90 protein-coding genes, 5 tRNA genes and 1 riboswitch (1 of these 96 running past the window's edge) are annotated in these 103,993 nt (G+C 44.2%); of the genes, 68 read left to right on the top strand and 27 right to left on the bottom strand.

Annotated elements, in window-relative coordinates; all coding sequences use genetic code 11:
• Positions 1-414: 414 nt before the first annotated feature.
• Both hemN and A587_RS0108790 read right to left on the bottom strand, forming a co-directional pair.
• A complete protein-coding gene (hemN, locus tag A587_RS0108795) occupies positions 415-1,785 on the bottom strand; it encodes an oxygen-independent coproporphyrinogen III oxidase (RefSeq protein ID WP_026000932.1) in 1,371 nt (456 codons plus the stop codon).
• A gap of 109 nt (positions 1,786-1,894) precedes the next feature.
• Positions 1,895-3,925 carry a methyl-accepting chemotaxis protein gene (locus tag A587_RS0108790; RefSeq protein WP_017217276.1) on the bottom strand — a complete coding sequence of 677 codons (2,031 nt, stop codon included), beginning with the start codon at positions 3,923-3,925 and terminating at the stop codon, positions 1,895-1,897.
• 127 nt (positions 3,926-4,052) lie between these two features.
• Here A587_RS0108790 and A587_RS0108785 point away from each other — a divergent pair, with 127 nt between their 5' ends.
• A complete protein-coding gene (locus tag A587_RS0108785) occupies positions 4,053-4,850 on the top strand; it encodes an NADP-binding protein (protein ID WP_017217275.1) in 798 nt (265 codons plus the stop codon).
• Here A587_RS0108785 and hutH read toward each other — a convergent pair.
• The 3 genes from hutH to hutC all read right to left on the bottom strand — a co-directional run bounded on the left by hutH (position 4,842) and on the right by hutC (position 8,975).
• The gene (gene hutH / locus A587_RS0108780; protein ID WP_017217274.1) at positions 4,842-6,374 is read right to left on the bottom strand and encodes a histidine ammonia-lyase; all 1,533 of its coding nucleotides are present in this window, start codon (positions 6,372-6,374) and stop codon (positions 4,842-4,844) included. The two genes, A587_RS0108785 and hutH, sit on opposite strands and share 9 nt — an antisense overlap.
• A 2-nt stretch (positions 6,375-6,376) precedes the next feature.
• Entirely contained in the window at positions 6,377-8,056 is a 1,680-nt protein-coding gene (gene hutU / locus A587_RS0108775) for a urocanate hydratase (RefSeq protein WP_017217273.1), read from the bottom strand.
• Positions 8,057-8,213: 157 nt separating this feature from the next.
• The gene (hutC, locus tag A587_RS0108770; protein WP_017217272.1) at positions 8,214-8,975 is read right to left on the bottom strand and encodes a histidine utilization repressor; all 762 of its coding nucleotides are present in this window, start codon (positions 8,973-8,975) and stop codon (positions 8,214-8,216) included.
• A gap of 111 nt (positions 8,976-9,086) precedes the next feature.
• On the opposite strand from hutC, the gene hutI reads away from it, so the two are divergent.
• Positions 9,087-10,310, top strand: coding sequence for an imidazolonepropionase (gene hutI / locus A587_RS0108765; RefSeq protein ID WP_017217271.1), 1,224 nt, complete (start codon positions 9,087-9,089; stop codon positions 10,308-10,310).
• Between the two features lie 24 nt (positions 10,311-10,334).
• Positions 10,335-12,119: an EAL domain-containing protein gene (locus A587_RS0108760; RefSeq protein WP_017217270.1), complete on the top strand. Its 1,785-nt coding sequence runs from the start codon at positions 10,335-10,337 to the stop codon at positions 12,117-12,119.
• Between the two features lie 44 nt (positions 12,120-12,163).
• Here the strand turns inward: A587_RS0108760 and A587_RS0108755 are convergent, their stop codons facing one another.
• Together A587_RS0108755 and rraA are read right to left on the bottom strand one after the other, a co-directional pair.
• Positions 12,164-13,219 (bottom strand): formimidoylglutamase, encoded by a 1,056-nt coding sequence (locus A587_RS0108755; RefSeq protein WP_017217269.1) that lies wholly within the window; start codon positions 13,217-13,219, stop codon positions 12,164-12,166.
• Positions 13,220-13,237: 18 nt separating this feature from the next.
• Positions 13,238-13,741 (bottom strand): ribonuclease E activity regulator RraA, encoded by a 504-nt coding sequence (gene rraA / locus A587_RS0108750; RefSeq protein WP_010368946.1) that lies wholly within the window; start codon positions 13,739-13,741, stop codon positions 13,238-13,240.
• A 158-nt stretch (positions 13,742-13,899) separates the two neighbouring features.
• Here rraA and A587_RS0108745 point away from each other — a divergent pair, with 158 nt between their 5' ends.
• The 5 genes from A587_RS0108745 to A587_RS23915 all read left to right on the top strand — a co-directional run bounded on the left by A587_RS0108745 (position 13,900) and on the right by A587_RS23915 (position 18,230).
• Positions 13,900-14,424, top strand: a complete 525-nt coding sequence (locus A587_RS0108745) for a phosphatase PAP2 family protein (protein WP_017217268.1) — start codon at positions 13,900-13,902, stop codon at positions 14,422-14,424.
• Positions 14,421-15,473, top strand: coding sequence for an MJ1255/VC2487 family glycosyltransferase (locus A587_RS0108740; RefSeq protein ID WP_026000929.1), 1,053 nt, complete (start codon positions 14,421-14,423; stop codon positions 15,471-15,473). The genes A587_RS0108745 and A587_RS0108740 overlap by 4 nt, the downstream gene beginning before the upstream one ends.
• A 105-nt stretch (positions 15,474-15,578) precedes the next feature.
• Positions 15,579-17,459, top strand: coding sequence for a methyl-accepting chemotaxis protein (locus tag A587_RS0108735; RefSeq protein ID WP_017217266.1), 1,881 nt, complete (start codon positions 15,579-15,581; stop codon positions 17,457-17,459).
• 89 nt (positions 17,460-17,548) lie between these two features.
• The gene (locus A587_RS25445; protein WP_026000928.1) at positions 17,549-17,734 is read left to right on the top strand and encodes a GrpB family protein; all 186 of its coding nucleotides are present in this window, start codon (positions 17,549-17,551) and stop codon (positions 17,732-17,734) included.
• A 148-nt stretch (positions 17,735-17,882) separates the two neighbouring features.
• Positions 17,883-18,230, top strand: a complete 348-nt coding sequence (locus A587_RS23915; protein ID WP_051020062.1) for a GrpB family protein — start codon at positions 17,883-17,885, stop codon at positions 18,228-18,230.
• Here A587_RS23915 and A587_RS0108720 read toward each other — a convergent pair.
• The 5 genes from A587_RS0108720 to priA form a co-directional block, all read right to left on the bottom strand.
• Complete coding sequence (locus tag A587_RS0108720) at positions 18,227-18,601, bottom strand: gamma-butyrobetaine hydroxylase-like domain-containing protein (protein ID WP_017217265.1); 375 nt, start codon at positions 18,599-18,601, stop codon at positions 18,227-18,229. The two genes, A587_RS23915 and A587_RS0108720, sit on opposite strands and share 4 nt — an antisense overlap.
• 49 nt (positions 18,602-18,650) lie before the next feature.
• Entirely contained in the window at positions 18,651-19,979 is a 1,329-nt protein-coding gene (hslU, locus tag A587_RS0108715; protein WP_010607051.1) for an HslU--HslV peptidase ATPase subunit, read from the bottom strand.
• Positions 19,980-19,990: 11 nt separating this feature from the next.
• Positions 19,991-20,509 carry an ATP-dependent protease subunit HslV gene (gene hslV / locus A587_RS0108710; protein ID WP_010368932.1) on the bottom strand — a complete coding sequence of 173 codons (519 nt, stop codon included), beginning with the start codon at positions 20,507-20,509 and terminating at the stop codon, positions 19,991-19,993.
• A gap of 70 nt (positions 20,510-20,579) precedes the next feature.
• A complete protein-coding gene (locus A587_RS0108705; RefSeq protein ID WP_017217264.1) occupies positions 20,580-21,110 on the bottom strand; it encodes an SPOR domain-containing protein in 531 nt (176 codons plus the stop codon).
• Positions 21,111-21,123: 13 nt separating this feature from the next.
• Entirely contained in the window at positions 21,124-23,295 is a 2,172-nt protein-coding gene (priA, locus tag A587_RS0108700) for a primosomal protein N' (RefSeq protein WP_017217263.1), read from the bottom strand.
• 214 nt (positions 23,296-23,509) lie between these two features.
• Between priA and rpmE the strand changes: the two genes are divergently transcribed.
• Positions 23,510-23,725 (top strand): 50S ribosomal protein L31, encoded by a 216-nt coding sequence (gene rpmE, locus A587_RS24685; protein ID WP_010607053.1) that lies wholly within the window; start codon positions 23,510-23,512, stop codon positions 23,723-23,725.
• Between the two features lie 772 nt (positions 23,726-24,497).
• A complete protein-coding gene (locus A587_RS0108695; protein ID WP_017217262.1) occupies positions 24,498-25,739 on the top strand; it encodes a malic enzyme-like NAD(P)-binding protein in 1,242 nt (413 codons plus the stop codon).
• A gap of 124 nt (positions 25,740-25,863) precedes the next feature.
• Here A587_RS0108695 and metJ read toward each other — a convergent pair whose 3' ends face one another.
• On the bottom strand, positions 25,864-26,184 hold the full coding sequence (gene metJ / locus A587_RS0108690) for a met regulon transcriptional regulator MetJ (RefSeq protein ID WP_010368921.1): 321 nt from the start codon (positions 26,182-26,184) through the stop codon (positions 25,864-25,866).
• Positions 26,185-26,528: 344 nt separating this feature from the next.
• Here metJ and metB point away from each other — a divergent pair, with 344 nt between their 5' ends.
• Together metB and metL are read left to right on the top strand one after the other, a co-directional pair.
• On the top strand, positions 26,529-27,749 hold the full coding sequence (metB, locus tag A587_RS0108685; protein WP_017217261.1) for a cystathionine gamma-synthase: 1,221 nt from the start codon (positions 26,529-26,531) through the stop codon (positions 27,747-27,749).
• A gap of 4 nt (positions 27,750-27,753) precedes the next feature.
• Complete coding sequence (gene metL, locus A587_RS0108680) at positions 27,754-30,102, top strand: bifunctional aspartate kinase/homoserine dehydrogenase II (protein WP_017217260.1); 2,349 nt, start codon at positions 27,754-27,756, stop codon at positions 30,100-30,102.
• Between the two features lie 61 nt (positions 30,103-30,163).
• On the opposite strand, the gene A587_RS0108675 is transcribed toward metL, so the two are convergent.
• On the bottom strand, positions 30,164-32,620 hold the full coding sequence (locus A587_RS0108675) for a penicillin-binding protein 1A (RefSeq protein WP_017217259.1): 2,457 nt from the start codon (positions 32,618-32,620) through the stop codon (positions 30,164-30,166).
• Between the two features lie 129 nt (positions 32,621-32,749).
• On the opposite strand from A587_RS0108675, the gene A587_RS0108670 reads away from it, so the two are divergent.
• The 9 genes from A587_RS0108670 (at position 32,750) to A587_RS0108630 (ending at position 41,613) form a co-directional block, all read left to right on the top strand.
• Positions 32,750-33,829: a pilus assembly protein PilM gene (locus A587_RS0108670; protein WP_017217258.1), complete on the top strand. Its 1,080-nt coding sequence runs from the start codon at positions 32,750-32,752 to the stop codon at positions 33,827-33,829.
• A complete protein-coding gene (locus A587_RS0108665) occupies positions 33,817-34,389 on the top strand; it encodes a PilN domain-containing protein (RefSeq protein WP_010368911.1) in 573 nt (190 codons plus the stop codon). The genes A587_RS0108670 and A587_RS0108665 overlap by 13 nt, the downstream gene beginning before the upstream one ends.
• Before the next feature lie 16 nt (positions 34,390-34,405).
• Positions 34,406-35,011, top strand: a complete 606-nt coding sequence (locus tag A587_RS0108660) for a type 4a pilus biogenesis protein PilO (RefSeq protein WP_017217257.1) — start codon at positions 34,406-34,408, stop codon at positions 35,009-35,011.
• Positions 35,008-35,550, top strand: coding sequence for a pilus assembly protein PilP (locus tag A587_RS0108655; RefSeq protein WP_017217256.1), 543 nt, complete (start codon positions 35,008-35,010; stop codon positions 35,548-35,550). The genes A587_RS0108660 and A587_RS0108655 overlap by 4 nt, the downstream gene beginning before the upstream one ends.
• Entirely contained in the window at positions 35,540-37,606 is a 2,067-nt protein-coding gene (locus tag A587_RS0108650) for a type IV pilus secretin PilQ (RefSeq protein WP_017217255.1), read from the top strand. Before A587_RS0108655 ends, A587_RS0108650 begins: the two co-directional genes overlap by 11 nt.
• Positions 37,607-37,756: 150 nt before the next feature.
• Entirely contained in the window at positions 37,757-38,275 is a 519-nt protein-coding gene (gene aroK / locus A587_RS0108645; RefSeq protein ID WP_010607062.1) for a shikimate kinase AroK, read from the top strand.
• Positions 38,276-38,299: 24 nt separating this feature from the next.
• A complete protein-coding gene (gene aroB / locus A587_RS0108640) occupies positions 38,300-39,370 on the top strand; it encodes a 3-dehydroquinate synthase (protein WP_017217254.1) in 1,071 nt (356 codons plus the stop codon).
• The gene (locus tag A587_RS0108635) at positions 39,371-40,732 is read left to right on the top strand and encodes an AAA family ATPase (RefSeq protein ID WP_017217253.1); all 1,362 of its coding nucleotides are present in this window, start codon (positions 39,371-39,373) and stop codon (positions 40,730-40,732) included.
• A 47-nt stretch (positions 40,733-40,779) separates the two neighbouring features.
• Positions 40,780-41,613, top strand: a complete 834-nt coding sequence (locus A587_RS0108630; RefSeq protein ID WP_010368897.1) for a Dam family site-specific DNA-(adenine-N6)-methyltransferase — start codon at positions 40,780-40,782, stop codon at positions 41,611-41,613.
• Positions 41,614-41,631: 18 nt separating this feature from the next.
• Here the strand turns inward: A587_RS0108630 and A587_RS0108625 are convergent, their stop codons facing one another.
• Both A587_RS0108625 and A587_RS0108620 read right to left on the bottom strand, forming a co-directional pair.
• On the bottom strand, positions 41,632-41,826 hold the full coding sequence (locus tag A587_RS0108625; RefSeq protein ID WP_010368896.1) for a DUF2970 domain-containing protein: 195 nt from the start codon (positions 41,824-41,826) through the stop codon (positions 41,632-41,634).
• Between the two features lie 38 nt (positions 41,827-41,864).
• Positions 41,865-42,167 (bottom strand): hypothetical protein, encoded by a 303-nt coding sequence (locus A587_RS0108620; protein ID WP_017217252.1) that lies wholly within the window; start codon positions 42,165-42,167, stop codon positions 41,865-41,867.
• A 137-nt stretch (positions 42,168-42,304) separates the two neighbouring features.
• Between A587_RS0108620 and rpe the strand changes: the two genes are divergently transcribed.
• The 14 genes from rpe (at position 42,305) to A587_RS0108550 (ending at position 56,809) form a co-directional block, all read left to right on the top strand.
• Complete coding sequence (gene rpe, locus A587_RS0108615; RefSeq protein ID WP_010368892.1) at positions 42,305-42,976, top strand: ribulose-phosphate 3-epimerase; 672 nt, start codon at positions 42,305-42,307, stop codon at positions 42,974-42,976.
• Entirely contained in the window at positions 42,976-43,641 is a 666-nt protein-coding gene (locus A587_RS0108610) for an HAD-IA family hydrolase (RefSeq protein WP_017217251.1), read from the top strand. Before rpe ends, A587_RS0108610 begins: the two co-directional genes overlap by 1 nt.
• A gap of 25 nt (positions 43,642-43,666) precedes the next feature.
• The gene (gene trpS / locus A587_RS0108605) at positions 43,667-44,671 is read left to right on the top strand and encodes a tryptophan--tRNA ligase (protein ID WP_010368888.1); all 1,005 of its coding nucleotides are present in this window, start codon (positions 43,667-43,669) and stop codon (positions 44,669-44,671) included.
• Between the two features lie 185 nt (positions 44,672-44,856).
• Positions 44,857-45,438, top strand: a complete 582-nt coding sequence (locus tag A587_RS0108600) for an anthranilate synthase component II (protein ID WP_017217250.1) — start codon at positions 44,857-44,859, stop codon at positions 45,436-45,438.
• 220 nt (positions 45,439-45,658) lie between these two features.
• On the top strand, positions 45,659-46,834 hold the full coding sequence (locus A587_RS0108595; protein WP_017217249.1) for an HDOD domain-containing protein: 1,176 nt from the start codon (positions 45,659-45,661) through the stop codon (positions 46,832-46,834).
• Positions 46,835-47,191: 357 nt separating this feature from the next.
• Positions 47,192-48,403 (top strand): aspartate aminotransferase family protein, encoded by a 1,212-nt coding sequence (locus tag A587_RS0108590; RefSeq protein WP_017217248.1) that lies wholly within the window; start codon positions 47,192-47,194, stop codon positions 48,401-48,403.
• A 67-nt stretch (positions 48,404-48,470) separates the two neighbouring features.
• Positions 48,471-49,484 (top strand): arginine N-succinyltransferase, encoded by a 1,014-nt coding sequence (astA, locus tag A587_RS0108585; protein WP_017217247.1) that lies wholly within the window; start codon positions 48,471-48,473, stop codon positions 49,482-49,484.
• A gap of 15 nt (positions 49,485-49,499) precedes the next feature.
• Positions 49,500-50,972, top strand: coding sequence for a succinylglutamate-semialdehyde dehydrogenase (astD, locus tag A587_RS0108580; RefSeq protein WP_017217246.1), 1,473 nt, complete (start codon positions 49,500-49,502; stop codon positions 50,970-50,972).
• A 152-nt stretch (positions 50,973-51,124) separates the two neighbouring features.
• Positions 51,125-51,460 carry a DUF3802 family protein gene (locus A587_RS0108575; RefSeq protein WP_026000926.1) on the top strand — a complete coding sequence of 112 codons (336 nt, stop codon included), beginning with the start codon at positions 51,125-51,127 and terminating at the stop codon, positions 51,458-51,460.
• A 103-nt stretch (positions 51,461-51,563) separates the two neighbouring features.
• Entirely contained in the window at positions 51,564-51,977 is a 414-nt protein-coding gene (locus A587_RS0108570) for an OsmC family protein (RefSeq protein ID WP_010607074.1), read from the top strand.
• A gap of 85 nt (positions 51,978-52,062) precedes the next feature.
• A complete protein-coding gene (gene speD / locus A587_RS0108565) occupies positions 52,063-52,872 on the top strand; it encodes an adenosylmethionine decarboxylase (RefSeq protein ID WP_017217244.1) in 810 nt (269 codons plus the stop codon).
• Between the two features lie 245 nt (positions 52,873-53,117).
• Positions 53,118-55,472 carry a hypothetical protein gene (locus tag A587_RS0108560; RefSeq protein ID WP_017217243.1) on the top strand — a complete coding sequence of 785 codons (2,355 nt, stop codon included), beginning with the start codon at positions 53,118-53,120 and terminating at the stop codon, positions 55,470-55,472.
• A 10-nt stretch (positions 55,473-55,482) separates the two neighbouring features.
• On the top strand, positions 55,483-56,166 hold the full coding sequence (locus tag A587_RS0108555; protein WP_017217242.1) for an AHH domain-containing protein: 684 nt from the start codon (positions 55,483-55,485) through the stop codon (positions 56,164-56,166).
• A gap of 1 nt (position 56,167) precedes the next feature.
• On the top strand, positions 56,168-56,809 hold the full coding sequence (locus A587_RS0108550) for an imm11 family protein (protein WP_017217241.1): 642 nt from the start codon (positions 56,168-56,170) through the stop codon (positions 56,807-56,809).
• Between the two features lie 56 nt (positions 56,810-56,865).
• On the opposite strand, the gene A587_RS0108545 is transcribed toward A587_RS0108550, so the two are convergent.
• The 4 genes from A587_RS0108545 to A587_RS24990 form a co-directional block, all read right to left on the bottom strand.
• Positions 56,866-57,525, bottom strand: a complete 660-nt coding sequence (locus A587_RS0108545; protein ID WP_017217240.1) for a hypothetical protein — start codon at positions 57,523-57,525, stop codon at positions 56,866-56,868.
• Between the two features lie 104 nt (positions 57,526-57,629).
• Positions 57,630-58,208, bottom strand: coding sequence for a hypothetical protein (locus tag A587_RS0108540; RefSeq protein WP_017217239.1), 579 nt, complete (start codon positions 58,206-58,208; stop codon positions 57,630-57,632).
• Positions 58,209-58,362: 154 nt separating this feature from the next.
• Complete coding sequence (locus A587_RS0108535) at positions 58,363-58,716, bottom strand: helix-turn-helix domain-containing protein (protein ID WP_017217238.1); 354 nt, start codon at positions 58,714-58,716, stop codon at positions 58,363-58,365.
• A gap of 495 nt (positions 58,717-59,211) precedes the next feature.
• On the bottom strand, positions 59,212-59,367 hold the full coding sequence (locus A587_RS24990; RefSeq protein ID WP_017217237.1) for a hypothetical protein: 156 nt from the start codon (positions 59,365-59,367) through the stop codon (positions 59,212-59,214).
• A gap of 611 nt (positions 59,368-59,978) precedes the next feature.
• On the opposite strand from A587_RS24990, the gene A587_RS0108520 reads away from it, so the two are divergent.
• Complete coding sequence (locus tag A587_RS0108520; protein ID WP_010607079.1) at positions 59,979-60,212, top strand: hypothetical protein; 234 nt, start codon at positions 59,979-59,981, stop codon at positions 60,210-60,212.
• A 125-nt stretch (positions 60,213-60,337) separates the two neighbouring features.
• Here A587_RS0108520 and A587_RS0108515 read toward each other — a convergent pair whose 3' ends face one another.
• Entirely contained in the window at positions 60,338-62,416 is a 2,079-nt protein-coding gene (locus A587_RS0108515; RefSeq protein WP_017217235.1) for a TonB-dependent receptor, read from the bottom strand.
• A gap of 111 nt (positions 62,417-62,527) precedes the next feature.
• Here A587_RS0108515 and A587_RS0108510 point away from each other — a divergent pair, with 111 nt between their 5' ends.
• The 8 genes from A587_RS0108510 (at position 62,528) to A587_RS0108475 (ending at position 70,094) form a co-directional block, all read left to right on the top strand.
• A complete protein-coding gene (locus A587_RS0108510) occupies positions 62,528-62,935 on the top strand; it encodes an acyl-CoA thioesterase (protein WP_017217234.1) in 408 nt (135 codons plus the stop codon).
• Positions 62,936-63,039: 104 nt separating this feature from the next.
• Entirely contained in the window at positions 63,040-63,459 is a 420-nt protein-coding gene (locus A587_RS0108505) for an META domain-containing protein (RefSeq protein WP_010368829.1), read from the top strand.
• A gap of 68 nt (positions 63,460-63,527) precedes the next feature.
• A riboswitch (TPP riboswitch) is annotated at positions 63,528-63,657 on the top strand.
• Positions 63,658-63,775: 118 nt separating this feature from the next.
• Entirely contained in the window at positions 63,776-65,728 is a 1,953-nt protein-coding gene (thiC, locus tag A587_RS0108500; RefSeq protein ID WP_017217233.1) for a phosphomethylpyrimidine synthase ThiC, read from the top strand.
• A gap of 58 nt (positions 65,729-65,786) precedes the next feature.
• A complete protein-coding gene (locus tag A587_RS0108495) occupies positions 65,787-66,800 on the top strand; it encodes an FAD-dependent oxidoreductase (RefSeq protein ID WP_017217232.1) in 1,014 nt (337 codons plus the stop codon).
• Complete coding sequence (thiS, locus tag A587_RS0108490; RefSeq protein WP_010368823.1) at positions 66,797-66,994, top strand: sulfur carrier protein ThiS; 198 nt, start codon at positions 66,797-66,799, stop codon at positions 66,992-66,994. Before A587_RS0108495 ends, thiS begins: the two co-directional genes overlap by 4 nt.
• Positions 66,995-66,996: 2 nt before the next feature.
• Positions 66,997-67,794 (top strand): thiazole synthase, encoded by a 798-nt coding sequence (locus tag A587_RS0108485; RefSeq protein WP_017217231.1) that lies wholly within the window; start codon positions 66,997-66,999, stop codon positions 67,792-67,794.
• 34 nt (positions 67,795-67,828) lie between these two features.
• On the top strand, positions 67,829-69,352 hold the full coding sequence (thiE, locus tag A587_RS0108480; RefSeq protein ID WP_017217230.1) for a thiamine phosphate synthase: 1,524 nt from the start codon (positions 67,829-67,831) through the stop codon (positions 69,350-69,352).
• On the top strand, positions 69,345-70,094 hold the full coding sequence (locus tag A587_RS0108475) for a HesA/MoeB/ThiF family protein (RefSeq protein ID WP_017217229.1): 750 nt from the start codon (positions 69,345-69,347) through the stop codon (positions 70,092-70,094). The genes thiE and A587_RS0108475 overlap by 8 nt, the downstream gene beginning before the upstream one ends.
• 25 nt (positions 70,095-70,119) lie before the next feature.
• Here A587_RS0108475 and asd read toward each other — a convergent pair whose 3' ends face one another.
• Both asd and rsgA read right to left on the bottom strand, forming a co-directional pair.
• Entirely contained in the window at positions 70,120-70,986 is an 867-nt protein-coding gene (asd, locus tag A587_RS0108470) for an archaetidylserine decarboxylase (protein ID WP_017217228.1), read from the bottom strand.
• Between the two features lie 98 nt (positions 70,987-71,084).
• A complete protein-coding gene (gene rsgA, locus A587_RS0108465) occupies positions 71,085-72,137 on the bottom strand; it encodes a small ribosomal subunit biogenesis GTPase RsgA (RefSeq protein WP_010368812.1) in 1,053 nt (350 codons plus the stop codon).
• 161 nt (positions 72,138-72,298) lie between these two features.
• Between rsgA and orn the strand changes: the two genes are divergently transcribed.
• The 20 genes from orn (at position 72,299) to alr (ending at position 84,434) form a co-directional block, all read left to right on the top strand.
• A complete protein-coding gene (gene orn, locus A587_RS0108460) occupies positions 72,299-72,844 on the top strand; it encodes an oligoribonuclease (RefSeq protein ID WP_010607090.1) in 546 nt (181 codons plus the stop codon).
• Between the two features lie 167 nt (positions 72,845-73,011).
• Positions 73,012-73,087: transfer RNA gene (locus tag A587_RS0108455), tRNA-Gly, on the top strand.
• 194 nt (positions 73,088-73,281) lie between these two features.
• Positions 73,282-73,357, top strand: a tRNA-Gly gene (locus A587_RS0108450).
• Positions 73,358-73,473: 116 nt separating this feature from the next.
• Positions 73,474-73,549 (top strand) — tRNA-Gly (locus A587_RS0108445).
• Positions 73,550-73,743: 194 nt separating this feature from the next.
• Positions 73,744-73,819, top strand: a tRNA-Gly gene (locus tag A587_RS0108440).
• Positions 73,820-74,015: 196 nt separating this feature from the next.
• Positions 74,016-74,091 (top strand) — tRNA-Gly (locus tag A587_RS0108435).
• Between the two features lie 206 nt (positions 74,092-74,297).
• Positions 74,298-74,639, top strand: a complete 342-nt coding sequence (gene rpsF, locus A587_RS0108430; protein ID WP_010368810.1) for a 30S ribosomal protein S6 — start codon at positions 74,298-74,300, stop codon at positions 74,637-74,639.
• Positions 74,640-74,677: 38 nt separating this feature from the next.
• Positions 74,678-75,007: a primosomal replication protein N gene (priB, locus tag A587_RS0108425; RefSeq protein WP_010368809.1), complete on the top strand. Its 330-nt coding sequence runs from the start codon at positions 74,678-74,680 to the stop codon at positions 75,005-75,007.
• An 11-nt stretch (positions 75,008-75,018) separates the two neighbouring features.
• Entirely contained in the window at positions 75,019-75,246 is a 228-nt protein-coding gene (gene rpsR / locus A587_RS0108420; RefSeq protein WP_002962753.1) for a 30S ribosomal protein S18, read from the top strand.
• A 35-nt stretch (positions 75,247-75,281) separates the two neighbouring features.
• Complete coding sequence (gene rplI, locus A587_RS0108415; protein ID WP_010368808.1) at positions 75,282-75,734, top strand: 50S ribosomal protein L9; 453 nt, start codon at positions 75,282-75,284, stop codon at positions 75,732-75,734.
• Between the two features lie 414 nt (positions 75,735-76,148).
• A complete protein-coding gene (locus A587_RS0108410; RefSeq protein ID WP_017217227.1) occupies positions 76,149-76,562 on the top strand; it encodes a type IV pilin protein in 414 nt (137 codons plus the stop codon).
• Positions 76,546-77,004, top strand: a complete 459-nt coding sequence (locus A587_RS0108405; RefSeq protein WP_010368806.1) for a GspH/FimT family pseudopilin — start codon at positions 76,546-76,548, stop codon at positions 77,002-77,004. The genes A587_RS0108410 and A587_RS0108405 overlap by 17 nt, the downstream gene beginning before the upstream one ends.
• Complete coding sequence (locus A587_RS0108400) at positions 76,995-77,417, top strand: type IV pilus modification PilV family protein (protein ID WP_026000925.1); 423 nt, start codon at positions 76,995-76,997, stop codon at positions 77,415-77,417. Before A587_RS0108405 ends, A587_RS0108400 begins: the two co-directional genes overlap by 10 nt.
• Positions 77,414-77,902, top strand: coding sequence for a PilW family protein (locus A587_RS0108395; protein ID WP_017217225.1), 489 nt, complete (start codon positions 77,414-77,416; stop codon positions 77,900-77,902). Before A587_RS0108400 ends, A587_RS0108395 begins: the two co-directional genes overlap by 4 nt.
• Positions 77,903-77,906: 4 nt before the next feature.
• A complete protein-coding gene (locus tag A587_RS0108390; protein WP_017217224.1) occupies positions 77,907-79,649 on the top strand; it encodes a DUF7305 domain-containing protein in 1,743 nt (580 codons plus the stop codon).
• 206 nt (positions 79,650-79,855) lie between these two features.
• Entirely contained in the window at positions 79,856-80,407 is a 552-nt protein-coding gene (locus A587_RS0108385; RefSeq protein ID WP_010368802.1) for an RNA polymerase sigma factor, read from the top strand.
• On the top strand, positions 80,400-80,879 hold the full coding sequence (locus tag A587_RS0108380; RefSeq protein ID WP_017217223.1) for a hypothetical protein: 480 nt from the start codon (positions 80,400-80,402) through the stop codon (positions 80,877-80,879). Before A587_RS0108385 ends, A587_RS0108380 begins: the two co-directional genes overlap by 8 nt.
• Before the next feature lie 10 nt (positions 80,880-80,889).
• Positions 80,890-81,828, top strand: coding sequence for a DUF4097 family beta strand repeat-containing protein (locus tag A587_RS0108375; RefSeq protein WP_010368800.1), 939 nt, complete (start codon positions 80,890-80,892; stop codon positions 81,826-81,828).
• A 124-nt stretch (positions 81,829-81,952) separates the two neighbouring features.
• Complete coding sequence (gene dnaB / locus A587_RS0108370; protein ID WP_017217222.1) at positions 81,953-83,332, top strand: replicative DNA helicase; 1,380 nt, start codon at positions 81,953-81,955, stop codon at positions 83,330-83,332.
• A gap of 19 nt (positions 83,333-83,351) precedes the next feature.
• Positions 83,352-84,434, top strand: a complete 1,083-nt coding sequence (alr, locus tag A587_RS0108365) for an alanine racemase (RefSeq protein WP_026000924.1) — start codon at positions 83,352-83,354, stop codon at positions 84,432-84,434.
• Positions 84,435-84,446: 12 nt separating this feature from the next.
• Here alr and A587_RS0108360 read toward each other — a convergent pair whose 3' ends face one another.
• The 4 genes from A587_RS0108360 to A587_RS0108345 form a co-directional block, all read right to left on the bottom strand.
• Complete coding sequence (locus A587_RS0108360; protein ID WP_017217220.1) at positions 84,447-84,878, bottom strand: secondary thiamine-phosphate synthase enzyme YjbQ; 432 nt, start codon at positions 84,876-84,878, stop codon at positions 84,447-84,449.
• Positions 84,879-84,901: 23 nt separating this feature from the next.
• Positions 84,902-85,372 carry a chemotaxis protein CheX gene (locus A587_RS0108355; RefSeq protein WP_010368796.1) on the bottom strand — a complete coding sequence of 157 codons (471 nt, stop codon included), beginning with the start codon at positions 85,370-85,372 and terminating at the stop codon, positions 84,902-84,904.
• A gap of 80 nt (positions 85,373-85,452) precedes the next feature.
• Positions 85,453-85,887, bottom strand: a complete 435-nt coding sequence (gene zur / locus A587_RS0108350) for a zinc uptake transcriptional repressor Zur (protein ID WP_010368795.1) — start codon at positions 85,885-85,887, stop codon at positions 85,453-85,455.
• A gap of 126 nt (positions 85,888-86,013) precedes the next feature.
• Entirely contained in the window at positions 86,014-88,476 is a 2,463-nt protein-coding gene (locus tag A587_RS0108345; protein WP_026000923.1) for an EAL domain-containing protein, read from the bottom strand.
• A 260-nt stretch (positions 88,477-88,736) separates the two neighbouring features.
• Between A587_RS0108345 and ggt the strand changes: the two genes are divergently transcribed.
• The 4 genes from ggt to A587_RS0108325 form a co-directional block, all read left to right on the top strand.
• Positions 88,737-90,431 (top strand): gamma-glutamyltransferase, encoded by a 1,695-nt coding sequence (ggt, locus tag A587_RS0108340; protein WP_017217218.1) that lies wholly within the window; start codon positions 88,737-88,739, stop codon positions 90,429-90,431.
• Between the two features lie 112 nt (positions 90,432-90,543).
• The gene (locus A587_RS0108335) at positions 90,544-92,559 is read left to right on the top strand and encodes an amidohydrolase family protein (protein ID WP_017217217.1); all 2,016 of its coding nucleotides are present in this window, start codon (positions 90,544-90,546) and stop codon (positions 92,557-92,559) included.
• A 722-nt stretch (positions 92,560-93,281) separates the two neighbouring features.
• A complete protein-coding gene (locus A587_RS0108330; protein WP_017217216.1) occupies positions 93,282-103,208 on the top strand; it encodes a hybrid non-ribosomal peptide synthetase/type I polyketide synthase in 9,927 nt (3,308 codons plus the stop codon).
• Positions 103,208-103,993 carry the 5' portion of a non-ribosomal peptide synthetase gene (locus A587_RS0108325; RefSeq protein ID WP_017217215.1) on the top strand. The gene runs 9,042 nt beyond the window's last position, so only the first 786 of its 9,828 coding nucleotides appear in the window; its start codon is at positions 103,208-103,210; its stop codon lies beyond the right edge, outside the window. The genes A587_RS0108330 and A587_RS0108325 overlap by 1 nt, the downstream gene beginning before the upstream one ends.

Raw genomic sequence — 103,993 nt, 5'->3', positions numbered from 1 at the left:
AACAGCCGAAGGGTCGGCCCCGGTCAATGATAGTGTGGATTACCCATGTGAAAGTAGAACATCCTACTTCGTAGCGAGCCAGGGCCAAATAAGAGAAACCCGTTGCAGCAATGCGACGGGTTTTTTTCTGTTTGGGGTATAGAAATTTGAGATATAAAAAATCTCGCAAGCTAATCAACACATCGCGAGGTAAACTTGCTCCTACTACCATATACACTGCATCGTAGGAGGTGGTTCACCCGCCGATGGGTTGCAATGAAAATTTCGGTAAAAAACCATGTATTTCAAAGCCAGTTTCAGCAATGTGATGGTTTTTTGCTATTTGAGAAACATAAAATCTCGCGAGACGCACTTCACTCCCACCATAAACACAGTAACGTGGGAGATCGTGGTAACTTAGAGAGAGTAAGGTGGTTAAATAACGCGAGAGAAGCGGGTGTTTTTGATTTGGTTTTGTAAGTAGGCATCAAAGCACATGCAAATGATACGAATAAATAAATTACCGCTACTGGTAACTTTTATGGTGTGTTCATTCAGCTCTACCAGTCCATCTGCTGCTAGCGGCTCGAGAGCGTTAAGAGCTTGAACGAAATATTCGTCAAAATTTATATCATAACGTTGCTCGAATACCTTTTTATCTAACTCAAAATGACAAATAAGCTGTTTGATCACAGCCGCGCGTATTTCATCATCACCACTTAAAGTTATCCCTTTAGTGATCGCACACCTTTTATCACTTAAAGCCTGATAATAAGGTTTTAACTCTTTTTCATTTTGCAAAATCATGTGACCAATTTGAGAAATGGATGACACACCAAGACCTAACAGGTCACACTCGCCATGAGTGGTGTAGCCTTGAAAATTACGATGTAGATGCCCTTCATTTTGCGCCATAGCCAGTTCATCGTCTTTTTTGGCGAAGTGATCCATACCGATGAATTGATACCCAGCAGAGGTCATCTGTTCCAGTGTTTGCTTAAAGATTTCAAGTTTTTCTCCCGCACTCGGCATGTCGGATTCTTTTAGTTTACGCTGTGCTGCAAATCTATCCGGAAGATGGGCATAGTTAAATACAGAGACTCTATCAGGAGAAAGCGCGATAAGTTGCTCAACCGTTTGCTTGTAGCTCTCTACTGTTTGAAATGGTAGCCCATAGATCATATCCATATTGATAGATTTAAAACCGAGCGTTCTCGCTTCCGTTAAGATAGCTAGAACTTCATCTAGATGCTGTGGGCGATTTACCGCAGCTTGTACTTCATCATTAAAATCTTGTACGCCAAAAGATACACGATTAAATCCGAGATCGTGTAGATGTCGCATCATATTTGGTGCAAGTGATCTTGGATCTATTTCAATACCACGCTGTGCACTTTGAGAGAAATTAAATGCACTATTCAGCATTTCGATTAGACGTGTCATTTGCTCGGTAGTTAAGAAAGTTGGTGTCCCACCGCCTAAATGAAGTTGTTCTACACGATACTCAGAAAATAGCGGCGCTTTTGCTGCGATTTCTTGTTCTAAGTAGTCTAGGTAAACGTCAGCTTTGGATTGATGACGAGTAATGATTTTATTACAGCCACAGTAGTAGCATAGTTGATGACAGAAAGGGATATGAATATACAGCGAGAGTGAGCGAGATTTAGAGCCCGTAATAGCCGCTTGTAACTCTTTTTGGCTGTAGCCAGATTCAAGCGACAAGGCCGTTGGATATGAGGTATATCTAGGACCAGATATATTGTACTTGTTGATAAGGGAATCATTCCAAATAGGTAAATTAATCACGATACGCACTCTCGAGTTTCATTAAGAGTGTCAGTGTACTTTTTACCGCTTGGGTTAGGTTTGCCTCAGATCAAAACACGCCGCGATTGCGACGTGTTTTAGTGTTTGATTAAAGCTTAAATTGGTTGACCGTTGAGTTGAGCGCCTTGGCTAAGTCGTTCAAGTCACGGGCTTCATCTGCCAGTACATTTGCGTGGTTGGCCGTGCTATTAACGAGCTCATTAATTTGGTTAAGGCTATTGTTAATATCTTCTGCAACAACGGTTTGCTGCTCTGTTGATGTCGCAATTTGATGACTCTGGTCTTGTACTGTCGTGACCGATTCTGTGATTTCTTTCAAGGCATCCAGTACGGCTTGTGTTTCCTCTACGGTCCCCTCTGCGCGGTCTTGACCTTGTTGCATCATCACTGAAGCTTGTTGGGCAATTTGCTGTAAACGAGAGATCATATTACGAATGTCATCGGTAGACTCTTGCGTGCGGCTTGCAAGCGATCTGACTTCATCAGCAACCACCGCAAAGCCTCGACCTTGCTCGCCCGCTCTGGCGGCTTCTATGGCGGCATTGAGTGCCAGCAAGTTCGTTTGTTCAGCAATACCGTTAATCACATCGATAACGGCACCTATATTACTGGTTTCTTGTTCAAGCCCGGCAACCACTTTTGCGGCCTCACCAATATGAAGTGCAAGTTCAGTCATGACTTCTTGGGCTTGTGATGAACGTCCTGCACCTTCATTGGTAATACGTTGCACGACATCAGCGGCTTGGTTGGTCTCTTGTGCATTACGTGAGATTTCAGTCACAGTGGCTGCCATTTCGGTCACTGCCGCGCTTACGCTATCCACCTGTTCTTTTTCGCGCTGAATCTCACTGTTAGTATTGTTTGAGACTTCACGCAACTGGGCGGAAGCATTACTTAATTGCTCAGCTTGTGCTGCGGTATCGAGCATCATTGCTCTAAGTTTATCGATGAAGGTATTCATATGCAGCGCGAGTTGACCAACTTCATCTTTACTGGTGATATCGATACGTCTAGTTAGGTCGCCTTCACCCGATGCGATGTCTCGCATGGTTTCGGTAAGCGCTACAATCGGTTTGGTGATCATTTGCGTGGCGAGCAAGATCATTGCCACGATAATGGCTAAGATAATAATCAAGGCTGTGATTGTGCTCATGACGGCGTCATTCACCGGCGCTTCGATCAGCGACACCGGAATGAGTAGGCCAACGTGCCAATCCAATAGGGGGTTGTCTAATTTCACATTGTCATAAACAACATAATACGCTTCCCCTTTGAACGTGACTGTACTATTGCCAACGGGGTTACGCTTGATAGCGGCATTTAGAGCGTCAAAGCCTGATGTATTGGAAAACTGGGATTCAAGGCCATCTAAACCTTCTTTGCCTTTCTCGCCTTCATCTGTGGTAGAGAGTGAATGACCAGTACGCTTGGATAAATGCACAACATTTAAATCACCATCGAGCAAAAAGCCAAAACCTTTATCTTGAAACTTGATACGTTCAACCATATCGTTCAATTTATTGATCTGTAAGTCGACGCCACCCATGGCGACGAGTTTGCCGCCGTTATTGTAGATAGGTTGACGGATCACAGCAGACACCGCACCGGTATTGATATCGGTTGCAATTGGACCAACATACAATTTACCTACATCAAGCGTATCCTGCCACCATGGGCGTTTATAAGCATAGTAAGGTCGACCATCTGAATATGCTGATGTACGATCATTTTCTTTAAAATATTCACCGGTGTTTGCTGAGGCAATAAAGGCTGAGAGAATATTTTCATCACCTTTGGCGATTCTAACTAAGTCTTCATTGACCTCTTGATAGTCTTTATCTTTAGTCAGATCGGCGCCACGGGTATTATAATTTTCAAACCAATGAATGTTGTGAGGCGTAGAAACAAAGGTTTCAACTACTTTGCCGTATTGGCCAAAGAATGCTTCCATCGCCAATTTTTCGGCTTGAATATAGCTTTGCGTTTCTCGTTCAATTCCATCTCGAGAGAGTGTTGCAATATGGCTGACGAAAAAGCTTGATGCAATAATTAATAATACGGAAATGGTGCCGCCAATTAGCAGCAATATTTTCTTTCTAAGGGATAAATTCTCAAGCATGACACTTCTTATTTTTAGCTTATGCAAACGGTAATCAAACCATAGATAACAGGAGAACGCCACCGTTTGCGTTAACTTCTTTTACATAGATAATACAAGGTAACTTCCTAGTTAAGGTAATATTCATATGAAAGTATTAAATCGCAGTCTGGTCGTACTGGGCGCGGGTTGGCTCGGTGAAGCGTTGTGTCGCGAAGCTGAGTTGCAAGGGTGGCAAATAGAAGGCACCAGAACCCAAGCTAACGATATGCATAGCTGGTCAAGGCAGCTGGTCTTAACTGAAAATGGCACCTTAGCGCACTCAATTTCTTTACACAACGCGTATTGGGTGTGTGCGATCCCACCAAGAGCTAGGCATGTTGATAGTAACTATTTAGAAACGCTAGAGCAGGCGCTGTTACTTGCAAAGAATATGTCAGCAGCAGGCTTCTTATTGTGTTCGACCACTGGCGTTTATAGCACCGAAAATGGTGAATATGATGAACAAGGTAAGTTAGCGGATAAAGCCAACCGACGTGTTGATATACTAAGAACTGCTGAAGAGATGGTGCTTAACGCAGGCGGCAAGGTTGTGCGCTTAGCTGGTCTTCAAGGTCCCGGTAGGGAGCCTGGGCGATTTGTAGCAGGAAAGGCCTTGTCTAGCTCAGCGAATGGTAGAGTGAATATGGTTCATCGGGGCGATGTTGTTACCGCAATCAATACCATGATCGCGCAGTGGCAGGATGCTGCAGACATTTATAATGTTTGCTATCCAGCGCACCCCACGAGACAGGCGTTTTATCAATATCACTGTGAAAAGTTAGGGACTGAGATGCCAAGTTTCGCTTCGTCAAAAGAAGAAGCGCGTATTATTAAAGCCGAGCGTATTACCGAACTCGGCTTTGCCTATCATCATCCGATTGTTAATGAATCTGAGTTAGGCTGAAGGTAAGAGTTGTGCTGGTAGCAAGTGCGCCAGTGCAGCTTGACCCAATAATGCATTAGCACTTTCAATATCAGGTGCAAAATACCTATCTTTGTCATAAAAGCTCACGACTGCTCGTAATATTTGCTGAGCTGTAGCCACTTTGTCAGATGGCTTTAGTGGCGCTCTAAAATCTAACCCCTGCGCTGCAGCAAGATATTCAACTGCGAGTACACCTTGGGTGTTGTCAGCCATTTCCTGTAAGCGTCTTGCCGCAAAGGTTGCCATGGAAACATGGTCTTCTTGGTTTGCTGAGGTTGGGAGGCTGTCAACACTGCCAGGATGTGCGAGTGTTTTGTTTTCAGAGGCCAGTGCCGCAGCGGTGACTTGCGCAATCATAAAGCCCGAGTTTACACCGCCATTGTTAACTAAGAAGGGAGGCAGTTTTGATAAGCTCGAATCAATAAGCAGCGCGATACGACGCTCAGCCAATGCACCAATTTCAGCAATGGCTAGCGCTAGGTTATCAGCCGCCATCGCGATAGGCTCAGCATGGAAGTTGCCGCCAGAAATAATATCTCCAGCATCTGCAAATACCAGCGGGTTATCTGTTACTCCATTGGATTCTACAAGGATCACCTCAGCGGCTTGGCGGATCTGAGTTAAACAGGCACCAAGCACCTGTGGTTGACAACGTAAGCAATAAGGATCTTGTACTTTTTCACAATCAACATGAGCATCACTTATTTCTGAGCGAGTTTGTAAGATATCTCTAAACGCCAGTGCGGTGTCGATTTGGCCTTGCTGACCACGGACTTCGTGAATACGAGCATCAAACGGCGAGCGGCTGCCCATAGCTGCTTCAATGCTCATTGAACCAACGACACAGCTTTGCGCATAAAGGTCTTCAGCTCTGAATAGGCCTTGCAGTGCAAAAGCAGTAGATGCTTGTGTACCGTTAAGTAGTGCGAGACCTTCTTTTGCAGCTAAAGTAAGTGGTTCAAGTCCTGCTATTTTTAAGCCATCGATGGCATCAATAAGCTCGCCACGATAGCGAACCTGACCTTCGCCGAGGATCGGTAAACACATATGCGATAGTGGTGCGAGATCGCCTGATGCCCCGACCGAGCCCTTCTTGGGCACACAAGGATAGACTTCGGCATTAACCAAGGCCGCTAAGAATTCAATTACATCTAAGCGGATCCCAGAGAAACCACGAGAGAGTGAGTTGATTTTTAGTACCATCATGAGTCGAACGGTACTATCGTCCATTAACTCGCCAATACCGGCTGCGTGCGACAGTACAATAGAGCGTTGTAGCAACTCTAATTCGTCTTTTGCAATTTTGGTGTTGGCCAGCAAGCCAAAACCAGTATTAATGCCGTAAACGGTGCGCCCTTCTTTGATCACTTGCTGAACTGTGTCTGCACTGTTAGCAATAGCAGCTTTCGCTGATTCGTCTAAGCTGAGATGAACAGGCTGTTGATTGATTTTTCGTAACGTGTTTAAAGTCAATTGGCCTGGGATTAAATTTAGTGAGTACATACTTACTTTCCTTCCAGCATAGGTAAATCTAGTTTTTGTTCTTTTGCACAGTCTTTGGCTATGTCATAGCCGGCATCGGCATGACGCATTACTCCGGTACCTGGGTCATTCCATAATACGCGAGATAAGCGGGCATCAGCTTCGTCTGTGCCATCTGCCACAATAACGACTCCCGAATGTTGGCTGAAGCCCATACCAACGCCACCGCCGTGATGCAGCGAGACCCAAGTTGCACCGCCAGCCGTGTTTAACAAGGCATTGAGTAACGGCCAGTCCGATACTGCATCTGAACCATCCATCATCGATTCCGTTTCACGGTTTGGACTGGCGACAGAGCCAGAATCTAAGTGATCACGACCAATCACAATCGGTGCTTTGAGTTCACCATTTTTGACCATTTCGTTGAATGCTCGTGCTAAACGCGCTCTGTCCTTCAGTCCAACCCAGCAAATACGAGCTGGCAGGCCTTGGAATTGAATGCGCTCGCGCGCCATATCTAACCAATTGTGAAGGTGTGGGTCATCTGGGATAAGCTCTTTAACTTTCGCATCTGTTTTATAAATATCTTCAGGATCGCCAGACAGCGCAACCCAACGGAATGGACCTATGCCTTGGCAAAACAGTGGACGAATATAGGCTGGAACAAAGCCCGGGAAATCAAAGGCGTTATCAACCCCTTCTTCTAAGGCCATTTGGCGAATGTTATTCCCGTAGTCAGTTGTTGCGGCTCCGCGCGATTGCAGCGTTAGCATGGCTTGTACTTGCACCGCCATAGATTGTTTTGCGGCTTTTACAACTGCTTTTGGATCGCTTTCGCGAAGCGCGGCTGCCTGAGCCATAGTCCACGTTTGCGGTAAGTAGCCGTTTAATGGATCGTGCGCAGAAGTTTGATCGGTCACTACGTCAGGCGTGATATTGCGCTCAACCAATTCAGCATACACATCCGCTGCATTGCCCAACAGGCCAACTGATACCGGTTGCCCAGCAGCATTCGCTTCATCAATGATAGCTAACGCATCATCAAGTGTGGTTGCCTTTCGGTCAACATAGCGTGTGTTAAGACGAAAATCGATTCGTGACTCATCACACTCAACAACGAGGGCGCTAAAGCCTGCCATTGTTGCCGCGAGTGGTTGTGCGCCGCCCATCCCGCCAAGGCCACCGGTTAAGATCCACTTGCCTTTTGCCTCACCATTAAAGTGTTGCTTTGCCATTGCTACAAAGGTCTCGTATGTGCCTTGCACTATGCCTTGTGAGCCAATATAGATCCAAGAGCCAGCGGTCATCTGGCCGTACATCATCAGGCCTTTTTTATCGAGTTCGTTGAAGTGATCCCAGTTAGCCCAATGTGGTACTAAATTTGAGTTAGCAATTAAGACGCGAGGAGCATTGCTATGAGTTTTGAATACCCCGACAGGTTTACCTGATTGCACCAGTAAGGTTTCGTCTTCTTCTAAGCGGTCTAACGTTTCGACGATTTTATCGAAGCATGCCCAGTCGCGAGCGGCGCGGCCAATACCGCCATAAACTACTAGTGCATTTGGGTGCTCCGCAACTTCAGGGTCAAGGTTATTCATCAACATTCGCTTTGCGGCTTCAGTAAGCCAGTTCTTTGCGGTAATGTCTGCACCTCGTGGCGCGCGGATCTCGCGGCTAAGGTCTAATCTTGGGTTGTCACTCATTCTGCTCTCTCCTGTTGTATATACAACCTAAGTGAAATGTCTAGTTGTTGCGATTGCTTAGTTTCGCTAGGTTGTTAGTCTATTTGTATTGCATGGCAATCTAGGCCGCCATGTCGTTTTGATTTACCTGTCGCGATGTTTGGCGACACTTTATGTGTTACGACCTTTGCTTAAAGGTGAGATGACCACCTAAGCGATATTTACTGCCTGGCGAAATTAACCTCGCGAAGCTAACAATGCCTTTTGCAGACCAAGTTCGGCGGATCATTTGTAAGCATGGTTCTTCATTATAAAGCCCAAGCCACTGGCAAACCTCTGGTGATGGCATAACAGCTTCAACGGTGTGTCTAGCCTCTGTGAGCGGCGCGACTTGAGATAAATATTCATGAGGGGTAGTCAGTTCAAAGTTTTGGTCTAAATACTCCGGTGCCAACTGTGGATTGACAAAGCGCTCTTCGACTTGCAGTGGTTGTTCATTTTCATTATGTACAATTACGCTTCTGTAGACTGGCGCGTCCGCTTCTACACCCAGTGCAATGGCGATAGGCGCTACTGCAGCAATAAGTTCAAGCGTCAGTACGGTACATGAGTATTTGCCATTGCGTGCATTGACCTCGTCGGCAATATTGCGGATCTCAAGTAACGAAGACTGAGATTTAAAACTGGCAACAAAAGTACCTAGACCTTGGCTACGAGTTAAAATTCCGGCTTCAGTTAGCTCGCTTAGTGCTCGTCTTGCGGTCATTCGGCTAACATTAAATTGGTCAGCTAACTCATTTTCCGATGGCACGCGCTCGTTTTCGAGCCAGCGCGCGGCGCGAATATTATCGATAATATATTGTTTTATCAGCGCAAATTTAGGAAGCTCAGGCACAGTTGTTGTCTCGAGTTCATATTTATGTAAATAAAGATGGCACACTTCTCTTGTATATACAAGTATCCCTGATAGACTCAATGGATAAATCTCGCAGTGAGCGAGTTTCTTTTAATGTGTTGGCATATGGATTTGATTTAGATTAGGACAAGTATGATGTTAGAAGCCGATTTGCTTATTATCGATGTCAATATTGCAACTATGGATCCCAATTTGGATACCCCTTATGGTGCGATAGAAAACGCAGCGATCGCTATTAAAGATGGCAAAATTAATTGGTTAGGCCCTCGTAGTGAATTACCTGAGGTTGACGCCATAGCAACCCCTATTCATAAAGCCAATGGCCAATGGTTGACCCCAGGGTTAATCGACTGCCACACGCATATTTTATTTGCAGGTTCTCGGGCCAACGAATTTGAGCAACGATTACTGGGGGCGTCATATCAACAGATTGCCGCGCAAGGTGGTGGTATCGCAAGTACCGTTAAGGCGACACGATTAGCAGACAGAGAAACGCTGTATGTTAACGGTAAGAACCGCTTGAATAGTTTACTCAAAGAAGGGGTTACCACGGTTGAAAGTAAATCGGGTTACGGCCTAGACGTTGAAAATGAGCTAAAGCTGCTAGAAATTAATCAACTACTTAATGAGCATCACCCGATTGATGTGCATAGCACGTTCTTGGGCGCGCATGCATTACCCCCAGAGTACAAAGACAATAGCCAAGCCTACATTGATTTAGTCTGTGATGAGATGCTGCCACAAGTTGCTTCGCGCCAATTAGCAACGGCTGTTGATGTATTTTGTGAGAACGTCGGATTTACCTATCAGCAAACTGAGCAAGTATTTACTCGAGCACAACAGTTGGGATTACAGGTTAAATGTCATGCTGAGCAGCTATCTAATCAACATGGCAGCGAGCTGGTGGCAAAGTTTAAAGGGCTTTCAGCGGATCATATTGAATATCTTGATGAAGCTGGTGTGGAAGCGATGGCGAGAGGGGATGTGACTGCGGTACTTTTACCCGGCGCTTTTTATTTCTTACGAGAAACGCAATTACCACCAATTGACTTGCTCAGAAAGCACAAAGTAGCGATGGCACTCGCGAGCGACTTCAATCCAGGTACTGCGCCTTTGTGCTCACTGCGATTAATGCTGAATATGGCATGCACATTATTTAGAATGACACCGGAAGAAGCGCTCTGCGGTGTTACGGTTAATGCTGCGAAAGCCTTGGGGTTGAGCGATCGTGGAGTATTGAAAGTTGGAACGCGGGCGGACTTAGCGTTATGGGACATTACCCATCCTGCACAGTTAAGTTATCAATTTGGTGTAGCGGACCTGTCAAATTTGTGGATCTTAGGTAAACTTAATCAGTAATGATCCTTTTATAAGCAACAAATTATGCTTTCAATTTCAACAGCTAGTGGCGGAGCCACGGAATTATTGCTGTCTGAAGGAATAGCGATACTAATTACGCCAATGATGGCTGGCATGGCTGGAGCCATTGTAATGGGGGCGTTAGCATTAATGCTGCAGCGCCCCTCAGGTATGCTCAAGCTGGCTCACCTTAGCAGTGCAACACTTGCAATACTGCTCGCCTTTACGGGCAATATCACTACATTGCATTTGCTTACTCTGACGATACTCTTGTATTTATTCCATGGCTTACAGGAGCACAAAAGTGGCTTATTGTTGATAAGTGCTGCGGCGATAATCACTTTGGTAATGTGGACTGTGTCTGAATATCTATGGACATTTCCTGCCCGGCATGGCGCAATTGTCATTGTGTTTATGTATATTCTTTTCCTTGCCTATCAAGCGTATAGCAGCGCAAATGAATTTGAATTGAAAGAACACAATGATGACCACACCGAGCATGAAAGTTTGGGGTTACCTGGTCGGCAAAGTTTTAAACGTGCTTTTAATGAATATCGCCAAACGGAAGGGAGCCCTTGTATGCTCGTGCTAGTCCGTCTCATGGGTTTCGAGCAGGTAAATTTTCATTTAGGGCGTGAGTTTGGTGACTTGCTGTTAGCTCAATCGGCTAATCGTATTGCGCAATGTTTGCAATCCGGTGATGTTATGGCCATCACTCATGGCAATGAAACTGCGAAAATGGCGCATCTAGGTGGTCTTAACTTTGCGTTTGTCTGTTCGTTAAAGCATGGTAAGCACTTTCATGAGCAGTTGATAGAGGAAATATCAAACAGCACTTTAAAGCCATTCAATGTTGGTAGCTGTACGTTAGAGATCATGATGCGTGCGAGTTACGTAAATTGCGATGAAGAAATGGGGCAACTTGAGAACCTGATTTCTTGCGTGTTTTTAGCGCTAGATACACAATCAGAAGCGCATCAGCATAGCCATCAACAAGTCGTACCGTATCAACAACGTATGCAAATTCATCGACTGGAGCAACAGGTTAGGTTGTCGGAGTTAGCTAAAATCAACTTTAGATCTGAATTTGAGCTCTATTTTCATCCAGTCGTTCGTCATGAAGATAACAGTATTGAGTTTGTGGAATTACTGTTGCGTTGGCAGCATCCAAAGCAAGGGATTTTAAGTGCCAATGAGTTCATTGATGATATTCGTTTAGTTGGACTTGCTATTCCCGTTGCTGAATATGTACTAGAGCGCGCTTGCGAAATCGCATTGGCACTGAAAATGGAAGGGATCAGCGTTCCCATCAGTATTAATGTCTTTGGTGCTGAGCTCTTGAGCGAAAGCTTTATCGAGTTTATTGACTACACCATGCTCAACCATCAGTTAAGCCCCGGTGCTATCATTATCGAGTGTCCAGCTAGTATGCTTGCCGAACTAGATGAGCAAGAAATTGCGATGATCAGTCGTTTGAAGAACTTGGGTGTAAAAATGTGTGTCGATAGCTTTGGTGATGCGCCGCTGGTGCTTGCTAAATTACCGGCACTGCGTTTTGAGTACGTGAAACTGTCGCGCAATATGACGCAAGAGCCTGAGCATATGGGGCATACCAAATCCTTGGTAAAAGGCATTGTAGAGATGCATCAAGAAAAGCACTGTCGCGTGATTGGCGAGGGTATTGAATCTCTCGGGCAACTCGAATTTGTAAAAAGCATTGGCACGGTGGCAGCGCAAGGGTTTTACTTTTCTCGACCACAGAACAGTAATATTTTGATCAGTTGGCTGAAACAAAGGCTGCCTCAATAACTAGGAGCGCCTTACCTTTACATGGGTTTTGGCTGCGGTAGTGTTTAGCGCCTCTGTTGACGGGTACTTAAATAAGCGTTCGCAAGGTTCGTTAGTATTTGGCCACAATGTTCGATACCCGCCTGCTCACCAAGTGGGTGTCTAGTCGGGGCTGCTTCACATAAGTGCAAATATTTAGCATTTCGAGCCTGAGCCATACGGTAAACAAAATATTCGGCATCGCTAGTTGTGAAGCCTTGATAGGTCAGGGCACTTGCAGGCATACCGACGATGGCATCAACGTCTAACTCTACGCCTAATGGAATGTCGCTTGGCATCGTTGCCAACGCTTTGTCGAGTGATGCGGATAAACTCTGAGTTTGTCTGGTTTTTATCGCTTGATAACTTGAAAATCCGAATCCAGCGTTTTGCAATTGAGTAAGGATTGTTTGGTTATTTTTGTGCTCGTGCAAGCCGATTACATGATAATGCGACAAGCTACCAGCTTGATGCGCGTAACTGAAGCCATTACCGCTATGTCTACCTTCACAAGCTCGAAAGTCAGCATGAGGGTCAAAGTTGATGGCACCAGCGGCACGCTTGCTGGCCTCAAAATGTGCCTGCAAAATACCAAAAGCATTATTGTGACCACCACCAATGATAATTGGCTCCAAGCCTGCAGCAAAGATAGGTGCTAGGGTTGCAATAACTTGGTTGTCGAGGTCGGCACAGAGAGCGCGTAACTGCGCTAGCTGTTCGCTATTAGTGTTATCGAGCGATAGTGCGCGCGTTTGAATAGCCTGGGTATCCACCTCGCCTAGCAACAAAATCTTATCGCCCGACAAAAACTGGTTATCGGGCTGATTTAAAAAGCGTTTTAAGAAGGCTCGCCAACCAAGCTCGGCGCCGCCTTGCCCGCAATTGGCGCGCGGACCTATATCTTCAGGGATCCCCAACAACACATAACGGATCCCAAATTGGGCCGCGTCTCTAAGCGAAGCCGCGTAGTCATGATCACATTGTAAAAAGCTTATGCTTTGCCAAATTCTGGTTTCACCGGCTCTTGCACTGACAAAAGTGGCAATATCACTTTCATCATATATACGGACTGCTGTACTCATGACTGTTACTTCTAGCGCTTAATTGTCTTCGTTATCGTCTTCTAAAACTAACTCTTCTGCAGAGATGATAATGCCGGTGGAGTCGGCGTAAACAAAATCATCTTCGTAAAAAGAGACACCTGCGAAATTAACGGGAATGCCGACTTCGCCGCTGCCACTGCTATCTGCTGCCACAGGGATAGAAGCGATAGCTTGAATGCCAATATCGCTTTCTTCTAGTTCATCAACATGGCGCACCGCGCCGTAAACGATAATGCCTTGCCAGTTGTTCTCGACCGCCAGCTCAGCTAAATCAATATCAACTAGTGCACGACGAGTTGAACCACCACCATCAACGAGCAGCACACGACCAGTACCGTCTTGTTGTAGTACATCTTGGATCTGCTCATTGTTTTCAAAACATTTGACGGTAGTGATACGACCACTAAATGACGTCTGGCCGCCAAAATTGATGAACATAGGCTCTAGCACATCAACCACATCAGCAAAGTGGTCGCAAAGATCAGAAGTGCTGTATTCCATATTGAATCCTCGAATATTGATTGTCGATAACCAGTATACTCTCATACTTGTGCTTAGCAATGCTTTGATTCAACTTACATATTTGTGTCTTAAAAGTGTCACCCATTTGTTATTTTGCTCTTCTATGCTGATATTGTGAGCAATTAGGCGTGACTCGAATGATGAAAGCAAAACTAGCTGAGCTGGACGCTGCATTATACTTTGTGGTGTTTTGCCCTAAGCCAAGAAACTGGTTTAGATTGATAGCATTAGGTCTATCCAAAAGTGGCAACGGTGGACTCTATGTGTTGGTCGCAATTGCGTGTGCTCTGTTTTTGGAGCAGCTAGGTCAGCAGTTTGCACTCACCGTGATTTTGGCCTTTGCAATTGAAAGGCCGCTTTACTTCTATCTAAAAAATCGTTTTGCACGATTACGACCATGTGACTGCTACGCAGTGAAAGCCTTGTTGACGCCGAGCGATAAGTTTAGTCTGCCCTCGGGGCATAGTGCTGGCGCTTGGCTATATGCGACTTGCTTGATGGAGCAAATTCCACTGGCTGCATTTCCGTTGATAATTTGGGCTTCAGGAGTGTCATTGTCACGCGTAATTGTAGGGGTACATTATCCACTTGATGTGGTGCTTGGTGCGGCAATGGGTGTTGCCTGTGCAAGTTTAGCGATAGTGATATTAGGAAGCGTATGAAGATACTATATGGTGTTCAAGGAACGGGAAATGGCCATACGACTCGAGCTAGGGTAATGGCAAATTGCTTTCGCAACATGGGAATTTCTGTTGACTACTTTTTTTCTGGACGTCCTTCGGAAAACTATTTCGATATGCATGATTTTGGTGATTATCGCAGTTGCCGAGGATTGTCATTCGTTACCGAGCGTGGCCAGTTAAATCGTTTAAAAACTTTTCAGTCGCTTAAGTTTGGTGAGTTTATTCGCGACGTTAGAAAATTAGATGTATCAGGTTATGATTTGATCTTTAACGACTTTGAGCCTGTCACCGCGTGGGCAGGAAAGCTGACAAAGGTTCCGGTGATAGCAATGAGTCATCAAGCGTCATATTTATATGATGCTGTTCCACAATTTGCCGTACAGCCTTGGCATAAAGCTTTGATCCGGTATTTTGCACCAGCTGATATTCATCTTGGGGTGCACTGGCAACCGTTTGATAAGCATATTATTCCGCCTTTTATTCCTTATGAGGCTGAGCAGGAGCAATGTGCATCGATAATTAACAAAGTTTTGGTTTATCTGCCGTTTGAAGCATTGGATAGCATTATTGAGTTGTTAAAAGACTTCCCCGATAAGGAGTTTTACTGCTATCACCCGGATGCTGACAATGCTTCGTTGCAACATATTCACCTGAGAAAACCGAGTCGTTCTGGGTTTATTCAGGACTTAAGAAATACCAGTGGTGTGATTGCAAATGCCGGATTTGAGCTTTCTAGTGAAGCATTAAAACTCGGTAAAAAACTGCTACTTAAGCCATTAGATGGTCAATTTGAACAGCAGAATAATGCGCAGACGCTAGCCGAACTCGGTCATGCCCAAGTGATGAATTATCTCAATGCTGGCGCGCTGGAAGAGTGGCTGCAAACAGACGCGAAGGCATCGTTTTATTTTCCATCCGATCCTCGCTTGCTAGTGGAGTGGTTGATGGGAGGTCAATGGCATAATATTGATTTATTACACAATCAACTCTGGAACGGTGTTAATAATTTGTATGTAAAAGCAGCGTAAATATATTAATTTGTAATATGAACCCAGAATAATTACCTATTATGAGGCAAGGCAGAAAGGCTTCAGCTATACTTTAGCCAGTCTATTAACATTGTAGGTAAGCCGATGGCGGTATTAGAAAATCTGACTATCAGACGTCGTTTGCAAGTGAATGCATTAGTGGTAGGGATTGCCTTGGTTGTTATGTTAATTATGATCATGTACGAAGCTCGTACTATGCTGAAATTGAATGAAACCATTCAATATGCAGAGGAGCTCGACATTCATGAATTAGCAATGCGCAAACACGAGAAAAATTTCCTTTTTTACAAGCAGGTAGATTCACTCGATGAGTTTGAAAACGAGTATCGTGAGCTGCAAACTAAGCTCGCTTTGTTGCAAGGTACTTTTTCTGATTTTGATATCGATTTAGGTCGGATCAACGAATTTGAACGCTTAGCAAAAAGTTATTACGATGACTTTCAAAAAGTGGTGCAATTACAAAAAACAATTGGCTTGCATCCAAAGGATGCTCTTTACGGTGAGCTTCGTGGTGCGGTACACGAGGTAGAAACACTACTAAAAGAGCAGCAGAATTATCAACTCCTTTCAACCATGTTGCAGCTTCGTCGAGCTGAAAAAGACTTTATGCTACGTTTTGACATCAAATACTTGAAACGCTTTGACGAGCTGGTTGCACAGTTTTCTCAGGAAATTCGCAGCGCTGGGTTTAACGCTCAATATCAATCTAAGCTACTTAGTTTATTGAGCACCTATCAATCCAAATTTGCGGGTTTAGTTCGAGCACAAGAAGCACTTGGCTTAGATTTAACGAGCGGTGCGCTTGGCAAGATGAAAGTGAGTGTTGAGAAAAGTGATGCGGTGGTCTCTGAAGTCGTGGAACAGGCAAAAGCAGAGATCAAAGAAAACGTTGATAAAACTCAGATGCTTGCCATCGGTGTATTTGTTGTGGCTGGTATTATCGTGATGACTTTGGTGTTATCGACTAGTCGCTCAATTATTCAGCCCGTAGAGCGTGTTTATCAAACCATTGAGCGCATTCGTCGTGAAAATAATTTAAGTCTACAAATTGAACAAAGCGGTAATGACGAAATCACGATTATGACTCGTGATTTTAATAGCTTAATTTCTGACTTTAGAGATCTTATTGCAGATGTGAATGGAGCGTTGGCAACTATTAATGAAGCCACGGATCATTTAACGGAGACAACAGCCCAAACGAGTACTGGTATGGCTGAGCAGTTGCACGAAGCAGATATGGTCGCAACCGCTGCAACCGAGATGCAAGCGACGATCCAAGACATTTCTCATAATACGGGTGAAGCGGCGCATAAAGCCGAGACAACGAATGAAAATGCGCAACAAGGTCGTCGTGAGGTTACAGCAACAATTGAGCACATCATGCAGTTATCGGAATCGTTAGGTGGTGCTTCAAGTGTTGTTGCTCAGTTAGAGCGTGACGGTGAAACCATTGGCTCGGTCTTGGATGTGATCCGTGGTATTGCAGAGCAAACAAACTTACTTGCGCTAAACGCTGCTATTGAAGCTGCGCGCGCAGGTGAGCAAGGTCGAGGTTTTGCTGTTGTGGCGGATGAAGTTAGGTCACTTGCGCAGCGTACTCAAGACTCCACACAAGAAATCGAAAGCATCATTTCTACACTGCAACAGCGTACACGAGAAGTGGTGAACATCATGGAACAATGTCGTGAGCAAGGCAATGAAAGTGTGTCGCAAGCCGAAAAAGCAGGGGAGTTGCTCAGCATGATCACCCAAGATGTGCAAACGATTATGGAAATGAGCACGCATATCGCGACGGCAATTGATGAACAAAACCAAGTTGCTTCAGAGGTAAATAAAAACGTGGTTAAAATCAGAGACATTGCGCAAGGTGCATCAGAACATGCTCGTTCTAATGCGCAAAGTAGTGAAGAAGTCGCAGAGCAAGCGCGCGTATTACACGAAGCTGTGGCTAAGTATCAGGTATAAACACCAATTCAACCTGAGGTTCTTTATGTCAAAGCCCCACTTAATTTATAGTGGGGCTTTTATTTAGACTCAAGATAGGTATCGCTTAAATGAATACCAATATAGCAGTGGTAAGTTACAATTCGGATTGGCCGCACCAGTTCAATAAAGAGAAACAGGCGATACTCGCTCATCTATCCAAGGCAAATGTAGCAGCTTTACATCATATAGGCAGTACATCGGTGCCACAGCTGTGTGCTAAACCAATAGTTGATATGTTATACCAATTGAATTAATTCTCTAATCAATTTGAAGGGTGAAATAGCATATTAGCTTCGTTAAAAATTTCTCATTTAGAACAACTAAATAGTAAAATTTTTGCCTTGCTACTAAAGCTATTTCCCCGCTTCAAGATAGATCATTTACTTAATACAACTGGTATTATTGGAAGTAAATGACTTAGATAAATTAGACATAGAGTCAGAAAAACTGCGTGATTTAGGTTATGAGATAATGGGAGAGTTTGGTATTGCTGGGCGTCGTTATTTTCGTAAAGGCATAGCGTCTAGAACTCATCATCTGCATGCTTTTTTAGCCGGTTCTGATGGAGTTAAACGTCACCTTGCCTTTCGTGACTATTTAATTACTTTTCCAGATATAGCGAGGCAATACGCTAGGGTTAAGCAAGAAGCTGTAAACGCCTGTAACCAGGATATGGAGAAGTACATTGCATTTAAGAATGACTTTATTCAATACCATGAGCAGCATGCATTGCTATGGCGGTTTGGTTAAGGCACAAACTTGATAGGTACGCTGTCCTTTTGGGTTTTATATTCTTCTACAGCGTTTACATATTCCTGCCATAGCGCATCGTGTTGTGTAGCTATAGTGTATAAGTATTGCCAGCTGTAGAGCCCTGAGTCGTGGCCATCATCAAAAACAAAGCGTGCAGCATAGTGACCAACGGGTTCAATTTTCTTTATGGTGACATTCTGTTTGTTTAGCACGAGTTGCTTTTGCGCTGGACTATGTCCTTGCACTTCGGCTGATGGTGAATGTGTTCGTAAGAATTCGGCACTTAGCGTAAAACAGCGGCCGTCCTCAAAATAAACATCGAGCACTTTACTGAGCGTATGATAATGAAGTTTGGTGACTTGATACATAATTGGTATAACTCAAAAAGCGGAGCAAGGCTCCGCTTTTGATTTTAATTTACAGAATGAAGCGGCTTAAATCTTCATCCTGAACAAGCATGTCTAAATGCTGTTCAACGTAGGCGGCATCAATCGTCAAGGTATCACCGGCCTTTTCACTGGCATCGAATGAAATCTCTTCCATCAGCTTTTCCATCACAGTGTGAAGGCGGCGCGCACCGATGTTTTCAGTTTTCTCGTTGACCTGATATGCAGCTTCAGCCAGTTTGGTGATAGCGTCATCAGTAAAGTCGATAGTGACGTCTTCTGTTTTCAGTAGCGCTTGTTGCTGCTCTGTAAGAGATGCATTTGGCTCAGTTAGAATACGTTTGAAATCACCCGCAGTCAGTGCTTCTAGTTCAACGCGAATAGGTAAACGACCTTGTAGTTCAGGGATTAAATCCGACGGCTTGGCCATTTGGAACGCACCTGACGCGATAAATAAAATGTGGTCGGTTTTTACCATACCGTGTTTAGTATTAACGGTTGAACCTTCGATAAGTGGTAGTAAGTCGCGTTGTACACCTTCACGGCTAACATCTGGGCCAGAAGATTCACCACGCTTACAAATTTTATCGATTTCATCAATAAACACGATACCGTTTTGTTCAACTGACTCAATAGCTTGCTCTTTAAGCTCTTCTGGATTAACAAGCTTTGCAGCTTCTTCTTCAATCAATAGCTTAAGTGCTTCTTTAATTTTCAGCTTACGGTTCTTTTTCTTGTCACCCGACATGTTTTGGAACATGCTCTGTAGCTGGCTGGTCATTTCTTCCATACCAGGAGGTGACATGATCTCAACATGAGGCGCCGTTTCTGCGATGTCGATCTCAATTTCTTTGTCGTCTAACTGACCTTCACGTAGTTTCTTGCGAAATACTTGACGTGTTGACGAATTTTCATTTGGCTGAGACTCACCCCAAGCGTCTTTTGCTGGTGGCAAAAGTGCATCTAAAATACGCTCTTCGGCGGCTTCTTCTGCGCGGAATTTGAATTTCTTGGTTTGCTGTTCACGTGTTAGCTTAAAAGAAACTTCGACTAGATCACGGATGATGGTTTCAACTTCTTTACCAACATAACCCACTTCTGTGAACTTAGTCGCTTCGACTTTGATAAATGGCGCGTTAGCAAGCTTTGCTAAACGGCGAGCAATCTCAGTTTTACCCACACCCGTTGGACCGATCATCAAAATATTCTTTGGTGTAACTTCTGCACGCAGCTCTTCATCAAGCTGCATACGACGCCAACGGTTGCGCAGTGCAATCGCGACGGCTTTTTTGGCTTTGTCCTGACCGATAATGTGTTGATCAAGCTCGTGCACAATCTCTCTTGGAGTCATAGCTGTCATGGCGAATCCTATTACAATTCTTCGATAGTTTGGAAATTATTGGTAAATACGCAGATATCGCCAGCGATCTTCAGGCTCTTTTCCACGATTTCTTTCGCACTTAAGTCTGTATTTTCAAGTAGTGCGGTTGCAGCAGCCTGTGCGAAGTTACCACCACTGCCGATAGCAATAAGGTCATGCTCTGGCTGCACTACATCGCCATTACCTGTGATGATAAGCGAGGCGGTTTCGTCGGCTACCGCAAGTAGGGCTTCAAGCCTTCTTAATGCTCTGTCGGTACGCCAGTCTTTTGCCATTTCTACGGCTGCTTTAGTGAGATGGCCTTGGTGCATCTCAAGCTTTGCTTCAAAGCGTTCAAATAATGTAAATGCATCAGCTGTACCGCCAGCGAAACCAGCCAGTACTTTACCATTGTATAGACGACGTACTTTACGTGCGTTGCCTTTCATAACTGTGTTACCAAGCGAAACTTGGCCATCACCGCCGATAACCACTTTGTCATCGCGACGAACACTAACGATGGTAGTCATAGTAATCCTTATCTGGGCCTGTGCCCGTGTAACTCTAGATTAGTAGGAAATATGGGTGGACTTATAAAAATCAAGTCCAGCCCCAAATCCCGCAGCCAAATATCCCAACGCGTTGTAATTTGTTTTTATCGCTTTCTGCTAAACGCTTGGTATCGTAGGGGCCAAGACGGACACGATACCAGACACCGTTACTCCCTTCGGTACGACGGATCTCCGCGATTAATCCAGCAAACGCAACTTTGGCTTTCATGGCTTCGGCTTGGCTATGGGTTCTAAATGAACCACACTGCATTTGATAGGGACCTTTGCTCTCGATCTCTTTAACTTCGACCTTGATTTCATGATTTTTAATTTCTTCAATGAACTCAGGTGGGCGAGGTTTTGGTTTAATAACCTTTTGCTCGGCAACTGGGTGTGGGTTTTTGGCTTGCTCTACTTCTTTAGGATCGGCATTGGTTTTTATAAACCAAAGACCGTAGGCAAACCCTCCGATTAGTAGAAATGCAAAAATAGCAGCAATAACAGGAAATTTCGCCGATTTTTCTGGCTTGTCTTTCCCCTTGCCTTTAGGTTTCTTATTAATGTAATCGTGCTGTGCCATAGGTTATTTGATTTTAATAGCTATCCATTGGATCAACATCTATGCTCCAGCGTACTCGATTGGCAGACTCATGCGTAGCGATATAGCGCGCAAGTTGCGAAAGGTAGTCCCGCAGCACAGTGCGTTGTTGTGCGTGTATGTGTAATTGATATCTGAACTTTCCAGCTATTCGTTCAAGTGGTGCTGGAATTGGACCCAGCAATTGTATACCAGGATAGGGGGTAGCTGGAACCAAATCCGACAAAAAGCGCAATACTGTATTTATATTTGTTGCCTCGGCGCGGATGATAGCTAAGTGTGCGAAGGGGGGAAGCATTGCTTCTTCACGCTCTTGTAAGGCATATCGTGCAAAGTCGCCGTAGCCGTTATTGATTAAATCTTGCAATAATGGATGTTCTGGAAAATGGGTTTGCAATAACACGGTTCCCGCTTCACCGGCACGTCCGGCTCGTCCAGCAACTTGCGTAATGAGCTGTGCCATTTGCTCGGTTGCTCTAAAGTCACAAGAGTAAAGTCCTGAGTCCACATCCAAGATAATCACAAGGCTGACATCGGCAAAGTGGTGGCCCTTGGCAAGCATTTGAGTGCCGACCAGAATTCGCGCGCCACCTTGATTAATTTCTTCAAGGGCGCTTTCAAGGCTGCCCTTACGGCGCGTAGAATCTCGGTCAATGCGAGTAACGGGAATATCAGTGAAGCGTTCGCTTAAAAAGCCTTCGAGTTGTTCTGTACCAAGCCCTGTGGGCATGATTTGGGTGCTGCCGCAATCTGGACACTGTCTCGGTACAAAGTCCTGCTCACCGCAATGGTGACATACCAAGCGGTTCATATTTTTATGGTACGTGGCGCTGGTAGAGCAATGTTTACAGGTATTAAGCCATCCGCATTCGTGACACATCAATGTTGGTGCAAAACCCCGACGATTTAGAAACACCATAACCTGCTTACCGCGAGCGAGTGTTTTTTCCATCCAATGTAAACTCATCGGTGAAAACCCGCCTTGTTCTGGCTGACCTTTCATGTCTACAAGATGAAATTGGTTGTCGTGCTGGGTCTGCGCTCGTTTACTCAGTGTGACGAGTTGATATTTGTTGGTTATGGCTTTGTGTAATGTTTCTAATGCCGGTGTTGCTGTTCCCAAAAGTAAAGGGCAGTGTGCCTGATGCGCTCGAAATGCAGCGAGATCTCTGGCGTGATAGCGCAGACCTTCTTGCTGTTTAAACGAGTTATCATGCTCTTCGTCAACGATGATCATGCCGAGATTTTGAAAGGGCAAAAAAATGGCCGAGCGAGTACCGATAACCAAGGCGCTCAGGCCCTTTTCGGCTCGACGCCAAGTATGTAGGCGCTCGTTATCGGTTAGATTTGAGTGCCATAAATCAATAGGCAGGTTATGAAAGCGCTTTTTGAAGCGGTTGACTGTTTGCGGTGTGAGTCCAATTTCAGGCACTAAGATCAGTGCTTGTTTACCCGCTTTTATTATGTTTTCAAGGCTCTGTAAGTAGACTTCGGTTTTACCACTTCCCGTTACACCTTCGATTAAAAAGGTACGGTAACCGACTTGAGCATTGACGGCGCTGCAAATAGTCGCTTGTTGGTCGTTTAGGCGCGGCTTTTCGCCTAGCTGTAATTCGTTTTGCGACCAATCACTGTCATGCTCAATAGATTGTGAGATAAGCGCTTTTTCTTCCAATGCTTTAATTGTTTGGCTAGCAAATCCGAGTGCTTTGAGTTCGCTTAATTTTATTGCGCCACCTTCACATAATTGAGAAAGCAGTGCTTGTTGCTTTTTGGCTCGCAGTGTTGGTAGCTTTTGCCCTTTGTCCGTTAATCTGACGATAGGGATCTGAGTTTTGTCTGGGCTTCCACCATCTCTAAGTACCGCCGGTAGTGCTGTGAATAAGGTATCGCCAATTGGATGACAGTAATACTGAGAGACAAAGTGTAAGAAGCTAAGTTGTGCTTGATTAAAGACTGGGTGCTCGTCCAACACCTCAATAATTTGCTTGAGCTTATCTTTTGGTACATCGGTGTCGTCTTTTTTAGCAAGCGCAATTGCTGTGCAGCGACGGTTGGCGAAATTGACGGTGACTCTCATTCCTGCTTCAACTTGCATGGTTGGTGCTAGCAAATAGTCGAATGTTCGGTGCAGTGGCAGCTTTAAAGCTACTTCAAGAATGAGCATGTATTACAATTCCATAAAGTGAGCGCAGTGACGAAGTATATACCTAAGGTGGTACGAATTGAAAACGTACTCTGCGACGGCGATAAAAAACTCTGAAATATTGCTTGTAGATTGTTCAGTTAAGCACTAAAATACGCGTCCACATTTTTGTATAACTACGTATGGTGCCAGACTTCGGGTTTGGAGAGCGATACGGCCTTAACTAGAGGTTGCTATGAAAGAAGGTATTCACCCTAATTACGAGACGATCACTGCATCGTGCTCTTGCGGTAACAAGTTCGAAACTCGTTCAACGCTATGTAAAGATATTCACCTAGACGTATGTTCTGCATGTCACCCGTTCTACACTGGTAAGCAGAAGATCCTTGACACAGGTGGCCGTGTAGATCGCTTTAACAAGCGTTTCGGTGCACTTAGCAGCAAGAAGTAATCTTGTTGGTCTAGTCGAAAAAAGCACCTTAGGGTGCTTTTTTTGTGCCTGTTTGAAAATACCTTCCCGATTGATACATGCTATTCTGCATCAACAGACAAACCGTCAGTCATCACGCCTTCATTGTGTCTTTTATTCTTCTAAAATAGAAAACTTGCCAGTTTGGCAGCAAAACTTTACTGATCTCTTGGGTAGAGTAAAAACTCTATTTAGTAGATAAATACTGAACATTTACGAGCTTAAGTTGTGAAAATAATCAAAGCTCATATAGTAAATAGTATCAGCTATGAGCACTTTATATAAACTAAAGTCATTATTTTGCGACTAAATGCGGGTATCTTGACGTTAAAATTAGTTAAGTTTCAATTTTCTTATTGTTTTTATAGTTAGTGTACATCTGTGCTAATTTTCTACATTTTGTGCTGGTTTTAGCGTCTTGTTTTTTAAGTTTTAGTCACATTATTTGTGAAATATTTCTTAAAATTGAGCTTATCTTCTCGGAAAAGTATAGAAAATACCGTGCTAGTGGATAGACCTGATTTTACTTGAATAATGAGCAAAACTCGGTATTGTGTGAATACGGTCGATTAACTATATGTCCTATTGACATACCGCGACAGCAAAGCACAAACGCTTGTTGAGTGGTTAAATGTCGTCGCTCATATAGTTAATCGCACTGTGTGTTGCTGTAACCAGCATGATAGGTTGCCAACATTCAGAATGCGAACGTTTACCACACTCTCACATTAACTTCGTAGGAAAATATCGCGCCATGACAGATTTTCGTCAACAAGCTCTAGATTATCACGAGAAGCCCGTTCCAGGTAAAATCAGTGTTGAACTCACTAAACCTGCCGAGACCGTAAAAGACTTAGCACTTGCATATAGCCCAGGTGTTGCAGAGCCAGTACGTGAAATCGCGGCTGATCCGGCGAATGCATACCGTTACACGGGTAAAGGAAATATGGTTGCGGTGATCAGTAATGGTACGGCAATTCTTGGCTTGGGTAATTTAGGTCCTTTGGCGTCAAAGCCTGTTATGGAAGGTAAGGCGCTATTATTTAAGCGTTTTGCGGGTCTTGATTCAATCGATATCGAAGTTAAGCACAACACCACCGAAGACTTCATCAATACGGTGGCAAATATCGCAGACACATTTGGCGGTATTAACCTTGAAGATATTAAAGCGCCAGAGTGCTTTGAAATTGAGCGCGCGCTAATCGAACGTTGTGACGTTCCTGTATTCCATGATGATCAGCACGGCACCGCAATTGTAACCGCTGCGGGTATGCTGAATGCGTTGGAAATCCAAGGTAAAGATATTCATGATGCGATTATTGTGTGTCTTGGCGCGGGTGCAGCCGCTATCGCTTGTATGGAATTACTGATCAAGTGTGGTGCTCAACGAGAACACATCTATATGCTGGACAGAAAAGGCGTGATCCATACTCGTCGTGATGACCTAAATGAATATAAAGAGTTGTTTGCAAACAACACGGATAAGCGTACGTTACAAGACGTGATTGCGGATGCGGACGTATTTGTTGGTGTTTCTGGCCCAGACTTACTTTCTGCTGAAGATCTAAAGTTAATGGCTGACAAGCCAGTGGTATTCGCTTGTTCTAACCCAGACCCAGAGATCAGTCCTGAAGTTGCACACGGTGCACGTAATGATTTGATCATGGCGACTGGTCGCTCGGATTATCCAAACCAAGTAAATAACGTGTTGTGTTTCCCGTTTATCTTCCGTGGTGCGCTTGATGTACGTGCAACTGCTATCAATGACGAGATGAAGATTGCAGCAGTTGAAGCAATTAGAACGATTGCGAAAGAACCTGTGCCAGCTGAAGTGTTAAAAGCGGCTGATGTGGATAATCTTGAATTTGGTCCTGAGTATATTATTCCAAAACCAATGGATCCGCGTTTGTTACCTCGTATCGCAAAAGCAGTAGCGGTAGCTGCAATTGAATCAGGTGTAGCACAAATCGATATGCCAGCTGGATATATGGGATAATACCATTGGTATTATCCAAATAAAAAAGCCTCGATTGAGGCTTTCTCTGTGGACATACAGACACAAAAAAAGCCTCGATTGAGGCTTTTTTTGTGTCTGTATGTCCACAGAGAAAGAGTAGTTATCACTCTTCGTTTATTTCAGGGATCTCCAAACCGCGCTCTTCCATTATTTGTCTTACTTCTAACGGAATACGCTCTGGATTATCTTTTCTCAAGTCTTCATCGCTCGGCAGTGGCTGACCTGTGAAGGCATGTAGAAACGCCTCACATAAAAGCTCACTGTTCGTGGCATGACGTAAATTATTCACTTGGCGACGTGTACGCTCATCAGTTAGCACTTTGAGTACATTCAGAGGTATGCTCACCGTGATCTTTTTTACTTGCTCTGCTTTCTTACCGTGTTCTGCATATGGGTGAATATACTCACCGTTCCATTTTGCCATAATTGTGTACTTGCCTCAGTTACATCAATGCCAATATGACTGGGTTCTGGTCTACATTATTCACCAACCGCATGAATATAGGGATAACCTTACGAATTAAAGATAAATCCCAAACTCAAATAGATGAATAAACTAATCCGCTATAGCGAGATAGAAGAATCTCTGCCATAGTTTTCAATAACTCAGTCGTATTAGCAACGCCTAGAGTGGCGAAATTTTATCGGTTTAAAAAAGATAGTCAAATACTAGTTATTTAGCCATTTAGCAGTATAAATGTTTTGACTTCTAGTTTCTGTTGCTCTAACCTTTTAGACGTCTAAACATCCAACTATCTAGGTGACCTTATGAGTCAAGTTAACAAATCGACGATTGCAGTGCGTCACGGTATAGAAGCTGATAAAGCACATGGGGCAGTAGTGCCACCGCTTTACCTTTCTACCACCTATTCTTTTGCCGATTTTGATACCAAACGCGACTACGATTATGGCCGCAGTGGTAACTTTAATCGTGATGTGCTTGCACAGGCACTGACTGAACTTGAAGGTGGTGCTCGTGGCATTATTACCGCCACTGGCATGGCTGCTGTTCACCTAGTAACTCAGCTACTTAACCATGACGATACGCTGGTTATTCCACATGACTGTTACGGTGGTAGCTATCGCTTGTTTACATCGCTTGCTAAGCGTGGACTGCTCAAATTAGCCGTGTTGGATCTCACGCAACCTGAAAGTCTTGCACAGCTGCAGCAGATCAAACCTAAATTAGTTTGGATTGAAACACCAAGTAACCCAATATTAAGGCTAACGGATATAGAAGCTGTCGTAAATGCAGCACGCGCTGTGGGGGCTTTGGTCGCCGCCGACAATACCTTCTTGTCTCCTGCACTACAAAACCCCATTGCCTTTGGCGTAGACGTAGTCGTGCATTCAACTACTAAATATATCAATGGCCATTCTGATGTCGTGGGGGGCGCGGTGATCGCGCGTACGCAGGAGTTGGGTGATGAGTTAGCTTGGTGGGCGAATAATATCGGTATTACCGGCGCGCCTTTTGATAGTTATCTTACTTTACGTGGACTGCGCACCTTAAACGTGCGTTTACGCCAGCATCAAGAAAATGCCCAGCTGATTGCGGAGTATTTAGAAAAGTCCCCGTATGTTAGCCAAGTTTATTACCCAGGCCTTGAGTCGCATCCTCAACACGAACTTGCGAAAAAACAACAACTCGGTTTTGGTGGTATGGTGAGCTTTGATATCAAAGGCGATCTGCAAACTTCAGCGAAGTTTTTAACGTCTCTAACGCATTTTTCATTGGCAGAATCTTTAGGTGGGGTTGAGAGTCTTATTTGCCATCCAGCGACGATGACACACGCAGGTATGGATCCGCAAGCACGTTTAGAAGCGGGAGTGGGCGACACGTTAATTCGTATTTCTGTGGGCATTGAAGATGCACAGGATCTCATTGCAGATCTGGAATCGGGATTTGCATGTATTGATGAAAGTCAGGCGAGTGATGATGCTAAGTCATTCAAGTTAACGCCTGCACATACAGTAGCGTTGTGGTGAGTAAATGGCAAAAGTAGTACATAAGTTTGGTGGTTCGAGTTTAAGCTCGCCAGAGCGTTATCAGGCGGTTGCCAAGATAGTGTTAGAGCAATGTCAACTAGGTGACAGTGTTGTGGTTTCTGCTGCAGGAAAAACAACGAATACTCTAGTGAAGTTATGGCAAAGCTTTGAGCAGCAAGATGTTCGTGCATTCAACGATGTTTTATTACAAGTTGAAAATCATCAACGAGAATTAATTGATGCTCTGTTTGTAGGTGAACAACACAGTGTGTTACTCAAACAGCTCGTCAATGAGCTGCAGGCAATCGCTTTAGGGCGAGAAGAGCATCAACTTCACTACGCGAGTTTACTTGCACATGGAGAGCTATGGTCGGCTCGTATATTAGCAAACTACCTAAACTCTCAAGGTATTGAAGCCAAAGCTATCGACGCTCGTACGTTATTTGTACAACAGGATGGGGTGTTACTACACGCCCATAATAAAGAAGCGTGCTATCGCGCAATTGATGACCACGCTATCTATATCGTTACTGGTTTTATTGCCGCAAATGCACAAGGTGAAACGGTGACTTTAGGTCGAAATGGCAGTGACTATAGCGCAACTTTGTTGGCAAGTTATCTTGATGCGGCTCAAGTATCAATTTGGACGGATACAACTGGCGTATTCAGTACGGATCCACGTAAAGTCGCCAATGCTATAAAATACACTAAGGTATGTCGTGGCCAAGCTGAATTACTCGCACGATTAGGTAATCCGGTACTGCATGCAAAAACGCTGTCTCCACTTAAAGATACCGATATAAAACTACAAGTTCGTAGCAGCTTTGATGCCGATGCACTTGGCACTGAGATAGTAAAGGCAGGCTATAGCAAAGAGAAGCGCTTTATTACCACTTTTGGACAACTTGACCTGTTACGCGTTGAGCAGCTAAAAAGTGGTGAAGTGAAACAGCTAAGCCAGCTTATCCAGCATAGCATTCATCATTTTGTTAAAGGTGGAGAGGCACACTTATTGGTGCCATCTGAATTTAGCCATGTTGTGATCAAAGCGCTAGATTCACGAGCCAATATTATTGAGTCGCAAGTTCAAGGCTTTGCTATTGTTGCACCAAGTCAGGATGTTGCTGGGTTACATCAGCAAGCTCTGGAATTATTGGATGAACATGCGATTGTCACCCGTTTTGTGCTGCAAGAGCGTCATTACAGCTTAGTGTTAAGCGATCAAGCAATTGATAGCGACCTACTTGCCATATTGCACGAACGTTTGGTCAATAAAGGCAGAGAGCTTGCTGTGATTGTGGCTGGTGTTGGCAATGTGGGTGAAGTGTTTATCGAACAATGCAAAAACCAAGTCGCTAAGCTGAGTGAGCACTTTGACCTTAAGTTGGTTGGCTTACTGCGTTCTAAGCAAATGTTGTTCTGTCCAAGCGGGTTGAACTTAGCATCGTGGCAACAGCAATGGCAAAATGAGGCCATCGAATACAATGAAGCCGAGCTATTCACTCGTATTAAAGAGCTAGATTACGAGCATAAAGTGGTGGTCGATATTACTGCGAGCGAGCGTTTCAGTGAGTTGTATCCACAGTTTGTTGAACATGACTGCCATTTGATCAGCGCTAATAAATATGCCGGCACGGCACAACAAGGTTGGTACTCAATGCTGCGTCAGCAGTTGCAAGAGCGTAACCTGTTATGGCGTTACAACACCAGTGTTGGCGCAGGTCTTCCCATTAACTTTGCATTGGCTGATCTGCAAAATAGTGGCGATGAAGTGGTGAGAATTGAAGGTGTCTTTTCTGGCACTTTATCTTGGCTTTGTAGTCGCTATGATGGTTCTGAAGCATTTTCTGAGCTAGTGCTTGGGGCGCAAGAACTTGGTTTTACCGAGCCTGATCCGCGAGAAGACCTATCTGGCCGAGATATGCAGCGTAAGCTTTTGATCTTAGCACGAGAGTTAGGCATTGAACTTGAGCTTGACGATATTGAATTAGAGGCGTTAATGCCTGAGTCCTTGAGTGTGGGGTCATGGCAAACGTTTTTAGAAAATCGCCAGCAACTCGATGACTTTTATGCGACACACTATGCAAAGGCCACAGCGAATGACGCTGCGCTTCGCTATACTGGTGCGCTTGAAATTGCAAGCAATGGCAAAGTGTCTGCAAAAGTAGGCATTGCACAGGTACCAAACGGCTCGGCAATCGCGAATTTAACACCGGGTGATAATATTTTTGTGATCCACACTAAATGGTATGAACAAAACCCACTGGTGATCCAAGGCCCCGGAGCAGGCAAAGAAGTGACAGCCGCGGGAATACATTCCGATTTATTCTGGTTGACGCAAAATCTAAAATAACGCTATTAAGAAAATAGATATAATACAAAAATGCCGATACATCTGTATCGGCATTTCTATTTTAGAATAACTCTTCGTGAGTGGGTAGCGGGGCGGTATCGTCAAACGGTGTGCTGCTATCCGTATCTAATACGTATTTGGTTGGGGCCGTACCTTGTTCGAAATACTCAAACCGAGATGTGTAATCGTTCTTACGAGACAACAGCCCTGTCTTTAAATCAATCCGAGTTGAGATAAGTCCTGGAGGTGGCTCTATCGGGGCCAAAGGCTCATCTTTAAGTGCCTCACGCATAAAGTCTATCCAAGCAGGTTGTGCTGAAATCGCACCTGCTTCTGCGCCAACAAGTTGGTTATCACCAAGGTTAGCGTTGTAGGCCGCACGACCCAAGGATTTACTCGCATCGTCAAAGCCAACCCAAACTGTGGTGAGGACATTACGGTTAAAGCCCGTAAACCAAGTATCTACCGAGTCATTGGTGGTACCCGTTTTTCCAGCAAGATCACGACGTTTTAACCATTGACCACGCCAGCCTGTGCCGCTCCAGCCCGTGTCATGTTTCCAGCTACCGCCACCCCAGATTGCACTATGAAGTGCATCAGCAATCAGAAATGCGTTTTGCTCCGAAATCACTTGCGGTGCACAGCGCTCAGGTTGTTCTTCCAGCTGCTGTTCGTCGCAGACCAATAATGGCTCTGCCGAACCCAGCTCAGTGCCGAATGAGTCGGTAATTTTATCGATAAAGTACGGCTCAATCAGGTGACCGCCGTTGGCAAAAGTGGCCATGCCGCGCGCCATTTCAATAGGAGTCAGTGCAGCACTACCAAGCGCCAATGACTCACTGCGATTAATATCTGCGTCTTGAAAACCAAATTTAAGCAAGTGATCCGCAGCCTTATTTATGCCAACGCCTTTGATCAAACGAACAGATACCACGTTTTTCGATTGTGCAAGCGCTCGGCGAATACGAATTGGGCCGTTATACACTTCAGGGCTATTTTTTGGACGCCAAGCCACGCCAACGCTTCTGTCCCAATGATTAATCGGGGCATCATTAAGGATGGTGGCTAGGGTATAGCCATTTTCTAATGCGGATGAATAAATAAAGGGTTTGATGTTTGAACCCACTTGACGCTTAGCTTGGGTAGCACGATTGTATTGGCTAAGCTCAAAGCTATAGCCACCCACAATCGCCTTTACACGCCCATCCTGCGGATCGAGTGAGACAAGAGCACTGGATGCCTGCGGTAACTGACTTAACGTCCAGTCGCCGTCTTGTTTGCGGACAAACACTTGCATGCCCGGCGCGAGGATATCTGCGGTTGTTTTTGGTGGTAAGCTCTGACGCGTTTCACTGATGTATTGTCTAGCCCAACTTAAGCCTGACCATTCCAATGTAATTTGCTCACCGGTTTTTAAGAGCAGGTCGGCTGTTTTCTCTGCAATGTTTAGCACCACAGCCGCTTTTAAAGGCCCAATTTCATTGACCTTTTTAAGGCGAGTAATAATGTCTTCATGGCTGAGCGGCGATTCCGTCTCAGCATGCCAATAGGTTTCTTCTGCGCCTCTAAAGCCGTGACGCATATCGTAGGCATGTAAATTATCAACTAATGCATGCTGAGCAGCCTGTTGCATGTCAGATTCCACACTGGTGTAAACTTTCATGCCAGAGTTATAGGCTTTATCAGTACCGTAGCGTTCGACCATATAGGCGCGAACCATTTCAGAAATGTAAGGTGCATACAGCTCAATCTCGGCACCATGGAATTTAGCTGTGATGGGAGCTTGTGTCGCCTCATCATATTCTGCTCGGGTAATATACTTTTCAGCAAGCATTCGTCCGAGCACAACATTCCGGCGCAATTGCGCGCGCTCTGGGTTACGAATTGGATTTAATGCGGAGGGCGCTTTTGGCAGGCCTGCAATCATTGCCATTTCTGCTAACGTTAATTCTGATAGTGAGCGACCGTAGTAGACTTGTGCTGCTGCACCGATACCAAAGGCACGATTACCCAGTTCAATTTTGTTTAAGTAAAGCTCAAAAATTTCATCTTTCGTTAATAGCTGCTCAATATGCAACGCAATAAAGATTTCTTTCACTTTACGAATATAGGCTTTCTCTCTTGTTAAGAAAAAGTTTCTGGCAAGTTGCATGGTGAGCGTACTGGCTCCCTGCTTTTTTTGCCCTGTGGTGATAAGCACTAAAGCGGAGCGGATGATACCTATCGGGTCAATGCCGAAATGATCGTAAAAACGGTTATCTTCTGTCGCTAAGAATGCTTTGCGCATGGGGAGTGGAACATCCTGCAAACGTACAGGGATCCTGCGCTTTTCACCAAACTGATTGATGAGTTTTCCGTCTCGTGTAAAGACTTGCATGGGTGTTTGTAGTTGAACATCTTTCAAAACCTCTACACTTGGTATGTCAGATTTGACATAATAATAAAGACTGATAAGTGTCAACACGCCTAAAAGGGTACAAACAAAAACGAATTGTAAAAATCTTTTCAATAATTTCACGGAATTATCCCTAGTTAGACTCCCAATTACAGGTAGACACTGCTAGTATATCTTGATTAAAAAACGATTAATATTTTTGTGTGCTAAATTTTTATGGTACACAGTCTTAAAAGGAAACAGGCGCTTCACATGCTGAGCCAACTACTAAAAAAACAAGCACCTCTGATGATAGGGATCGATATCGGTTCCCATTGTGTCAAAGCGGTGTTGCTGTCGAAGACAAGTTCCAGCTACCGAGTAGAAGCCGTTGCGATTGAACCTATTCCGAAAGGAGCAGTAAATGAAAGGGCCATTCAAGACATTGAAGCGATCGGCAACGCGATAACTAAAATGAAGCGGCGCATTCCAAAGCTCACGCAATATGCAGCAGTTGCCGTATCCGGTCAGACCGTGATTACAAAAGTGATCTTTATGGATGTGTCATTAACTGATGCTGAACTTGAGTCCCAGATAGCTATTGAAGCAGATAGCCTGATCCCTTACCCGTTAGATGAAGTTAGTCTAGATTTTGAAAAAATTGGAGTAAACGAAGCCGATCCGTCAAAAATGAATGTGCTGCTCTCTGCGGCTCGTACCGAAAGCGTGCAAGCACGGGTAGGCGCATTGGAAGAAGCTGGTTTCAAAGCGAAAGTTGTTGATGTAGAAAACTACGCACTAAGTAGAGCTATGGACGTCATTTACCCTGAACTGCCAAATGATGCCTTTGATAAAATCGTAGCAATGATAGATATTGGCGCTGTGCTTACGTTGATAAGCGTTATTCAATCTGGGAAAACGATTTATACCCGTGACCAAGTGTTTGGTGGTGAGCAATATACCAACAGTATTGTTGCTTATTACAACAAAACCTACGATGAGGCAGAACTGGCAAAAACAACGGGGGATTTACCGCCAAACTATACCTTTGAAGTCTTGGCTCCTTTTCAAACTTCTATGCTGCAGCAAATTCGTCGAGCAGTGCAAATGTTTATGACGACTAGTGGTAAAGATCATATTGACTACATCGTGTTGACGGGTGGAACAGCTTTGGTACATGGCTTAGATAAACTGCTTATTGATGAGCTTGGGATCCACACAATAGTGGCAGACCCGTTTACAGACATGGAGATTGCACCAAAAGTAGATAGGCATGTGCTGCAAAAGCATAAAGCGCAGTTCGCCTTAGCGACAGGCTTAGCACTAAGGAGCTTCTCATCATGCCACATATAAATTTGCTACCTTGGCGCGAGCAGCAAAGGCAAGCGTCGCAACAAATCTTTTTGACTATCATTGCGGTGATCATCGCGGCTTGTCTGTTGTTAATGTACTTGCTTGGCAGCTTCTATGACGGCTTGAAAACCGGGCAAGAAATTAAGAACCGCTATCTCGAAAGTGAGATCTCTCAACTTGATTCCCGGATAGTTGCTATTAACGACTTGAATAAGCAAAAAGAAAACTTACAGCGCCGCATTCGGCTTATTGAAGAGTTACAGCTCAACCGTAGTCTCGGCACGCAAATTATCGATGAAATAGCACGAGTGGTTCCGGCTGGGGTTTATCTCACCAGTCTTGAACGGCAAGACAATATGATCAAAGTCATTGGTCGAAGTGAATCGAACAACCGTTTATCACAAATGCTACGACAAGTTGAATCGTCTTATTTATTAGAGCGACCTGTGATCCAAGGTATAGTAGCCGGTGAGCAAAGTTCAAAATTACTGAGTGATTTTACCATGCATTTTTATGTTAAGTCTCATGAAGACATCCACTTAGCCGATAAAGCGAAATAGGGCGGAGGCACAGTGCATGAATTTTGACTTAAGCAGTTTAAAAGAAATCGATTGGAATGAGCTGGAGCTCGACAACATAGGTCATTGGCCTTTTCCTGTAAAAGTTTTATGTTCCATTCTAGTGGTTTTATTAATGATGGTATTGGGTTATAACCTGATGGTCTCAAGCTCAATTGACCGCTACGACCAAGCGGTTAAAAAGGAGCAAGAGCTGAGAACGAGCTACCGAATAAAATACGCCAGAGCAAACAACCTAGAGCTTTATAAACAGCAAATGATTGATATGGAAGCGCAATTTACAGAGCTGTTGAGACGACTGCCAAGTTCCAACGAAACGCCTGGGTTACTTGATGATCTGACTTACGTTGGTACCTCAAGCGGATTAACCTTCCTAAAAATTGGCTGGATGCCAGAGGTACGCAAAGAGTTTTATACCGAATTACCGATTAAGTTAGAAGTGATTGGTAAGTATCATGAATTTGGTCAGTTTGTGAGTAAAGTATCTGAGTTACCTCGCATAGTTAGCCTACACGATTTTAGAATCGAAAATGCAGGAAACGGCGAGCTAGTATTTAGTGTTGTGGCAAAAACTTATCGCTATGAGCAAGGAGGTCAGAAATGATCCGGTTAGTGCTCTGCGTAACCACATTGCTGTTCATCTCAGGTTGTAATGATAGTACGGCAGAACAAAAAGAATTTATTGATCAAGTAAAAGCAAGCTCAACGCCAAAAATCGAACCTATACCTGAAATGCAGGACTATGAGCCATTTAAGTATAGTGCTTCGGAGTTACGTAGCCCTTTTGTTGCACCGCAGCCTGAAGTAATTGAAAATAAATTGGTTCAAATTAAAAACTGCTTACACCCAGACCCAGATAGAGATCGCTATCCGTTAGAGAAGTTTCCATTGGATAATCTGCGCATGAAAGGCATTATCGCCAAATCTGACGGTCGTTGGGCGCTAATCGAAGCGGCAACGCAGGGGTTATATCGTGTTAAACGTGGCGAATATATGGGTTTATATCATGGCAAAGTGCTAAGTGTGCATGCCGATCATTTAGAATTATTAGAATTGATCCCAGATGGAACGGGATGTTGGAAAGAAAGGCTAACAAAAGTGGAAATGTTAGAAGCGGAACAAGGTGGCGCGAGTGAATACTAACAATAACGTTATAAAATCAACCATTAAAAGCACTCGAACACTATGGCGTTCTGTGCTCGGTGTTGCCTTAGTTGGCCTTTCGTCAATTGCGCATGCCATTCCTATGTTATATGACATTCGCTATAACCCTGTGCCAACAGGGGAAACCCAGCTACAACTGGTGTTTGACGAAAAACTCAATACAGAACCAAAAGTTCGAGTTGTTGGCGAAAGTGCTAGTATTGAATTATTTTTCCAGCAGGCTGAGTTCGAAGAAAGCTTAAAAGCATTGAGCATTAACAAGGCGGGTATTCAAGGCATTACTAGTGAACTCAGAGATGGCGGTTTTGCCGTTTCCATCAACATGGATGAGCTGAAGCTATATAAAACCGAGGTTAAGAATAATCTGGTGATAGTGGAAGTATCTAACAAACCGATTGTCTCCGAACAAGATCAAAGTCAAAAAGTCACCGCATTTATTAACCAAATTCAAGCTATCGATTTTCGTCGCGGTGAGAAAGGTGAGGCGAAAGTACTCGCGTTTCTTGAGCACAATCAAGCGGCTATTGATGTACAAGAGCGCGGTGGCAAAATCATTGCGGACTTCCACCATATTGATATTGCAGAAGACCTGTTATATGAACTTGATGTGTTAGATTTTGGCACTGTGGTATCTCGTATCGAGACCTTTAAAGAAGACAATAAAAGCCGCATTGTGATTGAGCCAAATGCGGCATTCAAGTTTACCTATCAGCAGCTTGATAACATCTTTACGTTATCAGTTGAAAAAGACGAAGGTAATAAAACCTTTGGCGATAAAAAAGAGTATAAAGGTCAGCCAATCACGTTGAATTTTCAGGATATTCCAATTCGCTCCGTACTACAGATCATCGCCGATACAAACAACTTTAATCTGGTAACGAGTGACACGGTATCTGGCAATATAACCCTGCGTTTAGACGGTGTACCTTGGGATCAAGCGCTTGATGTTGTGTTACGTGTGAAAGGGCTAGATAAGCGTATGGATGGCTCTATTTTGATGGTTGCACCATCAGAAGAACTCGCAGCAAGAGAAGCCAAAGAATTACAAGCGCGTCAGCAAGTGGAAGAGCTAGAGCCATTATATAGCGAGTATATTCAACTTAATTACGCGAAAGCGGAAGAGTTTGCAGACTTACTCAAAACAGATATCAACTCTATTATTAGTCATCGTGGTAGTGTGTCCGTTGACAAACGTACCAATACTCTATTAATTAAAGATACTTCGCGCAGTATTGAAAGTGTGCGCCGGATGGTTGAAACCTTAGATGTGCCAGTAAAACAGGTGCGTATTGAGTCGCGTATGGTTACTGTGGATGATACCGTACAAGAAGACTTAGGTGTCCGCTGGGGTTTTAGCGACCAGCAAGGTAGTGATGCTATATCTGGTACGCTGGAAGGCGCTGATGCTTTGTCCAATGGTAACATCCCATCTTTGGAAAATCGCTTAAACGTTAATTTAGGCGTGAAAGGGGTTCCCGCTGGTAGTATTGGTATGCACATTGCCAAATTGGCGGATGGTACATTGATTGATCTCGAGTTGTCAGCTTTGGAACAAGAGAACAAAGGCGAGATAATCGCAACGCCAAGTATCACCACGGCCAATCAGAAAAAGGCGCGTATTGAGCAAGGTACAGAAATTCCTTACGTAGAGGCATCGTCAAGTGGTGCAACGACGGTGAGTTTCAAAAAAGCGGTTTTAAGCTTGGAGGTGACACCGCAAATTACACCTGATAATAAAATAATTCTCGACTTAGTGATTACACAAGACACTAAAGGTGATACCGTGCAAACGCCAAATGGCCCGGCGACGGCAATCAATACCCAACAGATCCAAACACAAGTACTGGTCGAAAATGGTCAAACTATCGTACTGGGTGGTATCTATCAGCAAGAAGTGAAAACAGCAGTAAGTAAGATCCCAATTTTGGGCGACATCCCATATTTAGGTCTATTGTTTAAGAACTCTCGTGATATTAATGAGAAGCGAGAATTGCTGATATTTGTGACACCTAAGATCATTCAAGACAGTTTATAGGCCCGTTGACAGTAAAAGTATTACGCTTTTTGCGTGGTTTGACTTGAAATTGTTCACGGATTACTGAGATAATCCCCTCCTTAATTTTGGGGCCAGGTCGTTAGGCGGGGTTTTATTTCAAATTTTAGAGTTCGTTTGTACTAAAAAGATATGGCTGAGAAACGTAATATATTTCTAGTAGGCCCGATGGGGGCTGGTAAAAGCACGATTGGTCGTCACATTGCAGATCAATTACACCTTGAATTTTTCGATTCGGATCAGGAAATTGAGCGCCGCACAGGTGCCGATATTTCTTGGGTGTTCGATATTGAAGGCGAAGAGGGGTTCCGCAAGCGTGAGGAAAGCGTCATCTCTGACCTAACAGAAATGCAAGGCATTGTGTTAGCGACAGGTGGTGGCTCTGTGATCAGCAAAGAAGTGCGCAACAAGTTGTCTGCGCGCGGTATTGTTGTTTACCTAGAAACGCCGATCGAAAAACAGGTAGCTCGTACTCAGCGTGATAAGCGTCGTCCATTACTACAAACAAGTGAAGACTCACGTGACGTACTAGAGCGCTTAGCCGATGAGCGTGAACCACTATATAGAGAAGTGGCAGATCACGTTGTTCGTACGGATGAGCAAAGCGCTAAAGTAGTTGCAAACCAAATTATTGAAAAATTAGATTTCTAATAACAACACCGTAGGAGGGAAGCCATGCTTGAATTAAAGGTTGATTTAAACGAGCGAAGCTATCCCATCTTCATCGGTGAACATCTCTTATCAGATGAAGGACGACTTAAGCAGTATGTTGGGCAAAGTCGTCCCGTTATCATCACCAACACCACCATCGCACCTTTATATTTAGACAGTCTGTTAGCGATATTTGACGCTCAAGAGCCGCTACATTTTGTTATCCCTGATGGTGAACAATACAAATCGCTAGAATGGTTTGAAAAGATCTCTGCCTTTTTGCTTGAGCATAATTGTGGTAGAGATACGTGTTTAATTGCCCTCGGTGGCGGCGTGGTTGGCGATTTAACTGGTTTTGTTGCGGCATGCTATCAGCGTGGTGTTCCGTTTATTCAGATCCCTACAACTTTGTTGTCACAAGTCGATTCGTCAGTCGGTGGTAAAACAGCGGTGAATCATCCGCTAGGTAAAAACATGATTGGTGCTTTCTATCAGCCCAAAGCGGTTTTTATCGACACCAAGACCTTAAGTACATTACCTGCAAGAGAGTTTGCGGCGGGTATGGCTGAAGTCATTAAATATGCGTTGATCTATGATGCATCTTTTCTTGATACATTAACGGATCAGCACCCTCAGCTCAGCGCACTAGATGCTGAAAGCCTTCAACAAGTTATTTATAAGTGCTGCGCAATAAAAGCCGAGATCGTCGCCAAAGACGAAACCGAAGCGGGATTGCGTGCATTACTTAATCTGGGGCACACCTTTGGCCATGCGATTGAAGCGCAAATGGGCTATGGTAATTGGTTGCATGGTGAAGCCGTTGCTGCCGGTATGATGATAGCTGCAAACCTGGCTTGCCAGCGCGGCGCGCTTAGTACTGCTGATGTTGAAAAGATCCGTCGCGTTATTGCGCTTTATCAATTACCGACAGAAGCGCCTAGCGAGATGAGCGCAGCGCAGTTTTTACAACATATGCGCAAAGACAAAAAGAACAAACAAGGCAAAATTCGCTTTATTCTGCCAACGCAACTAGGTCAATGTGCGCTAGTGGATGATGTTAGCGATGAAACCGTGGTAACTCTAATAGGTCGTTAAATGCAGTCGCAAATTTTACCAAGCAGAGCTGCATTGGTAGATAGAATTGCTATGCAATTCGACTATGGCCAAAACCTGATAACCTTAGTCGGTTCTTCGGGTCTTGGTAAAAGCTACCTTGCAGAATCGTTTCTTACCGATAAATATCCAGACTTTAACAAAGCGTTTGTAAAGCTGACAGCCAGTACTCAAGAGTTTGATGTGGTGAGGCAGCTGCTTGAGCATAGCTTTCGCAGTCCTCTCATTGATCAGAAGTTATCTCTAAGTGAAAACTTCATGTTGCTCCACGATGAACAAGCTTGTGGACCATGCTTATGGGTGTTAGACAACGTTAGGCATTTAACCCAAGAGCTTGCAGAACAGCTACAAAAGCTCGCAAAATCTTCTCGCGAAACAATTTACATACTCGCTACGGCGCAGCAGCCTCAGCTGCTCCCTGAAAGTCTGGATATTCATATCGAGCCTTTATCCGTGCTCGAGAGTAAGCGCTTGATGAGCATGTTTTACAAAGACTTACCGCCTGACGAAGATCCTATTTTTAATACGTTTGTTGCTGAAGCTAGAGGTAATCCGAGTGTTTTACTTTCTTGGCAGCCGCAGCAACAGAGTCTGAATTTACGTGAACAAAGTTCAAAAGTGGGTAGCAAATCACAATGGCAATGGTATGTCATTGCGCTTTGTTTGATACTGACAGCGTTGATGGTTGCTTTAGTGTATAAGCAAGAATTAAAACGATACTGGACACCGACTCAAGGTAATGAAGAAACTGTCGCTACTGCTATTGATGCGCAAGCTGTATTTGAAGCGCCAACTACTACAGTTGAAAAAGTTGAAATTGAAAACAGCGTGCAACCAGAGTTGCCAGCCGAAGCGCCAACGCAAGTCGAAACAGCGCCTGTTGGTAGTATTTTATCTGCATTAACTGAAGCAAAAGAAACTACTACAAACAACAATAGCGCACTATCAGAGCAAGCGAATGCAGCTGAAGAAGCCAATGTTGGTAGTACTCCGGCCACTTTATCGCCAGTAAAAGAGCCTCAGTTCGCAGAGCCTGAAGCATTGACGGGAAACCCTTGGTATCTTAGTCGTTCAGATGATGAATGGGTGATCCAGTTACTTGCGGTGACAGAAAGTGAGATTGCAGCTGGGTTTATGGCGGAGCATAACGAGGTAGTGACACAGCAGTTTACTGTCTTAAGAAACGGCCGAACTTGGTTTGTAGTTACTACTGATGCTTACGAGAGTTTGGCCTCAGCGAAGCAAGCAAAGGCAGTATTGCCAGAAGCGCTACGAAAAGGTCAGCCATTTTTTAAGAGAATGAGTAAAATTAAACAAGAAATTACTCAGTCTCTCGGTAATTAGCCACATTTAGTGTAAAATCGCGCAACCACTCACGACATAGAACAAGCATGCAACAAAAGACTAGAGCCTTCTTAAAATGGGCAGGCGGAAAATACAGCTTAGTAGAAGATATTTCTAAGCGCCTACAAGCAGCAAGTAATGAAGCCGACACGCTAGTAGAACCTTTTGTTGGAGCGGGATCTGTTTTCCTTAACACTCAGTTTAAGCATTATGTCTTAAATGACATTAACGCTGATCTAATCAACCTGTATAAAGAGTTGAAGCGTATTCCTGATGAATTTATCAGTGACGCTAAAAGGCTATTCGTCGAGCTGAATAACCATCCAGATGCGTATTACGCGTATCGACAACAGTTTAACGAAAGCATTGATGTGTATGAGCGTGCGATTCTATTTCTATATATGAACCGCCATGGCTACAATGGTTTATGTCGTTATAACCTCAAAGGGATCTTTAACGTCCCTTTTGGTAAATACAAAAAGCCTTACTTTCCAGAGCGCGAGTTATATGTGTTTGCTGAAAAGGCTCAACAGGCTACTTTTACCTGTCAAAGTTACAGCCAAGTATTTGAAACCATGCCAAAGAACGCGGTGGTGTATTGCGATCCACCTTATGTACCTTTGAGCAAAACAGCATCATTTACTAGCTATGCAAAAGGTGGGTTTAACTTAGACGACCAAGCACAGCTGGCGAATCTTGCGGAAACCGCAGCTTTTGAAAAGCAAACGCCAGTGTTAATCTCCAATCACGATACAGTGTGGACTCGAAAGATTTATAATCAAGCAAAGCTAGATGTGATCAAGGTGAAACGTACAATTAGCCCTAAAGGTAATGGGCGGAATAAAGTTGACGAACTAATGGCGTTATATCACCGTCCGTAATTTGCGCGGCATAAAGGACTAAGCCAAAACCACACCATTTACAAACCAAATTAAGCCAATGACAAAGGCGGCGACAAAAACGATGCCCGCAAAAGCAAACGGCCAAAAATGCTTTTTGTTAAAGTCATATGCTTGTTTTTGACCACTCTGCACACCAAACATTGCTGCACAGACACTTTGGACTAATGCGAATTTACTATTGGAAGAAGCCATAGTGTTTACCTCTTACCAGTTGATTGGCTCAACTGGTATTAGTAAGGAGATGAAACTTTACTACTGCTTTGATTGTCTTTAGAGCCAAGTAATAGCTCAAGCAAATCCAAATAATGGAATTGGCCACTCGAACTACCGCCAGTCAACCACGCAGCCCAACTGGTGTGCGCTTCTTGCTGACATTCCACTGCATTTATTCGACTGCTTAAATTGCCAGTGCTACAAGAGCATGCGGAGTAATTTGCGGCAAGACTTTCATCATTGTCGAAAGAAAATACCCCTGCCGACACGGCTAATACCGTCCCAAGCAGAGCAATCCGTGCTTTATATCTAGAAACCATAACCCTATCCCCAGAAGTTAGATATCACATAATGATACACAATGTTCGTTTATTGCACAATCATAAAGCGCCTTAAATCGCAGACATTTTGGGCAATTTACGGTACAGTATCGCGGTCTTACGTTTAGGGGAAAAGTATGTCTGATTTTTTAATTGCACCATCCATTCTATCCGCAGATTTTGCGAGGTTAGGCGAAGATGTTGAAAAGGTACTGACAGCAGGTGCCGACGTGGTTCATTTCGATGTAATGGATAATCACTATGTGCCAAATTTAACTTTTGGTCCAATGATTTGTGACGCATTAAGAAATTACGGAATTACCGCTCCTATCGACGTACACTTGATGATAAAGCCTGTAGATAGTCTAATTCCCGAGTTTGCTAAAGCCGGGGCGAGCATTATTACATTTCACCCAGAGGCCAGTGAGCATATAGACAGAAGCCTTGCTTTGATTAAAGAGTCAGGTTGTAAAGCTGGCTTGGTGTTTAATCCGGGCACGCCGCTGCATTATCTCGATCATGTGATGGATAAAATTGATCAAATCCTCTTGATGTCAGTAAATCCGGGCTTTGGCGGCCAAAGTTTTATCCCACATACACTTGAGAAATTAAAAGAAGCGAGAGCACGCATTGACGCTTCCGGTCGCGATATTCGTCTTGAAGTGGATGGGGGGATTAAAGTGGACAACATTGCTGAAGTCGCAGCTGCCGGTGCAGACATGTTTGTTGCAGGTTCCGCTATCTTTAATCAACCCGATTACAAAGCGGTAATAGACGCCATGCGTCAAGAATTAGCAAAGGTAAAATAATGCGTTTTGAGGGTATTTTATTTGACCTCGATGGCACGTTAGTTGATAGCGTCGAGGATATGTATATGGCGCTCAATTTAACGCTGTCTGAGCTTGCTCACCCAATTGTTAGTCATGCTCTGGTGCGTGAATGGGTAGGTAACGGCATCGATATGTTAGTAAAAAGAGGTCTAAGCGGTAGCCATGAAGTTAGCGAAGACTTATCCGAAAGTTTAGCGCACACCGCCATTGAGCGTTTTAAAGTGCATTATGATGAATTAGTTGGTCAGTATGCTGGTTTATATCCGCATGTTGAGACGGGGTTATCTGCATTTGCCACAGTGCCAAAAGCCATCGTGACCAATAAAAATCGTGCATTTACGCTAAAGTTGCTAGATAAATTAAATCTCACATCTCATTTTGATTGTATCGTCTGTGGTGATGACACTGACAAAAAGCCATCACCAGCTCCGCTATTGCTGGCTGCCGAGCGTCTTGGTATACCAGCGGATAAGCTTATTATGGTTGGGGATTCTAAAAGCGATATTTTGGCCGCTCAGGGCGCTAAGATACCTGTGATTGCGCTAAATTATGGGTATAATCAGGGATTCGATTTGAAAGAGTTCAATCCACAGTACCTTTGTGATGGATTCTTAGATATTATTCCCATTATCAATCAACGTTAATTCAATGAAGAAATAAAGGAACGACATGAGTAAACCTGTAGTATTAAGTGGTATTCAGCCAACCGGTGGTATGACAATAGGCAATTACGTAGGTGCCATTAACCAGTGGCTTAAACTACAAAACGATCATGATTGTTACTTTATGTTGGTTGACTTGCATGCCATTACGGTTCGCCAAGAGCCACAGCAACTACGCGATCGTGTATTAGACGGCGTAGCACTATATACCGCTTGCGGCATCGACCCAGATAAATCGTCACTATTTGTACAATCACAGGTTCCTGAGCATGCACAGCTAGGTTGGGTGCTGAACTGTTATGCACAAATGGGTGAATTAAACCGTATGACGCAGTTTAAAGATAAGTCAGCAAAGCACGCCAATAACGTAAACGTTGGCTTATTCGCCTATCCAGTATTGCAAGCAGCGGATATTTTATTGTATCAAGCGGATCAAGTACCGGTTGGTGAAGACCAAAAGCAGCACCTTGAGTTGACCCGCGATATCGCAACGCGTTTTAACAACTTGTATGGTGATGTCTTTAAGATCCCAGAACCTTATATTCCAGAGTTTGGCGCTCGTGTTATGAGCTTGCAAGATCCGAGCAAGAAGATGTCAAAATCAGACGAAAACCCAAATGGTTTTGTGATGTTGTTGGATGAGCCTAAGAAGATAGAGAAAAAGCTGAAAAAAGCGGTAACGGATTCAGATGAGCAAGCACGCATTTACTTTGATCGTGTTGAAAAACCTGGTGTATCCAACTTACTGACTCTACTTAGTGTTGCAACTAAACGCTCAATTGAAGAGTTAGTGCCAGAGTACGAAGACAAAATGTACGGTCATTTGAAGAAAGACACTGCCGATGCGGTAGTGAATATGCTTGAGCCTATTCAAGCGCGCTTTAAAGAAATCCGTGAAGATCAAACTCTGCTGGACGAGATCATGAAAAAAGGTGCGGAAAAAGCAAGTATTCGTGCCGAAAAAACACTGAAAGCTGTGTATGACGCCGTCGGTTTTATTCCTCGCGGTTAGTAAAACACAAAGAAAGACACCATTTAGGGTGTCTTTTTGTTTTACAAGGGCCTATCGCCCCTTGGCTTAAAGTAGATACGAGATATAAGAAAACCCTCCTGTTGAGTTCGTGATAAAATAGACTTATAACGAAGATCTTTACCCTAGTGGCGAATAGGCCGCTTGGTTCTTTTAGTGGTACCTACATGCTGTTGATGATTGATAACTATGATTCCTTTACCTACAACCTAGTGCAGTATTTTCAGCGCTTAGATGTGGACGTGTTGGTAAAGCGAAATGATGAAATCAGCGCCTCACAAATCAAACAGCTTAATCCTAAGTATGTCGTGCTATCTCCTGGTCCTTGCAGTCCTGATGAAGCGGGGATCTCGCTTGAAGTCGTAAAACGTCTACAGGGACAAATCCCTATTCTTGGCATTTGCCTTGGTCATCAAACTATTGCACAAGCTTTAGGTGGTAAAATCATTCGAGCAAAACAAGTGATGCATGGGAAAACGTCTCAAGTCCACCATAACAATATGGGTGTATTTCATGGTCTGCCATCACCATACGAAGTATGTCGCTACCACTCTTTGGTTGTTGAGCAAAGTTGCTTACCAAAATCTCTAGCCGTAACGGCTTGGACACAGACGCAAGAGGGTGAACGTGATGAAATTATGGGGCTCTTGGCAGCCGATAGGGCACTAGAAGGAGTGCAATTTCACCCAGAAGCTATCCTCACTGAACACGGCTTAGCATTACTTGATAACTTTATAAAACGCTTCTAAAGTTTAAACAAAACCAACAGGATTTCACCTAGGTGTTATATATCCATATTCGCTACGCTTTTGTTGGTTAGACTATGGCCTAGTTTTTGATAGATAACTTTTTGATTCTATTGTGCGCAATATCAAATCATAATATTGCTTTTACTGGTATAATATTAATCAGTAAGACGATTCTGTTGAGTGCTTAACTCAGTGTTTTTCTTTTAGATAAGTAGCATGCATGACGCAAGAAAATAAGCAAATTAGAATGGCACAAGCGCTATCCGAGCGTGCCCATGACCTCCTTATCAGCCTCAACTTTGCGCAGAAGCAAATAGGCTATATCCATACATTTGATATTAGCTACGGTGAGAATATCGCACAGCGCACTATGCTAGAGGTGGAAATTGCTGCGGCTGCAAAACGCCAAGAAAGCAGCACAAGTCATCACAAATACATTGCCAAAGCGAGTAAGCATCTACATTCCGTTATCGAAGAAGCTATCACAAAGCAACTGCATGACCTTGATAATATCTATCATGAAGTCATTGGCATTCAAGACTCCGTTCCTGCGATCTTAGATATTCTTGCTGTGCGCTCAGCTTCAGTTGGACGTTTAGAGCCTTTGGTCAATGACTTAAGTTGGCTGGGTCGCGAGCTGGTTTCGCTTGTCAACTTGCCACAGTATCGCAAAAAAAACAGTAAAGGCACGTCCATTAAGGTCGACACGCCAGCATTAGCATTAAGGTATTTAGGCCTTGAGAACTTGCAAATGGTGATCCCGACAATGGCGGTGAGACATTGGATGCCGCATGCAACAGAGCCGTTTACTCTGATGAAACGTAAATTACGCGAATTGAGTATGAGTACGGCCATTGCGGCAAAAGAGCTGGCACCATTTTTTGGGGTAAAAGAACAGCATGCGTTTACTTTAGGCATGTTGTTAGAGCTTGGAAAAGTGGCCTTGATCCGTCTTTATTTACGCACCTTCGAAAAGGTGTGGCAAGCCAAGGTGCAAATAGCACGAGACAAAAAGCAAAAAGATCTACACACCGCATTAATGGAGTTATCTCCTGATCCATTATTTTTACGTAACTTGTTGATAGAACATTCGGCAGAGATTTCACGTAAGCTAATTGAAAAAATGGAGTTACGTTATTTGCCCTTTAATGCTGTCATGGAAGAGTATGCGCAAACTTATCTACCAAATGCGCATAAAAACATTGCCGACCCATTACCTTTGACACAAGTGATGCAAAAAGCCTATGGCTACGCACAACTACTTGTTTTAAAAGATAGTCAGTTAATTGAAGATGACGAAGCCGAGATTTTGCTCAATCATTTAGAACTTACCGAGGAAATGCGTCAGCAATTGGCAAAATGTGCGTTCCATAACCTGCAGTTGACGATTTTGTAAAAAAAATTGAAATTTTTTTTGCGACTATTCATTCAAAACCTAATCTTAAATGATCTGTGCAAGGCTGCACGGCGCTTGCTTTGCCCTAAATATCTGCCCTAGATAGTTATTCACTTGAGTTGAGAATATATGTTAAACCCTTGAATACTAAGGGCTGAGAACGTGGTATAAGTGAGACAAATGGCGCTTTTTCTGGAATAATGAGCGTATGAATTTTGTGCCATCAAGGGGCGGGTCAAAATACATAGCACCGAATTGGTGTGAATAAATATCCTATCAAGTGGCGGCAACGCGCCGACCTCCAAAAGGAAATGACTCCTTGTTTGCACTTTCACTCACCAAATATGAGGAAATAAAATGACTATCAATCGTGAATTGTTTGACGACGTAATGGTACCTAACTACGCACCTTCAGCGGTAATTCCAGTGAAAGGTGAAGGTTCTCGAGTATGGGATCAGGAAGGTCATGAGTACATCGACTTTGCTGGTGGTATCGCAGTTAACTGTCTAGGTCATTGTCACCCAGCTTTGGTGGGCGCGCTTAAAGAGCAAGGCGAGAAAATTTGGCATCTATCTAACGTGATGACCAATGAGCCTGCACTACGTTTAGCGAAAAAGCTAACTGATGCAACGTTCGCAGAGAAAGTCTACTTTGCAAACTCAGGTGCAGAAGCGAACGAAGCGGCGCTTAAACTAGCACGTCGTTGGGCTCTTGATAAGTTTGGTGCTGAAAAGTCGCAAATCATCTCTTTCAACAAAGGTTTCCACGGCCGTACTTTCTTCACTGTGACCGTAGGTGGTCAAGCTGCATACTCTGATGGCTTTGGTCCAAAGCCGGGCGACATTGTTCACACAGACTATAACGATTTAGCGGCATTTGAAGCGCTTATCTCAGACAGCACTTGTGCCGTGATGATGGAGCCGCTACAAGGTGAAGGTGGCATCATTTCACCAACTGCTGAGTTTGTAAAAGGTGTTCGCGAGCTGTGTGACAAGCACAACGCGCTACTTATTTTTGATGAAGTGCAAACTGGTGTTGGCCGTACAGGTGATCTGTATGCATACCAAGGTTTAAACGTAACCCCTGATATTTTAACAACAGCTAAAGCGCTTGGCGGTGGTTTCCCTATCGGCGCGATGATCACAACAACTGAGATTGCTGCACACCTAAAAGTAGGTACTCACGGTTCTACCTACGGCGGTAACCCGCTGGCGTGTGCGGTTGCAGAAGCGGCATTTGACACAGTAAACACAACAGCAGTACTTGATGGCGTAAAAGCAAAAGAGCAGCTGTTCCGTGAGCTACTAAACGACATCAACGAAAAGTACAACGTATTCACCGAAGTACGTGGTAAAGGTCTATTGCTTGGTGGTGTAGTCACTGAAAAGTACGAAGGCAAAGCAAAAGAATTCTTGGTTGAAGGTATCAAGCAAGGCGTGATGTCACTTGTTGCAGGCGCAAACGTAGTGCGCTTCACTCCATCTCTTGTTATTCCAGAAGGTGACATCCGCGAAGGGATGGCACGTTTTGAAAAAGCCGTTGCTGCGGTAGTTGCTAACAACGCTTAATACTGGTTGCAAGGTCACCTTTTGGTGGCCTTGTTGTTATCCACATTTTTGAGGAGTAAGCGGGCTCATGATGATCCTTCGCCCAATCCAAGAAAGCGATTATCCAGCGCTTTTAAACATTGCTCACGAATCAGGCCACGGTTTTACCTCTTTGCCTGTTAACGAAGAGCTATTACAGAAGAAGATTGCACGCTCAGTTGCTTCCTTTGGCAAGCAAGCAGACAAGCCTTGTGATGAAGGCTATTTATTTGTATTAGAAGATACTGAAACAGGCGAGGTGGTTGGTACCAGCGGTATCGAAGCTGCGGTTGGTTTAGATGATGCGTTTTATCATTATCACCTAAGCAAAGTGATCCACTCTTCACGCACACTCGATGTTTATAAAGCAGTGGATATTTTAACGCTATGTAATGACTACACTGGCGCGACGGAATTATGCACCCTGTTTTTGAAAGATGGCTATCGCAAAGGCGCAAACGGCAAACTGCTGTCTCGCTCTCGCTTTATGTTTATCAATCAACATCGTGATCGTTTTGCTGAAACCGTTATCGCGGAAATGCGCGGTGTTTCTAACGAGCAAGGCGAAAGTCCGTTCTGGCAATGGCTTGAAGAGCACTTCTTCTCGATGGATTTCCCGACTGCGGATTATCTAACGGGGATTGGCCAAAAGGTCTTTATTGCTGAATTAATGCCTAAGTACCCAATCTACGTAAACCTGCTTAGTAAAGAAGCACAAGCGGTGATTGGTGAAGTTCACGACAATACGCGTCCTGCTATTGAGCTACTAAAAAGCGAAGGTTTCACATTTAATGGTTATGTTGATATCTTCGACGCGGGTCCAACGGTAGAAGCGAAAGTAGGGAATATCCGCACGGTTCGCAATAGTGAAACTCGTACTGTGAAAATAGGCGAAAGCAACGGTGGATTCCCTGTTATGGTCGCAAATGGTAAACTTGTTGATTATCGCGCGGCGGTAATCGAGTTAGCCCTGACTGATAGCAATGAAGTAACGCTTGCTCCACATGTTGCCGCGGCGCTAAAAGTTGAAGAAGGCGATCAAGTAAGCCTAGTAAAGATTTAAGATTGGGAACAGATTATGACAACACATGCAGCACAACTAATAAACGGTGAGTGGATTGCAGGACAAGGCGCAAGCTTTAGCTCTGTAAACCCAGCAAACAACGAGGTTATTTGGAGCGCAAACGCAGCTACTGCTGAGCAAGTTGATGGCGCAGTAAAAGCGGCTCGTGAAGCTTTTTATGCATGGAGCGACATGAGCTTTGAAGCGCGTCTAGAAATTGTTAAGCGTTTCGCTGAAGTACTAAAAGAAAATAGCGAAGAGCTGGCTATCGCAATTGCTAAAGAAACGGGTAAGCCACTCTGGGAAACTCGTACAGAAGCGGGTGCTATGGTAGGTAAAATCGCGATTTCTGAGAAAGCCTATCAAGAGCGTACAGGCGTTGTTGAAAATCCAATGCCAGTTGGCCGTGCCGTGATCCGTCACAAGGCACATGGTGTAGTTGCTGTATTTGGCCCATATAACTTCCCAGGTCACTTACCTAATGGCCACATCGTACCTGCGCTACTTGCTGGTAACACGGTTATCTTTAAGCCATCTGAACTAACACCATATGTTGCTGAGCTAACGCTTAAATACTGGCAACAAGCGGGTCTTCCTGCTGGCGTGATTAACCTAGTTCAGGGTGAAGTTGAAACAGGTAAAGCACTTGCGTCACACGCGGGTATCGACGGCTTATTCTTTACAGGCTCTTCTCGTACGGGTCACTTGCTACATGAGCAATATGCAGGTCAACCGGGTAAGATCCTAGCGCTTGAAATGGGTGGTAATAACCCACTCATCGTAAAAGACGTAGCGGATACCAAAGCGGCAGTACATGACATTATTCAATCTGCGTTTATCTCAAGTGGTCAACGTTGTACTTGTGCTCGTAAACTATTCCTTCCTGCAGGTGAACAAGGTGACACAATCCTTGAGCAACTGATCAAAGCAACTAAAGCGATTAAAGTGGGTAACTTTGACGATGCAGATCAACCGTTCATGGGTTCAATGATCTCAAATGCAGCTGCCGCTGGCATGGTAAAAGCACAGCAACAGCTTGTTGAGCTTGGTGGTGAGTCGCTTATCGAGCTGACACACACAGAAGGCACTGGCTTTGTGACGCCTGGGATCATCGAATGTACTAACATTGCAGACTTCCCTGATGAAGAGCACTTCGGTCCGCTGTTAAAAATATTCCGCTACACAGACTTTGACGCGGCTATCGAAAAAGCGAACGAGACAAGCTTTGGCTTATCAGCAGGTCTGCTTGGCGACAACGAAGCTGACTACGATCGTTTCTTACGTCGTATTCGCGCAGGTATCGTAAACTGGAACCGCCCAATCACTGGCGCTTCAAGTGCAGCTCCGTTTGGTGGTATCGGTGCATCAGGTAACCATCGTGCAAGTGCATACTACGCGGCAGATTACTGTGCATACCCAGTGGCTTCTGTGGAACTAGAAAAGGTAACTTTACCTTCTAGCTTGAGCCCAGGTTTATCTTTGGATTAAAATGCCAATATTGAGGTTTACTCAATAAAAATTGATAAGAAAAGCAGCTTCGGCTGCTTTTTTGTGTCTAGTTGACTACAAAAGTAGCAATCGAAAAAACTTTCTGCTTAAATCAATAGGAGATGTCTTTGATAGGTTCGGGTGAGCAAAGTATGGTTTTAGATAAACAAGGGTACGATGATTTAGTCATGTATTTGACGCAAAACTTAGCCTTGTTTGAGAAGTCTGGGACGGTTGAACCAGGGGCTCCAACAGTCATGGAATTAATCGAAGATGTGATCGCTGAAAACGTTATCCGTATATGCGAGCAGCACAAAGAGTTATCTACAGAGCAGCGCAGCATGATTGTGCGTGAGGTAGATGGCATTGTGTACGACTTACAAGAAGTGCTATCAAGTGTTGTTGATAGACGTGTCACCGTAGAACAAAAAGAATTTATCGAAGAATTCGCAGGTTTGGTCAAAAACCTGTTTGATTCTGCTGTATAGCTTGGCACAATCACTATCGACAGTGTAGAAAACACACTTAGAGGCAATTCTAGGTTTAAGATACACCGCCATTTGGCGGTGTTATGCTTTATAGAGGATAACTATGTTAGCTAGCGTAAAATGGGTTGAAGGAGATACCTTTATCGGTCGCTCTGCGTCGGGACATAATGTGGTATTTGATGCCGGTTCTGACAGTGCAGCGCCAAGTCCAATGGAGATGGTATTAATGTCAGCGGGATGTTGTTCGTCAGTCGATGTAGTCAGCATTCTACAAAAGGCGCGTCAGGATGTTACCGACGTGGAAGTAAAATTAACCGCAGAGCGCGCAGAAAGCGCACCTAGGGTTTTTACCAAGATCAATTTACACTTCGTGGTGAAAGGGCGTAATGTCTCTGAAAAACACCTAGAAAGAGCTGTAAGTTTATCCGCTGAAAAGTATTGTTCAGTGGCATTAATGCTTGAAAAAGCAGTAGAAATTACGCATAGCCATGAAGTGGTTGAAATTGACGAAAAATAACGCTTTTTCATAGCGCTATTTTCGTATAAAATCCGCGAACTTTTGTTTCTGCAGCGCAGATTTTTTGTATTAAGGTGGGTCTATCGTGAACAAGCCCTTTGATAAAATTAAACTCCATGGCTTTAACAACTTAACTAAGAGTTTAAGCTTTAGCATTTACGATATTTGCTACGCCAAGACCGAGCAGCAACGTAAAGAATATCTAGAATACATCGATGAGCAGTACAGTGCTGATCGTTTGACGGATATTCTAAAAGACGTAACGGATATCATCGGTGCAAACGTACTGAATATCGCACGTCAAGATTATGAACCACAAGGGGCGAGTGTGACGATCTTAGTATCAGAAGAGCCTGTTGAACAACAGACTTTTGATAGCAACGAAGCACCAGGTCCACTTCCTGAGTCAGTGGTAGCACACTTAGATAAGAGTCACATCTGTGTTCATACTTATCCTGAAGCACACCCTGATGATGGCATTTGTACTTTTAGAGCGGATATCGAAGTTTCAACGTGTGGAATTATTTCGCCACTTAAAGCGCTTAACTTCTTAATTCACTCTTTAGAGTCAGATGTGGTAACGATCGACTATCGTGTTCGTGGATTTACTCGTGACGTTAATGGTGTTAAACACTATATCGACCACGCAATTCACTCGATCCAGAATTACATGACGGAAGATACTAAAGACGCATACCACATGGTAGACGTAAACGTGTATCAAGAGAACCTATTCCATACTAAGATGATGCTTAAGGAAACAGACCTAAATGCATATCTATTTGGAATTAGTACTGATGATTTAGACGCAGACGAAGAGGAAGAAATTCGTCTTAAGCTGAATCGTGAAATTCAGGAAGTGTTCTACGGTCGCAATTTACCGGAAACTGAATAATCAGCGGTAAATTAAGGTATTAAAAAAGGCGCGCAAGCGCCTTTTTTAATGTCTGAAATTTGTAAGATATTCAGCCTACATTTAAATTAAATGTGGACAATATTTGCTCGCAATAAATAGCGGCTTAAGTGCTTATTCGGTAGGCAATAGTGCAGGCTGAAACCAGCTGGAAGAAGACACTAATTATCCGAGGCTCAGATTAGGTACTAACCTCCCATTTCATAACGCTATTAAAGGACTAAAAAATGGCATTTGATGATCTCACCTCGCGCTTAGGTGATAATCAGGAAAGCACCAGTAATAGCACTGAGCATGAAGCGCCAAGTGAAGTACAACTCCTTGCTGCAACAGCGATGTCCTCCATTCAAAGACGAAAGCTTCCTATTGAAATCATGCATGTGCTTCATGGTCGTATTTGGAGCATCATTCCGTTTAGACAAGCACCGCTTTTTAGATATCACTCTCAGGCTCAATTTTGGATACTTGCAAGCAAGCGCTGGCAGCGAGTAAATTACTCTAGCTTTAGTCACCACAGTGGTGAGCGATATGCCTTTGTGCCATATCAATCACTTGATGTAAAAGATAAACCGACAAGCTATGGGGGAGGAAATCGCAGTGCGCAAGATTTTAATAGCTTGGTGCAAGCAGATATGCCTCGAGGACTTAGCCAAGCTGAAATTAATCGCGCCCTACTTGGTGGCAGCAAAGCAATACAATCTGAAGTGGTACTCGAGCCAACAGTTTTTATTTCTAATCCAAATAACAATTCCAAAGTGGAACTAAAACGCTCTCAACAAGTTTATATGCGTTTTAGCGATCACATGTTTCGTGCTGGAGATACCGTAGAGTCCGTCGCTAACCAATATGCGGGTAGGCCCGATCCTAAGCTGATTTATGGTTACAACGACGATGTCAATCGCAACAATCCCCCAAAGGCTGGTGACCGTTTACGGGTACCGAGTGGTTGGGATACTAAAGTGGGTGGCTCGGTAAGTAATGCCCGCGCGGTAAGGTTGCAGTGGCAAGGTCCAAGCAAGGGAAGCGCAGTGCTTGATGTACCAAAACTACCACCAGATCAATTACACTTTTGGGACACTCGACTTAAACTCGATCCCGGCGTTTATGTTCTTACCGCGAGCGCAGGTTCAGCCAACCATAGTATTGACGTTGAAGTACTCGGTGTTAAGTCAAGTGCCGCATGGGTAAAAGTGAGGGCGTATTACGATGATGAATGGCAGACCGCGCTTCCCCTTGAACAAGTCAATATTCATTTAGGTAATACACTTATCCACGGAAAACTTAAACTCAATTCAAGTGGTGATAAAAGCACAGATGCAAATGCACTTGAACGAGCAGAGTCAACGGCGAATGAGGCTGGAGTTGTGGTAAAAAGCGACTTACCACAAGAGGGCCAAGTCACTGTAGAAGTTGCTCGTAACGAAGCGCTAGAAGCGGAAATCAACAACCTCAAATCATCATTACACATGCAGCTTGATGGTGCATATCGAGATACCGTATCGAATATGAGTGGATTTCAATCTGATTGGGACGAATATGGTTTTGCTGCAATTGCAATTAATGGCGCGCAAGGTGCGTATCAAGGTGGAAGTAAGTGGCTTGAAGACCAAGCAGACTTGTTCGAAGCACAAACATGGATTGACTTAGGAAAAACCATTAAGTCCGCCGCAGGTAGCGCATATGATACCACCGCAGATTATGCTAGCGAGCGCTTTGAGCAATTGCGACAAAGTGCCAATGAAATGTCCAATTGGATTGAAGAGGATGCCAGTGAAGACTTGCTCAGTTGGAACTGGTATCAAGCCAATACACAGCGAGCATTAGATGCAGCCGAACAGGCTTATCGCGATGTACATCATGATACTACTCAGTACCTTAACGACGCTGCAGACGCAATTAAAAATACAAGCCATTATGCAAGTGCGTTATACACGCATCGCCATGCAATTACCAACTTACTTGATGATATCGCGAAAGGAGAGGTCGCCAAAGTACAACAATTTGTTGATACCACTTTAGTTGATATTGACCCTGAATTAGCCGCTAGTATAAAAAACACTCCTGATTTCTATTTAGTGTTGGCGCTCATAGACGACCATGATAGTGCACTAACTTATGTTGCTTACGCGTCACTCTTTATGGAAGCTGTGCCTCCTAACTTTTATGCATACATTGGCGGAAAAGGCGGCGCTTATGTTGCGATAGAGGTTTGTTTGTTACTAGCAACGTCATTACTTACATTAGGAGCGGGTACAGCCGCAAGAGTAACAGCACTTGCTGCCAAGTTATCAGCCAATGGTGCCAGAGCCGCAAGTTCATCAGTAAAAGTTAAAAAAGCACAAGCGGCAATCAGCGCTTTTATCCGCACGCTTGAAGACTTTAACGACAGCACTACAACCTTAAAAAGTCTCGGGAAAAAGCTTACAACCGCGCGTTCAAGTGGGTTGCTACTTAAAGGCAAAACCAACTCGACGCTAACTGCGAAAAAGCAAACAACAAAACGACAGACACGATGCCGCTTATGTGGCAAAACAGATCACACAACACCACGCAGTCTACGCGGCATCGTTCATTATGAATAAGGAGTGATTCATGAGTGAAGAAATTGAAGAACAAATTGAAGGGATGGTTGATAAGGACAAAAAATATCGAGATAGGCTGATCGCCAATATTAAACACAAGAAGGATCATCCATTCCATAATGGTATTCATATGGCGGCTCATCATCTGATTTCGAAAGAGGCTGTCAATGTCGCTCAGTTAGGGAGCTTACTAATTCATAGAGGTTACAACATAAATTTAGTTGAAAACTTGGTCTTTTTACCCAGCACCTTACAAGGTGCTTGTCAGCTGAGAGTGCAATTGCATCGTGGCGATCACACATATGCTCTGCCTAAACAAGAGGCTTATCACGATCAAGTTGCTTCAGGTATAAACAAAATAAAATCAGATCTAAAAAAATGCACACCTCGAACTCAAAAAGATACAAGTGAAATTCAAAATATCTTGGATCTTGAAAGTAAGGCTATATTAAAAAAAGTCGCAGAGTTCAGAGTCCCATTAAGCTCGGTTTTTAGAAACTTTAAGCCTTCAAGCAAAATAGGTTGTTCTAATAATAATGAAATTGATGAGTGCGAAGAACAGGTAACGCGTTGTAACCATGAGAGGAAGCATGTAGGTCAGATAAATTATTTATACCCATATGGTAATGTTCGTAAGGTTCCTCAAGAAATTAAATATGAGAAATCTTACTATAAACTTAAAGTAGGGAATTAATGTGGATAAAAATTATAATGAAGAATACTATTTAATTTTAAAGGATTTTAATGATTATACCTTGTATCCGATGGCATTAGAAAAGTCGGCGGATAGAGACTTTGAATTTGAGCGATTAATTTGGGGACAAGAACCGCTTTTCTTTGAAAATAGCTACAAACAAGAAGATATCAAAAGAAATATCAAAAGGCCTATCCCAACCGTTATGCTAAACATGGTGACTCCTATAATTAGTAGCCAAATTAGAGAGCGGCTAAAATTTTTTAATTTTGTCGGGATGCAGCTATATCCAGCTGTTTACATTGACGATGGTGGTAACTATCACGAAGACTATTGGTGCATGAACTTTTGGCAAGAGCTGGATTGTTGGGATAGAGAAAAGTCTAAAACAGAGAAAGCGACGAAAGAAGAATTGGCAGATCCATACTTTATGTCGAGAATCGACGTTTATAAATACCACTTAGATAGTGAAGTCTTGGATAAAATCCCAGAAGAAGAGCGCTTGATATTTAAACAAGCAGGTGGTCTGAAGTATGTCTTTGTCCATCAAAAAATTGCAGATATCTTTTTTGAGGAGAAGGCGACGGGCGTTAACTTAGTCAAAGTGTCCGATTTTGAAGAAGGGATGCAGTTTTATATCTGAGTAGAATAAAAAATAAAACCCGCGGGAGCGGGCTTTATTTTTTACAAGCTATTGCCCTATTTGGGTTCGCTTTCTAATTCCTCATCTGGCGTATCAGGGCGCTGTCGTTCGACAAAGATAGTGGCCAGTAGGGTGGTGATCACACAGGAGAGTAAAATCGACTTTAGGATTTCGTAGTTTTTATATACCCAGCTCCAACTCCAAAAGGGCTTAGATGCCTCTTCGGACACACCAAAAAAGAGATCCATATAGCGAATCAAGTTTTCACCAAAAGCGGCTAAATCGACCAATACAAATGCAAAGAAAATACCATACAAAATTGGGTCAGCATAAGTCATATAAATGGATCGCCAATTGTCAGGATTAGTAAAGCGCATATAGCGCAAAGACAAACGAACTCTATGTTTAAGTAATAGTAAAGCTGTTAAATCTAGTAAGAAATACACTCCAAAAATAGAAAAGTTTGCTAGATGTGCTTCTAAACCCTCTTTTCGCATGCCTAAAGCTAATTCTACGGCACTTAATTCGATCAGCGTAAATATAAACAGCACAACAGAAATATGCTTTAAGTTTACTAATTGCTTTGAAAATGAGCTAAAAATAACTATCACAGCTAACATGATAAAGTTTGCATAATTGTTTAGCGCTATATAAAAATAAGAGAGTGAAACTGCAATTAATATTGCGATCAAAAAAAAGTATGAAGATAACTTCATTGCGATTCCTTATAATATCGATAACTTAGCGAAATTTTTCTGTTACTTCTTATGAACTTTTTCACTTTTATTCTCTTAAATATTTATCAGCTGGAAGCTGCGTTTTAACCCGGCTTGGAGTTCTCACTCTCAACTCTAGGATCATCAGCTTTAGCTCCACCGGTACCGCCAAAAACTTTTCTACTATCGCTACGCTGGATTAGCTTTGGGCGAGAAGTGTGTGGTTCTGAAGATGCTGTTGTAAGTCTTGGATCATCACCTTTGGTTCCACTGCTTCCACCTACCACTCGGGTAGTTGAGCTTTTCTCCAGTTGAAACTTGTAATCTGATGACTGTGCTATTGGTTCGCATTTTACCTTTGGCTCTGCGACTTTATTGTCACCACTTCCACCAACCACCTGATTAACTGAGTCAGCACTAAGTGATGATTTTTTATTTGGTGTTATGAAGTCATTTTGTACTTTAGGGTCATCAGCTTGTCCTCCTGTTGTGCCACCAATCACCTGATTAACTGAATCAGCACTAAGTGATGATTGTTTACTTGGCGCTGCTGAGTCACTTTCGACTTTTGGATCTTTTACTTTTGGTCCAAGCGATCCACCAGATACCCTGTTAGCTTGTTTTTGGGAAAGTGCTGTTAAAGTTACGAGTCGGTTAGCTATATTTTTTATAAAAAAGCGCATAATGACGTCCTTTCTAAGTTAAGTTTTGCGGTGTTTAATTTCCACTCCACTTTACTCCTTAACAATAAAGTTGAAAACATTGTGTTGCAAATGGACCTTATTCGTAACTTTATTGTTTGCCATTGTGGTGAGGGGCAATGAAAGTGCGCGTCTTTCATTTGCCGTTATCCCCGTTGCTTGATTTGTTATTTCGCGGTGTTGGCGACTTGCGCCATAATTTGGCGTCGTCAATTTTGTCTCTTAAGGCAAGGATTTGTTCTCTAAGTGGATTGAGGTTGATGCCGCAGGCGTCGCACCATACTTCAAAATATTCGTAGGGAAATTTGCTTACGCCTTTTTCATAGTTTTCGTAAGTGCCACGCTCCACACCGACCAAATTAGCCATTTCTTGCGTGGTTTTGCCGGCGACTTTGCGCATGCGGCGCAGGTCGTCTCCTGTAAAGCGCTTATCATATTTCCCCACCAACTCAATCCTTTTTGCCTGTCGCACTCGCGTCACAAACAGCATCAACCCCTATGTAGCCGGATGTATGCTATTTGTTTGTCTCTATTGTTCGCTTAACTAAGTTGCATTTTTGTATCTAAACCGTAAACGCGAGTCTATCGTAGAAAATTTCTTTTTCAAGTGTATTCAGTCTAAAAATGTATATTTTGTTTCACTGTTATTTTCTTCGCATAATTTTTTGTGCGAAGCACATTAGAGTTATTTGGATTAAGCGTTGATGATTAAGACTAAGAAGAAATTAGTCAAAAGCAAAAGTGCGAAATTCAAGAAGTGTTCTAGAGTCGTAATTTACCTGAAGTGTAATAGTCCGTGGTGTTAGGTTAAGTAAGAGTAAAAGGCGCCATTATTAATTTTTCAGCCCTAGAGTTATAGGAAAACTACTTTTGGTAAAGAGGATGTTCCGTTGATATTGTAGGGATAGATGAAGAGATTATAACGCCCTCTTTTAGGGGAGTAAAAAGCCACCTTCTTAAGAGAGTGGCTCCCCACTAGTAATGGTCAATAAATAACAGTTCTCGTTGAAGAGCCTTTCTCTACTCTAGGGTCTTTATCTTTATTTGGACCGCTGCCACCAGAAATCATTTTTGTTTCTTTGAGGTGGAGCTGATAAATATCTGAAAGTTTATTAGTGGTCTTTTTTAGCAAAAAGCGCATAATGATGTCCTTCCTAGGTTAAGTTTTAATGTACTCTGATCCCACTCTACTTTACTCCTTAATAAAAAATTTGAAAACATCATGTAGTAAATATGCGTCATACGTATCTTGATTGTTTTGCATGCGTGATTGCAAGGGGAAAAAGCTTGGGCATTCATTTGCGGTTACCCTCTTTACTTGATTTGTTACTTTGGTTTGGGGATTTACGCCAAAGTTTAGCATCATCAATTTTATCTCTGAGCGCTAAAATTTGCTCCCTTAATGGGTTTAGGTTAATACCACAAGCGATACACCACACTTTAAAATACGCATAGGGGACTTTACTGACTCCCTTTTCATAGTTTTCATAAATGCCGCGCTCTACACGGCTAATTTAGCCATTTCGAAGTCAGATCAAAAATATATATTGTGTTTCACTGCTATTTTCTTCGCATAATTTTTTGTGCGGAGCACACCAAAATTATTTGGATTAAGCACCGATGTGTTGTTATTTAGTTTGTGTGTTTACTGATAAATTTAACAGTCAATTAAAAAAAATTTTCTTCGCGCAGATTTTTGCTCGAAGCTTTTGTTACTTTAGTGTGAAATAAAGTGACATGTTGGAGAGCAATATGGATTATCTACGCCAATATCATGACTTAACGATTTATTACGATGCCCTCAAGAAGGCGGCAAGGCAGGGTGACGAGGTGCCAGACACCACAACCAAATGGTTAGCACTGGTGGAAACAACCCTGTTTGAACTGCAAGAGCTTGCCCATATGGAAAAGGCTTACATGCAGAAGTCAAAAACGATGAATAATCTGGTTGAGTTGGTGTATTCCAGTGCCCCAAGCATGGAGTAACTAAAAGGGTAATTGCTTTTTGAGTTTTTGCGGTGAGGGGGAACGTTTTACTCTAATTTTACGTTCCCCCTTTTTTCTTTTTGTGCCCGTTTATCGCCTTATGTGTAGGCGATAAACGGGTCGTACTATAGTTCGTAAGAAAAACTTAAACCATAAACGCGTGGCTCGCCGTATTGTACATAGGTGTTGTCTTGCCAGCCGTCTAATGGATTATTACCAAACCTAAAGCCACGTACTACAATGTCTTCGTCTGCAAGATTTCTACCCCAAGCCGTTAATGACCAGTTGTCGCCATAGTAACTAAGGCTTGCGTTGATCAGGTTATGATTGCGCGCTTGCTCGTTGTGACTATCCGAGAGGTAATAGTTGTCTTTGCCTTCCACACCCAATTCAACCACTAGGTTATCCATTAACTCGTAATTGACGGCAAACGAGTATTGATAATTTGGCGCTTGTGCTTGGTCGCGACCATCAAGGTTGAGGCCACTGGCAGCCACAAAGTCTTCAATCTCGGTCTCTAAATAGCCTGCGCTATAGCTAAAACCAAGACGGTCCGTGTATTGTAGGTTACCTTCAACTTCTAGGCCGTAGTTACTGCCTTTACTGGCGTTGTCGATGTAGCCTGCAAATTGCTGGTTAGAAACTTGCCATTGTTTTAACTGGATATCATCGCGTTGCATATAAAACGCGGTAACACGCACAAGGTGACGCTTGTCTTCAGACTCACCTTTTACACCAAACTCAGCGTTCCAAACATACTCAGGGTCAAAGTAATGGTGTTCAGCCGGAATATTTAAACCTTCATCTTTGGCTTTTGCCAGTGCTTCGCCGTTTACACCGCCGACTTTGTAACCGCGAGTAAGGCTGGTGTAGATCATAGTGCGCGGTACAACTTGATATTCAAGTGCGACTTTTCCGCCCCACATTACATCATCGGTTTCGATACTAAAGCCGTTACTATCTAAATAGTCAGCGTCATATTGCTCTGCGCGAAGACCACCGATTAGGCGAGTTTTGTCTGAAAGGTGATGCACGTATTGACCAAAAATCGCCTTACTTTCTACGGTGTATGCTGACGTAAATGGGTTCTCAAGCCAAGTGTAATGACGGGTCAAATCAACATCGTTACGCTTTGCAAAAACACCTATCACCCAGTCATTTTGTTTATCTTTGATTAAAAACTCTATGTTGCCATTTTCATGGTTACGCTCGTAGGCATCGGTTGAGCTGTATCCTTCTGGGTGTAATCCTGCTGCGCATAGCGCTGGCTGAGCTGCGTCATTACATACCCAATCTTCGTCGTAGCTATATAAAGTATCAGCATCTAGCCCAGATACTTTAAATTCCAAATTGAATAAGTCTGAGCGAGTATAAATTCCGCGTAGTGAAAACGCATCGGAGCTGAGGTTGTCTTGGCCTGGGGTATCAGCAACACTGCTACGTGAATTATCCAGGGTGAAACCGTCGTACCCGTTTTCAGTATCAATATGGTGATAAGCAAACTCTAGTGCGAGGTTGTCGCTCACTTGAGAGTTAAGTTTCACTCTTGCTACTTGCTCGTCTTGTTGCTGAGTGGGTTTGTTTAGGTAGAGGTTATCTACGTAACCGTCAGACTCTCGTTGATAAAGGCTGACGCGCACAGCGGTGTCGTCGCTTAATCCCGTACCCGCAGCAAGGCCTGCTTCGTAGCTACCGTAATTGCCTGCGCCCAACTTCACTTTTAATGATGGCGCTGTGGTGGCGGCTTGGGTATTTACTTCAACGATTCCTGCTAAAGCATCTGAACCGAACTTAGTGCCTTGAGGGCCACGATACACCACCACTGACTCGGTATCAAAAAGCAGCGCACTTGCGCCTAATCCTGAATAATTAATACCGTCAATTAATAAGCCAACGCTGGGATAAATAGGATCAACAAACTGTGAACGTAAGCCGATACCACGGATTTGCATAAAGCGACCACGAGACGCACCTGCTGTAAAGTTAACGTTAGCGGTGGCACCTAGTATCTCATCTAAATATTGCGCACCACGCTTAGCGATAGTGAGTTCGTCAACCACAGAAGCGCTTGCACTTAATGTCTGGATAGTTTCATTCTGAAAATCGCCAGTGACGACAATGGTTTCTAGGTTATCGTCGGCAAGTACCTGATGAGAGAAAAATGGCAGCAGTGCCAGGGTGATCGTAGAGAGTTTTAACTTCATGCTTAATCTTTGTCCCATTTTTAATTGGGCACAGTTTAACAAAAGCCAGACCAGTTGACAGTGAAATTGTGTTATATGTTAGCCCGCAAATGTTAAACAAATAGGCCAGATATGAGTTTTAAAGTTGATTTTAAAGTCCGAGACTATGAGTGTGACTTACAGGGAATAGTTAATAACAGTGTGTATTTTAATTATTTAGAGCATGCAAGGCATGAGTTTTTATTGGCGAATAACGTTGATTTTGCAGCGCTTGCAGAGCAAAAAGTGAACTTAGTCGTTATTCGTAGCGAAATGAATTACAAAGACTCGTTACGTCCAGGCGATGAGTTTTATGTTGAAGTCGCACTTGAGCGTGAAAGCAGAGTAAAGTTTGCATTTAAGCAAAAAGTGATAAGAGCGCATGACAATAAACTCATGCTTGATGCTGTGGTAACAGGGACTTCGGTGAATGAGCGCGGTAGACCGTTTTTACCAGACGCTATTACACATTTATTTGAAGAGCAGCAATTTGTGAAATAGTTGGTGTTAAAACATTCAGGTAAGACAATTTTACAGAATTTTACTGCTATTTTTGTGTCTTGAAACGTTATAATAAACTCAGGGCATAAAATAGATGGTTTACCATGAAATTCATCAGCATAATCGGCGCAATAATGGCGCTTAGTGGATGTATATCGACAGGGAAGGTAGACACGGAAGCGCTTAAGTATTCCGCTTGGCAGTTACAGAGTATTAATGGCCAAAATATTACGCAATTACAATCAGACGCTGGACTTGGTGAAAAGCCTATTGATATTCGTTTTATCGATGCACTGCAAGTCAATGGTTTTGCGGGTTGTAATCGCTTTTTTGGCGAAGGCGAAATTGTCGAAGGGCAGTTAAAAGTTAAAAACTTAGGCATGACGCGTAAGTACTGCGGTGAAGAAATCGCTCAGGTTGAATCGCAGCTTATTAACCAATTACAAATTGGTGTCTTGCTTGAAGTAAATGCTAATAAGTTGACCTTAAAAGGAAAACCTCAGTTTAGTTTTATTAAACAATAAGCTGAAAATAAGAATTCCAGTGTCAGTGCTTGCGAGCTTTCGTGTTAGCAAGTAGACTGGCGCTAATTCGTTACTTGTCGGAGTGCCTTGAGTTTTTGCAGCAAATTTGTTGCAGATAGTCGGGCTGAGATCGCATTTTGCGGGATCCGTGGACCTGATCAGGTTAATGCCTGCGTAGGGAACAAGACAGCAAACGCGCTGCGTTTGTCTGTAGCAATAGTGGTTTATTGCTATCCACCTTACCCGAGGACTATCCTCGTCTCTCTCCTGTTGGAGATCTGACAAGACACCTTTGTATGAAAATAAGAGGGACGTCATGTCAAACAATAGTAGCAAGCTAAGTCGTCGTGAAGCGCGAGCAGCCGCGGCAGAATTTATCCATAACCTTAAAGGCCAACCTTTTCCAAACTCACATAAAGTTTATGTGAAGGGCGAGCAAGCAGGCGTACGCGTTGGTATGCGTGAAATCACGCTAAGTGATTCGTTTGTTGGTGGCACCGAAGAAAATCCGGTATTTGAATCAAACGATCCCGTTCGTGTTTATGATACTTCAGGTCCATACACAGATCCTGAAGTACCGGTTGACGTTCGTGCTGGTCTTCCTAAATTTAGAGAGCAGTGGATAGTTGAGCGCGATGATACCGAAATGCTAGAGTCGGTGACGTCACAGTTTTCTCAGCAGCGTATGGCGGATGAAGGACTTGATCATATTCGCTTTGAACATTTACCTAAAATTCGCCGTGCTAAGGCGGGTAAAAATGTCACGCAAATGCACTACGCCCGTCAAGGCATAGTGACGCCTGAAATGGAATATGTGGCGATCCGTGAGAATATGGGACGCGCTAAGTTGCGTGAAGAATTGCTCGCGCAGCAACACAAAGGCCAATCGTTTGGCGCCAGTATTCCTGAGTTTATTACGCCTGAATTTGTGCGTGATGAAATCGCCCGTGGTCGTGCTGTACTGCCAAACAATATCAATCACCCTGAGACTGAGCCGATGATCATCGGACGTAACTTCTTAGTCAAAGTTAATGCCAATATCGGTAACTCATCTGTGACCTCTTCTATCGAAGAAGAAGTAGAAAAGATGGTATGGTCGACCCGTTGGGGTGCAGATACCGTAATGGATCTGTCGACAGGGCGCTACATTCATGAGACCCGCGAGTGGGTGGTACGTAACTCTCCAGTGCCTATCGGTACGGTACCAATCTATCAGGCACTAGAAAAAGTGAATGGCGTTGCCGAAGATCTAACGTGGGAGATCTTCCGCGATACCTTGATTGAACAAGCTGAGCAAGGCGTGGATTACTTTACCATCCATGCGGGAGTACTACTGCGTTACGTGCCGATGACGGCTAAACGCGTGACGGGTATTGTGTCTCGCGGTGGTTCAATTATGGCGAAGTGGTGTTTAGCGCATCACAAAGAAAACTTCCTCTACACGCACTTTGAAGACATCTGTGAAATCTTAAAGCAATACGATGTTTGTTTCTCGTTAGGTGATGGCTTGCGTCCGGGTTCTATTGCCGATGCCAATGACGAAGCGCAATTTAGCGAACTGCGTACCCTTGGTGAGTTAACTAAGCTTGCGTGGAAACACGATGTTCAGGTCTTTATTGAAGGCCCAGGACACGTGCCGATGCATATGATCAAAGAGAATATGGAAGAGCAGCTTAAACACTGTGATGAAGCTCCATTTTATACTCTTGGTCCACTCACAACTGATATCGCTCCGGGTTATGATCACTTCACTTCAGGGATTGGTGCGGCGCAAATTGCGTGGTATGGCTGTGCGATGCTGTGCTATGTGACACCAAAAGAACACTTAGGCTTACCGAATAAAGAAGATGTAAAAGAAGGCTTGATCACCTACAAGATCGCGGCGCATGCAGCGGATCTGGCGAAAGGCCATCCGGGTGCTCAAGTTCGTGACAATGCGCTGTCTAAAGCACGCTTTGAGTTCCGCTGGCACGATCAGTTTAATCTCGGTCTAGATCCAGAGCGTGCTCGTGAATATCACGATGAGACCTTGCCACAAGAGTCGGGCAAAGTCGCTCACTTCTGTTCTATGTGTGGTCCTAAATTCTGCTCGATGAAGATAACTCAGGATGTGCGTGACTATGCAAAAGCGTTAGAAGCGCGAGGCATTGATCCGAATAATGTGGGCGAAGAGATCAGCATTAAAATGGTGGATGTTGAAGCCGAGATGAAAGCAAAATCAGAAGAGTTTAAGCAATCAGGCTCTGAGCTTTATCACAAAGCGATATAACCTATCCCATCATAGCCACCTTGATGCCCGTCGGGTGGCTAATTTTAGGAGTGTAGCTATGTCTACTCAAGCACGTGTTGCTATCTTGGGTTTTGGCTTAACTGGGCGCATCGCCGCATTGATGCTCGCTGAGCGTTATCAAATCAACGTATTTGAACAAGCAAAGGAAGGTACTGAGAGCTCAGCAGGTAGTGTCGCTGCGGCCATGTTAGCGCCGTTGGCTGAGTCTGTGATATGCGATGAAGCATTGGCGCTGCAGGGGCTGGAGTCCATGAAACTTTGGCCACAACTACTGGCGAAACTGGAAAACCCGGTATTTTTTCAGCAGCAAGGCTCCCTTATTGTGGCACATGGTCAAGACCGTGGTGATTTAGTGAGTTTTCAGCAGCGCTTAAAGCCGTTAAAAGATCATAGTGCGGAAGTGGTGAATGGTACTCGGATCGCGCAATTGGAACCAGAGCTTGGCGGTGTGTTCCATCAAGGCTTGTATTTACCTTGCGAAGGCCAGCTTGATAATCAGGCGTTCTATCAAAGTAGTGCGGCAACATTGACGAAGCAAGGTGTAGAGATTAACTACGGTGTCCATTGTGATGAAGCGCAAAAGGCGCAGCTTAGTCAAGCATATGACTGGGTGATTGATTGTCGCGGTCTTGGTGCGAAAGCTACGTGTAATGGACTTCGTGGTGTGCGTGGCGAAGTAGCGAGAATTTATGCCCCAGAAGTGACCTTAACTCGACCTGTGCGCTTGATGCACCCCAGATATCCCATTTACATTGCGCCAAAACCAGACCATCAATTTGTTATTGGTGCGACGGAAATTGAATCGCAAGATAATGGTGAGATAACGGTACGTTCTACACTCGAATTACTCTCTGCTGCTTATTCAGTTCATCGTGGGTTTGCCGAAGCGCGAGTATTGTCTTTATTAGCAGGGCTTAGACCTGCGTTTAAAGATAATCACCCCAAAATTGAACAACAAGGTAATGTGATCAGTATTAATGGCCTATATAGACACGGTTATCTGCTGGCACCGCTTATCGTGAAACAAGCACTATCTAAGGAGTTATTATGAAAGTCGAATTTAATGGCGAAACGATTAATATCAACCGCGAGCAAAATATTCAGGAATTTATTGAAGCCAGAGGTGCCAAACCGCCTTTTGCCGTCGCGCTTAATGGTACTTTTGTTTCTCGTACGGAGCTGCCAAGCGTGACACTAAGCGATGGTGATAAGATTGAGCTTTTATCGCCAATTCAAGGGGGATAAACATGCAGTCTTTGACTGATACTAAGCTCACCATTTATGGTGAAAAATTTACTAGCCGCATGTTAATTGGTTCAGCACTTTATCCCTCTCCAGAGGTAATGCAGGCAGCGATCGCCACCTCGGGAGCTGAGGTTGTTACTGTGTCGCTGAGACGCCAGCAAACTCAGCAGGCGGGTGATGACTTTTGGTCGCTTATCAAAGAGATGGGACTGCGAGTCTTACCAAATACGGCAGGCTGTCATAGCGTAAAAGAAGCCGTGACACTGGCGCAAATGTGCCGGGAAGTGTTTGCCACGGATTGGATTAAACTTGAACTTATTGGTGATGAATATAACTTGCAGCCAGATCCAATCGCACTGCTTGAAGCCACCGAAATCTTGCTTAAAGACGGTTTTAAGGTATTGCCCTATTGCACCGATGATTTGGTGTTGTGTCAGCGTTTGGATGCGCTGGGATGTGAGGTTTTAATGCCATGGGGCGCGCCAATTGGTACGGGAAAAGGGCTGTTAAATCCATATAACCTGCAAACCATCCGCACGCGTTTACCCCATCAAACCTTGATTGTGGACGCTGGACTCGGCTTGCCGTCTCATGCTTGCCAAGCTCTAGAGCTAGGTTATGATGCCGTACTATTAAATTCGGCAGTGGCAGGGGCGGGTTGTCCCATCACCATGGCAAAAGCGTTTGAAGCCAGCACGGTTGCAGGGCGTCTGTCTTATTTGGCAAAAGCAATGCCACAAAAAGAGGTGGCATCACCTTCTACGCCAACCTTAGGCATGCCTTTTTGGCACGCAAACTAACTTGAATTGCGGATAACTATATAAGGAGTTCTCTTTGTCACATATCGTTTGGAGTATTGCGGGGTCTGATTCTGGCGGTGGCGCTGGTATTCAAGCGGATATCAAAGCAACGCAGAGCTTTAATGTTCATTGTTGTACCGTAGTAACTGCGTTGACGGCGCAAAATAGTTTAGGGGTGGAAGCGTTAAACCCGGTTTCGACCACGGTTATCGAATCTCAGCTGACGGCGCTTTCGCAAGATATGCCTGCAACGGTGATAAAGATTGGCATGCTCGCCAATGTTCAGCAGATCCAACTGATTGCTGAACACCTTGAGCATTATAAAGCAACATGGGCAAAACCGCCGCTAGTGGTTTATGACCCAGTAGCTATCGCGACGAGCGGGGATTCATTAACCGAAGAAGACACGGTGGATGCGTTAAAAACCCATTTATTACCGCTGGTGGATATTATTACACCCAATACACACGAAACTCAGCTGCTGACAGGTGTGTATTTGATAGGCCCTGATGCTGTAAAAGAGGCTGCTGCCAAATTGCGTGAATTCGGTGCAAAGTCGGTGATCATTAAAGGCGGTCATTGGGATTACCCAAAAGGCTACTGCATTGATTATGGCTTAGCGGGTGATACCGAGTATTGGCTTGGCAATGAGAAAATTCAAACACCGCATAGCCATGGTACTGGGTGTAGTTTATCGTCAGTGATCGCGGCATGTATGGCCAAGGAGTATCCATTTAAAGATGCTTTTATTCTCGCTAAAGCATACATCAATGCCGGGCTAAAAGCGGCGATACGTTATGGCGAAGGTGTGGGCCCTGTTGCGCATACGAGTTTTCCAGCTGATCTTAATGATTACCCGCAAGTGATAGAAGCGGGCTCTTGGCTTGCTGATGAACTAGAGTTTGCATTACCTGAGGAGTTTAATTTTGCCGCAGGCTTTGCCAGCATTGACGACCCTATTGGGCTTTATGCAGTGGTGGACAGCGCTGATTGGGTGGAAAAGTGCCTTGCTTTAGGTGTCGATACGGTGCAGCTGAGAATTAAAGATCCAGAGCAAGCTAATCTTGAAGCTGAAATACAAACCGCCATTGCACTTGGACAAAAATACGATGCGAAGGTGTTTATTAACGACTACTGGCAGTTAGCGATTAAACACGGCGCTTATGGAATTCATTTAGGCCAAGAGGATATCGATAAAGCTAATCTTGTTGCCATCCAAGAGGCAGGGCTGCGCTTAGGTATTTCGACCCATGGTTTTTATGAAATGCTCAGGGCACATAACTATCGCCCAAGTTATTTGGCTTTTGGTGCCATCTACCCAACCACGACCAAAGACATGACCGGCCAAATCCAAGGGCTGGAAAAGCTGACACATTTTGTGCCTTTGATGCAAAGCAGCTATCCAACAGTCGCTATTGGTGGCATTGATCTTAGTCGCGTGCCAGAAGTGGCTGCAACTGGCGTATCTAGTATCGCGGTTGTAAGAGCCGTCACTGAAGCCCAAGACCCACAGCAAGCTGTACTTGAATTAAAGCAAGCTATGGCGCGGCATGACTGAACTCAATGACAAAGAGCGGCTAAGGTATAGTCGCCATTTGCTGTTAAAAGAGGTCGGGGAGCAAGGCCAACTCGCATTGAAGCAGGCGCATGTGGCTGTGGTTGGCTGCGGTGGGCTGGGAAGCCCAGCGTTGTTTTACTTAGCGGCGAGTGGCATTGGTAAGCTTACTTTTGTTGATGACGACGATGTGGAATTGTCTAACTTGCAAAGGCAAATTCTGTATAAGGTGAACCACCTTGGTCAGCAAAAATCCAAAGCAGCAGCAAAGGTGCTGGCAAGTCTCAATAACGAGATCACATTAGTACCAATGAATGCGAGATTGACTGATAAGAACGTCGCCGAGTTGCTCCGTGATGCAGATGTTGTCCTGGATTGCAGCGATAACTTTACTACCCGTTATTTGCTCAATCGGTATTGTTATCAAGCGAGCAAGGTGTTGATAGCTGGAGCCGCGATTGCCACGCAAGGCCAACTAATGTGTTTTGATTTTAGAGCCAAGTCGCCTTGTTATGCTTGCGTTTTCCCTGAGGGTTCGCAAACATCAGTGGAGAATTGTGACAACTTTGGCGTTATTAGTCCATTACTGGGAGTGATCGGCGCGCAGCAAGCTTTATTGACGATAAATGTGCTACTTGGACATCACCAAGGAAGTGTATTTTGTACGCTAGATGGTATGAGTTTTCAGCAAAAGCAGTATAGGCTCAGCAAAAACCCCGAATGTGAATGTTGTGGCTTGAAGTAGTTTAAAGCCACTAATACCAATTAGTCTACTCTGCTATTTTTGCGAAAGGGGTACCCATGCGTGTGACAGTCTCTGGGTTTTGGCCATCTAAGAACTCAGCCTTATTTGCCCCCCACGCTAAGATCACGGTAGAACCAAGCTTAAAGCGACCCATCTCTTCGCCTTTTTTCAGCATTATCGCGTTGTCACCTTCTGCTGGATATGTCCAAGTAAAGACATCTCTTCCGGCTGGTGGTGTCACTGTACCGGCCCAAATCGTCTCAATGCTAGCGACGATAGTTGCACCAACCAATACCATAGAAAGCGGACCAATCTCAGTGTCAAAAATAGCAACAACTCGCTCGTTACGAGCAAATAAATTAGGCACATTTTGCGCAGTAAGTGGATTTACTGAGAATAAGTCGCCTGGTACATAAATCATTTTACGAAGTGTGCCATCAACCGGCATGTGGATACGGTGATAATCCTTCGGCGCTAGATAAATCGTTGCAAACTTACCACCAACATAAGGCGCAACGTCTTCTTCTTTACCACCTAGCAGCGTCTGTAAGCTGTAGTTGTGGCCCTTAGCTTGGATAATTTGACCATCGACGACATCACCAAGTTGGCTGATTGCACCATCAACAGGGTGGGCAAGGATATCGCTATCTTCTGCCAAAGGACGGATCCCCGGCTTCAGCGGACGGGTAAAAAACTCGTTAAAGGTTTTATAGTGAGCTGGATCTTCGTGCAATGCCTCGCTCATGTCGATTTTATATTGTTTGATAAACAGCTTAATTAGCTTTGTGGTTAAGGCGCCAGCTTCTGCTGCGGCAAGCTTACCAACCAAACGAGAAACCGCATGTTTAGGTAATGCATATTGCATGGCAATTTTTAGTTTATCCAAATTCACTTTTAACAGTTCCTAATTATTAGTCTTGTCACTTTCGCTTTTTTGTATTGCGAAGTGGCTATCGGGCTCAAGTCATTGAGCCAATTTAGCAAATATTATCAGACTCTCGGCGCGCGCGCACCTGCGCGGCCATCAGCCATAGACTCTAAAATACGATGGTAACTTTCAAAACGTAATTCGCTGATTTTACCTTCATCTACGGCTTCACGAAGTAAACATCCCGGATCGTTCAGGTGTTTACAGTCTCTAAAGCGGCAACCGCCAATAAACTCCCTAAATTCTTTAAAGCACCAAGTGACGCGTTCCACGTCTAAGTGCCATAGGCCGAACTCACGGATCCCTGGGCTGTCGATCAGGTTTCCACCGGACGGCAAGTGGTGTAAGCGCGATACTGTGGTTGTATGTTGCCCTAAGCCGCTATTTTCGGAGACTTCTTTGGTGAGAATATCTGCATTGGGTAGTACCGTATTGACCAACGTTGATTTGCCAACCCCTGATTGTCCAACAAAAATGTTATTTTTGTCCTCAAGCATGTGTTTTAACTCGTCAATGCCTTCGCCTGATTTTGTACTGACTAACAGTACGCGATAGCCAAGCTCACGATATATATCTAAGACTTCATCAATATATTCGAGGCTTTCTTGGTCAAGCAAATCAATTTTATTTAGTAATAAAATCGGCTCTATCCCCATATCCTCACAAGCGACTAAATAGCGATCGATGATTTGAGGGGTAAATTCAGGCACAACGGCCGACACCATCAATATTTGGTCAATATTTGCAGCAACAACTTTCACACCGTCATAAAAATCTGGACGAGTGAGCTGTGTGCGCCTTTCATGTACAGCCTCAATTACGCCGGCTAAGTCACCATCACTGACCTTGGCACGACGAAAAATGACTTCATCACCGCAAACTAAGCTTGTTACGGTACGACGGATATTGCAACGCAAAACCTCTTGGTCTGTGGTTTCTATATCCGCATGTTGGCCGAAGCGGCTGATCACCACTGCAGCTTCTGTTGGCCCTAAGTTGTCGTTTTGCCATGAAACATCAGATACTTCTGTCTCTTTCGCTTTATCGATTCGCTTCTGATGATTGGCTTTAATCCGACGGGATTGGCCCTTACTGAGTTTCTTTTTCTTTGCCATGTTTATAATCTGTTTAAGCTTAGGCGTGCAGAGCGTTCAAATTTAGGCTATAAATCAATAAAACGCCGCGCATGGTAAAAAAAGCTTTAGGTCGAGTGTTTAAACTAATATGATATATCTAATTGCATTGGATCTAAAGGAAAGTACCGCTAAGGTAAAGTATGACTTTTCATGAATCAAACTTGATCTGGCTCGATCTAGAGATGACGGGGCTAGAACCGAAAACAGATAAAATCTTAGAAATCGCGACGGTGATCACAGATGGTGATCTCAATGTTTTAGCTGAAGGTCCAGTAGTGGCAATTCATCAAAGTGATGAGCTGTTGGACAATATGGATGAGTGGTGCACCAATCAACACGGTCGCTCAGGTCTAACTGCTCGCTGTAAAGCGAGTAAGTTCACGGAAGCAGATGCAGTTAAGCAAACACTAGATTTCCTTAAAGAGTGGGTGCCGCCAGGTGCTTCTCCAATGTGTGGTAACTCTATTGGTCAAGACCGTAGATTCCTCAATAAATACATGCCAGAGCTAGAAGCTTATTTCCACTATCGTAATTTGGATGTCAGTACGATAAAAGAACTTGCGAGACGCTGGAAGCCAGAGCTATTGGGTGAAATAAAGAAAAAAAGCTCTCATTTAGCACTGGATGATATCAAAGATTCCATCATGGAGCTGAAAGTTTACCAAGAAAAATTCTTCAAAGTTTAAAAAACACTTGCAAAGCAAATTTTATCTTGTAGAATCCTGCCCCGCTTGAGATGACAAGCCTTGCGGGGTTTCTTGAGCATAAATAAAGCAGTACAAGCTCAGCTGCTAAAACGTTAGACGCGACCTCAAGGTTGCGCCCAGCGGAAAACTAAGAGCTATATCGGAATGCGGCACTAGCTCAGCTGGTAGAGCGCGACCTTGCCAAGGTCGAGGTCACGAGTTCGAACCTCGTGTGCCGCTCCAAACACTTGTTTTAGGTGTATAAACTAAAAAATGTGATGCAGCACTAGCTCAGCTGCTACAGGTAAAGACGCGACCTAGCGTAGTTACCGACAAATTCAGAGCTAAATATTGTGATGCAGCACTAGCTCAGCTGCTATAGGTAATCAACGCGACCTTGCGTAATTATCGAAAACACAATGAGCTAACTATGGAATGCGGCACTAGCTCAGCTGGTAGAGCGCGACCTTGCCAAGGTCGAGGTCACGAGTTCGAACCTCGTGTGCCGCTCCAAACACTTGTTTTAGGTGTATAAACTAAAAAATGTGATGCGGCACTAGCTCAGCTGCTATAGGTAATCAACGCGACCTTGCGTAATTATCGACAACACAATGAGCTAACTATGGAATGCGGCACTAGCTCAGCTGGTAGAGCGCGACCTTGCCAAGGTCGAGGTCACGAGTTCGAACCTCGTGTGCCGCTCCAAACACTTGCTTTAGGTGTATAAACTAAAAAATTTGATGCGGCACTAGCTCAGCTGCTACAGGTAAAGACGCGACCTTGCGTAGTTACCAACAAATCCAGAGCTAGATATTGTGATGCGGCACTAGCTCAGCTGCAGTAGGTAATAAACGCGACCTTGCGTAATTACCGACAATATAATGAGCTAACTATGGAATGCGGCACTAGCTCAGCTGGTAGAGCGCGACCTTGCCAAGGTCGAGGTCACGAGTTCGAACCTCGTGTGCCGCTCCAAGCACTTGCTTTAGGTGTATAAACTAAAAAATGTGATGCGGCACTAGCTCAGCTGCAGTAGGTAATAAACGCGACCTTGCGTAATTACCGACAATATAATGAGCTAACTATGGAATGCGGCACTAGCTCAGCTGCAGTAGGTAATCAACGCGACCTTGCCTTTATTACCGACAACATAACGAGCTAACTATGGAATGCGGCACTAGCTCAGCTGGTAGAGCGCGACCTTGCCAAGGTCGAGGTCACGAGTTCGAACCTCGTGTGCCGCTCCAACTCTCCTAAATATTCTTATTTTTCAATCACTCTAAAAACCCCTTGCAGATATAGCTTTATTCCACCAATTTTTCATAACAAACTGATTGCTTAATTTTAATGCTACGCGTAAAATACGCGCTCTTTCGGCCTTACTATTATCGTTCCTTGCCTTACCCCGACTGGCCGAAACGGGACAAGGCTATACTAACCGTAAGGAATATCCATGCGTCATTACGAAATCGTATTCATGGTTCACCCAGACCAAAGTGAGCAAGTACCTGGTATGATCGAGCGTTATACTGGTGCTATCACTGAAGCTGGCGGTACTATTCACCGTCTAGAAGACTGGGGTCGTCGTCAACTGGCTTACCCAATCGAAAAGCTTCACAAAGCACACTATGTTCTTTTGAACGTTGAAGCACCAACTGAAGTAATCAACGAGCTTGAAACTTCTTTCCGCTACAACGATGCAGTGCTTCGTAACCTAGTTATGCGTACTAAAAACGCGGTAACTGAAGCGTCTCCTCTTGCAAAAGAAGAGAAAAAAGAAGCAGCTTCTGCTTAATCGTTGTTGATTTCGGATTTGACTAACCTTTCGAGGTAATGGTGAGTAATCAGGTTGACCTGTATACCAATCAATATCTGCTTTCGGGCGTGATTTGTAAAACACCTAAATTTAGTCAAAGCCCAGCTGGGATCCCACATTGCATATTTGTACTTGAGCACAAATCAATGCAATTAGAGGCTGACCTTACTCGAAATGCCTACGTGCGTATTCAAGTGGTTGCCAGTGGAGAACAGTTCCGAAACCAAACTGAGCATTTATACGTTGGGCAAGCATTACAAGTTCGCGGTTTTATAAATCGCCACGAGAGCCGAAATGGCTTGAGTCAGCTGGTATTGCACGCACAACATATTGAAAGAATTAATTGAGGAAATTACTCATGGCACGTTATTTCAGACGTCGTAAGTTCTGCCGTTTTAAAGCGGAAGGCGTACAACAAATTGATTACAAAGATCTGGCTACTCTTAGAAACTACGTAACAGAAAGTGGCAAAATCGTACCTAGCCGTATCACAGGTACTAGCGCTAAATACCAGCGTCAGCTAGCAACTGCTATCAAGCGTGCTCGCTACCTAGCCCTTCTTCCATACACTGACTTACACAAGTAAGCAGCTGATTACTAGTTTTTAAAAGGTGTAGAGACATGCAAGTTATTCTACTAGACAAAATTGCAAACCTAGGTAGCCTAGGTGATCAGGTTAATGTTAAATCTGGCTTCGCACGTAACTTCTTATTCCCTAAGGGTAAAGCAGTTCCTGCAACTAAATCTAACATTGAAACTTTCGAAGCACGTCGCGCTGAGCTTGAAGCGAAAATCGCTGAAGAGCTAGTTGCTGCACAGGCACGCGCTGAAAAACTAGAAGCACTAGCTGAAGTAACTCTAGTTTCTAAAGCGGGTGACGAAGGTAAGCTATTCGGTTCTATCGGTACTCGCGATATTGCTGATGCTATCTCTGCAGTAGGTGTTGAGGTTTCTAAGTCAGAAGTTCGTCTACCTCTAGGTACTATCCGTGAGACTGGCGAGTTCGACGTAGCTATCCAAGTACACTCTGACGTTACAGCTACGATCAAAGTAATCGTAATTGCTGAAGCTTAATTTTTAATTGAGCTTAAAAAAGCCGTGTATTTTTATACACGGCTTTTTATTCACTTAATTTACCTAAATGATCCCGAATTTCGGATAGTAAAAACCTAGTTAACAGATATTCTTAATACTATTGGTTTTGTTGGTATCCAACTTTTAGGTTGAATTAAGTAACCCCTCGAAGAAAATCATAATAATAATCTTATTCATACCAATTTAAGGTGTGACATGGATGATCCTCTCGCTCAAAGTTTGCCTTATATCAAAAGGCAATACTGCTGTAATGTGGTGTAATAAGTTTCCTTTTTAGAAACTTTCGCTCCATGTTATGTTTACATATTATAGGTTAGTCCTTTTCTTTGTCTTTTGTCTGTCATACAGTGGAATAAAATGACAGCGCTATCAATTTAGTGGTGGAATAATTAAATGTCTGTAAATAAAGGTTTTACGCTTACGGAGCTATTAATTGCCGTTGCAATAGTGGCGATCACAGCCAGCGTGGCATATCCGTCATATGTGGAATACGTTCAGGATGGACGTCGTTCGCAAGCACAGCAGCAAATGTTGGAAATGGCGGGGGTGATTGAACGCATATACAGCCGTAATAGTGGCTACCCTGATGCGAGTTTACTTACAGATCTGCCTGAATCTAAATTCTACACGTTTAAATATATTCCCACTGATAAACCAAATGGGGCTGTTGGGCAATACCGTAATTTGGGATATCAATTTACAGCCACGCCAATAGTGGGAAAAGCACAAGCGACTGATAAATGTGGTGTGCTAAGTATCAACCATCTTGGTGAACAAGGACCGAAGAACAATGATTGCTGGCAATAGACATTTAGGGTTTACCTTGCTTGAGCTGCTTATTGCCATGGCAATACTTGCAATTTTAGCTTCGATAGCTGCGCCAAGTTTTATAAAGCAAATTCAGCAAGACAGACTCACGACACATGCTAATCAACTGCAGGCGGTATATCGCTTGGCCCGCAGTGAAGCGGTTCGACGTGAGCAACAGGTATCACTGGTCGTTGAAGACAGCGATTGGGTTGTGAAAACCAATGAAAATGGCCAACTGACTGAAGTGGGGCGGTTTTCTATTAAGCATAGCTCGATAGAAGTGGCACTTGCTGACCAAGTTGTGCGTGAAAGTGGCGAAGTGCTGGCAACAAACAATATATTGATCACCGACAACATTACCGATACCCAGGATTATCGTTTATGTGTGCTGGTCAGTGGTCAAAGTTGGTTAGCTGAGGCGGAACAAAATTGCAGTTAAGTAAGGGGTTTTCTCTCATTGAGGTCGTGGTGTCGATGCTGGTGGCTGGGCTAATGTTGCTTGGTCTTGCTGCTACGCAGCTTAAGTCATTACAGTTTGCCTCCAATAGCTTTCAATACACGATGGCGTTAATTCATGGCCAGAATGCAATTGAGAGGATATGGCCTTTGTTATGTGAATTACAACATAACAACAATGATATGACACTCGCTAATCCACTTATTCAACAGCTGCATCCTGCGGATAGTCGCTTTACGTTAGTGCTGCCTGCGACCTATAGCAATAACATGCAGCTTACGGTGAGTTGGGAAGATAAGCGGGTAAAAAACCTCGCTGAAAACCAAATCTCTTTGACTACCAGTTACCCAAATGTTGAGGATACTTGCTCTCCACCACCTGGGGGGGGCTCATGAAACAGATAAATGGGTATACCTTACTGGAACTTATGGTTGCTATGGTTGTTGGGTTGGTATTGGTTATGGGGATTGCTACGTCATACACATCGATAAAAGAAACGGTGACGACAAGCCAACAGCTGGCAACATCGCAAGAGATTGTTCGCTATACCAATCGAGTGATGATGCGCAGCATCAAGCAAACTCAAGAAATTCCTACTGTGACGGCGACCGATATTACGGTCCGCCAATTGGCAGGAGTACCCGCTTGTGATGGCAGCGTACCTATAGCTGACTACACTGAACGCTATTTTTTACAAGGTGGATATTTAGTGTGCGATCGCGGCACTGGTGATATCAATCTTTTGAAAGGAGTAACTGGACTCGCGTTTGCAACCGATGCCAGTGGTCAGTTAATTACAGTCACAATACAAGGTAGTAGTTTTCCGACACAATACGGTACAGGCATACAGATGAATTTTTACGCTGGATTAGGTAGCTAATACAATGAAACAACAACAAGGTTTTACACTGGTTAAAGTGATGCTGCTTGGCGGCATGGCTAGCGTTGTGGTATTCGCTTCCCTCAAGGAAGGTGTTGTACAAGAAAGATTAAGTGGTAACTTCCAAAAAGACATTAATGCAAGATTAGTGGCTGAACAAGGGATCAGAGAATATCGTCAAAAGCTGGATGCGGCGTTAAGTGGTAATCCACAAGATGTCAATGCGCTGATAAATGGTATTAGTAAAACCGGTAGTGGAACGATCTCTGATTCGCAATATCAGATCTCGGTTAATGCCAATGGCAATGAGTTTGAAATTGAAAGCTTAGGTCAGCGTCATGGTGAGCACGCGAACCATCGGCTAGTTGCGCGCTTCGAGTTACAGCCAGCAGCGAAAGAGTCCATATTCCAAAATGCGGTTACTGGTTGTAAAGGTGTGAACCTATCTGGTAGTGGCTCTGTTGACAGCTATGACTCATCGAAAGGCACTTACGAAGAAACAAAAAGCCATGATGGTGATGTACACACTGTGGTGGGCGATGCAGATGTGGTGCTATCAGGTCACTCTCCGATTAAAGGCGATGTTGAAGCATCTGGTGTGATTTACTTAAAAGGTTCTTCACCTATTTTGGGTGACGTTAGATCAAATACTGGGGTAGATATTTCGCCGTCATCAAGTGGTATTCGAGTAGAAGGTAATGTCTACAGCCGCGGCTTTTTTACACATAGAGGCGGCAAGATCCAAGGTTATGTGCGCGCCATGGGTGACGCGAAAATGGAGTGGGGCGCTGAGATCATCAACCAAAATGGCGATGCGTTCGATATTCAATATACTGGCAGTGGTCAATTTAAAGATACTGGCTTGCAAGTTCAAGATGGTGTGCATTACTCCGATGCTAAATTTAGAGTCGCTGATTTAGTGGTTGAGCCGGTAAAGGTGTACGATCCTGATTCTCCCGACTACGACCCTGCAAAGCCTAATAAAGAGTGTGATCCTTTGGCGTTACCCTTTAATATGGATAGCATTATCGATCCTCGTAATCGATTTACTCCTCTCAATGTAGGCGCGCAACAAATCTTACATTTTAAACCAAAACAGGCAGTGTATGAGCGTAATGGATCGAGCGTGTATGTTGCCAAAGAGCACACCATTTATTTATTCCAAGGAGTGGATCAAAACCTCGGCACAGCGACAGAAAAAACTCAGCTCGCGTTTCCATTTAAAGGGTTGAAGTTAGGATCTGATGGCAAAATCAAGATCTCAGGTGGCGATGTGATTTGGTTGATTGATGGTGACCTCACATTAACTGGTGACACCCATATCTGGATAGAAAAAGAAAGTTCTCTGACCGTGTTCACTACCGGCAAAGTTTCTATTGGTGCAAGTGCTAAGGTTATTGCTGAGCAAGAAGGCTTAACCAAGAACAGCAAACTGCCCGTGTTTAGCGTGTACTCTTCATTTGATGGTCCCGAGGGTTTTGTATTTAGCGGCGCATCGTCACTATATGCTGCTATTTATTCACCGTTAACTTCTATTCTGTTGAACGGCAGTGGGCAATTGTACGGTACAGTTCGAGGGGCATCGATTACTGGTACCGGTGGTACAGGGATCCACTTTGATCAAGCATTAAAAAATGCAGGCATTGGCGTACAGCCGCCGGGACAAAAGCCGAAATTAGTCTTTAAGGGCTGGCACTATAAACCTTACCAAGTTGCCGACGAGAGCGAGGCTAACAGCGCTGAGTAACTTTCCTGAGTGGAGCGTCAGGTTCCACTTTTTGCTGCTAAATAAAAAAGTAAAATTTTTTCCAACCCTTTTAAACCATTTCTGATTTTATCTGCGTCTAAATAAGTACTTTATAAAAAAGTAGAAATTGGCAATTGAGCGTTGGTGACTTTGTTTGTTCCATTCGATATGCGAAGATGAAGGAATCAACCCAAAGGAACAGACGCATGATAATTAATGCCAAAGAGGCATTTACACAAGAACAAACCGATGCGCTAGTGGCTAGGTGCCAGCAAGGGGACCAAGGTGCATTTCGCGAACTATTTGAGCAACATCACCGTCGCGTATATGCATTATGTCTTAGATTGCTCGCTGAGCCCGCTCATGCAGAAGATGCATGTCAGGAAGTTTTTGTGCAATTGTGGCAAAAGATAGACCAATTTAAAGGGCAATCACAATTTACGACTTGGCTACATAGTGTGACCAGTAATATTGCTATCAGCTACCTTAGAAAGCAAAAAAACTGGTTACAAAAGGTCGTAAGCTTTGAACAATCCGGACTGGATGAGCAAGGAGCTGAGCAGCTAGGAGAGCTAAATGGCCTAGATAAACTCATTGTCAGATTGCCGGAACGTGCCAGGTTGGTCTTCGTATTACATGCTGTCGAAGGGTATCGCCACGAGGAAATTGCCAATATGTTAAACATGGCCGTAGGGTCGAGTAAATCGCAATATCACCGAGCACGTAATTTATTACAGGAGTGGTACAACAATGACTAAACCATCTTTTGATGAATTTATGCATACCGCACTGAATGACGAACAGTCGCAGCCAAAGCCACAACGAGACTTATGGCAAGGCGTTGAGCGTGCAATCAATCAAGCACAACCGATGCAGTCGCCAAAGCAAAATAATTGGCAAAAGTTATCTGGTATTGCTGCGTGTACTATTGCGGGCTTACTCGCTTGGCAAGTCATTATGAATCAGCCCAAGCAAGACTCACTGGCTAATATTAGCGCTTTTTTTGAGCAGCAAAAGCAGTCTTTACTGGTTCAATATGAAACGCAGCCAGCGCTGACTTCTGATTGGCAGACACAATTGCAAGAGCTCGAGCAGGCGGAACAAGCGATTAAGTTGTCTTTAAAGCAAGATCCTGAGAACGCTGCGCTGTTAAAAATGTTAGCTCAGGTTTATCAGCAGCAACTCGACTTAATCAATAAGGTTCACCAACCTCGTTGGCAACAAATTTAGGAGAATTAGGATGAAAGCATTAATTATTAGTCTAGCGGCGCTACCTGCGATAGTGTTTGCTGGAGAATCTATCGATAAAGAACTGTCGGTTCCTGCAAATGGTAAAGTTGTCATCGAGAATCAGCGCGGTGACGTAACGATAAAAACATGGGATAAAAATGTTTTTAAAGTGACAGGCGAGTTAGACGATAAAGCCGAGGGTTATAAACTAGAAACCTCTGGTGAGGTAACCGAGTTTATCGTGAAGATGCCAAGACGCTATAAAAGTTGGGGCGGGGGTGATGGTTCTAAACTCACCATTTACATGCCTCGTAGCAGTGAATTAAATTTTGAAGGGGTAGTGGTTGACGTTGAGGCTGCTGATTTAACGGCGGGCGCCCGTATCAAAACAGTCAACGGTAATATTAAAGCGAGTAAAATCAGCGGCAAAATTGCATTAGAAACGGTAAATGGTGATATCGATAGTCGTGACTTAGATGGCAATATTCAGTTTGAAACCGTCAATGGGGACATTGAAGATATCGCTTCGAGCGGTAAATTAAGGTTTAACGCCGTTAATGGCGAAATTAAAACACAAACCACTGCAACCGAGCTGCGCTTGGAAAACGTCAACGGCGAAGTCGAGTTAAAGATGGCAGAGTTAAAAGACTTGCGCTTATCTACCGTTAACGGCGAAATAGCAGTATATGCGGCAAAGTTACTGGATAACGCCAATATAAATATGGACAGCGTTAGTGGTGATATTGAGCTTTATTTCCCTGCAGATGTATCGGCAAGGTTTGAAATCAACGCGCATTCTGGTGGTCATATCACCAATGAGTTAAGTTCAGAGCAAGTTAAAAAAGCCAAATATGGCCCAGCTCGTTCACTTGAGTTTGTGCTTAACGGTGGTAATGCAGATGTAGAAATTGATACCGTTAGCGGCAATATTGAGCTAAAGCGTAACTAGTGAAGCAATAGAGCAGTAAGAACAACAAAAGGCCAGAGTTTCCCCCAAACTCTGGCCTTTTGTTATTTGCACTTATGGGTAGACCAGATACAATAGAGGGCCTTCAATTTCTCAATGTTGTGATATGGCTAAACCAGATATACAAGTCGATACCTTAAAAGTTCCACCGCACTCAATTGAAGCTGAGCAATCTGTGCTCGGTGGCTTGATGCTAGATAATGAAGCCTTTGACCGTGTTGCGGAATTGGTGGTGTCTCATGACTTTTATACCAGAACCCATAAGCTGATTTTTGAAGCAATGGAAAAGCTGGTAGAGCTTAGTCAACCTATCGACTTAATCACGATTTCTGAGAATCTAGAAAAGAACAATCAGTTAGAAACCATAGGTGGTTTCTCATATCTTGCTGAGATTGCTAAAAACACGCCAAGTGCTGCAAACATTGACGCATACGCGAGTATCGTACGTGAGCGTGCGGTTGTACGCGAAATGATTGGTGTGGCGAATGAAATAGCAGAGGCAGGCTTTAATCCTGAGGGACGAGATAGCCATGAGCTGTTAGATTTAGCTGAGAGCAAGGTATTTAAGATTGCTGAGCAGCGCACTAAAAGTACTGAAGGTCCGCAGAGTATTCACAGCATCCTAGAAAAAACCGTTGATAAAATTGAAGAACTTTACCAATCTCCACAAGATGGTGTTACCGGGGTAAGTACAGGCTACGGCGACCTAGACAAGATGACGGCAGGACTACAGCCTTCTGACTTGATCATTGTCGCAGCGCGTCCGTCGATGGGTAAAACCACGTTTGCGATGAACTTGGCTGAGCATGCCGCGATGACGCAAGACAAGCCGGTACTGATCTACTCGCTAGAGATGCCTTCAGAACAGATCATGATGAGGATGCTCGCCTCACTCGGCCGTATCAACCAAACCAAGGTACGTACCGGTCAATTAGATGATGACGATTGGGCACGCCTGTCATCCACCATGGGCTTATTGATGGAAAAAGGCAAGATGTACATAGATGATGCATCTGGTCTTACACCAACAGACGTGCGTTCACGCGCTAGACGAATTGCACGCGATCACGGTGGGATCAGCATGATCATGGTGGACTACTTGCAGCTCATGCGCGTACCGAGCCTTTCAGACAACCGTACGCTTGAGATTGCCGAGATTTCTCGTTCATTGAAGGCGTTAGCCAAAGAGCTGCAATGTCCAGTTATCGCGCTTTCTCAGCTTAACCGTACGCTAGAACAACGTGCAGATAAACGCCCAGTAAACTCCGACTTACGTGAATCAGGCTCTATCGAGCAGGATGCCGACTTAATCATGTTTATTTATCGTGATGAAGTTTACAACGACGATAGTCCAGACAAAGGCACGGCCGAAATCATCATAGGTAAGCAACGTAACGGTCCGATCGGTAAGGTTAGGTTAACCTTCCAAGGTCAATACTCTCGATTCGATAACTATGCGGGTCCAGCAATGGATGACGAATATTAACTGTCAATTGAGTAGTGAAATGCGACTAGCGAGTGCTGAAATAGATTTAACCGCGCTGAGAGAAAACCTACAGCTAACGCAAAAACTGGCGCCACAAAGTAAGATTATGGCGGTACTTAAGGCCAACGCTTATGGCCATGGTTTGGTTAAAATAGCTCAGCATTTGCAAGATGCGGATGCATTCGCTGTGGCGAGAGTCGATGAAGCACTCGCGCTTAGAACAGGTGGCATCACTAAGCCGATTGTCCTGTTGGAAGGTTTTTTTCATCCTTCTGATTTACCTATTCTACTTGCCAATAATTTGCAAACTATAGTGCATGACATTTCTCAGCTTGAAGCCATAGAGCGTGCTAATTTAGATGCACCGCTCACCGTTTGGTTAAAAGTAGATACCGGTATGCATCGTCTCGGCGTTGAGCCTGAAGAGTTTGAAGCATTTTATGCCCGTCTTAAGCGCTCAAAAAATGTTGCTGATAAAATCCACTTAATGACACACTTTGCTTGTGCGGATGATATCAAAGACAATAAAACCGAAATACAACAAGTGCTATTTAAGTCTTTAGTTGGCCAAAGTCAGGCACCATTGTGTTTGGCAAACTCCGCGGGGATCATAGGTTGGCCTGAATCTCATGGCGACTGGATCCGCCCGGGCCTAATGCTTTATGGCGTTTCACCTATGCTTGCGCGTGTTGGCCAGCAACATGGTTTAAAGCCAGTTATGCGCCTGACCACTAAAGTTATTGCCATCAAGCGGGTGAGAGCGCATCAAGCGGTGGGATATGGAGGACGTTGGCAATGTGAACAGGACACCTATCTTGCCGTTATTGGTGTTGGCTATGGAGACGGTTATCCTAGACACGCTAAAATTGGTACTCCAGTAGTTATTGGTAACCAGCGTTATGGCATAGTTGGTACCGTGTCTATGGATATGATCAGTGTGAATATTGGTGATAACCCTAATGGCATTCAAGTTGGTGACGAAGTAGAAATGTGGGGACCAAACCTGCCCGTAGAAGAAATAGCACAATGTGCAGGTACTATTCCATATGAGCTGCTGTGTAACGTCACCCCAAGAGTAAGCTACGAATACATCGAAGGCTAAGCGCTTGAGTGCCTAGCCTGTTCTGTCACCTTGAAGCGTTGCGATAACGCGTCTTGCACCGCCATGGTCACGATGCTCACCGAGATAAATACCTTGCCAAGTACCTAAACGTAGGCGGCCCTCAGAAATGGGAATGGTTACTTCACATCCTAAGGTGCTGGATTTGATATGTGCAGGCATATCGTCATCGCCCTCATAGTCATGGCGGTAGTAGCTTTGCCTCTGTGGTACAAAATGATTAAAGTGGCTTTCCATATCCATACGTACCGTTGGGTCGGCATTTTCGTTAATTGTTAGGCTGGCGGAGGTGTGTTGTATAAACAGGTGCAGCAGCCCAATACGATAGTCATGTAGTTCAGGAAGCTGAGAGATTATCTCGTCGTCTATCAAGTGAAAGCCTCGTTTTCGAGGCTTCAAGGTAATTTGTTTTTGAGTCCAACTCATAAAGTAACGTGTGTTTTTAACTGTTAGGCGAGTTTGTCGAAGCTGACTTCGATATTGGCATTACCGTCAGGAGAGGTGAATGGCATAATAAGTTTAGGGCCATCACATTTATGGGTGATGGTATGGCCTGGGCCTGAAACGACAACCGGTGTTGCCATATCAAACTCGTAGCCTTTTTCGCCGAGCAGGTTTTTAGCACCGCCAGTGACCATGTTGGTGATTTCACCAACCATATCAGTGACGTCTTCATTAATGGAATCAGGGCGCTCACCAAGCATACGCTCCATAATGGTTAGCGCTAGGCTCTCTTCAAAGGTGATCGAAAATGACCCTTTTGTCTGTGGACCAACCATGCCAATCAGACCCGATACATCACCTTGTGCGACTTCGTCTTTCTTCACTTTTGGCTTACCCGGCGTCAATTCTGTTTGCGCCATTGTAGCCAATACATTGATTAGAGATGATAAAAAGGGGTTGATGAACTCTACATTCATATGGACTTTCCCTTACGCATTTTTAATAAATTAGTGTCGCTCTTAGTGATAAGTGTAGTGGGCTTTTTTGCTCACTGCACTTAATCTTTACATTTTTCGCAACGGCCATGAGCCTCGATGGTTTGCTCTGTAACCACAAATCCGGTTTCTGCAGCTAGGCTGTTCAGTTCATGCGAGATCGTGTTTGAGTGTAACTCTTGAACGTTACCGCAACTATCACAGATCAGTAACTGCACTGGATGTGTGTGGTCGAAGTGATGGCAAAGCATAAACGCATTAGTACTTTCAATTTTATGGATAAAACCCAACTCAGAAAGAAAGTCTAAGGCACGATATACGGTAGCGGGTTTTGCAGCCGCTTCCGTCAACTTGAGCTCTTCAAGTAAGTCGTATGCGCCAACGCCACCTTGTTTAGAGGCGAGTAGTCTAAATACTTTTTCTCTAATAGGAGTAAATCGTGCACCACGGTTGTCACATACTTGCTTGGCTTTGCTAACTAGTAACTCTATATTCATGATTCAAAATCCTTACACTGCCTTGCAATACTAACATATTATTTTTATTAGTCTTGTGTTTACCCTGATTTATTATCTCAAGTGGATACTCGGGCGCGATGTTGCTTTTAAAGTTTGTTTTTCTTGCTAAGAAGAGCGCTTAACTGGTTCGATCTTAGTATGGTAAAAGGTTTCAAACTGTGCTGCAGAAAGCGGCTTGCTGATCAGATATCCTTGACCAAAATCACATTCCAGCTGCTGCAATAAACGCAATTGCTCCAGCGTCTCCACGCCTTCGGCGACTACCTTCATCGATAAATTATGCGCCATGGCAATAATGGTTTTAACTAACGCTTTAGACTCGTGAGTGGTGAGCATATCGCTGATAAAACTGCGGTCGATTTTGAGTAAATCAAAGGGGTAATGACGGAGGTAATTCAGTGACGAATAGCCCGTACCAAAATCATCCAAAGATAATTTAAACCCTAACTGATGTAATTGGGTTAAGGTCTGTTTTACCTGTGCCTGTCCTGAGATCAGTACGCCTTCTGTGATCTCCAATTCGATAAAGCGATTGGCAATTGGGATGTCTTTTACTAATAGCTCTATTTGTTTCAAAAGGCTTGGGTCATTAAACTGCCTAGGTGATAAATTGATTGCGATACGGATGTCGGAGTCTAAGTGTTGCTGCCATTGGTGTGCTTGGTTAATAGCAGTTGAGAGCACAAACAATCCGATGTCGATGATCAAACCGCTTTGTTCTGCGACGGGAATAAACTCCGCGGGAGAGACATTACCCAGTGCTTTACTGTGCCAGCGGAGTAAAGCTTCCGCGCCAAATACATCACTGTCTTCAATATAAAATTGAGGTTGGTAAAACACTTCTAACTCGTTTTCATTCAGTGCTACGCGTAGTGCTTCCTCAATTTCAATGCGCCGAGACAACTGTTGGCTCATCTTTTGATTAAATAGACAGTAGTTGTTGCGACCATTACTTTTGGCATTGTACATTGCGGTATCAGCGCAGCTAAGTAACTCTTGGGGGGAGTTCGCGTCTAAAGGATAGATAGCAACACCTATACTGACTGAAATATTAAAATCTTTATCGTCGACAATAATGGGATGGTGAAAAAGTTTGATGAGCATATCGGCAACAGAGGTAATGTCTGCAGTGTGCTTAAACCCTCCCATCAACACAATAAACTCATCACCACTAAGACGTGACACGGTATCTTGCTCACGTAGCGATTGCTTGAGCCTTTCTCCTGAAGCGATGAGAATTTGATCCCCTGTTTCGTGTCCGAGTGAATCATTGATCCTTTTAAAATCATCTAAATCAATAAAAAACACTACCGCAAGCTCATCGTTGCGTTCGGCATCAAACAGTTGCTGTGCTAGCCGCTCCATCGCTAAAAAACGATTTGGTAAATCGGTCAATGAGTCATAAAAAGCGTGATGTAAAATGACTTCTTCTTGACGCTTTTTCTCGGTGATATCGCGCACTGCGATTACCAGTTGATCTGTTCCTGGAATAGGGGATAAGCGAGCTTCGAATAGCTTCGCTTGATCAGCAATTGTCAGTGGATATTCTATTTGGGTTAATTGATGGCGCTGATTGGCAGACTTGATTGCTTGGCTAAATTGTTTTGCTGCATGGGAGGGCAGTACCTCCGCCATTTTTTTGTTGATAAACTGCTCAGGCGACATGTACAAGTCGTCTGATTTTCCGGTATGGCATTCTAAGATGATACCGTCCGTATTGATTATAAAGAAAATATCCGGTAAAGCCTCAAAAACACTATTAATAAGAGCGTGTCTACGCTGTAATTCTTGGGAGCTTTGTAATTGTTGTTGCCAGTTTTTCTCTAACGTTTGTGCCATAACATTGAATTGCTTGGCTAGGACCCCAAGCTCGCCATGTCCCACGATGTCGGCTCTACTGCTCAAAGACTTAGTGGATAATGCATCGCCTACTTGGATCAGCCTTTTGATTGGTTTATGAATGAAGTAATGGGTGAAGCTTAGTAGCGCGATAATGATGAGTATTAAACATACCGTCAGAATACTCGCCTTCGTTATCAATTGTTGCCTTAACGAAAGAAAAACGGTGCTTACGTCATAAATTGCAATCAGCCTAACTACATCCGCGGACTTAACGACGGGCAGTTTAGGTGAAATGGGAATGGCAGCGAGAAAGTGCTGCAGATTAGGGTCAAATGTCACAGTGAGATCAAGAGTGCGTAGTGTTGTTGTGGCTTCTGCCTGACTGATAACTTGATTAAATACTTGTAGTCCAATCGCTGAGTGTTGGGTTTCGTTGATGAGCGTTTCTCCTTGAATAAGGAAGAGCGCTTTATATTTACTGTCAGAATAATAATCCTCGAGGGTCAGGCTAACTTGATTATTGTTGCCCTCCACAAACTCAGTAAAAAGATGTTTACCTAAATGGGTTAAATTTTGTTTTAGTTTTGTCTCATAGCTTTCGAGCAGCATGTCTCGTTGGTTAACATATGAAATGGAGACAATAAGAGACGAGATCACCAAGCCACAGAGTACTGTGCCCCAAGTCAGTGTTTGTTTTAAATTTATAGAAATAACCCGATTACTCATAAATAACCAATTCAATTACCCCGATCCCGTTGCGTTTATTTTTTCCTGCAGAGCACTTCAACATTAGTGTAGTCCAGCTGCAAAAACCTGTATCAAATTTGGGCGAATATTCTCGTGGTAGAGCGAGTACTATGACAATGGATTGTTGAGTTTTCGCATTAGGTCCAATCTCGTTTTCTTTCGCTTTGACCGCAAATGAATTGCTGTAAGCAATTTGGCTTTTTATATTGGTTAAAAAGAAAACAACAAAAGAGAAAATAATGAATAAGGTAGTTAAATGTACGCTGGTTACTATGCTTTGTGCATCAGTAAGCTCAGCGGCTCTCGCTTATGACAGGATCACGGGAAAAGCTTTCGCTAGTCGTTCTGAGGTTATTGCCACCCAGGGCATGGCGGCAACTTCTCAACCACTGGCAACACAAGTTGCAATAGAGGTATTGAAGCAAGGCGGAAGCGCCATCGATGCTGCAATTGCAGCCAATGCCATGCTTGGCTTAGTGGAGCCTACAGGTTGCGGTATTGGTGGCGACTTATTTGCGATTGTGTGGGACGCGAAGCAACAAAAGTTATTTGGTCTCAATGCTTCGGGGCGCTCACCAAAAAGCCTTTCACTAGCAAAATTACAGCAGCAAGGCGATACAATTCCAAGCTATGGGCCGCTTCCTGTTTCTGTCCCCGGTGCGGTCGATGGTTGGTTTGAACTACACAACAAATTTGGCAAACTGCCAATGAAACAGTTACTTCAACCCAGTATCGACTACGCTAGAAGCGGCTTTCCAGTTTCTGAGTTGATTGCTTATTATATGCAGCGCTCGGTATCGGCTCGTGAGCAATATGCCGGATTTAAAGAAGTATTTATGCCTGATGGGGAAATGCCTAAAAAGGGGGAGATATTTAAGAATCCGGCACTCGCTAATACCTATGAGTTACTTGCAGAGAAAGGCCGCGATGCTTTTTATAAAGGCGAAATTGCTAAAGAAATTGACCGTTACATGAAGGCCAATGGTGGATACTTAAGTTACCAAGACTTGGCTGAGCACCACAGTGAGTGGGTTGACCCCGTAAGTGCCGATTATCGCGGCTACACGTTATGGGAACTACCTCCCAATGGTCAGGGCATTGCCGCCCAGCAAATTCTCAATATTTTAGAAGGCTATGATATCAAGGCAATGGGATTCGACAGCCCAGAGTATATTCACACCTTTGTTGAAGCAAAAAAACTTGCCTTTGCAGATAGGGCAAAATACTACGCCGATCCAGACTTTAATGAGATACCAGTCGCGACACTTATTTCGCAAGTATATGCAGATAAAAGGCGCGCATTGATTGATCCAAATAAAGCAGCAAAACGCGATCATGCAGGTCCTGTAGAAGGGGACACCATTTATCTTACGACTGCCGATAAAGAAGGGAATATGGTGTCGCTGATCCAAAGTAATTTCCGTGGTATGGGCTCGGGTATGACTCCAGCTAAACTTGGATTTGTCTTGCAAAATAGAGGCGAGCTATTTGCGTTAGATAAAAACCATTACAACGGTTATGCGCCGGGAAAAAGACCTTTTCACACCATTATTCCTGCCTTTGTCACAAAAGATGGTAAACCATGGATGAGTTATGGCGTGATGGGAGGCGCTACTCAACCGCAAATGCATGCCCAGATCCTGATTAATATGATTGATTTTGGTATGAATCTACAAGAAGCGGGCGATGCGCCTAGAATTTTGCACAGTGGTTCATCGCAACCAACCGGTGAAATCATGACTGATGGAGGGTATGTTAGTCTCGAGTCTGGTTTTTCCATGGAAACCCGTAGAGAGCTGATAAAAAAGGGTCACAAATTACAAGAAGCAGTTGGTCCCTATGGCGGTTATCAGGCGATTATGCGAGATGGTAAAACTGGAGTGTACTACGGTGCATCCGAAACAAGGAAAGATGGTCAAGCAGCAGGTTACTAAAAGTCTGTTTGAGTGGTGAAATCAACACGAATTGTAACAGTTAAAGCACTTCGCTTTTTGTTATCTTGATGTAATATCATTGTTGTTAAACGGAAGTGTAAGGAACAAGAACATGACAAAAATAATAACAAAGCGAAGTGCCTTGTCGACGCTCGTTGCGGCGCTTTTAACTACTCAAAGTTGGGCGGTATTTGCTGACACCATTACCAATAATGTTTACTCAGAAAAAGGCTTAGCGGGCACGCTAACCCAAGAAAAAATCGACGAGCAAAACTATAAAGCTAAAATTGAGTTCGGCTGGAACAACCGTCGGATCTTAATTGATGAAACCCTAAAGTTGAATGAAAAAGGACTACCCATCAATTTTAGTCTTAAAGGGCGTTCTGCTTTTGGCTCCGCAATTGATGAAACGTTTAGCTATAACAGAGGCATTGCGCAGTGGAAAAGTGTCAATGAATCAGGTATCAAGGCTGATGCGACACTCGATTTCTACGTACCGTCTAATAATCACCTTGCACTAGATAACGCGACGATGCGTTATGTTCTAAAAAATAATAAATACGAATTAGATGTTTACCCTCAAGGCAAAATGCTTATCGAAAAAATGAAGACGATGAAGTTGGGGGAACAAACCGTTCATCTATTAGTATCGAGTGGTCTTAGTCTTACTCCTAATTTTGCATGGTATGACGACGATGGTAACTACTTCGCACAAAGTTGGGGATCAATGTATGTCTTGCGTGATGGCTATACCAAATCACAGTTTGAAGAGCTCGAGACTATCCAAAAACAAGCCGAACAGCAGTATTTAGAAAACCTCGCTAGCAAGCTGACACATGATGTCCCTGCATTACTGATTGAAAATGTTGCCGTCTTTGATGGTGAGCAGAAAAAACTGCTGAAAAACCATGATGTGTTAATTAAAAATGGCAAGATTGTAGAAATAACTAAACATATTAAAAAACAAAATGGTGTAGCTAGCCTTGATGGAAAAGGGAAAACCTTGATCCCAGGGCTTTGGGATATGCACGGTCATTTATCAAAAGATAACGGTATTCTTAATATTGCGAACGGTGTTACCAGCGTTAGAGATATGGGGAACGATCATGACAATATTATGGAAATTGAAGCGCTCTTTAATACCAACCAGGTGCTGGGTTCTCGCGTGTACCGTGCTGGCTTTATGGATAAATACAGCGAAAACTCAGCGGGCTTAAGTGTAAAGTCACTGGAAGAAGCGCTTGAGACGGTCGACTTCTTTGCCGATAATGGCTATGTTCAAGTGAAGCTATATTCTTCTATCGATCCGAACTGGGTGAAGCCTATTTCTGAACGTGCGCATAGTCGTGGATTGAGACTTAGCGGTCACGTGCCCGCGTTTATGACGGCAGAGCAAGCCATTGCAAATGGCTATGATGAGATTCAGCACATTAATATGCTGTTCCTGAATTTCCTTGCGGGTGAAGAAGTGGATACCAGAACACAAAAACGGTTTTCACTGATGGGAGAGCAAGCGTCAGGTTTATCACTCGATAGTCCACAGATGAATGCGTTCATTAAGCTACTAAGCGATAAGCGCATCGTTGTGGATCCTACTGTATCTACATTCAGAAGTTTATTGATGGCAGAAGATCAAAAGATCAATCCAGAATATGCTGCTATTTCAGAGCATATGCCAATTGCATTCGCTCGTGGTTTAAAAGGAGCTGAGATGCATGTTGATGAACAGTTTAAGCTGAGCTACCAAGAGTCGGGTGAAGCGATGCAACAAATGCTGAAAAAGCTCTATGATGCTGGTGTTCCAATGGTACCTGGAACGGATAACATTGCAGGCTTTACCTTGATCCGTGAGCTTGCGCTTTACGTTGATGCGGGTATTCCTGCGGCTGATGTGCTGAATATGGCAACGCTAGAGAGTGCCAAATTGATGGGCGTCGCACATCAAACCGGTTCAATTGCCAAGGGTAAAGTAGCAGATTTAGTGTTGATCGACGGCGATCCTCTTAAGGACATTACAGCACTGCAAAAAGCGACATTGGTGATCAAAGGTGAGCAAGCGTTTAAGCCTGCTGAAATTTACCAAGCGATTGGAGTGAAGCCGTTTACTACCTCACCTTCGCTAAAGTAATATTAAGCACATTACAAAAGTAATAGTTTGATGCTGTAAGACCAGTGCAAATAAATATAAAACTTGCACAGGTCTTACTTTCGTTACCTCGATATCAGGCTAAATTGTATTTCTGAGTTTTATCAAAAATGTTTCTAAAACAGAGGCTTGTTCAGTAAGTGAACAAATCGTTCTGACTTTCCTGTTACTACCTAATAAAAAGTTCCTAAAAGCGGTTCGGTGTAATCTTGTGTAATGGATAAATTTACTTTTTTGTTAATAAAGCGGTTTATTTATCAGTTTCTTGTGCTAGCCTTTTTCAGTACAGATCACGACTCGTTGATGTGAAGCCACACAAATTGTGTGTGTTTTACCAGCTTAAGTATGGTCTTTTTTATAACTCTATTTGAGACTTTGATGTCGTCACCCTCGCTACAAGGATGGTAAAAAAGTTGCCATATTCAAGCGTTAAAGTGACAGTGAGTGATTACAGCAATGTTGTATGCATGCTGCAAGCAAATAGCAAAAGGTGCTGTTGATTAACTTGGCTCGCGGTTTTAGCGGTTAGTTAACCTTTATAGATATACCCTACAAACGTTCTCCTACTTAAGTGGGTACTGTGTTTGTTGCGGTTAAGTAATTGATTGGTTTTTTACAACGTTACTGATGGTTAACTGTCGCAAGCCAAATTGATACTGCTCGCGCTGTTGCCAAAGGAATCCCAACCAAGTTATGGGGATGGCATGAATACAAATATTGTTACTATACTCGCGGGTTTAGCGCGTACTCGATCTCAAGATATTGCCTATCAGTATTTTTACGATGAGGCATTACCAAGTAAAACCATTTCCTACCAAGAGCTGCATGAGCGTGCAGCCTCTATTGCTGAGACATTGAGTGAATATTTTGAACCGGGTGACAGAGCATTATTACTGTACAACTCTGGATTTGAATTTATTGAAGCCTTTTTTGCTTGTTTATACGCAGAGATTATTGCAGTACCGGTCTATCCACCTAAAAAGAATCAAAATGTTGATCGTCTGCGCGCCATCATCGAAGACGCAGGTGCCAAAGGTGCGCTTACCAGTGAAAAGATCAATGAAATCGCCAAGCCATTGCTTGATTCTGAGCCAAGTCTAGCGCAGTTAGCACTATTTACTACCGATAACATTGCACTTAAATCGACGACTCAACAGTGGCCTCGTGCACAGATCCGTGGTGAGCAATTGGCATTTTTGCAATATACCTCAGGCTCGACGGGCACACCTAAAGGCGTAATGGTAACCCACGACAATATTCTTGATAATCAGGCGCTAATGAAAGAAGCGTTTGGTCACGATAGCAACTCTTCGATTGTAAGTTGGTTGCCTCATTTCCATGATATGGGACTGATTTTTGGCATTATGCACCCAATCTACATTGGTGCGACAGCGGCGCTGATGAATCCGGCTTATTTCCTGCAAAAACCGCTACGTTGGCTAAAACTGCTTTCACAAACCAAAGCATTGACGTCAAGCGCGCCAAACTTTGCCTATGACCTGTGTGTGGACACCGTCAAAGATGAAGACCTTAAAGACTTAGATTTGTCCCATTGGCGCTCAGCATTAAATGGCGCAGAACCAGTGCGTGCCAGCACGTTAGAGCGTTTTTATCAAAAGTTTAAAGTGTGTGGCTTACAAAGAGAAAGTATCGCACCTTGTTACGGCATGGCAGAAACCACCTTATTTGCAACCGGTGGACGTCTTCTAGAAAAGCCAAGGATATTACGTATTGATGCGACCAAGTTACAGCAGGGTAAAGCCGAACAAGTCGCAGATGAAGATACAGTAGATGCGTTTTATGCGTTAGATGTGGCTGATGAAAAGCAGCCTTATTACGCAGTATCTTCTGGCGTGAGTTGGGGCGAGCATAGTATTGCGATTGTTAACCCAGAGTCTTTTGAAGCCTGCAATAATGGTGAAACCGGAGAAATTTGGGTAACTGGACCAAGTGTAGCAAAGGGATATTGGAATAACCCAGAAGCAACTAAGGCTACGTTTCATGCCAGAATTAAAGGTGCTGACGAGCGGGCTTATCTGCGTACTGGTGATTTAGGCTTTATCCTGCGTGGGGAATTATTCGTTACAGGACGCGCCAAAGACGTGCTTATCTTCCGCGGTAAAAACTACTACCCGCAAGATATAGAACTTACGATTACAGAAGCAAGCGATAGCTTAGAGCAAAATGGCGGTGCGGCGTTTTCGGTAGCTTCCAATGGCGATGAAGAACGTTTGGTGATTGTGCAGCAAGTTAAGCGTACCGCGCTTAGAAAGTTAGATACTGAGAAGGTATTGCAGCAGATCACCGCTGCGATCGTTGAGCACCACGGCATTACGCCTTATGACATCGTATTGATAAAGCCTGGTCGCATTCATAAAACATCGAGCGGTAAAATTCAGCGCCAGGAGAATAAACGCAGTTATTTAACCGATAATTTTGAAGTAATTGCGCGTGCCCGTGAAGAAGCTACGCCACAACAAGCTGAGGTGTCATCATCCTCATCGTCACTACAGCAAATTCAGCGGTTATTACAAGAGTTAGTCGCACAAGAAATAGATAAGCCCGCGCGTAGTTTGGATATCGACGCGCCATTCTTGGCATTAGGTGTGGATTCGATGAAAGCGGTGCGGATCTCAGGGGAGTTAATGGAAGTACACGAGCTAGATCTTGAGCCTACGGTACTTTACGAATATCCCTCAATTCGCGAACTAGCCCAGTATTTAAGTCAGTTTAGTACGCTTACTCAAGCTCTAGGACAGACAGAGCTTAACGAGTCGAAAGGTACTACTGAGCAAACGAATAAGACGCAAGCCTCTCGCCGAACTGAAGATATTGCGGATACAGATATTGCAGTGATCGGCATGGCCTGTCGTTATCCTTCAGCAAATGGACTTGAGGCATTTTGGCAGCTGTTAAGCCAGCAGGGTGATGGGATCACCACGCCAGATCCTAAGCGCCAGCAGCTTTGCCCTAACCTTGAAGCCGACCGTCTCGGTGGTTATCTAGAGAATGTCGATGAGTTTGACGCTGCATTATTCGGCATCTCGCCACTCGAAGCTAAGCATATTGACCCACAACATAGATTATTGCTCCAAACGACTTATCACGCCATACAGCATGCTGGTTACCAACCCGCCACGCTCGCTGGTAGCGATATTGGCGTGTATGTTGGTATATCGCAAAATGACTACTTTTTATTGTCGCAACAACAGCAAAAAAGTACCGCGTATTTAGGCACGGGTACAGCGCTGAGCATTGCTGCAAACCGCATTTCTTATAGCTTTAATTTTACCGGCCCTAGTGTGGCGATTGATACGGCGTGCTCGTCATCGCTGGTGGCGCTTCATCATGCAATTCAAGCACTAAGAAATGGAGAAACGAACGCGGCATTGGTGGCGGGCGTTAATCTTATTCTGAGCGATGATGTGACTAAGGCCTGTGAAAACGCACAAATGTTGGCAGCAGACGGCCATTGCAAAACTTTTTCACAGGCAGCGGATGGCTATGTGCGAAGTGAAGGCGTTGGGGTGGTGATGCTAAAGCCGCTACAACAAGCCATGGCAGACAACGACCCGATTGTAGGTGTACTCAAAGGCAGTGCAATTAATCAAGACGGCCGCAGCAATGGTATTACTGCGCCAAATAGTGCCGCGCAACAGGCAGTGATCAATGCAGCCCTTGGTAATGCCAAGATGCAGGCGGGAGATATCCACTATGTGGAAACCCATGGCACGGGTACGGAGCTTGGCGATCCTATCGAGATCACTGGGTTAAACCGCACGTATGGAGAACACCATAGTCGTCATAATCCGGTTATTCTCGGTGCGGTAAAAGCGAATATTGGCCACCTTGAGTCCGGCGCGGGTATTGCTGGACTTATCAAAACGCTACTGTGTTTACAGCATGGGCAAATTCCTGCGCAGCGTTATAGTGAGGTGTTAAATCTGCATATTCCATGGCAAAAACTTCCGTTTATGGTGCCGCAAAGCATGCAGACATGGCCTGTACAACAGGGGGGAATAAGAGCCGCTGGATTAAGCTCGTTTGGTTTTGGTGGTACTAATGCACATGTGATCTGCGCACAGGCTCCAGCGCCTAAACCCGACACACAAGCTGAAGTAACACCGCCTTCGTTATATCTATTGCCTCTCGCTGCTAAATCGAAAGCTGCATTGCAGCATCTTGCTGGTCACTATAGTGAACGATTGTCGAGTCTGACTCCTCAAGCGTTTGATGACTTTTGTGCACAAAATGCCGAGCAAGTGCCGCTTAAGGGTGTGCATAAAACGTTTAGTGGTGTGAGTAGAGAAACACTTATTTCGCAACTGAATACTTCTATTATTGCCGAACAGTCCTCGGTAAATGCTGCGCCAGAAGTTGTGTTTTTGTTCACCGGACAAGGTTCGCAATACCCCTTGATGGCCCACGCTTTATATCAACACCATGAAGTGTTTCGTAGCCAGTTAGATGACATTGACAGTTTGGTTGGCGAGCGCTTTGGTGCATGCCTGTTGGATGTGTTATTCGATGAAAAGTATAGTGAACTACTGGCGCAAACGCGTTGGACGCAAGTGAGCTTGTTTGCCGTTGAGTACAGTGTGGCAAAATTATTGATGCATTATGGGGTGAAGCCATCCCAGCTGCTCAGTCATAGCGTTGGTGAATATGCGGCTGCTTGTATTGCTGGCGTGTTTTCGCTTCGTGATGGCGTTGAGTTGATAGCGGCGCGTGGTCAACTAATGCATGCATTACCGATAAAAGGCAGCATGATCGCCGCAAGATGTGATGAAATAACTGCACGCAATTGCTTGAGTGAGTATCAAGGGCAAGTGGTGATCTCAGCCTTCCATGGTGAGGCTGGGGTAGTATTCTCCGGTGCTGATGAAGCAATCACAGCCCTCAGTGAGGTGCTAGCAGCACTGCAAATTAAAGTAAAAGCGCTGCATACGGCAAACGCTTTCCACTCTCCACTGATGAACCCCATGTTAGACGCCTTTAGGGAAGTCGCTGAACAGGTTCGATTCCAACAGCCTCGGCTGCCTTTTGTTTCATCCATGACGGGGCAAGTAGAGAGCGCATGTATCGCAACAGCTGAATATTGGGTTGAGCAAATTATGGCACCGGTTCGCTTTGTTGACTGTGTAACTGCGCTTGAGTCGCTAGAGCATGGCTTAGCGATTGAGCTTGGTCCCAAACCTATTTTGAGTGGCTTACTACAAGAAAACAGTAATAACAAAGCGCTCAATTATGCCCATGTATTGCACCCCAAAGGCGATGACAGCATGAAGTTCGCCGAGTGTTTAGGCACATACCTCGATTTAGGCGGGGCGCTCGAATGGCAACAGGTGTATGGCAATCGCCCGAGCGCTAGAGTGAGTTTGCCGCAATATCCATTTGATTGCAGTTCATACTGGATTTTTGGTACTGAACAATCACAGCTCGAAGCACAGACAGTGGTAGAAGCGAGTGACCGTGATGCTCAGATCCGCAGCTTTGTGCTCAATACCCTAGCGGGACTCTTGTCGATGCCCGCTGATGCTATCCAAACCAACCTTCCGTTGTTAGAAATGGGGGTTGATTCGTTGATGATCATGCAGGCCGTTAGAGTATACGAGCGGGAATTCGGTTTAGAGTTTAGTGTTCGTCAATTTTATCAAGAGCTCAGCGATGTCGATAAGTTAGTAGCCTATATTCAACGCCATAGTGACTATCTCAAAGCACCACAAGGTCCTCAACAAGCGGGCAGTTTGCCATCACCTGTATCGGGCACGACTGATACGCCAAAAGGTAGTGTAGTAGGGGCTGACAATCAGACGCTTGTCGCTATCTATCAGGCGCAATTGCAGGCGGCAAGCACTGTGACCAACGCTGAAGCAAGAGCCGCGTTAGAAGCTGTAGTAGGGCAGCAGTTACGCCATATACAGGGCGTGAAAGTTGAAAACAGTGCCGTTACCTCAACAGCAACCTTGGTATCAAAACCCCATCCAAGCAGAGCCCAATCTGTATTACCTGGGGCACAACAAAAACAAGTGCAGCGTGCCAATAGTAGCCCGGCCATACGCCAACATCTTGCTGCATTGAGTGATGCTTACATTGCGAAAACGCACAGTTCAAAAGCGCTAGTGAGCGAATATCGCGCACGCCTTGCGGATTGCCGTGCTTCGGCGGGTTTCAGACTGTCGAGCAAAGAGCTACTTTATCCGGTGTTTTCTAAGCGCTGTGAAGGCGCATATATCTGGGATATCGATGATAATCGCTATATTGATATCACCATGGACTTTGGTACTAACTTATTTGGTCATAACCCTGACTTTATCAAAAAAGCACTGGCGCAACAGCTTGAAGCTGGGATGCAACTGGGGCTTGCAAGTCCTGATGCGCCCGAGGTTGCTGCACTTATCTGTGAGCTGACTGGGCTTGAGCGGGCATCGTTTTGTAACTCTGGTACAGAGGCGGTCATGACGGCGCTACGCTTGGCAAGAACGGTGACCAAACGCGATAAAATTGTTCAGTTCTCAGGCGCGTACCATGGTCACTATGATGGCACTTTGGCAACTGAGTCGCCAGAGCAAGGCGTAGAGGCAATGTGCGCTGGAGTGCGTTATGGCGCAATCGCCGATAATCTCGTTTTACCTTATGGTGATGATGAGTCGCTAGAGGTTATTACCCGAGAGGCGCAACATATTGCCGCGGTGATTGTTGAGCCGGTACAAAGCCGTCACCCTGAAAATCAACCTTGGGTGTTTTTACGTAAACTACGTACGCTCACTGAAGCGCATGGTATTGCCCTTATTTTTGACGAAATGATCACCGGCTTTAGAGCACATCCCGGTGGTGTTCAAGGTTTGATAGGGGTTAAGGCCGATATGGCAACCTATGGCAAAATCGTCGGTGGTGGTATGCCTATCGGTGTGGTCGCGGGGGCCGCTACCTACCTCGATGCCATTGACGGCGGCAATTGGCAATACGGAGATGACTCCTACCCCTTGACCGATACCACCTTCTTTGCTGGGACTTTTTGCAAACATCCAATGACCATGGCAAGTGCCAAAGCAGTGTTGCAAGCTATTCAGTCGCAAGGTCCAGCGTTACAACAAGGGATCAACGACAAAACCGCGGCATTTAAAGCACATCTCAATGCGTTTTTTGAAACCCATGACGTACCCATTCGAATAGAAGCGTTTGCCTCATTATTCCGTTTTCGCTTTTCGCAAAATCTTGATGTGTTCTTTTATGAAATGCTAGAGCGCGGTGTGTTTATCTGGGAAGGGCGTAACTGCTTTTTCAGCGCCGCCCATACAGATGAAGACATTGCAGCGGTGATAAACGCAGTTGAAGCTAGTGTACTTAGCTTAAAACGTGCGGGTTATTTTGGTGAAGTGAGCCCAAGTGATGACGATGCTGCATTTCCACTTAGTCATAGCCAGCAGCAGCTATTAGCGATGGCGTTGACCTCTAGCGAAGGGGCGAGTGCATATCAATTACAAGCGATATTAAAGCTCTCAGGTAAGCTCGATTTAGCGCGGCTGAAGCAAGCCGTTACTATGGTCTGCCGCGACTTCCCAATCTTGCGTTTTGGTGTCGATAGTGACCGCTTAATGCAATATTGCCGAGTGGAAAAATCCGAGTTGCATGTTGAGCCATGGAACGAAGAAGACCAAGTAACATTGCAAACGCGGTTATCCGCGCTGCGTTATCAACCGTTTGACTTTGTCAAAGACGCACTTTGTAGAGTGACGCTGTTGAGTGATGGCAAAGCACAGCATTATCTAAGTGTTGTGGCCCATCATGTGATCTGCGATGGGCTTTCACTACAGATGGTGCTGGCAGCAATCGCTGAGCGCTACAATCAAGATGCAAAACAAAATGAGGTGGCAAGCCGAGCTGTCTCCTTTAGTCACTACGTTGATAGCTTGCAGGCATATTCGCATTCACCGGAAGCCGCAAAAAACCAAGCTTTTTGGCACCAGTGCTTAGCGAGTTCAACACCACTTGATCTGCCAAAATCAACGACGGTGAGCGTGGCTTCATACCAAGTTAATCAGCTCACATTACCCATTTCATCGAGTGCAATCCGAAACACTGAGAGCCTTGCTCAGTCTTTACGCTGTGGGCAATTTGCGACAATGCTTGCACTTTATTGCTTGTGGCTACACAAGTTAAGCGGCCAGACTGTGATAAGTGTAGGAGTGCCGGTATCGGATAGGCAACGACTGGCATCGCAGTTTGAGCCTGAGTTACTCGACCAAGCGTTACTGGGCTATTGCACCAATATCTTGCCCATTGTGGTTGATATAGCTGGCCTTAGCACTATCGGTGAGCTGGTACAGCGGGTGCAAAATACTTTACTTGATGCCTTTGATCACCAAACTCATCCGTATGCAAGCCTTGCCGATGATCAGCTAATTCTACCTAGCACTATGTTTAATCTAGATAAAGTCACCACTTTGCCGAGTTTTAATGGGCTAGAAGTTGAGGTACAGCCAAGTGTAGCTAAATTTGGCCAATTTGAACTGACGACAAATATGACCTGTGTTGCAGGACAGTGGTCACTGTTAGTGGAATATCACACAGCGCAATTTGATACTGAGTTAATGACCCAGTACGTGGCTAAGTTCGTCCATTTGCTGTCGCAGGTTCAAGGCAACACACCTATAGGGGCTCAAAATGAGTTGATACAAAGTAGTGATGATGTGTATCGATTGGTTGAGTTACCACTAGAGCAAGAGAAGTCGGTTAAGGTCGCGACGAGTTTCATTGAAACTTGGCAGCACAATGTATCGTGCCGCAGCAAGCGTACGGCACTGGTAACGGATGATGTGAGTCTCAGTTATGAGGCGCTAGATGCGCGTGTTAACCAGCTGGCTCACTACTTGATGAAGCAGCAGGTAACGCCCAATAGTATCGTGGCGGTGGCATTACCACGCAGGGCGGAGCTGTTGATAGCACTGATGGCGGTGATGAAAGCTGGAGCGGCATTTTTACCGCTTGATTTAACGTTCCCCGATGAGCGCATCGTGCATATCTTAGAGGATGCCAAAGTAAGAGTTGTGCTGTGTGATGCTACCAGTGCGGAGTCTGCGTTATTCAATCATGGTCGTTTCAAGCGAGTCTGTATGGATAGCGATGCAGAAGACATTGCCAAAAGTTCGACTCGCAGCCCAAGCTTGCTAATTCAAGCTCAGCAGCGTGCTTACGTGATTTATACCTCTGGTTCCACGGGATTACCCAAGGGCGTTGAAGTTAATCACGGGGCATTTGCTAATTTGCTTGCATCTATGTGTCGTGAGCCGGGGCTGGTGGCAGATGACCGCTTATTGGCCATCACCACGGTGGCGTTTGATATTGCCTTGCTTGAGTTGTTTGGGCCATTACTAGTTGGTGCGTCGGTGGTGCTGGCAAGTGATGAAAGTATTAGCGATCCTGCTGTGCTTGGCGCGCTTATTGAACAGCAGCAGATCACGGTGATGCAGGCAACGCCAACGCTATGGCAATTAGTGTTAAATGCGGCGCCAGCATGCACTTCTGGCATAAAAGTATGGAGTGGCGGTGAGCCTTTACCTCAGGCTCTGGCCGCGCAGTTACTTAGTCACAGCAAAGCGGTTTATAACTTATACGGGCCAACCGAAACCACGATTTGGTCGGCGGTGGCACATATCGACAATGCCACAGAGGTAACCATTGGTAAAGCGATACAAAATACTAGCTTATTTGTGCTCCCAACCGAGTGTCATGGTGAAGGGTTGCCTTTACCCGATGGCGTATGGGGCGAGTTATACATTGGTGGTAGTGGTGTTGCTATGGGTTATTTACATCAAGCGGAGCTGACCAAGCAGCGCTTTATCAATCATCAATTTACCGCTTCCATTAGCCGCCGTTTATACAAGACGGGAGACAAAGCGAGGCGTTTAGCTGATGGCCGCTTTGAAGTAAAAGGACGCTTAGATAATCAAATTAAACTCCATGGTCACCGTATAGAGCTTGGCGATATTAGCCATCATTTGGGGCGGATACTCAATACTAGTGAAGTTGATGTTTGCGTGCAAACACTAGAAACTGGCCCATGTCTGTGTAGTTATATGATTGATGATGGTGAGCTATCAACCGAGTGGTCTTTGCCTCGGCTGCGCCAAGCGCTCGGTGAATGGTTACCAAGTTACATGGTGCCTGAGCATTTTGTTTGGTTAAGTCAATGGCCGATGACACCAAATGGTAAGCGCGACCGAAAAGCACTACCAATGCCTGCTGCTGAGCAAGTATCAGAAATATGCACGTTGGCTCCTCGCACTGCAACAGAAAAACAGCTGCATCAACATTATATAGCGCTTCTCCCGGTTGAGCAGCTGGGCGTCACAGCGCGTTTTGTGGATAGCGGCGGCAATTCGGTGATTGGTATGCAGTTGGTATCGAGACTCAACCGAGCTTTCAATATTAAATTGACCATTGGCGACATCTTTGAGCACGCCTGTATTGCAGAGCTTGCTGAGTGTATAGAAGCGCTAAAACAAGCTCATGATGCTATTTCGGTGGAGGTGCAAACTCCAAACGTAGAGAAAGTCAGTGATATCGTGAGCGATCGAGATTTGAGTGCTGCTCTAAGTGATAAATCTATGACGGAGATGGACTTGTAATGATGGAAAACTTTGCAATGAAACAGTGGTTAGATGAGCTTGACCGTCAACAGATTTATGTTTATTTACAGCAGGATAAATTAAAACTTAGAACACCGCTTGGGCAGGTGCCTGAGGGTATTCTGGATAAGATAAAGGCGCACAAAGCTGCGCTTATCACCTATCTTCAAGGACAGCAAAAGCAATCTGCTGCGCTTTCGGCAGCGCAGCAAAGAATGTGGTTTATTGATAAGTATGAAGGAGGCACTGCGGCATACAACATGGCTGGGCTAGTTAAGTTGTCGCAGCCATTTTCAGTCACGGACATTGAACAAGCATTGAACCGCTTGATAGCTAAGTACGATATTTTGAGAGCACGATTTATCACGGTTGAAGGAAAGGTGGTGCAGCAAATTGAACCTGCTGAGGCGATGAAAATTGCTGTGATGACCGTGGATGAAGAAGCACTACCCAATCAGCTACCAGAGTCGATTAAACAGGCTGTGCGGTATCAGTTTGATCTTGCCAACGAGTCGCTGCTGCAAGTGACGGCTTTAGTGAGTAACTCTCACACCGCTTGCCGCTGGTTACTCGTTAACATGCATCATATTATTAGTGACGGCTGGAGCGTCACTGTGTTTATCAACGCACTGCTGTATGAGCTATCGGAGGCGTGTGTTGAGCTTCCCGATTTACAGTATGTTGACTATGTGCACTGGGAGCAACAATTAAGGCAATCCCCAGACTATCAACAACAATTGGCTTATTGGACTGAGCAGTTAGAGGCATTTACACCGTTTGAATTG

It is taken from the genome of Pseudoalteromonas sp. NJ631, assembly GCF_000276645.1.
Lineage (GTDB): Bacteria > Pseudomonadota > Gammaproteobacteria > Enterobacterales > Alteromonadaceae > Pseudoalteromonas > Pseudoalteromonas piscicida.
The sequence above is the reverse complement of the archived record's forward strand: the minus strand, read 5'-3'. Positions and strand labels throughout refer to the sequence as shown.

What these genes read in the sequence shown, in the direction of transcription:
- A587_RS0108790 (WP_017217276.1), bottom strand. Translation starts at nt 3,925, where the DNA reads ATGCTTGAGAATTTATCCCTTAGAAAGAAAATATTGCTGCTAATTGGC.
- A587_RS0108785 (WP_017217275.1), top strand. Translation starts at nt 4,053, where the DNA reads ATGAAAGTATTAAATCGCAGTCTGGTCGTACTGGGCGCGGGTTGGCTC.
- hutH (WP_017217274.1), bottom strand. Translation starts at nt 6,374, where the DNA reads ATGTACTCACTAAATTTAATCCCAGGCCAATTGACTTTAAACACGTTA.
- hutU (WP_017217273.1), bottom strand. Translation starts at nt 8,056, where the DNA reads ATGAGTGACAACCCAAGATTAGACCTTAGCCGCGAGATCCGCGCGCCA.
- hutI (WP_017217271.1), top strand. Translation starts at nt 9,087, where the DNA reads ATGTTAGAAGCCGATTTGCTTATTATCGATGTCAATATTGCAACTATG.
- A587_RS0108760 (WP_017217270.1), top strand. Translation starts at nt 10,335, where the DNA reads ATGCTTTCAATTTCAACAGCTAGTGGCGGAGCCACGGAATTATTGCTG.
- A587_RS0108755 (WP_017217269.1), bottom strand. Translation starts at nt 13,219, where the DNA reads ATGAGTACAGCAGTCCGTATATATGATGAAAGTGATATTGCCACTTTT.
- rraA (WP_010368946.1), bottom strand. Translation starts at nt 13,741, where the DNA reads ATGGAATACAGCACTTCTGATCTTTGCGACCACTTTGCTGATGTGGTT.
- A587_RS0108745 (WP_017217268.1), top strand. Translation starts at nt 13,900, where the DNA reads ATGATGAAAGCAAAACTAGCTGAGCTGGACGCTGCATTATACTTTGTG.
- A587_RS0108740 (WP_026000929.1), top strand. Translation starts at nt 14,421, where the DNA reads ATGAAGATACTATATGGTGTTCAAGGAACGGGAAATGGCCATACGACT.
- A587_RS0108735 (WP_017217266.1), top strand. Translation starts at nt 15,579, where the DNA reads ATGGCGGTATTAGAAAATCTGACTATCAGACGTCGTTTGCAAGTGAAT.
- A587_RS25445 (WP_026000928.1), top strand. Translation starts at nt 17,549, where the DNA reads ATGAATACCAATATAGCAGTGGTAAGTTACAATTCGGATTGGCCGCAC.
- A587_RS0108720 (WP_017217265.1), bottom strand. Translation starts at nt 18,601, where the DNA reads ATGTATCAAGTCACCAAACTTCATTATCATACGCTCAGTAAAGTGCTC.
- hslU (WP_010607051.1), bottom strand. Translation starts at nt 19,979, where the DNA reads ATGACAGCTATGACTCCAAGAGAGATTGTGCACGAGCTTGATCAACAC.
- hslV (WP_010368932.1), bottom strand. Translation starts at nt 20,509, where the DNA reads ATGACTACCATCGTTAGTGTTCGTCGCGATGACAAAGTGGTTATCGGC.
- A587_RS0108705 (WP_017217264.1), bottom strand. Translation starts at nt 21,110, where the DNA reads ATGGCACAGCACGATTACATTAATAAGAAACCTAAAGGCAAGGGGAAA.
- priA (WP_017217263.1), bottom strand. Translation starts at nt 23,295, where the DNA reads ATGCTCATTCTTGAAGTAGCTTTAAAGCTGCCACTGCACCGAACATTC.
- rpmE (WP_010607053.1), top strand. Translation starts at nt 23,510, where the DNA reads ATGAAAGAAGGTATTCACCCTAATTACGAGACGATCACTGCATCGTGC.
- A587_RS0108695 (WP_017217262.1), top strand. Translation starts at nt 24,498, where the DNA reads ATGACAGATTTTCGTCAACAAGCTCTAGATTATCACGAGAAGCCCGTT.
- metJ (WP_010368921.1), bottom strand. Translation starts at nt 26,184, where the DNA reads ATGGCAAAATGGAACGGTGAGTATATTCACCCATATGCAGAACACGGT.
- metB (WP_017217261.1), top strand. Translation starts at nt 26,529, where the DNA reads ATGAGTCAAGTTAACAAATCGACGATTGCAGTGCGTCACGGTATAGAA.
- metL (WP_017217260.1), top strand. Translation starts at nt 27,754, where the DNA reads ATGGCAAAAGTAGTACATAAGTTTGGTGGTTCGAGTTTAAGCTCGCCA.
- A587_RS0108670 (WP_017217258.1), top strand. Translation starts at nt 32,750, where the DNA reads ATGCTGAGCCAACTACTAAAAAAACAAGCACCTCTGATGATAGGGATC.
- A587_RS0108665 (WP_010368911.1), top strand. Translation starts at nt 33,817, where the DNA reads ATGCCACATATAAATTTGCTACCTTGGCGCGAGCAGCAAAGGCAAGCG.
- A587_RS0108660 (WP_017217257.1), top strand. Translation starts at nt 34,406, where the DNA reads ATGAATTTTGACTTAAGCAGTTTAAAAGAAATCGATTGGAATGAGCTG.
- A587_RS0108655 (WP_017217256.1), top strand. Translation starts at nt 35,008, where the DNA reads ATGATCCGGTTAGTGCTCTGCGTAACCACATTGCTGTTCATCTCAGGT.
- aroK (WP_010607062.1), top strand. Translation starts at nt 37,757, where the DNA reads ATGGCTGAGAAACGTAATATATTTCTAGTAGGCCCGATGGGGGCTGGT.
- aroB (WP_017217254.1), top strand. Translation starts at nt 38,300, where the DNA reads ATGCTTGAATTAAAGGTTGATTTAAACGAGCGAAGCTATCCCATCTTC.
- A587_RS0108635 (WP_017217253.1), top strand. Translation starts at nt 39,371, where the DNA reads ATGCAGTCGCAAATTTTACCAAGCAGAGCTGCATTGGTAGATAGAATT.
- A587_RS0108630 (WP_010368897.1), top strand. Translation starts at nt 40,780, where the DNA reads ATGCAACAAAAGACTAGAGCCTTCTTAAAATGGGCAGGCGGAAAATAC.
- A587_RS0108625 (WP_010368896.1), bottom strand. Translation starts at nt 41,826, where the DNA reads ATGGCTTCTTCCAATAGTAAATTCGCATTAGTCCAAAGTGTCTGTGCA.
- A587_RS0108620 (WP_017217252.1), bottom strand. Translation starts at nt 42,167, where the DNA reads ATGGTTTCTAGATATAAAGCACGGATTGCTCTGCTTGGGACGGTATTA.
- rpe (WP_010368892.1), top strand. Translation starts at nt 42,305, where the DNA reads ATGTCTGATTTTTTAATTGCACCATCCATTCTATCCGCAGATTTTGCG.
- A587_RS0108610 (WP_017217251.1), top strand. Translation starts at nt 42,976, where the DNA reads ATGCGTTTTGAGGGTATTTTATTTGACCTCGATGGCACGTTAGTTGAT.
- trpS (WP_010368888.1), top strand. Translation starts at nt 43,667, where the DNA reads ATGAGTAAACCTGTAGTATTAAGTGGTATTCAGCCAACCGGTGGTATG.
- A587_RS0108600 (WP_017217250.1), top strand. Translation starts at nt 44,857, where the DNA reads ATGCTGTTGATGATTGATAACTATGATTCCTTTACCTACAACCTAGTG.
- A587_RS0108595 (WP_017217249.1), top strand. Translation starts at nt 45,659, where the DNA reads ATGACGCAAGAAAATAAGCAAATTAGAATGGCACAAGCGCTATCCGAG.
- A587_RS0108590 (WP_017217248.1), top strand. Translation starts at nt 47,192, where the DNA reads ATGACTATCAATCGTGAATTGTTTGACGACGTAATGGTACCTAACTAC.
- astA (WP_017217247.1), top strand. Translation starts at nt 48,471, where the DNA reads ATGATGATCCTTCGCCCAATCCAAGAAAGCGATTATCCAGCGCTTTTA.
- astD (WP_017217246.1), top strand. Translation starts at nt 49,500, where the DNA reads ATGACAACACATGCAGCACAACTAATAAACGGTGAGTGGATTGCAGGA.
- A587_RS0108575 (WP_026000926.1), top strand. Translation starts at nt 51,125, where the DNA reads ATGGTTTTAGATAAACAAGGGTACGATGATTTAGTCATGTATTTGACG.
- A587_RS0108570 (WP_010607074.1), top strand. Translation starts at nt 51,564, where the DNA reads ATGTTAGCTAGCGTAAAATGGGTTGAAGGAGATACCTTTATCGGTCGC.
- A587_RS0108560 (WP_017217243.1), top strand. Translation starts at nt 53,118, where the DNA reads ATGGCATTTGATGATCTCACCTCGCGCTTAGGTGATAATCAGGAAAGC.
- A587_RS0108555 (WP_017217242.1), top strand. Translation starts at nt 55,483, where the DNA reads ATGAGTGAAGAAATTGAAGAACAAATTGAAGGGATGGTTGATAAGGAC.
- A587_RS0108545 (WP_017217240.1), bottom strand. Translation starts at nt 57,525, where the DNA reads ATGAAGTTATCTTCATACTTTTTTTTGATCGCAATATTAATTGCAGTT.
- A587_RS0108540 (WP_017217239.1), bottom strand. Translation starts at nt 58,208, where the DNA reads ATGCGCTTTTTTATAAAAAATATAGCTAACCGACTCGTAACTTTAACA.
- A587_RS0108535 (WP_017217238.1), bottom strand. Translation starts at nt 58,716, where the DNA reads ATGCTGTTTGTGACGCGAGTGCGACAGGCAAAAAGGATTGAGTTGGTG.
- A587_RS24990 (WP_017217237.1), bottom strand. Translation starts at nt 59,367, where the DNA reads ATGCGCTTTTTGCTAAAAAAGACCACTAATAAACTTTCAGATATTTAT.
- A587_RS0108520 (WP_010607079.1), top strand. Translation starts at nt 59,979, where the DNA reads ATGGATTATCTACGCCAATATCATGACTTAACGATTTATTACGATGCC.
- A587_RS0108515 (WP_017217235.1), bottom strand. Translation starts at nt 62,416, where the DNA reads ATGAAGTTAAAACTCTCTACGATCACCCTGGCACTGCTGCCATTTTTC.
- A587_RS0108510 (WP_017217234.1), top strand. Translation starts at nt 62,528, where the DNA reads ATGAGTTTTAAAGTTGATTTTAAAGTCCGAGACTATGAGTGTGACTTA.
- A587_RS0108505 (WP_010368829.1), top strand. Translation starts at nt 63,040, where the DNA reads ATGAAATTCATCAGCATAATCGGCGCAATAATGGCGCTTAGTGGATGT.
- thiC (WP_017217233.1), top strand. Translation starts at nt 63,776, where the DNA reads ATGTCAAACAATAGTAGCAAGCTAAGTCGTCGTGAAGCGCGAGCAGCC.
- A587_RS0108495 (WP_017217232.1), top strand. Translation starts at nt 65,787, where the DNA reads ATGTCTACTCAAGCACGTGTTGCTATCTTGGGTTTTGGCTTAACTGGG.
- thiS (WP_010368823.1), top strand. Translation starts at nt 66,797, where the DNA reads ATGAAAGTCGAATTTAATGGCGAAACGATTAATATCAACCGCGAGCAA.
- A587_RS0108485 (WP_017217231.1), top strand. Translation starts at nt 66,997, where the DNA reads ATGCAGTCTTTGACTGATACTAAGCTCACCATTTATGGTGAAAAATTT.
- A587_RS0108475 (WP_017217229.1), top strand. Translation starts at nt 69,345, where the DNA reads ATGACTGAACTCAATGACAAAGAGCGGCTAAGGTATAGTCGCCATTTG.
- rsgA (WP_010368812.1), bottom strand. Translation starts at nt 72,137, where the DNA reads ATGGCAAAGAAAAAGAAACTCAGTAAGGGCCAATCCCGTCGGATTAAA.
- orn (WP_010607090.1), top strand. Translation starts at nt 72,299, where the DNA reads ATGACTTTTCATGAATCAAACTTGATCTGGCTCGATCTAGAGATGACG.
- rpsF (WP_010368810.1), top strand. Translation starts at nt 74,298, where the DNA reads ATGCGTCATTACGAAATCGTATTCATGGTTCACCCAGACCAAAGTGAG.
- priB (WP_010368809.1), top strand. Translation starts at nt 74,678, where the DNA reads ATGGTGAGTAATCAGGTTGACCTGTATACCAATCAATATCTGCTTTCG.
- rpsR (WP_002962753.1), top strand. Translation starts at nt 75,019, where the DNA reads ATGGCACGTTATTTCAGACGTCGTAAGTTCTGCCGTTTTAAAGCGGAA.
- rplI (WP_010368808.1), top strand. Translation starts at nt 75,282, where the DNA reads ATGCAAGTTATTCTACTAGACAAAATTGCAAACCTAGGTAGCCTAGGT.
- A587_RS0108410 (WP_017217227.1), top strand. Translation starts at nt 76,149, where the DNA reads ATGTCTGTAAATAAAGGTTTTACGCTTACGGAGCTATTAATTGCCGTT.
- A587_RS0108405 (WP_010368806.1), top strand. Translation starts at nt 76,546, where the DNA reads ATGATTGCTGGCAATAGACATTTAGGGTTTACCTTGCTTGAGCTGCTT.
- A587_RS0108395 (WP_017217225.1), top strand. Translation starts at nt 77,414, where the DNA reads ATGAAACAGATAAATGGGTATACCTTACTGGAACTTATGGTTGCTATG.
- A587_RS0108390 (WP_017217224.1), top strand. Translation starts at nt 77,907, where the DNA reads ATGAAACAACAACAAGGTTTTACACTGGTTAAAGTGATGCTGCTTGGC.
- A587_RS0108385 (WP_010368802.1), top strand. Translation starts at nt 79,856, where the DNA reads ATGATAATTAATGCCAAAGAGGCATTTACACAAGAACAAACCGATGCG.
- A587_RS0108380 (WP_017217223.1), top strand. Translation starts at nt 80,400, where the DNA reads ATGACTAAACCATCTTTTGATGAATTTATGCATACCGCACTGAATGAC.
- A587_RS0108375 (WP_010368800.1), top strand. Translation starts at nt 80,890, where the DNA reads ATGAAAGCATTAATTATTAGTCTAGCGGCGCTACCTGCGATAGTGTTT.
- dnaB (WP_017217222.1), top strand. Translation starts at nt 81,953, where the DNA reads ATGGCTAAACCAGATATACAAGTCGATACCTTAAAAGTTCCACCGCAC.
- alr (WP_026000924.1), top strand. Translation starts at nt 83,352, where the DNA reads ATGCGACTAGCGAGTGCTGAAATAGATTTAACCGCGCTGAGAGAAAAC.
- A587_RS0108360 (WP_017217220.1), bottom strand. Translation starts at nt 84,878, where the DNA reads ATGAGTTGGACTCAAAAACAAATTACCTTGAAGCCTCGAAAACGAGGC.
- A587_RS0108355 (WP_010368796.1), bottom strand. Translation starts at nt 85,372, where the DNA reads ATGAATGTAGAGTTCATCAACCCCTTTTTATCATCTCTAATCAATGTA.
- zur (WP_010368795.1), bottom strand. Translation starts at nt 85,887, where the DNA reads ATGAATATAGAGTTACTAGTTAGCAAAGCCAAGCAAGTATGTGACAAC.
- A587_RS0108345 (WP_026000923.1), bottom strand. Translation starts at nt 88,476, where the DNA reads ATGAGTAATCGGGTTATTTCTATAAATTTAAAACAAACACTGACTTGG.
- ggt (WP_017217218.1), top strand. Translation starts at nt 88,737, where the DNA reads ATGAATAAGGTAGTTAAATGTACGCTGGTTACTATGCTTTGTGCATCA.
- A587_RS0108335 (WP_017217217.1), top strand. Translation starts at nt 90,544, where the DNA reads ATGACAAAAATAATAACAAAGCGAAGTGCCTTGTCGACGCTCGTTGCG.
- A587_RS0108330 (WP_017217216.1), top strand. Translation starts at nt 93,282, where the DNA reads ATGAATACAAATATTGTTACTATACTCGCGGGTTTAGCGCGTACTCGA.